This window comes from Marinobacter mangrovi (genome assembly GCF_016798325.1).
Lineage (GTDB): Bacteria > Pseudomonadota > Gammaproteobacteria > Pseudomonadales > Oleiphilaceae > Marinobacter_A > Marinobacter_A mangrovi.
In genome coordinates this window covers 56,763-172,105 of record NZ_JAERVO010000007.1, presented here as the reverse complement: position 1 = coordinate 172,105, position 115,343 = coordinate 56,763, and the positions used below count along the sequence as shown (strand labels likewise).

Here is a 115,343-nt window from a genome sequence, read left to right as displayed (position 1 = left end):
ACCAGCACGCGGTGGCCAACGGCGACGATTTCACCGTGGCGCTGGAACGGATGCGTCAGAGTGCCGAACAGGGCAAGGAATCGACCCGGGACCTGGTCTCGAACATCGGACGGTCGGCCCGACTGGGCGAGCGTTCACGGGGTCACCTGGATGCCGGCGCGGTATCCTGCTGCCTGCTCCTGACCCAACTGGCGGACAGCACCGAGTCCCGCCTGCAGCAACAGGCGGCCTGAGGCCGTCGATTCCTGGGCGTCGCCGTTCAGAGCCGGCGCCCCGGCGTGCCTTCCCTGCTTCAAACCGCTGACGCCGTCACCTTTGTGACACCGCCCCAGCGGACACGGTGATGGCTGAACACCACCGGCACCGAGCCTGATGCTCACCGGTCCCGGTTTCCATGGATTCAACGATCACAGCACCCACATTTTGCCGTTCCCAGATAACGAGGAGCCCAGTCATGCCATCGCAACTCGACGCCCTCAAAGCCCATTCCCTGGTCGTCGCCGACACCGGTGACCTGGCCGTCATGCGGCGCTACACACCGCAGGACGCCACCACCAACCCGTCACTGATTCTCAAGGCCTTCGAACTGCCCGACTACCAACCGCTGATCGACCGGGAGCTGCAGGCCATCGCCGGCTCCGACGCCGAGCGCTCACAGCAGGTCTCGCAGGCGGTCGACGTGCTGTCCGTGGCCATGGGCTGCGAAATCGCCCATTTGGTGCCCGGCCGGGTGTCCACCGAAGTGGCGGCACGCCTGTCCTTCGACACCGACGCCAGCATCCGCAAGGCGTTTGAGTTGATCGAGCAGTACGACAAACGGGGCGTCAGCCGCGAGCGCGTCCTGATCAAGCTGGCCTCCACCTGGGAAGGGATCCGCGCCGCCGAGGTGCTGGAGAAGAAAGGCATCCAGTGCAACCTGACGCTGCTGTTCAGTGATGCCCAGGCCCAGGCCTGTTTCGATGCCGGCGTATTCCTGGTTTCCCCCTTCGTGGGCCGGGTCACCGACTGGTACAAACAGCAAACCGGCGAGGACTACACGCCGGCCAACGATCCCGGCGTGCGCTTCGTGCGCGGCGTCTGTGAGCGGGTCGACGCGGGCGGCTACGACACCGTGGTGATGGGCGCCAGCTTCCGCAACACCGGCCAGGTACTGGCGCTGGCCGGCTGCCCGCGATTGACCATCTCGCCGGCACTGCTGGAGGAACTGGCCGCTGCCGAGGGTCCGGTCGAGCCACAGGTCCGCCTGTCCGGCGGGAACGGCCAGCCCGCGCCCCCCCTGTCCGAAGCGGACTTCCGCTGGGGCCACAACCAGGACGCCATGGCCAACGACAAACTGGCCGAAGGCATCCGCCGTTTCGCCGCTGATCAAGAGCGCCTGGAACAGCTGATCGCCGATCGACTTTCCGCACGCTGATCCATTCCGAGGAGGAGTCCCATGCCATCCCGTTTCGAATTGGCCAACGCCGTCCGCGCCCTGTCCATGGACGCGGTCCAGAAAGCCGCCAGCGGCCACCCCGGCGCGCCCATGGGGCAGGCGGACATCGCCGAAGTCCTGTGGAACGATTTCCTGAGCCACAACCCCGGCAACCCGGACTGGCCCAACCGCGACCGCTTCGTGATGTCCAACGGCCACGGCTCGATGCTGCAATACGCGCTGCTGCACCTGTCCGGTTACGATGTGAGCCTCGACGATCTTCAGCAATTCCGCCAGCTGCACTCGAAAACGCCGGGGCACCCGGAGTACGGCTACACGCCCGGGATTGAGACCACCACCGGTCCACTGGGCCAGGGCCTCGCCAACGCCGTGGGCATGGCGCTGGCCGAGCGCACGCTGGCCGCCCAGTTCAACCGCGACGGGCACCGGATCGTCGATCACCACACCTATTGCCTGGTGGGCGACGGCTGCCTGATGGAAGGCATTTCCCACGAAGCCGCGGCGCTGGCCGGCACCCAGGGCCTGGGCAAGCTGATCGTGTTCTACGACGACAACGGCATTTCCATCGACGGCGAAGTGGAAGGCTGGTTTACCGACGACACCAAGAAGCGCTTCGAGTCTTACCACTGGCACGTCCAGCGTGTGGACGGGCATGACCCTGAGTCCATCCGCGCCGCCATCGAGCAGGCCCGGGCGGAAAGCGAACGCCCCAGCCTGCTGATCTGCAAGACCCTGATCGGCTTCGGGGCGCCCAACAAACAGGGCAAGGAAGAGGCCCACGGCGCCGCACTGGGCGAAGAGGAAGTCGCCGCCGCCCGGATCCAGCTGGACTGGCCGCACGCCGCTTTCCATATTCCCCAGTCCATCTACGACGGCTGGGATGCCCGGGCCACCGGCGCCCGGCTGGAAACCGAGTGGAACCGCCGCTTCGCCCGCTACGCCGAGGCCTTCCCGGATGCGGCCAAAGACTTCGAACGGCGCATGGCGGGCGAACTGCCGGCCGCGCTGGATCAGCTGGATCTGGTGGGTGAGGCCGAAGCTCGGGCCGAATCCATCGCCTCCCGCAAGGCCTCTCTGGGTTGCCTCAATGCCCTGGGTCCAAACCTGCCGGAACTGCTGGGCGGCAGCGCCGACCTGGCCCCATCCAACCTGACGTTCTGGGACGGCGCCGAGGCGATCGGTGCGGAAACGCCCGGCGGCAACTACGTTCACTACGGGGTGCGGGAATTCGGCATGGCCGCCATCATGAACGGGATCGCCCTGCATGGCGGCTTCGTGCCCTACGGCGCCACCTTCCTGATCTTCTCGGAATACATGCGCAACGCCGTACGCATGGCCGCACTGATGAAGCAGCGGGTGATCCACGTGTTCACCCACGATTCCATTGGCCTCGGCGAAGACGGCCCGACCCACCAGCCCATCGAACAGCTGGCCACGCTGCGGGCCACGCCCAACCTGTCCACCTGGCGTCCGGCGGACGCGGTGGAAACCGCGGTGGCCTGGGAATCGGCCCTAAGCCGCGAAGACGGGCCCACTGCGCTGGTGTTCTCCCGCCAGGGGTTACCTCACCAGACCCGTACCGGCGAACAGATCGATAACATCCGGCGAGGCGGGTACGTGCTGAAGGACTGCGACGGCCAGCCCGAGCTGATCCTGATTGCGACCGGCTCGGAAGTCAGTCTCGCGATGGGCGCGGCCGACAGCCTCACCGCGAAGGGACGGGCTGTGCGCGTGGTCTCCATGCCCAGTTGCGATGCCTTCGACGCCCAGCCGGCCGACTATCGGGAACAGGTTCTGCCGTCGTCCGTCAAGGCGCGGTTGGCCATTGAAGCCGGCCATCCCGATGGCTGGTACAAGTATGTGGGACTGGATGGCCACGTGATCGGTATGAGCACCTTCGGCGAATCCGCGCCCGCGCCGGAATTGTTCAAGGCGTTCGGCTTTACCGTGGAGAACGTACTGGCCGAGGCGGAGTCGCTGCTGGGCTAGTGTCCCGTTTGGCTCATTGGCCATGCCTCACGTCACCCCGCCGTCAATCCGGCACTGGTGGCGTGGCGCCACACCGCTTACAATAGCATCGCCCGTGGAAGATCACGGGCTTCGTTCTCAGGGCGGGGTGAAAGTCCCCACCGGCGGTGATGGCGTCTGGCGCCTCAGCCCGCGAGCGCCTCAGGGCTTTGCCCGGAGGGTCAGCAGATTCGGTTAAAATCCGAAGCCGACGGTGATAGTCCGGATGGAAGAGAAGGAACGATTGAAAAGTCCAGACCGCGGATGAACCACGGGGCGCACAGCCTCCTGCGTTTTCCGCCGTATGCCATTTTCTGCGTTTCCAGATGGCATGGCCGTAGAGCGTTGCGAACGCTGTCGGTTGTGCCTGCATGCCCTGATTCTAGTGACAGGAGCCCATCAAAGGCTCCCCATGAGAGATCAACTATGAATCAGCAAACCTCCTTGAACCTTTCCGACGCCAGCCGCAACCAGCGTATTGCCTTTATCCAGGGCAACTGGCACCTCGACATCATCGATCAGGCACGTAAAGCCTTCCTGGCGGAAGTCAGCCAGCATGGTCTGGACGCCGATCAGGTGGACATCATCACCGTGGCCGGGGCTTTTGAAATCCCGTTGCAGGCCAAGCTGCTGGCCGAAAGCGGCCAGTACGGCGCCATCGTCGGCGCGGGCTTCGTGGTGGACGGCGGCATCTACCGCCACGAATTCGTCGCCCAGGCGGTGATCGACGGGCTGATGCGGGTGCAGCTGGATACGCGCGTGCCGGTCCTGTCCGCCGTGCTGACGCCGCACCACTTCCACGAGCATGCGACGCACCATGACTACTTCTACAAGCACTTCTCCGAAAAAGGCGTGGAAGTGGCGCGGGCGTGCCTGATGACGTTGGAAAACATGGAACAGGCGCGGAAATTGACGGCCCAGTAGGTGAGAAGGGCTGCCTCCGGGACGAGTCGGCCCCGAGCATGTAGCAGACGCTTCAGCTTCTGAGGCGCCGCCCAGGCGCCCCAGTCGCTATCAATTCTCCCGAAGATGAAGCGTCTTGTGCTCAACCTTGTGGCGATAACGCCATAGTCTAATCGAAGCGAATGGACGCCCTTGCCGGAGAAAGGACAGGGATGTCCTGGCCGCAATTGCCGGCCAGGGATGGCGGTGTATTGCGGCGGAGGCAAGGGGGTTCATTGGCTTCTGGCTCCATAAGTTCAGGCTGGCGACGTTGATGCCTTTCGATCTGAAAAAAGGCCGTCCTGTGGACGGCTCAGAAGCTGAAGCGTCTGCTACATATTTAAGTCAGCCTACGAGTTGTCTGCGGTCCGATGCTCATAGGTAGCATCCAACCGCGACTTCAGATAGTCCGCAAACGTCACCGGCGCGTACTTGGGTGTCTCATCCGGGTAGATGTCCCGCGGATCCACCACCGAATCCGGATTGGCTTCCAGGAAGTAGGCAATCGAATAGCGCTCCTGCTCCGGCGGGCGCACGCGGTGCGGGGTGGACACGTAGGTGTCGTTGCTCCAGCGCATCAGGCAGTCGCCGATGTTGCACACGAACGCCCCTTCCACGTGGGGCGCGTCGATCCACTCGCCCTGACGGGTCAGCACTTCCAGCCCCGCCACCTTGTCGGTAGCCAGCAGGGTCAGGTTGCCGTAATCGGTATGGGCACCGGCGCCGCCGTCCTCACGATCCGACTCACCGGCACTGGCCGGATAGCGCAGGATGCGCATGGTGACGACCGGCTCGGCCAGATGTTGGGCGAAGAAATCTTCGGACACGCCCAGATCCAGGCTGAAACCGCGATGGATCACGCGGCCGAGATCCAGACAGGCATCAAAATACGCCAGCAGGTTGTCCCGCCAGCCAGCCAGATCCGGCCAGAAATTCACGCCGCGGAACGGCTTTCCCGCTACCACTTCCGGATGGTCTTCCGGCAGTTCCACGCCCAGGTTGAACGCTTCCTTCATGTCAGCGCCGGATTCCGGGTTCAGCTTCTCGTCCGCCATGGCCACGTAGCCGCGATTGTGGGGCGAGCGCTTGATGGACAGCGCCTGCTTGTCCTCTACCGGCAGGGCAAAGAAGCGCTGGGACTCCGCAAAGGCCGTGTCGATCACCGACTGGGGAATGCCGTGATCCACCGCGTAGAAGAAGCCCACCTCACGGCAGGCGCGACCCAGCTCGGCGGCGGTCTTGCGGCGCTCTTCGATATCGTCGCTGCGCAGACCGGCGATGGAAATCAGGGGAATTTCTTTCATATACACTCCTTCGGAGCGCTCTAAACCATGTCGACGCGAAGATGATCCAGAGCACGGCATCGTTCATACAGGGACAGGCCACAGGCTTGTGCCGTGGCGACCACATGGCCCTCGTCGACCTGTGTCGACCGACCGTTCTCAATCAGGCAGCGTCCGTCCACCCAGACGTGGGTGACGTTGCTGCCGCGCGCGGCAAACACCAGATTCCATAACAGATTGCCGCCATCGTCCCTGATGTCGTGGGGCGTCAGGTTGGGCGCCCCCAGGTCCAGCATCACGAGATCGGCTTTCTTGCCCACCTCGATCGATCCGATCTCCCCGTCCAGCCCCAGTGCTTTGGCACCGCCGATCGTGGCCATGCGCAGGATCTGGTCCGCCGGCAGCGCGGTGGCGTCCAGCCGCGTGGCCTTCTGGATCAGGGAGGCGAATTTCATTTCCTCGAACAGGTCGAGGCTGTTGTTGCACACCGGGCCATCGGTGCCCAGCCCGAGCGTCAGCCCCGCCGCCAGCATGTCCGGCGTGCGGGCCACACCGCTGGCGAGTTTGGCGTTGCTGACCGGGCAATGGGCAATCGAGGTGCCGGTGTCGGCGAGCCGTTTGATCTCGTCGTCGTTGAGCCAGACACAGTGGGCGATCAGGGTCTTTTCTCCCAGCACCCCGTAGTGGTCCAGCATGCCAATGGAGCGGCGGCCGAACGCGTCTAGCACCGCCGCTTCCTCTTCCTTCTGTTCGCAGGCGTGGGTGTGGATGCCCACCCCGTAGTCCTGCTGGCAGCGCACCGCGTCGCGATAGGCGTCCTCGCTGCAGTAGAACAGGTGTTCGAGCCCCATCCACACCTGGATGCGGCCGGACTGGCTGTCGTGATGGGTCTTGATCAAGCGTTTGTTTTCGTCGCGAGTGGCGAAGAAATCCTTGCCCGGCTGGTCTGCCACGTAGGGCGCCAGATTCACGCGCAGGCCGATCTCACCGGCGGCATCGGCGCAGCGATCCATGAAGCGGAACATGTCCATCACGCAGGTGGTGCCGCCCTTGAGCGCTTCGAGGTAACACAGGCGGGCCGAATGGTAGGCGTCCTCCTCGGTCAGCGCCCGGTGCTCCAGCTGGTAGTACGGCAGCCACTCCATCAGCGGCATGTTTTCCGTCACGCCGCGCATCAGGCTGGAGTGGGAATGGGCGTCCACCAGGCCCGGGATCAGCACCTTGCCGCGGCCATCCACCACCGGGCAATCCGCCGGTACGTCGACAGCTTCAGAAAGACCGACGGCGCTGATTCGGTCGTCTTCCACCAGGACGGTGGCATCCGGGATGACCGTGTTCCCGGGATCGACCGTAAACACGGCCACGTGGGTGATGACGAAACGGGACATATCCGATTACTCCGGCCGGATCGGCGGGTCCAGGTTGACGGTGTCGCAGTTATCCCCCGGGCCACGACGGTCCACCACGAGGAAATCCGCATCCCGGTTCACCGGCAACAGCGGCGCATGCCAGGTGCCGGCATGGTAGTTCACACCCTGCCCGGGCTTGGCGTAAAAAACCTGGACTCTGGCCGGATCAAACTCACCCGGCGGCGCCACCACCACCCAGTAGGACTCATTACCGATCGGCATAAACGCCTGGCTGCCCTGCGGGTGGCGCTCCATCAGGTCGATCAGCAGCGGTTCCAGCGGCTGGCCGCGGAAGATGGAGATGATGGCATCCGCATCCTCGCCCAGGGTTTCCACCGCCGCCAGAGCGTGGAAACGCTCGGTGCGACCGGCGTTGATGGGAAACGAGGCGGCACCTTTCGTTTCAATCACATCCCCGAACGGCGCAAACGCCGCCCGGGTCAGGGGCTGACTCTGGATAACCCGAGGCGCGCTCATTGGACCGGCTTCCCCCACAGCCGCACGCGACTGATCCCGCCGTCGGGGATGCTGTTCACCCGGATGTGAGTGATCGGCCCCAGGTCGTTCAGTTCGCCGAACTCGTGGATGGCGTCGGCCGTCAACGGCTGCTCATCGAGCAGGGTTTCCCAGAACATGCTCTGGGTGATGATGGACTGGCGCGTGCCCTGCTCCACGCAGGCGGCCTGGATGGAGACGCGATCCGGGAAGTTGCCCTTGAAGTGGGCGGTGTCGATCTCGAGGCCTTCGGCGATGCCCTTGTGACCCAGCTTGAGGATGCACCACTCGTTGCCCGGCTCGCGGCGCCGGCGGGTTTCCCAGCCGTCGCCCATGTTGATGCCCCGGCCCGGACGCAGCAGCTTGCGCGGCTCGCCGTAGTGGGCGTCGCTCCAGGCCACCTGATCACCGCCGTTGGCCAGCGCCAGCAGGTCCAGGCGCTCGTCGGCACTGCGGTTGTTCCAGTCACAGAACGGCTGGCCGTAGACCCGGAAACGGGCCATGCCGCCGTCCGGCCAGATGTGCAGGCGCAGGTGGGTCCAGGGTCCGGAGGCGGCCAGGGCCTCGAAGCGATGATCGTTGCCGGACAGGGACACCGCCGGCAGGATTTCCTGCCAGTCGGCGTCGTTGTCGGGATCGGCCTCCGGCGACCAGCAGGCCTCGACGGAGGCCGCCGGGGCAAAGTTGCCGGTGAAGAAGCTGGTGTCGAAATCGACGCCGTGCAGCACGCCCGGCATGGCCAGGCGCAGGATGCACCAGTCGTGGCCCGTGTTGCGACGGCGGCGGGTCTCCCAGCCGTCCATCCACTTGCCGTGATCGTCGTATTTATCCGGGTAGAAGCGCGCAGGCTCGGGATCCAGCATACGCTCACGGGGGGCGAAGAATTCGTCGGTGACCCAGGTCACCTCGGCGCCGAGGCTGCCGTCGGCGAGGTTCAGGTAGTCCCTTGAAAAATCAGGCCCTTCGATGATGGGGGCGACTTGTACATCGGTCATGTTGTGTTGGCTCTCTGGTTGTTCCGGGGCAGCGGCGTGAATGCGCTTTATTGAATCAGGGCAGCCTTGCAGGCTGCTCCGAAGCTAAAGCGTCGGCTACATTTCCAGCTCACTCGAGCGTGTAGCAGATGCTTCAGCTTCTGAGGCACCGCAGGTGCCCCTCATTGCCCTGTTATCGATTCATTTTGGCTTGTACGGATGCTCCGCCTTCCAATGCCGCGCAATATCCAACCGTCGGCAGATCCACACCTTCTCATGCTTCTGGATGTAGTCGAGGAACCGCTGCAGCGCCCGGAAGCGACCCGGTCGACCGACCAGCCGGCAGTGCAGCCCGATTGACAGCATCTTCGGCGTGTCGGCGCCTTCTTCGTAAAGCACGTCGAACGCGTCTTTCAGGTACTGGAAGAACTGCTCGCCGGAGTTGAAGCCCTGGTGGGTGGCGAAGCGCATGTCGTTGGTGTCCAGGGTGTAGGGCACCACCAGATGCGGCTTCTGCTCGCCGTCGCGGGTTTCCACGGTGGTCCAGAACGGCAGGTCGTCGCCGTAATAGTCGCTGTCGTATTCAAAGCCGCCGGTTTCCACGACCAGCCGGCGGGTGTTCGGGCTGTCGCGTCCCGTGTACCAGCCCAGCGGACGCTGGCTGGTCAGTTCGGTCTGGATGGCGATCGCCTGTTCCATGTGCTCCCGTTCGTGGGACTCGTCCATGTCCTGGTAGTGAATCCAGCGCAGGCCGTGACAGGCGATCTCGTGGCCTTCGTCGATAAACGCCTGGGTGACGTCCGGATTACGCTGCAACGCCATGGCGACGCCAAACACCGTCAACGGCAGATCCCGCTTTCTGAATTCCCGCAGGACACGCCAGACACCCGCGCGGGAGCCGTACTCGTAGATCGACTCCATGCTCATGTGCCGGTCCGGATAGGGCTGCGCGCCAATGATCTCGGACAGGAAGATCTCGGAATGGCTGTCCCCGTGCAGGACGCAGTTCTCGCCACCTTCCTCGTAGTTCAGGACAAATTGGACCGCGATCCGAGCTTTTCCCGGCCAGTTGGCGTGGGGCGGGTGGGCGCCATAGCCGAGGAGATCGCGCGGGTAGTCGTTGTTCGTACTCATGATGTCTTGGGCTCCAAACCGCAGCCGCGCAGGATCACGCCGGTCAGGAAGTTGGCCGCGTGTTCAAAATCCTGCGCTTCGTATTCGGCCTTGTTCTCCACCATCAGGATCTGGACCTGGAAGTCCGCGTAGTGCTGGGTCGAGGACCAGATCAGGAAGATGAGCTGCACCGGATCGACCGGCGCCATACGGCCGTCATCGATCCATTGCTGAATGACTTTGGCCCGCCCCCGGACCCATTCGCGCATGTTGGTGCGCAGGTGGTCCTTGAGGAAAGGCGCGCCCTGGATGATCTCCTGGGCAAACAGGCGGGACGCCATGGGGTGTTGTCGCGACATCTCCACCTTGGTCCGGATAAAGGTTTCCAGCGCCTCCGCCGGATCGTCGTCCGGGCTGATTTCGGAGAACACCGCGTTCCAGCGGCTCATGATGTCGTCAAACAACGCGGAATAGATGCGCTGCTTGTTGCTGAAGTAATACAGCACGTTGGACTTGGGCAACTCCGCCCGTTCGGCGATGTTCTGGATCGTGGCCCCGCGGAAGCCGTGGTGGGCAAACTCCTCCTCGGCGGCGGCGATAATCCGTTCCCGATTCTTCTCCCGAATGCGTCCCGGACGGTATCGACGTGTCCGGCCTTTCTCCGGTGTGTCCTCGATCTCGTTGATGTTCGCGTCAGGTTGCAGAGTCATGGGCATCCATCGCTTTAGAGGCGGGGGAGACCGATACCGGACTCCCCCGGGTTGGCGTTAGAAGTGGAACTTCACGAGGGCACTGACGGCGCTCTCGGTCCCGTAAATGTCATCATCACCGACTCCGTACTTGTTGTTCCAGTAGGAGTACTCGATACCGGCATACAGCACACCCGGATTGCCGGTGAAGTTACCCAGGTCCAGCTTGAACTGGGGATTGAAGTGCATCTCGGACGCGTGATCCCCTTCGGCTGTTGACCAGTCCATATAACCGTCGAACAGGAATCGCGCGGGGCCCACTTCGAACGGCGAGCCCCAGGTGACGGTCAGCTGCCAGTCGTTGTCCGGATCGTTGAATCCGGCGGCGCTGCTGTTGTTACTGGCATAGTACCCAACCGTGTTGAAGTACTGGAAGCCGGGCAGATCCCAGGACAGGCCGAAACCCGTCAGGATGTTGTTCTGTTCCGGGGCACCACCGTACTCGTAGGTGCCGGCCAGGTAGACGTCCTTCACCGGACCAAAGCTGAGGTCATTCCCGGTGAGCCAGCCGAGGCTCAGTGAGGGCGAGAACTCGCCATAGACGTTGTCGTTGCCCTTATCCGGTCCGCGACCGTGATTGCGGTCAAAGAACAGGAAGGTCCCGCCCCAGTCGTGCGCCGTAACGTTCTCGAAGGTGAAGACGGTGTCTTCCTCCTGACGGTCGCCGTACGCTTCATAGTCGGCGCTGTGCAGCAGCGAAATGCTGGAGTCCGAAAAGAATTTTTCCGCGTGGGCCGCCGGCATACAGGCCGCCGTTACACAAGTCGCTAGCAGTGTTTTACGAAGTGCATTCATGGTCGAAGTATCCTCTGTCATTTATTTTGCGGCGGTTCGGAGAGCCCCCTGAGTCGCCTTTTTCATCGTTGGCAGTGGCATTTTTCGTTATTGAAACTTGTCTACTCGCAAGCTTGTCGGGGCGGCCGTTACATTGACGGCCGCCTCCCATTTCTTCTTTCCTAACGACTGGGCCGCCAGGGTTGACCGATGGACAGCGGCGTATGCAGCCGTGTCCGGGTCGGGTTCGCGGAAAGCAGGACCAGCACGATCACCGTCACCCCATACGGCAGCATGGCCAGCAGTTCCGGGGAGATGTCCCAGCCAAAGCCCTGCAACACCAGGTGCAGGATGCTGGCGAGGCCGAACAGATACGCGCCCAACAGCACCCGCACCGGCCGCCAGGTGGCGAACACCACCAGCGCCAGGGCAATCCAGCCGCGGCCAGCGGTCATGCCTTCCGTCCACAGCGGGGTATAGGCCAGGGACAGGTAGGCGCCCGCCAAACCCGCCATGGCCCCGCCGAAGCTCACCGCGAGGTAGCGGATCAGCAGGACCGGCAGGCCGTTGGCGTTGGCGGATTCGGGCGATTCACCCACCGCCCGCAACAAAAGGCCTCCCCGGCTGTGGCGCAGGAAGACATAGACCGCCACGAAAAGCCCCAGGGAGACGTAAACCAGCAGGTCATGATTGAACAGGACCGGGCCGAGCACCGGGATGTCGCTGAGGAACGGGATCGGCAGCTTGGTGAAACCGTCGATGGTCTTGCCCACGAAATCGGTGCCGACGAAGGCACTCAGGCCGGTGCCAAAAATGGTCAGGGCCAGGCCGGCGGCGTACTGGTTCGCGGCCAGGGTAATGGCCATGAAGCCGAACAGCAGCGACATCCCCACCCCCGCGGCCATGCCGGCGATCACGCCGACCAGCAGGCTGCCGCTGGCGTAGACGCCTGCGAACCCGGCCACCGCGCCGATCAGCATCATGCCTTCCTGACCCAGGTTGAGCACGCCGGAGCGCTCGCAGATCAGTTCCCCCAGCGCCACGATCAGCAGCGGGGTACCGGCCACCACGGTTGCGGCGAGAATATTGACGATCATGTCGGGACTCATCTCAGCTCTCCTGTGTGGCCAGCGGCGTGTTGGTACCGGCCGACGCGGTGACGTGCTTGCGGGTCAGGCGTATCCGGTAGTGAATAAAGGCGTCGCAGGTGAGCAGGTAGAACAGCAGCAGGCCCTGGAACAGGCCGGTCATGGCCTTGGGCAGGTTCATGCCGATCTGCATCATCTCGCCACCGAGGAAGGTCAGCGCCAGCAGCGCACTGGCCAGGATCAGGCCGATCGCCCGCATGCGGCCGAGGAAGACCACGATGATGGCGGTGTAGCCGTAGCCCGGCGACACCTGCGGAATCAGCTGCCCGATCGGGCCGGTCACCTCGGCCGCTCCGGCCAGACCGGCCATGCCGCCGGCCACCAGAAAGGCGAACCAGATCAGTCGCTTGCGCGGAAAGCCGGCGAACTCGGCGGCCTTCTCATCCTCACCCAGCACCTTGAGTTGGAAACCGATAAAGGTGCGGGCGAACAGGACGCCGACCGCCACCGCCGCCAGCAGCGCGAACAGCAGGCCGATGTGCAGACGCGTGCCGGGAATCAGCATCGGCAGCAGGGCGGCGTCACCGAACATCGCCGACTGCGGGAAGCTGAAGCCGTAAGGATCCTTCAGCGGCCCGTGCACGGCGTACAGCAGCAGGTTCAGGGCGATGTAGTTGAGCATGATGGTGGTGAGGATTTCGTTGCAGTGGAAATGCGTCTTCAGGAACGCCGCGATCGCCGACCACAGGGCGCCACAAGCGATGCCTGCCAGCAGCACCACGGGCAAAATCCAGAAGCCAGTGCCTTCGCCGAACTGCAGGGCCGCGATGGTGGCGCCGACCGCGCCCATCAGGAAATGGCCCTCCGCCCCGATGTTCCAGATCTTGGCGCGGTAGCAGATGGTCAGCCCGGCGGCACACAGCAGCAGTGGCGCCGCCTTCAGTCCCAGCTCGGCGACGCCCACGGCATCGCTGATCGGGACGATGAAGAACAGGCGCAGCCCTTCCACCGGGTCGCGATCCAGGCCGAGGAAAATCAGGAAGCCGGTGATGATGGTCAGCATCAGCGCCAGCACCGGCGACAGGTACTCCATCAGACGCGAATCGACCTGGCGGCGTTCAAGCGACAGCATGGTTCACCTCCCCGGCCGCGTCGGCGAAATCGCCGGCCATCCACTGCCCCAGCTGTTCGATACTGAGGGATTCGGTCGGCACGAGCGGCGACAGCCGTCCCCCGCAGAGGGCGCCCATGCGGGTACAGAGTTCAAACAGTTCATCAAGATCCTCGGAAATCAGCAGGACGGCCGCGCCCTTGTCGCGCAGCTCCACCAGCACCTGGTGGATGGCCACCGCGGAGCCCACGTCCACACCCCAGGTGGGGTGGGAGGCGACCAGTAATTTGGGCGCCTGCAGCGCTTCCCGGCCGATAATAAATTTCTGGAGATTGCCGCCGGACAGGCTGCGGGCCGTGGCTTCAACGCCGTCCGACTTCACCTGGAAGCGGTCACGAACCCGAGCCGCATACTCCCGCACCTTGCGATAGGCCACCCAGCCCTTACTCACCATCCCCTGGGCAGAGGCGGTCAGCAGGGTGTTGTCCACCAGGGACATGTCCGGGACGGCCCCGCGCCCCAGCCGCTCTTCCGGTACCACGGCGATGCCGGCCCGGCGCCGCGCGTCCGGTCCCATCTGACCGACAGCCTGCCCGTCAAAACGCACCTGATTGGCCGCGGCCTTGTACTCGCCAGACAACGCCCGCAGCAGCTCGTCCTGGCCGTTACCGGCCACGCCGGCGATACCGACGATCTCGCCGGCCCGCAGTTCCATCGTGATGTCGCGCAACGCGGTACCGAACGGGTCGTCGCTGGCGTAACTGAGCCCGCTCACCTCCAGCAAAGGCGCCCCGGGCGTGGCCGGCGGGACGTCGGTGCTGAGCGGGGTTTCGTCACCGACCATCAGGCGGGCGATGGCGTCGGTGGAGGTTTCGGTGGGGTCGCACTCGCCGGTGACCTTGCCGTTGCGCAGGACGGTGGCGTGATGGCAGAGGTCGCGCACCTCCTGCAGCTTGTGGCTGATAAAGAGAATGCTGCAGCCTTCACTGGCCAGTTGGCGCAAGGTGCGGAACAGATCGGCCACTTCCTGCGGGGTCAGCACCGAGGTGGGCTCGTCGAGAATCAGCAGCCGGCTGTCCTGGATCAGGCATCGGACGATTTCCACCCGCTGGCGTTCGCCGGTGGACAGACTGTGCACGTGGCGGCGGGGATCCAGCGCCATGCCGTAATGGGTCGAGACGTCGCGGATGCGCTGCTCCAGCTTCTTGCGATCCCTGGCCTCGCTGGCCGGCAGGCCCAGGGCGATGTTCTCGGCGACGGTCAGGGTCTCGAACAGGGAGAAGTGCTGGAAGACCATGCCGATCCCCAGCTGTCGGGCATGGGCCGGTCCTTGCAGGGTCAGCTTTTCACCATCCCAATAAAGGGTGCCCTCGTCCGGCTGGATCACCCCGTAGATCACCTTCATCAGGGTACTCTTGCCGGCCCCGTTCTCACCCAGCAGGGCGTGGATCTCACCGGGTGCTACGGTCAGGTCAATACCGTCATTGGCCCGGCAACCGGGGTACTCCTTGACGATATGTTCCAGACGTAGCCGTGCCGCTGCCGTCATCATTGAACCTCATTCGTGTAATAAACTGACCAGACAATCAACATTTCGAACGTGAGCAATTTGCTTGCCAACTGGTCACAAAAAATCATTTTGCTATAAACTCGACTAGTTGGTCAGAAAATTGCAAAAACACCGATCAGGTAATGAATTAAGTAACGGGCATCAGCCTGTTACGCCAAGCAGACCGCCCCGCCCACGCGTCTTGTAAAGCGCGGATTCATGGGCCTGGAGGGTGGCCATAATACGCAAGATGGTGAGACCCGTGATCGAATTTTTTCTCAATGGCGAGCCCCGGAAGTTATCGGATACTGACCCAAATCTGAGCATTCTGGAATGGTTGCGCACCAAAATGCGCCTGACCGGCACCAAAGAGGGCTGCGCGTCCGGCGACTGTGGCGCCTGCACCGTGAGCGTGGGCGTCCTCGATCCCGGCGCCCGCGCGTTGCGTTATGAATCGGTGAACAGCTGCATCGCCGTGATCGGCAGCCTGCACGGGAAACACCTGGTGACGGTGGATGTCTTAAAGGAAGAACCTGCCCATCCGGTCCAGAAAGCCATGATCGAGTGCCACGGGGCACAATGCGGGTTCTGTACGCCGGGTATCGTCATGTCCCTGTTCACCCTGCACACGGCGCGTCAGGCGGATACCAACCGGCTCGCCGCGCCCCCCAGTCACCACGAGCTGCTGGAAGCGCTCGCGGGCAACCTGTGCCGCTGCACCGGCTACCGCCCCATTATTGAGGCCGGCCGCCGTGCCTGCGTCGAGACCTGGACACCGGGCGAGACCGGCAAACGCTTCAGCGGCCCGGACTGGCTGCAGGACGGCGCCATGATCGCCGCCCTGCAACGCATCAACGGCGAGAAAGGCAGCCTTCGTGACGAACACGGCCGTCGCTGCGACCTGCCGCAAACCCTGGACGAGCTGCGCACCCTGCGCGCGCAGTATCCGGAAGCCCGCCTGATCGCCGGCGGCACCGACCTGGCGCTGGAGATCACCCAGCAGCTCAAGGACCTCGATCATTTGATCAGCGTGGAACGCGTGGCCGAGCTGCAACAGCTCACAGAGGCCGACGACCATCTTTACCTGGGAGCCGGGCTGACCTATCGCCAACTCAACGAGGTCTTGCCAACCCACTGGCCGCATTTTGCACCGTTACTGGAACGTCTGGGATCGTTACAGATTCGAAATCGCGGCACCCTGGGCGGGAATATTGGTAACGCCTCCCCCATCGGCGACATGCCGCCGGCGCTGATTGCCCTGAACGCCGAGGTGGAACTGGACAGCCTGGACGGCGTGCGCCGACTACCACTCGCCGACTTCTTCAAAGACTACAAGCAGACCGACCTGCAGCCCCATGAATTCATCCGCGGCGTCCGGGTGCCGCTGCCCAAGGCTAATGAGCACCTGCTGCTGTACAAGATTTCCAAGCGCCTGGACGACGATATCTCCGCCGTATTGGGCGCCTTCTGGCTGCACATCGAAGCAGGCACCGTGCGCGACGGCCGGCTCGCGTTTGGCGGCATGGCGGCCATTCCCAAGCGGGCAAGCACCGCCGAACAGGCCATCCTGGGCCAGCCGTGGAACGACGCCACCGTCTCTACTGCAATGGCAGCCCTCGCCACCGACTTCAAGCCCATGTCGGACGTGCGCGCGTCCGCCGAATACCGCCTGCAGGTCGCCGGCAACCTGCTGCAACGCGCCCTGCTGGAGACCGGCAGCCACTTCGACTCAGCAATGCCCCTGACGGTGACCGACTATGCGTAAATTGCCCGAAAACATTGTCCAACCGCCGGCGAGCGCGCGCGGCACCGCGGGTTCACGCATCGCCCACGACAGCGCCTGGAAGCACGTCAGCGGACAAGCCCGTTACATCGACGACCTGCCCGAGCCGCCCGGCCTGCTGCACGCCACCGTGGGCCAGAGCACCCAGGCCCACGCCCGCATCAAGTCCATGGACCTGAGCGCCGTGCGCGCCTATCCCGGCGTGGAAGCCGTGCTGACCGTCGACGACGTGCCCGGCCACACCGACATTGGCCCAGTCTTTCCCGGCGATCCGGTGCTGGCCGGCGAGATCGTCGAGTTCATCGGCCAGCCGCTGTTCGCGGTGGCGGCCACCTCCCTGCGCGCCGCGCGCCAAGCCGCCAAACTGGCGAAGGTGGAGTACGAGCCGCTGGAACCGGTGCTGACCACGAAAGACGCGCTGGCCCAACAGTTCTTCGTTCGCCCCTCCCACACCCAGGAGCGGGGCGATCCGGACCAGGCGCTGGCCGAATCCCCCCATCGCCTGCAGGCGGCGATGCACGTGGGCGGGCAGGAACACTTCTACCTGGAAGGCCAGGCCTGCCTGGTGGAACCCACCGAGGACGCCGGCGTGTTCGTGCATACCTCCAGTCAGCACCCGTCCGAGGTGCAGAAGCTGGTAGCGGAGGTCCTGGCCCTGCCGATCCACGAAGTGCAGGTGGAAGTGCGTCGCATGGGCGGCGGCTTTGGCGGCAAGGAAACCCAGGCGGCGCCGCTGGCCTGCATTTCCAGCCTGCTGGCCCGGCACACCGGCCGCCCGGTGAAATACCGCATGGCCCGGCCGGACGACATGGTGCAGACCGGCAAGCGCCACGACTTCTACAACACCTACGACATCGGCTTCGACGACGAGGGCATGCTCCACGGCGCCGACATCATGGTGGCCGGACGCTGCGGCTACTCGCCCGACCTGTCCGACGCCATCGTCGACCGCGCCATGTTCCACGCCGACAACGCCTATTACCTGGACCAGGCCCGGGTGGTCGGTCACCGCTGCAAGACGCATACGGTGTCCAACACCGCGTTCCGGGGCTTCGGCGGGCCGCAGGGCATGATGATCATCGAGCGGGCCATGGACGACATCGCCCGGCACCGGGGCCTCGACCCGCTGGACGTGCGCAAGCGCAACCTCTACGGCCCGGGCCGGGACGAGACCCATTACGGCCAGACCGTGGAGCAGCACGTGCTCCCGGAATTGATCGAACAGCTGGAAGCCAGCTCCGATTACCGCGAACGGCGCCAGGCCATTACCGAATTCAATCGCCGCAGCCCGGTGGTCAAGCGGGGGCTGGCGCTGACGCCGGTCAAATTCGGCATCTCCTTCACCGCCAAACACCTGAACCAGGCGGGCGCGCTGGTGCACGTGTACACCGACGGCAGCATCCACCTGAACCACGGCGGCACGGAGATGGGCCAGGGCCTGTTCATCAAGGTCGCCCAGGTGGTGGCTTCCGCGTTCCAGGTGGACATCGACCGCATCAAGGTCTCCGCCACCCGCACGGACAAGGTGCCGAACACCTCCCCCACCGCCGCCTCCTCCGGCTCCGACCTGAACGGCATGGCGGCGCTGGACGCCTGCGAGAAGATCAAGGCGCGGCTGGTGGAGTTTGCGGTTGAGACCTACGGTGTTTCGGCCGACGACGTCGAATTCGCCAACAACCAGGTGCGTGTGGGCAAGGACCTCTTTGGCTGGGCCGACTTCGTGCAGCAGGCCTACATGGCCCGCGTGTCGCTGTCGTCGTCCGGCTTCTACGCCACCCCCAAGATCCACTACGATCCGGAAACCGGCAAGGGCCGCCCGTTCCTCTACTACGCCAACGGCGCGGCCTGCTCGGAAGTGGTGGTGGACACCCTGACCGGCGAGTACCGGGTGGTCCGCACCGACATCCTCCACGACGTGGGCCAGTCCCTGAATCCGGAGATCGACATCGGCCAGATCGAGGGCGGTTTCATCCAGGGCATGGGCTGGCTGACCACCGAGGAACTGATGTACAGCGACAAGGGCCAGTTGATGACCACCGGCCCGGCCACCTACAAGATCCCGGCGGTGTCCGACGCGCCCGAGGATTTCCGGGTGTCCCTGCTGCCCCACAGCACCAACCGGGAAGCGACGGTGTTCCGCTCCAAGGCGGTGGGGGAGCCGCCGCTGATGCTGGGTATTTCAGTCTGGTGCGCCCTGCGCGATGCCGTCGCCAGCCTGGCGGACTATCGCTACAGCCCGCCCTTCGACAGCCCGGCCACGCCGGAGCAGGTTCTCAAAGCGGTCACCGCCACCCGGCAGTGGCTGGCCGACAACGGAGGCGATGCCTCATGCAAAAGCGCCTGACCTGGTACGAAGCCGTGGCCGACTGCGAGCGGCGCGGTGAACCCTACGTGCTGGTGACCGTGCTGGGTGTGACCGGTTCGGTGCCGCGCGAGCCCGCCAGCAAGATGGTGGTCACCGGCGAGCAGAGCCACGACACCATCGGCGGAGGCCACCTGGAGTACCGCATCATCGCCAGCGCCCGGGAGCGTCTGGCGGCGCGGGACTACACCTCCGAGATGGCCCATTTCCCGCTGGGCGCCAGTCTCGGTCAGTGCTGCGGCGGCAGTGTCGCGGTCCTGATGGAGGGCCACGCCGGCGGCGACGGCCGGCTGGTGGTGTTCGGCGCCGGTCACGTGGCGAAGTCGCTGATCACCATCATGGGCGAGCTGCCCTGGCAGATTACCTGGGTGGACAGCCGCGCCGACAGTTTCCCGGACGAGCTGCCGGTGAACGTGCGCCGCCACCACACCGACGATCCGGTGGGCGATGCCGCCGCGCTGGCCGACGGCGCCCACGTGGTGATCCTGACCCACAATCACCAGTTGGACTTTGACCTGTGCCGCACGCTGCTGGACGCGAACAGCGCCGCCTCCATCGGCCTGATCGGCTCCGACACCAAGGCCGAACGGTTCCGCCAGCGGCTGGCTCATCGCGGTTACAGCGAGGCCCAGATCGACAGCATCCGCTGCCCGGTCGGCCGGCGCGACGTGCCCGGCAAGCGGCCCATGGAAGTGGCGGTGTCGATTTCCGCCGAGCTGCTGACGCTGGCGACCGAAACGACGGACAAGCCGGCCCGCCGCGGCCTGTCCTGGTCCAACCTGAAAACCCTGATGCGGGAAGACGCCGAACCGGCGCCGGCATCAAACCCGAAGCTGGAGAACTGAATGTCCCTGGAATCCCTCAACGCGATGAGCGCAACCGAGGCCGCCGAGGTGCTGCGCACCTGCTGCGCCGCCGACCGCTGGGTCGAGGGCATGGTCGCCGCCCGTCCGTTTGCCGATCGCGATGACCTGCACCGCAAAGCGGAGGCCCTGTGGCCGGCCATGACCGAGCGCGACTGGCTCGCAGCGTTCGACGCCCATCCCAAGATCGGCGACGTGAAAAGCCTCAAGGCCAAGTACGCCAACACCCACGCCCTGGCCAGCGGCGAGCAGTCTTCCACGGCCGTCGCCAGCGATGACGTCCTGCACCGTCTGAAGGACGGCAACGACGCCTATCACGAAAAGTTCGGCTTTATCTTCATCGTCTGCGCCACCGGCAAGTCCGCCGAGGAAATGCTGGCCCTGCTGGAAGCCCGCCTGCCCAACGCCCGCGCGCAGGAAATGGAGAACGCCGGCCGCGAGCAGGCGAAAATCACCCACCTGAGACTGGATAAACTGGTATGAGCGAACGCAGCCCGATTACGACCCACATCCTCGACCTCGGCAGCGGCTACCCCGCCGAAGGCGTTGTCGTGACCCTCGAGCAGCAGGACGGCGACGGCTGGACCCAGGTGGCCAAGGGCACCACGGACAGCGACGGCCGCATCGGCCAATGGTTCGACGGCCCGCTGGTGACCGGCCTGTACCGCCTGACCTTCGCCACGGGCGACTACTTCCAGGCCTACGGCAAGGACTGCTTCTACCCCCAGGTGACCATCGACTTCTCCGTCAACGGTGACCAGGACCACTACCACGTGCCGCTGCTGCTGAATCAGTGGGGCTACTCGACGTATCGCGGGAGCTGATCACCATGGCGTCATCGCAACCGGTGCAGGCCTACCGGGGTCGGCTGCTGCATTTCCTGGCCGACCCTGGCCTGGAGACACCGGCGGACAACAGTTACGAGTGGTTCGAGGACGGGCTGCTGGTGGTCGCGGATGGCCGGGTCAAAGCCGTCGGCGCTGCCGATCAACTGATCGATTCGCTGCCGGATGGCACGCCGGTCGAGCACTGGCCGGAGCATGTGATCCTGCCCGGCTTTATCGACACCCACGTGCACCTGCCCCAGCTCGGGGTGATCGGCAGCTACGGCGCCCAGTTGCTGGACTGGCTGGAAACCTACACCTTCCCGGCGGAAATGCGCTTTGCCGAGACCGACTGGGCGAAGAGCCAGGCCAACCTCTTCCTCGATCAGTTACTGCGCCACGGCACCACGTCCGGGCTGGTGTTCTGCACGTCGCACCCGCAGTCGGTGGACGCCCTGTTCGAGGCCGCCGAGGCCCGCGGCCAGGCCATCACCGCCGGCAAGGTGATGATGGACCGCCACGCGCCGGAAGGCCTGTGCGACGAGGCCGAAAGCAGCTACCAAGACTGCCAGGCGCTGATCGACCGCTGGCACCATCACGGCCGGCTGCAGTACGCCGTGACCCCACGCTTTGCGCCCACCTCCACCCCGCGTCAGCTGGAGCTGGCCGGCAAACTGGTGGCGGACAACCCGGGCGTGCTGATGCAGACCCACTGGGCCGAGAACAAGGCGGAAATCGCCTGGGTGAGTGAACTGTTCCCGGACCGGGCCGATTACCTGGACGTCTACGCCCATTACGGCCTGCTCAACGACCGGGCGGTGCTGGCCCACGGCATCCACATCAACGACGGCGACCGGCAGCGGCTGGCGGAAACCGGCGCGCGCATCGCCTTCTGTCCAACGTCCAACACCTTCCTCGGCAGCGGCCTGTTCGACCTGCGCAGCGCCCATCAGGCGGGCGTCCCCCTGAGTCTGGCCACGGACGTGGGCGGCGGCACCAGCCTGTCGCTGCTCAAGACCATGGCCGAGGCCTATAAGGTCTGTCAGCTGCGCGAGCAGGCGCTGACACCCTTCCAGGCGTTCTACCTGGCCACCCTGGGCAACGCGAAGGCGCTGCACCGGGACGACGAGATCGGCAACTTCGCCCCCGGCAAGGTCGCCGATTTCGTGCTGCTGGATACGGACGCCACCCCCATGCTGAGCCTCAAGCAGCACAGCACCAGCCTGCGCGACAGGCTGTTCGACCTGATGATCCTGGGCGACGACCGGGTCATCCAACGCACCTACATTGCCGGCCAGTGTCGGTTCGATCGGGATGCAGAACGTGTTTCAGAAAAAGGAGTAACCGATGGCCGCCTACCTCAGTGAATGGCTCAGCCTGCTCATCCGCTGGTTTCATGTGATTGCAGGCGTCGCCTGGATCGGGGCGTCGTTCTATTTCATCTGGCTGGATAACCACCTGGAAGATCCGCCCGATTGGAAGAAGAAAAAAGGCATCAAGGGCGACCTATGGGCCGTCCATGGCGGCGGCTTCTACGAAGTGGCCAAGTACAAGCTGGGGCCCGAGAAAATGCCCGGCATCCTGCACTGGTTCAAGTGGGAAGCCTACAGCACCTGGCTGTCCGGCACCGCCCTGCTGTTCTCGGTGTACTACTTCGGCTCCAGCAGCTACCTGATCGACAACTCCAAGGTGGAACTGACCACCCTGTCCGCGGCGCTGATCGGCCTGGGCTTTATCGGCGGCATGCTGCTGATCTACGAACTGCTGATCCGCAGTCCACTGGCGAAAAACGGGATGGCCTTCGGCGCCGTGCTGTTTGTCCTGCTGGTGGCGGTGGACTGGGCGCTGTTCCACATCTTTGCCGGGCGCGGCGCGTTCATCCACGTCGGTGCGGTGATCGGCACCATCATGGTGGGCAACGTGTTCCTGGGCATCATGCCGTCCCAGCGGGCGCTGGTGGAGACAGTGGAACAGGGTCGGGAACCGGACGCGCGGGTGGAACGCCTGGCGGCGCTGGCCAAGCTGCGCTCGACCCACAACAACTACCTCACCCTGCCGATCATCTTCATCATGATCAGCAACCACTACCCGATGCTGTACGGGCATCCGGAAGGCTGGATGATCCTGGCGGCGATCGGCTTTATCACCGCCTTCGCGCGGCACTTCTTCAACCTGAAGCACCGGGGCGTCTACCGGCCGTCGATTCTCCTGGCCTGCGGCATCATGACCGTGGTCCTGATCGGCGTGATCGCCCCGCCCACCGGCAAGCAGGCGGAAGCCGCCGCCACGAACGCTGAAGCGCCCAAAGTGGCCGATACCGACATCCGGCAACTGGTGGATACCCATTGCTCGGCGTGTCACGCAAAGGATCCCAGCAACCCGGCCTTCCAGGCGCCGCCCGCGGGCATAGCGTTCGACTCGCTCAAAGCGGTGAAAGACCACAGCGCCCAGATCATGCAGGCGGCGGTGAACAGCCAGTACATGCCGCTGGGCAACACCACCGGCATGACGGAGAAGGAACGAAAAGAACTGGGAAGCTGGTTGCAAGCTAAGAAATAGAAGTCCGGGGAGTCCCTGTAGCAGACGCTTCAGCTTCTGAGGCGCCGCCAGGTGCCTTTTTTAGAAGGCTGGATTTAGGAAGACTGCGCCCCCGAGCCGGAAGCCAATGGACACCCTTGCCTACGCTGCATTAGACGGCCGTCCCTGGCCGACTAATGCGACCGGGACATCCCTGTCCCTCCTTCGGCAAGGGCATCCATTCGCTTCTTTCTGACTTAGACGTAATCGCCATCAAAACCCGGCAGGCATTTCGACCTGTTCAGAGGGATAACAGGAAACTTGCAAAAGGTCTGATCGAAACCAATGGGTGCCATCGCTGGAGCAGAGGACAGGATGTCCTCGTCGCATAAGCGGCCATGTACGGCCCTGTTAGGCGACGGAAGCGATGGCATCCATTGGTTTCAGCCTCCCGAAGCATGCAAAGCCATCTCCTCAGGCACCTGCCGGCTTGTCCTCAATCGCTTCCAATTTGATGCGATACCCACAAGCAGAGGCGTATTTTTTCAGGGTGCTCCAGCTAGGGTTGCCTCGACCACCCTCAAGACGGGAAATATTGCTTTTCGCAGTGCCGATTCGCTTTGCAACGTCGTCCTGGGTCAAGCCAGCATGAGCACGCATGCTGATCAGCTGCTCGATGTATTCGAACTCACCAGCCAATTCCTCGTATTCTTTCCGGACCGCTTCGTTTTGAAATGCTTTCTGCTTAAGTGCCTTAAGACTCATACTGTCTCACCTCTCGAAGCCGCTCTCGCGCAAGCCTCAGTTCTTTCAAAGGCGTTTTCTGGGTCTTCTTGACGAAGGCGTGAAGCACCATGACCGCTTCACCCTCCATATAGCAGTAAAACCCTCTCCCGATCCCTTCCTTGGCTTTTGTGCGAATCTCGAACAGCCCACCACCCATCGCTTTGGTGTGAGGCTCACCGAGATTCGCACCATATTTCTCAATCATCTCCAGCAACCGGATCATCCGAGCCTGGATCTTTGGCGGCATATCCAGAATGTCCTGTTGGACGTCGCCGTAAAACCTAATGTCCCACGTCATAGAATCATCCTAATTCTTGGCGGTTATCATAAATGATAACAAAGGGAACATCAAAGATGACGCCAGCCACAAAAAAGCCCGCACCTCCCGGCACGGGCTTCCTCACTCTCACAACAACCTACATCTTCCCGGCATAGTTCGCGTTGATCCGCTGCAACAGGTAATCCCGTGCCGAAATCTCGGGGTACCTCCTCTCCGGCCCGTGGCACCCGCACCCGGTGTAGGGTGGACTTGAGGTCGTCGTCGGGCTTCGCTTGATCACCCGCTGGCCCAGGGCGTTGTAACCGTACTCGGTGATCCCCGATTCGGTCGTCGCCCGCACCAAGCGACCGGCGGCGTTGTAGGCGAACCGGGCGTCACCCCGGCGCACTGTGTGGCCCGCCGCATCGTATTCGAGGGCGGTATTGCCAGCGGTCAGGGATTATCAATTAGCATTTGAGTACCTCACCCTTTTCACCTCATCCTCAAGCCGGTTCCGGGCGCTTTAAAGAAGAAAATGCTTGGTACCTTCTATGCGCTAAGTAATGCAACGTAGCGTTTCATATAGCTCAAACCCAACCCGAATATTTCAATTGCATTATCCAATCATGCACGGCGAAAGGGGAAACTTGTTCACATTTACCAAGAACAGCATCAATTTCCTGTTCATCAACAGCAAGCACCAACACATCAGGATTATCGCCACTACTAGCAATAGCTATCACGGGCCGCTCGTTTGATAAAATCAATATTCCTTTAACATACAAACCGGCAACATACGCTGCTTCAGGTATGTCATTACGAACACCCACCTCTTCAACAACCTGCTCATAGTTAGGCGGAACTTCCCCCGGGAGAGCAGGCCTCAGCCATGCCACTTGGAATAGAAATTTTGCACTGCTCATTTCTACAACCGAAAATATTTCTTTTAAATCCAACTTTTCTGATAAGCAGCTATCACTTGAAGATAAATAAAAAACCTCAAACTTAAACTCAATATTAACATAGTCGCTTGACAGCGACATCCGATCGCCTGAGCCTGACTCAAGAATCAACATATCAGACCACGCCGAACTTTCAGACGGACAAAGAACTTTGCATTCGTCCAACCTCTGCAGGAAGGATACAAATTCCTCATCAGGAACCAATAACTTTCTTTTTAAAATGGCCATGGCGTATCCTCTGGAAAATGGATTGTCTCTGGTGGCTTCGTCCCATTTGCGGGAATATCTATACGAGGGCCTTCACCGGGTTTACCAGGCCTAATATTAACGCTATTAGGTGCTTTGAAACCGCCCTTCGGCTTTGGCTTTAAGTTACCTCCAGTTAGGCTATCAATAACGTCTGGAAATTTATCTGAAGGAAGATCGGTGTTTGTCCGTTTTCCGCTAGAACTTCGCGGATTATCTCCCACCAGACCGTCGGGCAAACTTGGACATTGACCTTCATCAGAATCTTGAGTGTAATACGGCATATCAAGTGAGGCAGGCCGATTCTGAAGAGCATATTTAACTGATAAATAATCAATCAGTCCTTGCGCGGCCACTCCTCCTAAATAGACAAGCGCAGTCCCCAAAACCACACAATCCCTGCGGATCAGTGATATTAAGCGGATTACCATAAGCATAACCGTAGGTGTTGATGCCCCCATTCAACCCTATCGGATCACTCTGAAGATACCGCCCCAGACTCGGGTCATAATCCCGGAAGTAGTTGTAGTGTAACCCCGTCTCCGCATCCGCATCCGCATACTGACCCGGCAATCGCGCCGAGAGCTCAATCTCGTCCCGTTCCACCGTCAGCCGCCCAAACGGCTCGTAGTGGCCTCGCCACACCACCGCGCCACCACTGTCCGTCACCACCAGCGGAGCGTCCAGGTGGTTGCCGTGGATGTAGAACACCGCCTCCACCTGGGGCGTCTCCGGGCGGGCGGTGACCAGTGCCAGGCGCTGGCCGTTCAGGTAGACGTATTCGGTCTGCTTCCGGCCGTCGGCCGTGCGGGTGACGATCAGGCGGCCGGCCTGGTCGTAGAGATAATGTCGGGTTGTCGTCGGGCTTCGCTTGATCACCCGCTGGCCCAGGGCGTTGTAACCGTACTCGGTGATCCCCGATTCGGTCGTCGCCCGCACCAGGCGACCGGCAGCATTGTAGGCAAACCGGGTGTCGCCCCGGCGCACTGTGTGGCCCACCGCATCCTATTCGTGAGCTGTACTGCCAGCGGTCAGGGATTATCAATTAGCATTTGAATACCTGACCCTTTTTATCTCCTTTTCATCCAGTTTTTCGGGTAACTAGCACCTTAGATACAACGAAGTAATGAGAAATCATTAGAATAATAGTAACTACCCAAAAGCCGTAGTCATCTAAAAAGTCCATGAACTCAAGAAATCCCTGACTACATGAACCAGTTGCGTTTCCAGAAGAACACCTGATAAAAAAGCCCTCCTTCCAAACCTCCAAAATAAAAGCAGCGACCATCCCAATCAAAAAAATTAGATACCCAAAACCAATACTCTTAACCACAAAAAGCCTACTTTTATTAGCTCTATCTATTGCTAGAGAAAAGCCCATTGAAAGCAGCACAGGCCAAGCATACAAAAGTGCCAAAATAACCAATTGCACAAGTAGATCCATAATTCCCTCTTATATAGTCATTTTTCTAGCGAGAGCCAGAGGCTTCCACGGCCCGGCTTTTAGCTCTATCCACAACTGCATCCATTTGGTACAAATCGAATATTTCTTCAGGCAAAACATCATTCATTTTTTTAATCGCTTCTCTAGCCTGAGCCTCAGATAATTGGGTGCCGCTAAACTTGCCTCCGTCATAACCCAAACCTTCAAATGCATTTCTCAAGTCATCTTCATATCCCAAGCAATTCCATTTATTTGAGAAACCTTCAACGTCTGACAACCCCGCAGGGCCAGTGAAACCACAATCATGCCCTGTCAAATCGCAAAGCTTTTTAAGTTGATTCACCTTTTTGCTAGGACTAAAAGGCTGATATTGATCAAAAATTCCTTTAACTCTAGCTGGCGAAAAATAAAACTTATAAACGTACCTTCGTTTGGAAAGCTTAGTGGCGTACACCTCGAACAACCCATGGGGGTCAATATAACTGACAGGATCCCCACCGACGTAGGCATAAGTATTCAACCCACCCCGAAGCCCTATCGGATCACTCTGAAGATACCGCCCCAGACTCGGGTCATAATCCCGGAAGTAGTTGTAGTGTAACCCCGTCTCCGCATCCGCATACTGACCCGGCAATCGCGCCGAGAGCTCAATCTCGTCCCGTTCCACCGTCAGCCGCCCAAACGGCTCGTAGTGGCCTCGCCACACCACCGCACCACCACTGTCCGTCGCCACCAGCGGAGCGTCCAGGTGGTTGCCGTGGATGTAGAATACCTCCTCCGTCTGGGGCGTCTCCGGGCGGGCGGTGACCAGTGCCAGGCGCTGGCCGTTCAGGTAGACGTATTCGGTCTGCTTCCGGCCGTCGGCCGTGCGGGTGACGATCAGGCGGCCGGCCTGGTCGTAGAGATAATGTCGGGTCGTCGTCGGGCTTCGCTTGATCACCCGCTGGCCCAGGGCGTTGTAACCGTACTCGGTGATCCCCGATGCGGTCGTCGCCCGCACCAAGCGACCGGCGGCGTTATAGGCGAACCGGGGGTCGCCCCGGCGCACCGTGTGGCCCGCCGCATCCTATCCGCGGGCGGTACTGCCAGCAGTCAGGGACTAGCAATTAGCATTTGAATACCTGACCCTTTTCGTTTTGTGTGCTGGTCAGAATGCGTAAAATCAATCTACTCTGACCTATTTATTAGATAACAACTCATCAATGTACCTCTTAAAGCCTGTACTATTAGAAGGCATATCCGCGAACTCTCTCGCTCCCATTAAACCTCCTATTTCGTTCGCTTTAGCGTGTATGTCACAACCGCGACTTACTAACAGCCGAGTTATTTCGATTACTCCTCGTGTACAAGACTTTAGAAATGGTGTTTTATCCCAATCCCCTCTTCCCTCTATATCAGCGCCGTTATCCAACAGCAACGAAATGACTTCTACAGCAGCTTTTGAATCATGATGTGAATACTCAATAGCGGAGAGTAATGGAGTGTAACCATCAGCGCTTACTGCATTTACATTAGCACCAGCCTGAATTAGCTCATAAACCAATTCGACATTCAGTCTCTTACAGACTGGATTAAGTACATAAACTCCTTCCATATCCGGTTTCGAAGGATCAAAGCCTGCTGCGATTAATTCATTTATTGTCGTATATCTAGTAACTTCAATAATTTCATCATACGACTTAAACATATATCTATTCCTCACATGCACAATTTTGTTTCACAGCGCGTTCCGCATTTTGAATTTGTCTATCAAGTTGAAGCATGTGCCTAGCATGATCCCCATCTTCCACACCATTAAACCACTTATGAGTCATTTCTTGCCTGAGAGCCTTACAGTCCTGGGCCTTTCTTAGCTGCCATCTAGCCCGATCACAAGGGTTTAAGAAATTAGGTGGCTCCGGCTCATCACATCGATTGTGATATTCTCTTCTATTTGCTTCATACTCTATATCTTGTTGAAGTTCTGAGTCACTAACCGGCGTATCGCCAGGTATTGTCATTGCTATTAACCCCAATCCAGCTACCCTGGCTCCAGGAAGGGGAACAACCATACTCACCCCGCCTAGCGCTCGAAGCCCCCAAGCTGCGCCTACACTCATTAAGCCATATGGGTCTCCGTAAATTAGAGGATTTCCCTCAACGTAACCGTAAGTATTAAGCCCCCCCCCACTCAAGCCTATCGGATCACTCTCGATGTACCGCCCCAGACTCGGGTCATAATCCCGGAAATAGTTGTAGTGTAACCCCGTCTCCGCATCCGCATACTGACCCGGCAATCGCGCCGAGAGCTCAATCTCGTCCCGTTCCACCGTCAGCCGCCCAAACGGCTCGTAGTGGCCTCGCCACACCACCGCGCCACCACTGTCCGTCGCCACCAGCGGAGCGTCCAGGTGGTTGCCGTGGATGTAGAACACCTCCTCCGTCTGGGGCGTCTCCGGGCGGGCGGTGACCAGTGCCAGGCGCTGGCCGTTCAGGTAGACGTATTCGGTCTGATTCCGGCCGTCGGCCGTGCGGTTGACGATCAGGCGGCCGGCCTGGTCGTAGAGATAATGTCGGGTTGTCGTCGGGCTTCGCTTGATCACCCGCTGGCCCAGGGCGTTGTAACCGTACTCGGTGATCCCCGATTCGGTCGTCGCCCGCACCAGGCGACCGGCGGCGTTGTAGGCGAACCGGGTGTCGCCCCGGCGCACTGTGTGGCCCGCCGCATCGTATTCGAGGGCGGTATTGCCAGCAGTGGTCAGGCGACCGTTGTCATAGAGGTAGGGGCTTTCCCCGGTCTCTTCGATCAGGCTCGTCCGGTTGCCGATCCCGTCATAGGTATAGCCCCGCTCGCCGTAGGGTCCGACCGCTGCAAGCAGACGGTCCACGAGGTCATAAGCGTAGGCCTGGGAGTCATCCGGTTCGATAAGATCGTCGATGAGGCTGAGGTTGTTTGAGGCGTCGTACTGGTACTGCTGCGTCAGCAGGTTGCCCACCTGTTGCCGGATCAGGTGGTAATCGGCGTCGTATTGTCGCGTCAGTTCCAGACCATTGCCGTAAGTCAGTCCAGTGAGTGGCCCGAAGGGCGCGTATTCGATCCCAGACGCCAGCGTCTGGGTGAGGCCATTGGCCTGCGTCGTCACGTTACTGATCCGACCACCCGCGTCGTAGGTGTAATCGATTCGACGGCCACCCGGGTATACCATCCCCGTTAGCTGGCCGGCGGCGTTGTAGCTATAGCGTGTGGTGTATTGAACACTCTCGATCACTTGCGTTTGTTCCACCACATCGCCGTGGGCATTGTAGTGGTAGGTGGTGCTGCCGCTTCCGTCCTCGATCCGATACAGCCTTCCGATACCGTAGCTTCCGGCGGCAGGGTCGTCGTACTGGTAGCTGACTGCATCTCCACTGGCGGGATAGATCACTTGAACCAGCCGGTTCTGAGCATCGTAGCTGTAATCGGCTTCGATGCCGCGGGCGTCGGTCCGCTGAATCCGGTTGCCGGCGGCGTCGTAGCGGTATTGCGTCGTTCCCGTATCGGGGCTGCGCCTTTCGATCACTTCGCCCAGCGCATTGTATTCGTATTCGGTGGTGCGGCCCAGGGCATCGGTCACGGCGTTCAGGTGCCCCTGCGCGTCGTACTGGAAGCCAGTCGATGCGGATAACGGATCCACCTGACCCACGGGTCGGTCCAGCGGGTCGAACTGATGCGACTGGCGGTATTGTGTCGGGTCGATTTGCTCAACCAGATTGCCGGCCGTGTCGTAACGGTTCTCCCAGACGGCGCCGCTGGCCTGTATGGTTTGCTGCAGGCGGTTAAGGCGATCATAGACGTAGCGCTGCTTGAAGCGCAGCTGACCCGAGGGGTCTGTGACGGAGCGCTTTGTCACGTTGCCTGCGTCATCAAGGGCGAACTCGATCCGGTTTCCCAGCGTATCGCTGACTGCCGTCAGCCGACGCGCGGCGTCGTACGAATAGCTCAGGGTCATGCCTGTGCCCAGGGTGACTTGGCTAAGCAGCCCTATCGCATCGTACTGGTACCGGACGGTGCGCTCTCCCGTCTCCTGTCGGATCAGGCGCCCCTTGGCGTTATAGGCCAGTGCGGTGACGACGCCGTTAGCGTCCTTGATCTGCGTCACTCGTCCATCGGCGTCAAATGCGGTTACTTCCGTGATGGCGCCGGAAGGAGCCGTGACTTTGATCAGCCGACGGCGGTCGTCGTATTCGTAACGGGTGACATCTGCCACGTCCGTGCGCGGTCCGTCCACTTCGACCAGGAGATCCCGGTCGTCATAATGGTAGGTCGTGACCTGCTCGTCCGACCCGCCGGAGACGGTCTTTTTCTCGACCCGGCCATTCTGGCCGTACTCGAATTTTTCAACACGGCCTTCCGGGTATCCCGGGTGGTAAATTGTGACGGGCTTCTGGTAAAGGCTGTGCCAGATATAGCTCGTTCGCATTGGCGTTTCAGAGCCATAACCTCTTTCGATATAGTGGAGAAGGCCATTCGACAGGTACTCGTAACGCGTTTGGTTCCCGGATTCGTCGGTCATCAGCAAGGGATAACCGTAGCTGTAGGTGTGCTCGCTCAGCTCTACATTGCCGTTGGTATCCGGTGAACTGCAGCTTTTCCCTTCCACCTTGGTGATCCGGTCGGAGCCGTCCTCAAAATGTACGGTTTTGACGTGCCCATTGACGTTCGCCACGGAAACGCTGTTATCCGTGTTGTAGGTAATTTCGGTGACATCCGTGCCATTGGCGTGCTGGCTCATCACAGCCCGGCCGCGTTCATCGTATTGCCATTCCGCGGAACGTTGGCCATTGGCATCCACGATCGCTGTCAGCAGCCGGGGGTGATCTGGATTTTCGTAGCGATACGTTTCCCGGACCTGCCCGCCGGGAAAGGTGACCTGTACCATTCGGCCTTTGCCGTCGTACCGGTAATCGACTGACTGGCCATCGGGGAGGTGGAGAGCTGCCAGTTGCCCTGGCTGACGGTAGGTCAACTCAACAGCGTAGCCTTTGTCGTCAAGGATGCGGACAAGATCGCCATCGTCGTTATATTCCAGTTTCTGCCACGCGCCCGAAGGGTGATCCCGACGTACCAGGCGCCCATCGGCGTTGTATTCCTCATGCAGGCCCTCGCGGGTGTAAATCTCCCAGCCCGACGCCAGTTTCCGTAAAATGCCATCACTGAAAGCGTTCTGTGTATTCGTGGTACGAATTCGCTCGTCCTTGCCTTCGGGAGAGCGCAAATACACATTGCTTTGATCCAGCACAATCAGACGCTTGGCGTAATTGTGGGTCATGCTGCTCTGCGCCATCTCGCCATCATCGGTCTGGAATTCCGAAACCAGCGTCTTCGATGGGCCTTCATAGTTCGTCGGCTGATAGTGGATTTTCCAGTCGTCCAGGCTGGCCGCACTCTCCTGGATCACCTTCTGGCGTGCAATGGGGTCGATGTAGGAGCGGTAGGTGCGAACAAATTCAATGGGGAAAGGTCCGTTGCCTACCCGCACGTCCGGGTCAAACCGCTGGATCTTTTCGCCGGTCGCCACATTAATCGGATTGCCGGCGTGGATATCGCATTGGTTCGGTTCGTCCTTGGGCGGGACAATGCAGACGCCGAGCTGGACATCCAGGCCGGTACTGTCCGGGGGGCAGTATTTCACGCAGCGTTTTTGCTCGCTGCTCCACTGGTAGGGCGACTGGCAGGGCTCGCAATCGTACTGGACTACAGAGGCGTTTTGGCTAACCGTATCAGGGTGCGCATCAGGGTTCTTCCAGTCGCGGCGGTAAACATCTCGTTCTGTAATCCCGTACAGGCGATCTTTACTATCAGAAACGGAATAAACGTAGTTCCATTCACTGGGCCCACTCCATCCCTCGCCATAAGACGGCTCTTCATCCGGAATATTGACTCCGGGCACGATCCCACTTTGAGGATGAATACCGCAAAGGCTGCTGCTCGGAGGATCGTCGGCACGCGTGGCACAATAAAACGTTCCGGTCGCAGAGCAGCTTTTTCCGGCGAACGCGGCGGGACTGATGACGCCGAGAAGGGCGCATACCAACGTCAGTGAAAGGACTGAACCCGTCATTACTCTTGGCATTGAACACATCCTGACAACGAATTGAAGCCGACACGTGTGGCGCATTTAACTTACGCGCAAGAGGGCCATTGCCAGGAGCTCCTCCCTTCCGTGGGCGGATTCGATCGACCGAATTCCAAGTCAACCGGGAATATATGGCGAAGTTAGCACAACCTTCGTCTTATGTATGATATTGATACAAATTTTATACAGAAATACAGCCGGTTTGAGGTGACCCAAGTCGGCACAAACATCGCCGCCAAAGGCGTTAGGGGCTAGCACCGAAAGCCCGCACCTCCCGGCACGGGCTTCCTCACTTTCACAACGATCTACATCTTCCCGGCAAAGTTCGCGTTGATCCGCTGCAACAGGTAGTCCCGTGCCGATATTTCGGGATACTTCTTCTCCGGTCCCTGGATCATCACGTCCTTATTGGCCTGGCAGAAGAACGCCATGCTGTAGCGCGGGCCCTGGTATTCGCCGGCCCGGGGCATGCGTACACGGTGAAGGGTGGATTTGAGTGTGTCGTCGCTCCAGCGCATCAGCATGTCGCCGATGTTGCAGGTGATAACGTCGTCCCGCGGGACCACACTGGTCCACGCCTGATCGGCGCGGCCCTGGGCGTCCTTCCCGGGACAGACCTGGAGCCCGAACTGCCCTTCCTTCTGGAACACCATGGTCAGGCAATCGAAGTCGGTGTGGGCGCCGGCGCGCCAAGTGCCGGGCGGGTACTCGGCGCCCTCCGGCAGCGGCAGGTAATGCAGCAGCCGCAGGGTGCTCTGATATTCCGGTGAGCCGCGGTCGTGGGCGCGCGTGAAAAAGTCCCGCTCGAAGCCCAGCCGGTCAGCGAAGCAGGACAGGATATCCATCCCCACCTGCCAGGCACGGTGCTCGAAATCCAGCATGATGCGCTGGAATTCCGGCAGGGTGGTCTGGCCCGGCCACAGGTCGTCCATGTAGGGCAACGTGATCTGGAAGGATTCCTTTTCATCGGCGGTGCCGGTCGATGGACGCACCTGGGATTTGAACTCCCAGCCAGTGTTCAGCCCTTCCTTGAGCGGGAATTTGCCCTTGGTGTCGGCGTCCAGGGCGAAGAAGGCTTCGGCGGCCAAAAACGCCTCACGCACCTTCTCCACATTCAGACCATGATTCACCAGTTGGAAAAAGCCCACCTCGCAGGCGGCCTCCCAAAGCTGCTCGGTAATCTCTGCCCGGCGCGTCTCGAAATCGCTCAGGTCGATCATCGGGATCTGGCGGTCGGTTTCCACACCTTCGCCGCCCAGGGTGCTTTCGAATTCCAGTTCTTTCAGACCGTATGCTTTGCTGTCACTCATCATTTTTCTCCAATGGCTTGGCGGGCTGCCCCGCCAGTGATTGGAGCAATGCCTGGCGAGAGATCATCCCCTCGCCTGCCGCTTCTACTCCGTTACAGGGCCGGCCGCCGTAGCGGCCAGTCCGCACTCAGGATTCCGGCATGAACGAGCGGTCCACCGCAGTTTCCGGATCAAATGAATCGACGGCGATGTGCTGCGCTTTGGCCGTCCATTCCCACGTGGTGCCCAGGCGCTTCGGATTGAACGCGCCCATGCCCTGCGCCTTGCTGACGTCGTTATAGACCAGCGGGCGAATCGAGCGGATGGTGGCTGCGGCCGTCTCCGCATCCACCTCGGGGACCACGTTGTGGACGTCCTGCCCACTCTCATCCGGGTGCGCCCAGGTGTACTGGATCGCCTTCGCGTAGGCCTTCACGAACCGGCGCGCCACGTCGGGACGCTCCTTGAGGAAGCTCTCGCTGGCGATCACCGAGGTGGAGTAGAAGGCCAGCCCGGCGTCGTACCAAGGCATCACGTTCAGTTCCTTGCCGACCTGTTTCGCCATGGCCCGATATTTTTCGGTGTCGGTCACCCAACTGATCACCACATCCGTGCGGCCGGTCAGCAGCATCGGATTGAGCGCACCCGGGTCGGTCTTCACCAGCTTGATGCTGTCTTCGTCGACGTGATTCACATCCAGCAGCAGCGGCAGGAACAGATTCGACGAGGTGAATGGCGAGGTGGCGATGGTCTTGTTGGCCACATCCTTCACGCTGTCGATGCCAGAGCCCTTGACCGTGAAGAACGCGTGGGGCGCTTCGCTGAATACGGAATAGATGCCTTTAACGGGAACATCGTCCTGGGCCCGGGCCACCAATAGCGACACCAGATCCGATAGGCCAACGTCGGCCTGGCCGGTGACCAGTTTGGTGATGGCATCGGTGGAACCGCGGCCGGACGCGATGGTGACGTCCAGGTCTTCGTCCGCGAAGTAGCCCTGTTCGAGGCCGACGTAGATGGGGGCTTTGTCACCGCCGGGCAGCCAGTCCAGTTGGAAGGTCACCTTGTCAGCGGCATGGGTCAACGAGGCACCGAATGCCAGCGCAGCGAACGTCAATGCACGATGCAGTCTTGTCGTGATGGTCATGTCCTGTCTCCTGTCGACCTGCGTTGCAGGCCATCGTTCAAGGGAGGTGCGGACAGAACGGCGGGACGATCGGTATCGGACATTGCACCAATCACGCCCGGCCGCGGTGTCCAACACCCGCCGATGCGCGATGAGCAATGCCCCGATCCTCCGTTGGGAGAACCTGACTGCTTCTACTCAGTCACGTGCCCGGATGGTTGCAGTTGCCATGCCAGCTCATCAAAACGCACAAAGGTCCGGGCGCATCTTGCATCACAGCATTTTCAGATTGAATTATTTCGCACCAGATCAGCGCAATTTCGGAGCCATTGCACGACATTGAAGCAGAATGGGTGTTCAAAATAATAGGAACAGGCCAGCACCACGGACGGGATATGGAGTGAAAGTTGCTTCATTCCCAGTCATCCATAAAACTGACCAGAGAGACAGTTTTAGAACAGCCACAGATTCAACCCCAAGAGTAGAAGCGGTCAGGAGCTGCACCCAGCCTCCGGGACATTGCTCTTTGTACACTGAGGAGCCCTTATGCCCTACCTGATTCGCAACGCCACGGCGATCTTCTCGCCGGAGCAGCCCGATGCCACCGCTCTCCGGATCGACGGCAACCGCATTACAGCCCTGGGCCGCGACCTCCAGCCCGAGGACGGCGATACCGTGATCGACGCCCGCGGCGGCGTGATCTACCCCGGCCTGGTGAACACCCATCATCATCTGGCCCAATCCATTCTCAAGGGCGTGCCTGAGGGGCTGAACCAGGGCCTCGGTGACTGGCTGGGTTCGGTGCCCTACCGGTTCTGGCCGCAGATCACGCCGGAGCTGATGTACCACGCTGCCCGGCTGGGACTGTATGAACTGCTGCGCTCGGGCACCACCACCTGTGCCGACCACCACTACCTGTATCACCGGGACACGCCGGACGAGCTGGAAGATGCCGTCTGGCAGGCGGCCGACGAGTTGGGCATCCGCCTGGTGCTGTGCCGGGGCAGCGCGGTGGAGAAAGGCAGCCACAAGGGCCTCGGCCGGCACAACATCGAGCCGGAAACCACGGACCAGGTGATTGACCGCATGGAACGCACCCGGACCCGCTATCACCAGGCGGCCCCGGATGCGATGCGACGCCTGGTGGTCGCTCCCACCAGCCTGATTCACTCCAGCCCGCCGGATTTCCTGAAGGAGATGGCCGCCTACGCCCGCGGAAATGGCCTGCGCATGCACTCCCACCTGCTGGAAGTCGGGTTCGATGAGGTGCAGGCGCGGGAGAAGTTCGGCATGGCGGCCATCGACTATGCCGAGCGCTGCGACTTCCTGGGCCCGGATGTGTGGTTCGCGCATCTCGTGCAGAGCGATCCCAACGCCATCGAGCGGCTGGCGGCCACCGGCACCGGTATTGCCCACTGCCCCACGTCCAACTGTCGTCTGGGCAGCGGGGTCGCACCGGTCATCGAGATGGCCGGAAAAGGCATGCCCATCAGCATCGGCGTGGATGGCTCGGCGTCAGCGGAATCCGGCTCCATGCTGCAGGAACTGAACCTGACCTGGCTGATCCACCGCGCCCTGCACGGGCCGGAAGCCACCACCCTGGAACAGGTGCTGCAATGGGGCAGCCGCGACGGCGCCCGGCTGCTGGGTCTTGAAGCCATCGGCGAACTGGCCGTGGGTCAGGCCGCCGATCTGGCGATCTACGACATTGATTCGCCGCGTTTTGCCGGCGTGCATACGCCCCTGTTTGCGCCGTTGATGTGTGGCGAGCCGGTGCAGGTGAGTCACAGTTTTGTGAACGGGAAGCCGGTGGTCGAGGACGGTTCGGTGCTGGGGCTGGAAGAACGGGAACTGGTTGGGAATGTTCGGAACGGGCTTGCGGATCTGATGGCCCGAGTGGCCTGAAAACGGGCGCCTGCCGGCGCCTCCGAAGCTAAAGCGTCGGCTACATGGTCGTGCCTAACCGCCAAAGTTTGCGATGACGCCATTCAATGTAGCGGACGCTTCAGCTTCCGAGCATGAACGGGAAGCCGGTGGTTGAAGACGGATCGATGCTGGGGCTGTAAGAACGGGAGCTGGTTGAGAACGTTCGGAACGGGCTTGCGGATCTGATGGCCCGAGTGGCCTGAAAACGGGCGCCTGCCGGCGCCTCCGAAGCTGAAGCGTCGGCTACATGGTCGTGCCCAACCGCCAAAGTTTGCGTTGACGCCATTCAATGTAGCGGACGCTTCAGCTTCCGAGCCGGCCGAAAGGCCTGCCTGAGGTGGCACCTGAGGGTGGTCAATCTGCACCGCACTGCCCTTATCGCAGCCCCCCATTCGCCAGACACAAAAAAGGCCCGTCGCACGGAGCTTCGGGCCTGACAGCGATCGTTGGCGGAGCCGGGCTCCGCCTTGTCGTGTGTCTTACTGCGGATAGGTCGCGGTCATCCCCTGAACGTACCAGTCCATGCTGGACAGCTGTTCACGGGTCGCCACTTCGCCTTCCTTCACGCGCAGCTTGCCGTCCTGGTCGTAGATCGGACCGGTGAACGGATGCAGCTTCTCGGTGCGGATGGCTTCGATGGTGTCGTTGACCTTCTTGGTCTGCTCGTCGGTCAGACGGTCGCTCAGGCCCACAATCTTGATGTCGCCTTCCTTGATGCCGCCCCAGTAGTCGGTGGACTTCCAGGTGCCGTCCATGACCTGCTGGACCGCCTGGATGTAGTACGGTGCCCAGTCGTCAACGACAGACAGCAGATGCGCGTGCGGACCGAAATGGGACATGTCAGACGCCTGACCCACAGCCCACTTGCCGCGCTTCTCGGCCGCCAGCATGGCCGCCGGGCTGTCGGTGTGCTGGATGATCACGTCCACGCCCTGATCCATCAGGGTGTTCGCGGCGTCGGCTTCTTTCGCCGGATCGAACCAGGTGCTGACCCAAACCACTTTCAGCTCGACGTCCGGGTTGACCTTACGCGCTGCCATGAAGGTCGCGTTGATGTCGCGGATGACCTCCGGAATCGGGAAGGAGGCGATGTAGCCGATCTTGTTGGACTTGGTCACCAGACCCGCCGCGGTACCGCTGACGTAGCGGCCTTCATAGGTTACGGACAGGTAGGTGCCCAGGTTCTTGGCGCGCTTGTAGCCCGTCGCGTGCAGGAACACCTTGTCCGGGTAGTCCTTGGCCACGCGGGCAATCGCGTTCATGAAACCGAAGGAGGTAGCAATGATCACGTCGTTGCCGGCCTGGGCCAGACGGCGCAGGGTCCGCTCGGCGTCCGCGCCCTCGTTGACGTTCTCAACGTAGGTGGTCTGGAGCTTGTCGCCAAAATGCTCTTCCAGGGCCTTACGTCCCTGATCGTGCTGGTAACTCCAGCCATGGTCCCCAATCGGGCCCACGTAGATAAAACCGACTTTCAATGGATCGTCCGCAAAGGCGTGCATGGGGATAATCAGGGCCGCCAGCACAGCCAGTTTCTTTAAAAAGCGCATTCGCACCGTCTCCTGTTATGTCACTTTCTTTTATGAGCGACTCATTCGTGGCCCGTGAGTTTAACCTGACATCCGCAAAAGATAGCAGGCCCCGGGCAAGAATCAGCACTGGCCAATACATCAGCAAAAAGCTGGCCAACTGTTCAGGAAATCTCTCACCCTTCAGACCCTGCTGCCTGGCGCCAAAGAACCCTGGCGAAACCGGCCTTCGTCCGCCAACACATGCACAGAACCAGGGCAACGCTGGCCGCATGGAGACCCATTCTGAAGCGCCAGGCCAACAGCTTGGCCAAGATCCCGCAATCAGACATTCAATGCGATACGCCGGTTACATTTCTGAATACAAATTCATCGTTATTACGAGAAACGCAAACTATTGCTTTTTCGGGGAAATATCATTTAAGGCCACTCTGGCGCCGGAACACCCATGCCAACCGGGCCAATGACAACATGACAGAAGTCACAAAAGGTTACGCCTGGATACAACAAATTATTTGCACAAATGCACCACTTCGACCTATTGCTAAAGCAGTAAGGAAGCCCAGCGATCAAGGAGTTCGCAACATGAAACGCACAACAATGCTTAAAAACGTTTCTCCTACCGCCCTGTTTGTCCGCGCTCAGACCTTCCGCGCCGGCAAGCCCGGTTCCCAGAAAGGCGCCAGTGCACTGGAGTACATCGTACTGGCGGCTGCCATCATCGGCATCATTGCGGTCCTGGCCACCAATACGGACGTCCAGGACAAGCTGACCTCCGCGTTTACAGGATTGTTTGACGACGCAACAAACGCCGGCTCGTCAGGAACTTAAGACCGCCCACCAGTAGGTTACGGACATCAGGGAGAGTCCAGATGCGTCTCAGGTTCCAGAACAAACGCCAACGTGGCGCCGTTGCGCTTGAGTTCCTGCTGCTGTTCCCGTTCATCGTGGCAACGCTCTATGCGGCAGCCAGTTACAGTGTCCTGTTTTTCAACCAGTACCGGATGCAGGACGCGGTGACCCAGGCCGCCAACCTGTCACTGTCGATCGACCGGTCCAGCTACAACGCCGATCAACTCAAGGGTGTGGTGGAGACCCGGTCTTCCCAGGCCCTCAATGCCCTGATCGGCTCGCTGCCGGCGAGTTTTCGTGGCGCCGTGCAGCCGGATCTCACCGGTTGCGCGGTGGGCACGGTCAGTGATGTGGAAATGCTGCGCTGCAGCGTCGGGGTGGCCGGAGGCGACAGTGGGTTGTTGCCGCTGATCAGCTTCGGCTGGTTGGGACAGTTTCCGCCCATGCCCAGCAGCCTGCAGGCCGAAGCGTCCGTGGCGTTCTGACGAATAAAGCGATTACGGCACCGGCGAGGTGCCCATAACAAGACACGTCGGGAGTCAAACGTGGGATCCAGAGCACTTTATGCCCTGCCAGCGATCGTACTGGCCCTCATCGCGCTGATACTGGCCGGCATCGGCTTTGCCAGAAGCGAGCCGCCGGCTCAGGCGATGCCCAGGAAGCCAACGGCCAGCAACACGGCCCAGAGCGTCCGACCGGATCTGTTCGAATACCTGGTGGTGACCCGGCCGATTGCCAGCGGTGAACCCATCGGTGAAGAGCAGGTCACCCGGGTCGGCACCGCCCAGGCTGTGGAAGGCGCCATCAGCGCGGACCGCTTCAAGTTCGGCACGCCGGCAGCGGGACCGATCCAACCGGGCGCGATACTGACCCGGGATCTGCTGTCCAGCACCAGCCTGATCACCCCCCGCATCAAGCCCGGTCACCAGGCCATTGCCCTGAAAACGGACGAAGTCACTGGCGTGGGTGGGCTGCTCAAGCCGGGCGACCGGGTCAACGTCCTCGCCACGTTCAAGCGCGACCGTCAGGAAACACCCACCGCGGTGGTCGTGGTTCGCGATGCACCGGTGCTGGCCGTGCAGGGCTCTTTGGGGAGCGACAGCGCAGCGCCCGACAAGGAGCGCCGCAACGATTCCATCGTCCTGCTGATTCCGGATGCCCGGGTGCCGGCGGTCCTGTTGGCTTCGAACGAAGGCAAGGTCCGTCTCTCGGCCGTCGCTTCCCCGGATACCCGGACCGGCGAGACCGCCGCAGACAGCACCGCGGCCATGGCCCTGGCGGACCTGTTCCCGAAACCGCCGGCCCCGCCCAAGCGCCAGCCGGTCAGACGCGCGCCGGCCAATCAGGTCCAGGTTTTCGAAGGCTCCGAAAGCAGGAAGGTCTATGTTCGCTAATCCACTGAAAACACGTTGGCTGGCCGGCCTGTTGCTGGGCCTTATCGCGCTGCCCGTCGCGGCCCTCGACAACGGCGCCATGATCAGCCTGGGCAAGGGCGAGCAGCGGGTGCTGAACTTCCCTTCCGCACTGGCCAAGGTGGCCACGTCCGACCCTGCCATTGCGGCGGTCACGGTGTCCGGCACGCGGGAACTGCTGCTGACCGGAAAGGCGGAGGGCTCCGCCGTCCTGTCCGTGTGGCTCAAGGATCCGGGGGATCCGCTGAAAGCGCCGATCGTCGTGGCGCCCACCCAGGGCGAGAAGATGCCGTTTGGCACTCAGGTTCAGACCGACATTCGCATACTCGAAGTCAGCCGCAGTCAGCTCAACGAATTGGGTTTCTATTACGCCCGACTGTTCGACGGTGGCCAATCGGCGATCGGGGTTGCCCCTCCTGGCAGCAACTACCGCGGCTTTTCCGGACCCGGTGAGGCCAGCGCCGCGATCTCGACGGACGGCTTCAATCTGTTCAGCTTTGGCGCCAACTCACTGGCCATCATCAATGCCCTGGAATCCGGCGGCTTCGCCTACACCCTGGCGCAACCCTCGCTGACCAGCATCAGCGGGCAGAACGCCACCTTCCTGTCCGGCGGCGAATTTCCGATTCCGGTGAGCAACGACGGCGACAGCATTGAAGTGGAATACAAGGAGTTCGGCGTCAGCCTGAGCCTGACCCCCACCGTGGTGGACCCGGGCCAGATCATCCTCAAGGTGGCACCGGAGGTCAGCGAGCTGGATTTCTCCACCGGCGTGACCACCGCGGGCGTCTCGGTCCCCGGCCTGCGGGTTCGCCGCGCCCAGACCACGGTCTCCATGGGGCCCGGAGAAACCTTCATCATCAGCGGTCTGGTCAGTCGCAGCACCATCAACAACAGCGACCGCATCCCGGGTCTGGGTGATCTGCCCTTGCTGGGCGCCCTGTTCCGTTCGGACCGGATTTCCCGGGAAGACAAGGAGCTGATCATGGTGGTCACACCCCACATCGTATCCCCGGGCAAGGCGGGGGACGCCATTAAGGCCCTGCCCGCCTCGGACTATCACAACAGCAGCATGGGCTGGCTCGACATGGCCACCCAGACCCGCGGCGGCGAGCATCCCATCCATCACGGTTTGAGTTGGTGACCCCATGGACCATCAGGATATTATCGTTTGCATCACCGACGACCTGGGCATCCGGGTCTGGCTGGAACGGGCGCTGCAGGATGCCTGGCGCCTGGAATGTGTGGGCAACGCCGACCTGTCACGGGTGGTGAACCTGGTCGACGCCACACAGGCCCGGCTGGCCATCGTGGCCATCGACGAGGACGCCCCGGAACGCTCGCTTCGCACCATTGAGGCGGTACACCGCGCGCATCCGGGACTGATCGTCATCACGGTCGCCCGGCGGCTCAACCAGGACTACCTGCTGCGCAGCATGCGCGCCGGCGCCCGCGACTGCCTGCTGGCCGACAGCGACGCCGAGGAACTCCGGGCCCAGGTCAACGACCTGCTCTACCGCGAACAGGCGACGCCGGAAGCCCGCCACCCGGACGCGCTGCCGCACAACCTCACGCTGGTGACGGCGGCTGAGCCCACGGTGGATACACGCTTCCTGACCCAGAACCTGGCGTTTGCCATCAACCGCGATCACCCGGACCGGCGCATCCTGGCCATCGACACGGCGGCCGAAGGACGCAATGTCTTCTATCTGGAGCTGAACAACCGCTTTACCCTGAAGAACTTCCTGGCCAACGCCAATGCCGCCGACGAAACCCTGATCGAAACGGCGCTGGAAGAATACAGCCCCGGCCTGCGACTGCTCGGCGGACACCTTAAAGAAGACGATCTGGGCGGCGACCGCAACGCCGACCTGTTCATTGCCATCAGTCAGCTGATGCACCTGTTCGACCACATCGTAGTGAACGTGGATCCGGCCCTGGCCGATCACTGGATCAATGCCGTGGGGCCGCAGACCAGCACCCTGGTCATGACGCTGCACCCGCTCGTGCACCAGGCCCACCGGGCCCGGCGGCAGGTGGAACGCTGGCGCGGCAACCTGGGCACCAATTGCCGACAGGTCCTGATCGCCGACGGCGTTGAGGGCAAGGGCGCACCGACCCTCGCCCAACTGGAAGAGACCATCGGCATTGAGGCCCTCGGCACGCTGCCGCTGGACTGGAACAACCGCCTGTTGGCCATCAATGCCGGTATCCCGTTGCATCGTCTGCCTCGCAAGAGCGCCTATGCCCGTCAGTTCGACACCCTGCTCAAGCGATTCAACTGGCAGCCGCGGAACGCCGCTGACGCGTCAACACCCCGCAGCACCGGCCTGCTGCAACGGCTGCGACTGGCCTGAACGAGTGAGGGAGTAATTCCGATATGGCATCCCGCATCGACCAGGAATACCAGGATCTCAAGGAATTGGTGCATCGCGCCGTGGTGGAGCGTCTGGACGAGGAAGGCATCGAGGTGGGCAAGGCCGCCAAGTCGACCCTGGCGGATTTCATCCGGGTCAGTGTCTCCGACTACCTGACCGCCAACAAGGTGCCCCTGTCCACCCAGGACCTCGCCCTGCTGTCCCGCGAAATCCTCGACGAGGTGGCCGGCTTCGGCCCGCTGGAGCCGCTGCTCGGCGATCCGTCGATTAACGACATCCTGGTTAACGGACCGCGGGATGTGTTCGTGGAAATCGATGGCCTGTTGCAGCGTTCGAACACCCGGTTTATCAATGACGATCATGTGATCCGCGTGGTCCGCCGCATCCTCTCGCCCCTGGGCCGGCGCCTGGACGAGTCGAGCCCGATGGTGGATGCGCGCCTGCCGGACGGGGCGCGGGTCAACGCCATCATCCCGCCAATCGCCCTGGACGGGCCATCCATGAGCATCCGCAAGTTCACCAAGAACCACCTGACCGCCAACGACCTGTTGCAGGGCGGATCGCTGACCCGACCGGGCCTGGAAACCCTGCTGACCCAGGTCACCCAGCGTCGCAACGTGCTGGTCAGCGGCGGCACGGGCACCGGCAAGACCACCATCCTCAACCTGATGAGCCAGCACATCCCGCGCGAGGAGCGGGTCGTCACCATCGAGGATTCCGCCGAGCTGGCCCTGGACCATCCGCATGTGGTGCGTCTGGAAACCCGGCCGGCCAACACCGAAGGGTCCGGCAAGGTGAGTGCCCGGGATCTGGTGATCAACGCCCTGCGCATGCGCCCGGACCGGATCATCGTCGGCGAAGTGCGTTCCGGGGAGATCATCGAACTGCTGCAGGCGATGAACACCGGTCACGAAGGCTCGATGAGCACCATTCACGCCAACACCGCCCGGGACGCGCTGGTGCGTATCGAGACGCTGCTGGCCGTCAACGGCTACGACGCCAGCGAGCGGGCGGTGGGACGGCTGATCGGCTCCGCCATCGATGTCATCGTGCAACTGGCCCGACAGCCGGATGGCCGGCGCTACGTCAGCGAGATCGTGGAGCTGTGTCCCGACGCCGACGACCCCTACCGAATGAACCACCTATACCAGGGAGCCAGCCATGGCGAATCCGCTCTGGCTTAACGCGGCCCTGATCTGCGCCCTGGCCGCCCTGGCTCTGGTGGCGGTGCAGTGGATCTGGCAATCCCGCAGTACCGGCCGCCAGCTCAAGCGCCGCATCAGTGAGCGCCTGCAGGACCAGCGTGAGTTGCCGGCGGAACAGGGCGCCCGATATCGGCCGGGCCGGCTTGATGTGATGCTGCTGCGAGCGAACCTGCGGTTCTCGTCACGTCAGCTTGTCATTATCGGCGTGCTGTTCGGACTGGTGCTGTTGCTGACCGGCCTGTCGAAAGGCCCGGTCGTCGCCCTGGTGTTCGCCTTCTTTGCCGTGTCTGCCGGCTACGTTTACTGGCGCATCCGTTTCCAGAAGCAGCGCCAGAAAATCTATGGCGAGCTGCCGGAAATCATCGACACGGTCCTGCGCTACATCGAAGCCGGCCGTTCGTTGGAACAGGCCCTCACAGATGCCCTGGCGGATGCCTCTCCCCTTTTCGGGCCGCTGACCTTCCGGGTCCGCAGTGCGGTCGAAGCAGGCCGTGACTACACGCGCCTGTTCGAGGACTTTGCCGAGCTCTACCGGGTACCGGCGATGGTTCTGGTGGCCATTGCGCTGCGCACATCCGCCCGTTTCGGCTCGTCGGTCAAGCCCCTGCTGCGCCAGGTGGCCGGCGCCTTGCGTTCCCAGCAGGAGCTGCGCCAGGAGTTCATGGCCGCCACCGCAGAAACCCGCTTTACCGCCGCCACGTTTGCATTGTTGCCCCCCGGCCTGGCGGTCTACATGACCGCCATCAACGAAGAGTATTCCGCGGTCCTGCTGGATACGGCAACCGGTCACACCATGCTGGTCGTGGCAGGCACCCTGCAATTGCTCGGCATGCTGATGATCTGGCGCATGATCCAGGGGGTGGGCCGTGATTAACCCCTGGTTTGTCAGTGCCATGGTCGCGGCGGTCTGTGCTATCTGGCTGGCTTTCTACAAAGCGCCCCAGTGGGCACTGCGGGCCCGGATTCGAGCCCGCCTGGATCGCCTGCCGCTGGACGACGACGAAAAAATCACCTCGCTGCTGCAACGCTGGATCGACGGCTTCACCCGCCACCGCTGGATCCACGCCGACTTCAGCGAGCAGGGCGAGGCGCTGGAGACCGCCGGCCTGTCCCTGCCACGGGCACAGCGCATCTACCTGCTGGTGTGCTGGCTGGCACCCGCGCTGGTGATCGTTGGAGGCTTTGCCACTTTCGGCGGCGCCGGCGGCCTGCTGATCGCCGGCCTGGCGTTTGTCCTGCCCCGCAAGGCCATCCGGACCGCCGGCCGCCGGGCGGAGTACGAGCAAAATCTCGAGGCCATCGAACTGTGCCAGATGACCCGCATGCTGATGGAAGCCGGCCTGTCGGTGGAGCGCACGCTGCGCCTGATCGCCGCCCAGGCCCGGCCGGTGATGCCGCGGCTGGCCCGGCGCCTGGATCGCTTCAACCGGTTGATGGAGTCCGGCGCTGACCGGACGGCGGCGTTGAATGAGTTGGGCCGCAACAAGCGCATTGCCGTGCTGCGCAACTACGTCACGCTGATGAAGCAGAGCAGCAAGCTCGGTGCGCGGGTGTCCGACAGCCTGGAGCAGATCGTGCGGGAAGCCCAGCACACCGAGCGCTCGCGCCTGAAAGAGGACACCAACCGCCTCGGCGCCAAGATGACGGTCATCATGATGATTTTCATGCTGCCGGCCCTGTTCATCCTGATCGGCGGGCCGGCCCTGATTTCCATTGCCGACGCGATCGGCGGCTCCTGAGCCACCCGGTCACCGGTATTCGAACAATCACAGGAGGTTGAACGCGCTATGCCGCCATCCCGAATTCACGTTCCCGGCCTGACGACGGGCCTGCTGGTCCTGGGCTCGCTACTGGGCGGCTGTGCGACGGCCCCGCAGACTCCGATAGCCGCCGAGCAGCAGCCGGTCAGCTGCGAGACCGACATCCAGCCGGAGATGCAGGTTCACCTGGATCTGGTGGACACCATGATCGATCGCGGCAAGCCCTACGCGGCCCTGGCACAGCTGGAGAGTGAACCGTTGGCCACCGAAGACCACTGGATTCGCCGCGGTCAGTTGCTGGCCATGACCGGCCGACTCAGTCAGGCGGAACACACCTTCCAACAGCTGGTGGACCAGTGCCATTCCGGTCGCAGTTATCACGGCCTGGGCATGACCTTGCTGAAACAGACCCGTCTCGACGATGCCCTGCCGTACCTGGAAAAAGCCCGGGACCTGGCGCCCGCCTCAGCCGACGTCCGCAACGACTACGGCTACGCGTTGCTGCTGTCCCACCGTCCCTACGAGGCCGCGATCGAACTGCGCACCGCGCTCGAGCTCAACGCGGGCAAGGGCCCGGTCCGTCAGAACCTGGCCACCGCCTATATGCTCACGCAGAACCAGGCGGGACTGGAGCTGCTGCGCGACCGCTACCAATTCGGCGTCGATGAGTACGCCTACGCCCGCAAACTCGCCCGACAACTGGGAGGGCAACCATGAGAACCTGTCTGCTGATCCTGCTGGGCCTGCCGTTCACGGCGCTGGCCGGTGATCCACCCAGCCACGGGCTGTCCAACGACGTCACCGGCCCGGTCCAGACCACACGCACCGAACAGCTGTTGAATCGCCAGATCCGGGACAGCCAGCCCGGCGATGAGCTGTCGCTGGAACTGTTCGTCGATACCCAGAAGCGATTGGCCGAGTCCTTCCGCCGGCCCATCCCGGACGATCTCCGTGAATCCACACGCCAGAAAAAATAGCCCCGCCCGGCAACGGGGTGCGCTGACGGTCGCCACGCCTCTGATCATCACCGTGATCCTGCTGCTTTCGGTGATGGGGCTGGATGGTGCCCGCCTCTATGCCCTCAAAGGCCGCATGCAGAGCCAGGTGAACGCCGCCGCGATTGCCGCCGCCGACGGCGCCCAGGCCTGCGGCGGGACCGATGTGTCCCTGGCCACGATTCGCAGCCGCGCCCAGACGGCAGCGACGGTCCAGGGATTCGACGGTGACACCGCGGACTTGCAGATCACCCCCGGTGTGCTCCAGGTCCAGGGAGCAAGCGACGACGAACTGGCGCTGGTCCCGGTCGCCGATCTCGACCGGAGCAACGCCGTGCTGGTCACCTATGCCCGGGAAGAGCCCATATCCCGATTCTTCCCGGACCTGTTCGGCAGCGTCACGCTGACGGCCCAGGCTGCCGCCCGCAAGGAGGTCGTCGCGACCCTGGGCGCCGGCGGCTCGACGCTCACGGTGGACAACGGCTTACTCGGCAACCTGCTGGGCGCAGTACTGGGGCAGCCGGGTTACAGCCTGGATGCCACCAGCCTCTCCAGCCTGCAGAACACCACCGTGCAGTTGGGCGACCTGCTGCAAAAGGCCGGCGTGGACTCCCTGGTCGACCTGTTGCCGCTGCGTGCCGACACCCTGGCCCGGGCCGTGCGCGATGTTACTGGCTCGGTCACACCGGTCGGCGAACTGTTCGACGACCTGCTCGACAGCAACGGCATCGAGACGGTCCGGGTCAGCGACATTCTGGCCGTGGCCGGCAACACCCAGGTGCCCCGGGACAGCACCTTCGAAACCTACGACCTGCTCACCAGCCTGGTGCTCAACATTGCCCACAGCCAGTCCGCAGACGAAGGCCAACTGCTGAGCGTGCCACTGACCATCAGTGATCTTTCGATTCCGCTGGTCGCCAATATCAAGGCCGTCGATCTGGAACTGTACGTGGATCGACCGCCGACCATCGCCATCGGACCCGCCCGCCGGGGCAGCGACGGTCAGTGGATGACGCAGTTCCAGTCATCGGATATCAGCTTACGCCTGGTGGCCGATGCCGAAATCCTGCCCATCAACCTCTTGCCGCTGGTGCAGGTGACCATCGCCAGCCTCAAGATTCCCCTGGCCGTCGACATCGGCGGGGGCGAAGGCGCGTTAGTGGCGGCCCAGTGCGCCCGGGCAACCGACAACGACGTCCGCTTCGACGTGGATCTGGATCGTTCGGTGGCCACCATCGCCACTGGGGATATCGACCTGGACAGCGGCGACATTGACTTCGAACCGATCAAGGCCAGCGTCGGTCAGATCACGATTCTTGGCGCGGGAGGCGGCTCCGGGGCGATTGACCTGGAAGCGACGCTCAGTGCCGAAGTGCCCGGCGTGCATTCCACCGCAACGGTGGCCACCGATTATCCCTTGTACTGCGACCCGGTCACCGGCTGCACCGAAACCCATTACGACGACGGCGATGCCTCACTGGATGGCCTGGATCTGAACATTGATGTCGATGCCAAACTGCTTGGTATCGAGATCAGCGCGCTGGTGGCGCCACTGGAGTCCCTGATCAACACGCTACTGGATGACGTCGTCAGCAGCCTGCTCAAGGCCATCGTATCGCCCCTGCTGCAATCCCTGGGGGCCGGTCTGGGCGGCATGTCGGTGACGGTTACCAACGCCGACCAGGGGCACGCGGCGCTGATTGAGGACATTACCGTCGTCAACTGAAGGGATGGAAACGCATGGACATGCAACTGGCTGTACGCGCAATCCTCGATGCTTTGGGGCCGGCCGCACTGGCGATAGGCTTCACCGGCGCCGGGGCTGCCCTGGTCAGCGAATGGCGCCGGCGGCGCAGCGCCAGCATGGTTCATGTCCTTGAGGGACAGGTTGCCGAGCAGGACCGGCAACTGCGCAACACATCCCGCGAACTGGCCACGCTGTTCGATCACACCGCCATTGCCGTGCTGATCCTAGACAAACACAGCGGTCAGGCGGAGTACGCCAACAGTCTGGCCCTGGAGGCCTTTGGCACCCGATCCCTGGACACGCTCAACGGCGAGGTCCTGGTCAAGCCCGATGCCTGGCCCGCTGAGCCCTATGATCTGCATCGCTTCGAGGCCCATCTCAACCAGGCCAGCCAAGTCGGCTTTGTCCAGTTCGAATGGTGCTTTTCCCGGGCCCCGGCTTACGCCCGCTGGCATCAGGTTTCGCTGAATCACCTGCTGTTCAACGCCAAGCCCTGCCTGCTGCTGACGGCCATTAACACTACCGAACGCAAACAGGCCGACGCCAAGCGCGAGCGTCGTAATCGGGTGCTGACGGCGCTGGCCAGCCGTCGCGCGTTGCCGGAAACGCTCAACCAGGTGGTCGCGATGGTGGAATCCGCCCAGCCTGATTTCTACTGCGGCGTCATGTTGGCCGACGAGGGCCAGCAAACCCTGAGCTGGGTCAGCGCGCCACGGTTGCCGGCCCGCTTCCGGCAAGCCACCGATGGTCTGGCGGTGCAGTTCGGTCAGGCGGGCAGCGGCACCGCCGCATCCATCAAGGCGCGGGTGGTGTCCCGGGATATCCGCCAGGATCCGCGCTGGACCCGCTTCCTGTCCGCGGCTGACGACGCCGGTTTCAATGCCTGTTGGTCGGAACCCATCCTGTCCAGCCGTGGTGAAATCCTGGGCACCTTCTGTGTCTACCATACCGAGCCCTGGGAACCCGATGACGACGCCCTCGACACCCTGACCGAACCGCTGTATCTGGCCAGCCTGGCCCTGGAAGATGCCCTGACCCGCGAGAAGCTGGAACGCAGCATGGCCCAGGAGCACCTGCTCCGCCAACTGAGCACCTTCCTGCTGGAAGAGGAAAACCCGGCGGACGGTACCGGCGTCCAGCACGTGCTGGATACCGTGGGCGACTACCTCGGCCTGGACCACGCCTATGTCTACGAGCAGGACCAGGCGGACCAGCCGTTTACACGCCGCTATGACTGGACCTCGGGCCAGGACACCCAACCCCTGCCCATCGGCGATGCGCCCTACCCGGATGAGCTGCAACCGCTGCTCAACGCCCTCAAGGAAGACGGCTATTACGTCCTGGGCGGCGAGCCCGACAGTAACGACGTCGGAGCCCTGGCGCTGACCGGCACGTCCGCCCGTCGCGGCTCCCTGTTTATCCCCCTGTACGGCGACCAGCGCCTGCGCGGCATTCTCGGTTTCGATGTGCTGAGCGCCGGCACGCCCTGGAACCCCTCCACGGTGAACACCCTGCGGGTTATTGGCACGCTGGTCAGCCACGCCCTGACCCGCCAGGACCTGCTGGTGTCCCTGGAATACAAGGCCCTGCATGATCGGCTGACCGGCCTGTTCAACCGGCACAAGGTGGAGAGCAACCTGCGCCAGGAAATCCTGCGCAGCGAACGTTACGGCAATGACCTGGCCGTGCTGCTGATCGACATCGACTTCTTCAAGCAGGTCAACGACACCTTTGGTCACGGGGCGGGCGACGATGTCCTGTGTTCACTGGCGGGGCTGTTGCAGCAGGAACTGCGGGCCTCGGACATCTCCGGCCGGTGGGGTGGCGAAGAATTTCTTATCCTGTTACCGGAAACCGATCTCAGCGGTGCCCGCAATGTGGCAGAGCAGTTGCGCCAGACGGTGGAGGGGCACCGCTTTTCCATCCCGCGTCACGTCACCATCAGTGTCGGCCTGGCGGTCTGGTGTTCCGGCGACAGTCCGGACACCCTGATCAACCGGGCCGATGAGGGGCTTTATCGGGCCAAGGATTGCGGTCGAAACTGCGTCCAGGTGGCCCCGGCCTTCAAGGAAGACAACCATGATGCGACAGCTCGGCCTTCTCCCCGCGCCCCTGACCGCGGTAATTCTGCTGCCCTGCTGGGCCCTTCCGGCTCTGGCCCAAGACACCGCAGCTGATCCGGCCCAAACGCAGACGGCGCCGGAGCGGGCGCAAGACAACCGCCAGCGCCCGAGCTCCGCTGGGGGGGCTGTCACCATAACCCACGGCGGTTCCGGTAATGCAGGCCCAATCGAGCGCATCCCGCCAGGGCCAGCCTTCCAGGCGACCGGCCCAGAGGCCCGGAACCACGATCAATAGGGTCTGGCTGCCCAGCACCAGGCGTTCCAGAAACAACCACAGGAAATGGGTGGTGAAGGTCATGGCGTGGCCCACAGTCCCTGGCGGTAATAACCTGATTCAGTCCAGCACCTCAGACCGACACCACCTCATACAGGTCGGGCACGTCGGCTTTCCAGCCGAAACGTTCCTCGATCCGTTTGCGCATCAGGTCACTGGCCAGCGGTTCGCCGTGGGTCAGATAGACCTGTTCGGGTTTGAGCCGGCCCTGCCCCAGCCAGTCCAGGATTTCCTGATAGTCGGCGTGGGCGGACAGGGTGTCGATGTTGAGGATCTCCGCTTTCACCGGCCAGTACTCGCCGTGGATTTTCACCCGCTCGACCCCGCTGACCAACGCGTCTCCCCGGGTACCCGGGGCCTGGAAACCGGCAAAGATCACGCTGTTGCGGGGATCCGGCAACAGCGTCTTGAGGTGATGCAGGACACGCCCACCGCTGGCCATGCCACTGGCCGACACGATAACGCAGGGCGACCGCCGCCGATTGAGCGCAATGGATTCGTCCACGGTGCGCACGTAGGTGGTGTGATCGTCGATCAGGGCGCACTGTTCCGGTGTGAGGCGATGTTCCTTGTGGAAATGGCAGAAGATCTCCGTCGCCCGGATCGCCATCGGGCTGTTGAGGAAGACCGGTACCGATGGAATCCGCTTCTCGCCGATCAGTTTGTGGATCAGGTACAGGATCGCCTGGGCCCGGCCCACGGCGAACGCCGGAATCAACACCAACCCTCCGCGTTCCACCGTGCGGCCGATCACCGCGGCCAGCGTGTCCTCCGGGTCTTCGGCCGGGTGCAACCGGTCGCCGTAGGTGGATTCGCACACCAGCACACGGGCCTCGTCGATGGGCTCCGGTGCGTCCATCAGCAACGCCCGCTGTCGCCCCACATCCCCGCTGAAAACCAGGGTTCGCCCGGTGCCCGTCTCGGTAACATGGACACAGGCCGATCCCAGGATATGTCCGGCATGGGTGAAGCGGACCCGCAGGCCGGGCACCGGCTCGAACGGAATCTGGAAGGGCATGGCTTCAAACTGCTCCAGGGCTTTCCGCGCGTCCAGTTCGGTGAACAGCGGCGCCGCCGGACGGTGGCGGGAGTACTTCTTTCGATTGGCGTAACGGGCGTCTTCCTCCTGCAGGAAGCCGGCGTCCGGCAACAGCACACGGCACAGGGCACCGGTGGCCGCCGTCGCGTAGATGCGCCCCCGGAACCCCTGTTTGACCAGGGCCGGCAGGTAGCCCGAGTGATCGATATGGGCGTGGCTCAGAACCACGGCATCCAGGGTGGCGGGATCCACAGGAAAGCGGTTCCAGTTGCGTTTACGCAAGGTCTTGACGCCCTGGTAGAGGCCGCAGTCCACCAACAATCGGGACGGACCGCTGGAGACCAGGTAACGGGAGCCGGTGACGGTGCCCACACCGCCAAGAAACTGTAGTTCCATACCCCCTCCCGAATCACCGTCAGTGTGCAGTAATAACAGAATGACGGAGGCGTCATATTGACCCAGCGCAACCCGAACGCCATTCCCGGGCAATCGGTCGACAATTGACGCCAATCAATAAACGCCCCGCTCACCCTTGATGCAAGTCAAGGCTCGGCCCCCATTCCGGACCTACAGTAAGCCTGACGAATGAAAACGGGGGAGCCACCATGTATATGGATGCGTTCGTAATTGCAGGCATTGCCACAGTGGCCCTGATGTTCGCCTTCTTTGGCGGGGTGGGTTACTTCATCTATCGGGATTCGCACAAGGGCACGAAACACAGGCACTGAGAAGCAACCGGGCCGCAAAAAGCACCCGGATTGCATCGCAGGAAAATTGGGGTAGCAAGCTTCGCCTCCCGGCTCCGTCCGCCGCGGGGGCTTTTTTATGCCTGGTCTAACGTCGCGATGTAGAGAAAATGGCGCAACATCCGGTTCATCACAGCAATCTGGACGCCCCGATGCCGCGCCGATTATCGGAGGTTACTTAATCTTGACAATATCGCCTTTCAGCGCAACGCCAGCGATGACCGCACCGGCATGGCATTCAAAGTCTGTGTTGCTGGAAACCTCGTTTTTCTTGTAATAGCTCTTGATGTTAATGATGGCATTGCCACCCTCGCTTTTGGCGCGATCCTGCAACGCCAAAAGTGCTGACAAGAAGACCCAGCGGCAGGCTTCCTCATCTGACTTCATGAAGGCATTGGTTTTCTTGTTGGTGACAATGTCACTCAGAATGCGACTTTCCACGGCTCCGTGATGCTGGTCACCGAAAGTGAACTGAATGGACGGATCAAGCTTTTCCTGAAAGTCAGCACTAGCCATCGCTTCATCAATGCTCATCATATGCTTGGTATCACGGCTGAAGGCTGCCGGAGAAACGCTCAGCAGGGCCACACAGACGAGTGAAACCGCGACCAACTTGTTCTTCATGTTTTAACAATCCTTTACTTTAACGAGCACGTTTAATGGCACAATGCCGGCAAATTCGCGAGATGCGTTCCCGATGCACCGATTTACAAGATAAATCTTTTCGTATCGGAATCAGGTTTTGCGGCGCATTCGCAATCGGGTAAAATTACATTTTTTTAATCACATGTGCCACTGCCCGCCCTGGCGGAGAGCGGGATCAGGTTATTCATTTGCAACACTTTAAAATCGAAAAATGGTCTGCGCTGGCGCCTGGTCTGGAGCATCCGACCGAGTGGCAGTCGTGGTTGAAGTCCGGTTCCCGGGGCGATGCACAAAAGGTGACGTTCCCGACAAGCTTCCCGGCTCCGATGAAACGCCGCCTCTCCGCCCATGGCAAACTGTCAGCCGCAGCCGCTCTGTCCTGCATTTCCGAGGACGAGCAGATGCCGACGGTGTTTGCATCAAGACATGGCGACGTCAATGACACCCTGAAATTGCTGGCCACACTGGGTGCCGATGATTACCTGTCTCCAACGCGGTTCAGCATGTCAGTGCACAATGCCATGTGCGGCATACTCTCCATCGCCAGGAAAGACCCCAGCGCAGTGACTGCCATTTCCAGCATGAACGACCTGCTGCTGGCGACGCTTATCGAAGCGGTCTCCCAGTTGCCAAATTCGCCAAGAGTCCTGTGCATCATCTGCGATTCACCGCTGCCGGAGCCATACCCTCCCCTACCGTTCGAGGCCGACTTCCCCTGGGCGATGAGCTTCATCGTCTCGCGCGAGTCGGGGGACCTGTACCAGATGGAGCTGACGCCAGACCACGACAGCGCCAACACCCCGAATCAGCCTTTGAATCTCGTCGGCCTGCTAACCGGGCTCTCTAACACCCTTTCGATGGGCAGCGGGGCTGGACGTTGGATTTTGAAAAGGCAGGGCTCTGCCCGTGTTTAATCGTCTGGAACGAGCCTGGCGCTGGCTGGGTACAGCTTCAGGATTTTTCCTGTTCGGACTGGGAGGCGTTGTCCTGTCAGTGATCCTGTTTCCGTTACTGCGGCTCTGGCCCGGGAACAAAGAGCGCCATCAACAGATCGCCCAGAAAACCATCCATTACAGTTTTCGCCTGTTTATTGAATGGCTCCGACTGATCGGCGTGTTGACCTATGAAGTCAGACATGCTGAAAAACTGGAAAATGCCCGCCTGATCCTCAGCAATCATCCGTCGTTGCTTGATGTGGTCTTCATGATTGCATTCATCCCCAACGCCTGCTGCGTGGTGAAGGGCAAGCTGCTCAAGAGCATCTGGACAAGAGGGCCCATTCGGCAGGCCGGCTATATCGTCAACGATGAAAACGAGGATGTCTTGGGCGAAGCCAACGATGTCTTTGACCGGGGTGATGCCCTGATTGTGTTTCCCGAAGGAACCCGGACCACACCCCGTCATCCGATTTCCCTGAAACGAGGTGCCTCTCAGATCGCCGTACGCTGCGGCGTTGATATCACACCGGTGCTGATAGATTGCACACCAACGACGCTGACCAAGCAAGATCGCTGGTACGAGGTTCCTGCCAGGAGAATGCACTTCACCATTACGGTGAAAGATGCCATAGAGATCGATCCATTTATCAAGGACAGGGTGCCCAGCAGGGCGGCAAGGACGTTGACACAGCATTTAACCCATTTCTTTATTAACGAGGTTTCGCAACATGGGCAGTCTGCACCTTGAACTCAAGCAGATGATCATTGACGTTCTGGACCTGGAAGACATGAGTCCAGACGAGATTGTCGATCATGACCCCCTCTTCGTGGATGGTCTGGGCCTGGATTCCATCGACGCTCTGGAGCTGGGTCTCGCGATCCAGAAGCGGTATGGCGTCAAGCTCGACGCAAACTCCGAAGACACGCGCCGGCATTTTGCGAGCGTGGATGCCCTGGTCGCACTCGTCGAAGAAAACACGGCTGAGCGGGAGGCTGTTGCCAAGTGAATACGGAAATTTACTCTCGGATCACATCCATCCTGGAAGATCTTTTTGAGATCAGCCCGGACACCATCCACCCGGATGCCAATCTCTACACCGATCTGGATATCGACAGCATTGACGCAGTGGACCTGATCGTCGAGCTGAAGAAATACACCGGAAAGCGAATCGAGCCGAACGATTTCAAGTCCGTCAGAACGATCCAGGATGTGGTCGAACAGGTCGACAAACTGCTCGTCGGAGCCTGACCCCGTTGTTCCTGCGTTCGCTGCTCGTTGTGCTGTCACTGGCTTATCCCGCCGTTGTCTACTACAGCGATCAACAGCATCAGGTCGGTTTTATATGGCCGCTGATTTTCGGACTTATCCTGATCAGGCTCTGGTTGGGCCGCAGTCGGCTGGAGAAAGGGCTGTTACTCCTGGTGGCGATCGGCGTTGGCCTGCTCATGTTTTTCAGTTCGATCGAGACTGGCCTCAAACTTTATCCGGTTCTGGTCAATCTGGCGCTGTTAGTGCTTTTCGGCTCCAGCCTTTTCCAGGAGCAGACGTTGGTTGAACGCCTGGCACGGATTCGTGAACCGGATCTGCCGGAAGACGGGGTGCGTTACACGCGCAAAGTAACCGGCGTATGGACGGGCTTCTTTGTTTTGAACGGAACGCTCGCGCTGGTGACCGCAGTGTGGACGAGCAACGCCGTCTGGGCACTCTACAACGGTCTGATCGCCTACGTCCTGATGGGGCTATTGATGTCAGGTGAGTGGCTCATTCGTATCTATGTGAGAAAGAACCATGCCGCCAGCGAGTAACCCTGTGCCTGCGATCACGTCTTTAAGTGACCTTTGGCACCAGCATCCCAACCGGCCGATTGCGATTGAAGCGGGAAAGAGGTGGTCGCTGGCTGACTTGAGGCATCGCGTCGAGCTCTGGTTTGAGGCACTGGAAGGAGCGCCCCACGGTTCACGCTGGGTACTCTACAATCCCGATCCATTTGAATTCTCTGCGCAAATGCTGGCTTTATGGTCGCGCGGGCTGGTGGCCTGCCTGCCCGGAGACAATCTGCCGGGGACGCAAAGCGAGCTGACCGGATATGCGGAGGGCGCCTTGGGCCAGTGGTCGAATGCGCTGGAGTTGAACGCTCAGGCGGCCCGCCCTGACAATGCCAACACGGCGTTGCCGGCACTGGATCCCGATGCCTTGGCTGTGGAAGTGTTTACGTCCGGTTCGACCGGCGCGCCCTCCATCGTCCCCAAGCATCTCCGCCAGTTAATTGCCGAAATGCACACTCTGGAAACGCTGTTTCCGGTCACGGGACAGCCGGTTGTGCTTTCCACCGTGAGTCACCAGCACATTTACGGCTTCCTGTTCCGGATACTGCGGCCACTGTGCAACGGCAGCCTGTTCGAACGGCGCCTGTGCCATTTCATGGAGGATTTGCTGCAACTGGCAGGGCAGTACCACGACGTCATCCTGGTGAGCAGCCCGACCCACCTCAAACGTTTGCCCGACACGGCGGCGTGGCAGGGTACCCACGGCCGCTGGCAATGGGCCTTTTCCTCCGCCGGCCCCCTGGCACCCGAAGACAGCCTCCGCGCCCAGGCTTTGCTCGGCACGGCCATCCGGGAAATCTACGGCAGTTCTGAAACCGGCGGCATTGCGTGGCGTGTCCAGGCACCCGACCACTCGGCCTGCTGGACTCCATCACCCGGCATGATCTTTCGCGAGGGTGCCGACGGCAGTACGGAGTTACGTTCACCACACTTGCCCAGCGATGACTGGATGCGTCTGGATGACACCCTCGAGTGGCAGGCAGGCAGCCAGTTTCGCTTGCTGGGGAGAACCGACCGCATTGTCAAAGTGGAAGGAAAACGGGTCGCGATAGCGGCGATGGAGCAACACCTCAAAGCGCGACCGGAAATTGCAGAAGCCCGCATTGTCTTACTCAGTGGACAGCGCGATGCCTTAGCCGCTGCCGTTGAGCTGACGCCGGATGGCCAGCGGCAAATGGCAACAGGAGGCCGGCGTCCGCTGACCCAAGCCTTCCGGGCAGCGTTGGCGGAGCATTACGAACCGGTGGTCCTGCCTCGCCGCTGGCACCTGTGTGAGAGTCTGCCTTACGATCCCCAGGGCAAACTGCCGCTTGTGGCACTGCAGGGCCTCTTTACAGAGAATTCCGCCATTGAAAGCCCCCCGGAAAAACCGGACCAGCCGGTTGTGCATTCCAACGACCACGAGGGCGACCAGATTCGCCTGGATCTGCACGTGCCCGGTAACCTGATCTATTTCGACGGTCATTTCGAGCAATACCCGGTACTCCCCGGTGTGGTTCAGGTGCACTGGGCCCAACAGTTCGCCAGTCGGCATTTCGATGTACCTGGACGGTTTACGTCGCTGGAAGTCATCAAATTCCAGCAGGTCATTCTGCCGGATGCCAGACTGACGCTACTGCTGACCTATCACCGTGAAAAAGGAAAGGTCAGCTTCCAGTACGAGGCGGGCAACCAACGCTATTCAAGTGGAAGGATCTGTTTTGCAAGCGAATGACCTGCGCCCTGCGATTATCATTCCGGTGTACGATCACGAAGAGGCGATTCGTGAGACGGTGCAGTCCGTGCTTGAGTTCGGTTATCCGATATTAATGGTAGACGACCACAGCTCAGCGCCCTGCGAAAAAGTTCTGACGGCATTGCGCGATGAACTGGCCCCCCAGATTTCTCTCATCCGTCGGCCGGCAAACGGAGGCAAAGGCGCTGCGGTCAAGGCCGGACTACTGATGCTGGCCGAACAGGGATACACCCACGCCATCCAGCTGGATGCCGACGGCCAGCACGACAGCGCACGGCTGCCCGAGTTGATGCGAGCCGCCGAACAACATCCCGCGGCGCTGATCAGCGGTTTCCCGGAATACGACGCAAGCGTACCGCGAGCCCGCTATCTCGGGCGTTACCTGACCCACATCTGGATCTGGATCAATACGCTGTCACTCAGCGTTCGTGACTCCATGTGCGGATTTCGAGTCTACCCGCTGGAGCCGACGGTCGAATTGCTGCAGTCCGAGTTCACCGGCAACCGCATGGATTTCGACCCCGAAATCATGGTGCGCTGGAGCTGGCGCGGCCATCGTGTTATCGGTGTTCCCGTGCGCGTGCGGTATCCCCTCGATGGGGTTTCGCACTTCAACGCGGTGCAGGACAACGTGCTGATTTCCTGGATGCACACCCGATTGTTTTTCGGCATGTTGAAACGTCTGCCCAAACTCATTCTGCGGAAGTTCTATGTCACAGGGTAAGCCACACTGGTCCGGGCTGGGCGAGGCCGGCACGGTACTGGGCATGCAGATATTGCTGCAAATCCATCGCTTTACCGGGCGCTGGGGCTTTCGGATCATTCTCTGGCCGGTGATGACTTACTACTACCTGAAGCATCGCGACGAGCGCATCAACTCGGCGGAGTATCGTCATCGGTTCGCCCAATCCAATACGGATATCCAGTTGGGTCCGGCGGCCGGCTTCCGGCATTTCCTCAGTTTCGGTGAAGCCATCCTGGACAAATTCCTGGCCTGGATGAACCGCATTCGTCGCGACGACGTGATCTTTGCAGACCCGCAACAGGTCCGATCCCTCGACGAGTCTGCCCGGGGAGGCATCCTGATGGTCTCCCATCTGGGCAATATCGAGATATCCCGAGCACTGGCCTACCAGTTGCCGGGCATCCGCCTCACCATTCTGGTTTATACCCAGCATGCGGAGAAGTTCAACAGCCTTTTACGGCGACTGGCCCCGGAAAGTCATATCGAACTGCTGCAGGTGACCGACATGTCACCCGCCGTCGCGATGATGCTTTCCGAGCGCGTCGACGCTGGCGAGTACATTGTGATTGCTGGTGACCGAACACCGGTGACCGGTCCACAACGCACGTCGCCGGTCCAGTTTCTCGGGCACACGGCGCGGCTGCCCCAGGGCCCCTATATCCTGGCGAGTCTGCTGCGATGCCCCATCAGCACCATGTTCTGCCTGAAACAGGCAGGGCGCTATCACATCTATCTGGAACCCTTTGCGGATGCGATCCGGCTCCCCCGTAAAGGCCGGGACGCAGCCCTGACAGATCTGGCGCAGCAGTATGCTGACAGACTCGCATTCTATTGCCGCCGGGCTCCCCTGCAGTGGTTTAATTTTTTCTCGTTCTGGGCGGGTGCCCGCGAGCGCACACGCCCAGCAACTCAAGGTACGTAACAGCACCATGACCGACCCGATCATTTTCGACGGCTCCCCTCGCCGTATCGAGCACATTGTGGCGATTGCCGAACAACACTCAGAGGCGAGACTCGACCACTCCGACGCCTTTCGTGCCGCCATCGAAAAAGGGCCCGCCTTCCTCGCCCGTTTGCTGGATAAGGACGGCGCCATCTATGGCGTCACCACAGGATACGGCGACTCCTGCACCACGGTGATTCCACCGTCGCTGGTCGAAGAACTGCCCCGTCATCTCTACACGTTTCATGGCTGTGGCAGCGGCCGGCTGCTGTCACCGATGCAGGCCCGTGCCGTGGTGGCGGTGCGTCTGACGTCACTGGCCCTGGGGCAATCGGGCGTCACCTGGGATCTGCTCAAGCAGCTCGAGCGGCTCCTGCAACACGACATCATGCCGCAAATCCCGGAGGAGGGGTCTGTGGGTGCCAGCGGCGACCTGACGCCGCTGTCCTATCTGGCCGCCGTACTCTGTGGCGAACGGGAGGTCTGGTATCGTGGCGAAGCGCGCCCGGCCGCTGACGTCCTAGCCAGCTTGGGGATTGAGCGGTTGCAACTCAAACCCAAGGAGGGGCTGGCCATCATGAACGGCACTGCAGTGATGACTGGCCTGGCCTGTCTGGCCTTCAAGCGGGCGGAGTCTCTGGCTCGCGTGGCAACCCGCATCACCGCGATCAACACCCTCGCCCTGAAAGGCAACGCCCATCATTTCGATGCCCGACTGTTCGCGGTCAAACCTCACCCCGGCCAGCAACAGATCGCCGCCTGGTTACGTAGCGACCTCGATACCGATGAACCACCGGCCAACCCGGACCGCCTGCAGGACCGCTATTCACTGCGCTGTGCGCCTCATGTGATCGGTGTCCTGGAGGATGCGCTGCCCTGGGCACGCCAGTTCATCGAAAACGAACTGAACAGCGCCAACGACAACCCCATCATCGATGCGGAAGGCGAACATGTCCTCCACGGCGGCCATTTCTACGGGGGGCACATTGCGTTCGCCATGGACGCCATGAAAACGGCGATTGCCAATGTGGCCGACCTGCTGGACCGGCAGATGGCCCAGCTCATGGACACCCGTTACAACAACGGCCTGCCGGCTAACCTTTCCGGGGCAAGCGGCGAACGGGCCGCCATCAATCACGGCATGAAAGCGGTGCAGATCGGGGTGTCCGCATGGACCGCCGAAGCCCTCAAACTCACCATGCCGGCGAGTGTCTTTTCCCGCTCCACTGAATGTCACAACCAGGACAAGGTGAGCATGGGCACCATCGCCACCCGGGATTGCCTTCGCGTGCTGGAACTGACGGAACAGGTTGCCGCTGCCGTACTGGCCGCCGCCTGCCAGGGCCTGGAGTTGCGTTTTCACCAGGGAGACCTCCATGAGAGCACGGTGACGCAGCCAGTGGGTCAGACGCTGGATAAGGTTCGGCAGCTTTCCGCCTTTATTACCGAGGACCGTCGACTGGATGGTGAACTCGCCGCCCTGACAGGCACCCTTGCCCGCCGCGAATGGTCCCTGTATCCGGAGTCAGACGCATGATCGAAGCACACGTGACCCTCGAAATCCCCTTCCATGATGTCGACATGATGGAAGTGGCCTGGCACGGCCACTATGCCCGTTACCTGGAAATCGCCCGCTGTGCCCTGCTCGACAAGATCGATTACAACTACCCGCAAATGAAGGTATCCGGGTATGCCTGGCCGGTCATCGACATGCGCATTCGTTATGCCCAGCCGTTGGTGTTTCAGCAAAAAGTCGACGTACATGCCCAGGTTTCGGAATGGGAAAACCGGCTCAAGATCGACTACGAAATTCGCGATGCCGAGACCGGGCGGCGCCTGACCCGGGCTCATACCGTACAGGTCGCCGTGAATATCGAAACGCGGGAAATGCAGTTCGTGTCTCCGCCGGTCCTGTTTGAAAAGCTGGGGGTTTCTGAATGATCCGGCGTCTGTCGATCTTATTGGCCTGGCTATGTTTATCAGGACAAGCCGCTGCCCTCGACTTCCAGGCGATTGGGAAGGTCGCGGCAACTCCGGAGCGGCTGTCCGGCGAGTTCCATCAGATCAAGTACCTGTCCACGCTGGACACCGAGATCGACTCCTCCGGTCACTTCCAGTATGAGAGAAACCAGCAAATTCGCTGGCTCACCGAGCAGCCTATCCAGTCTGAAACCACCATTACACCCGACAGTCTCAGCATGCAGCAGGATGGTCAGGAGGTCATGAGACTGGGTGGCGACTCGCAACCGGCCGTCCGAATCCTGAGCCATATCCTGTTTTCTGTGCTGACGGCCGACTGGCAGGCTCTGGCCCAGTATTTCAGCATCGACGGTACCGTCGACGGCACCAACTGGGATGTGACGCTGACGCCTAAAACCGATGACCTGAAAAGCGTGGTGACACACATTGATCTGGATGGAGCGCGTTATCTTCAGCACATCGAGCTCCACGAGGCCTCCGGCGATCGCATTCGCATCCGTTTCGACAAGTTGCAGCCGTAATGCAAAAAGCCGTACGTCGATGGCCTGCCGTTCTGTGGCTGCTCGCTCTAATAGGCATGGCCCTGTGCGTCTGGATCATCCGCCCGCCGCTTGAATCCAGCATTCTCGCCATGCTGCCCCAGAACAAGGCCCAGCCGTTGATTCAGGCTGCCCAGGACCGCCTCGAAGCCAACTATTCCAAGCGTCTGGTCATCATCGCCAGGGGGCAGGATGCCGCGCGGGTCCGCGCCGAAACCCGGAAAATCGCCAGGCGCCTGACGGCCCTGCCGATCATAAAGACGCTGACGTGGCAGTCGTCCCGTCAGCAGGTTGAAGCCCTGCGCCGCTTCTATACGCCTCACCGCTTTCAGGTGCTGTCGCCCGACCTCAGGGCGACGCTGACCGAGGGTCATTTCAATCAGGTAGCGAAACAGGCCACGTTGCGATTGTTCAGCCCGTTCGGAGCGGGTCCGATTCAGCCGGTAAAGGATCCCTTCGGGCTGCTTCCGCAGTTAATGAGCACGTTCGGTGACGGCCTTATTCGCGCCGATCACGGATTGCTTCGCATTGACGGTGCCGAACCCGCCGCCTACCTGACCGTCGCGGAGCTCGATGGCAATGCCTTCGACATGACGGTGCAGCGCCAGATCATGCCGGTGCTTGATGATCTCCGCGAGAACGCCGCGTCCAACCGGGTCCAGTTGGTGACGTCCGGGCTGGTCCTGCATGCCGCCGCCGGTGCAAAACAGGCCAAGTCCGAAATATCCACCATCGGGGTGATCTCGTTAATGTCCGTACTGGCCCTGACACTACTGGTGTTCCGCAGTGTCAGGGCCCCTTTGCTGATCGGGGTGTCTGTTGCCACCGGCTGCCTCACCGCCATCGCCGTGACAACGTTGGTCTTCGGGCAATTGCACCTGATTGCACTGGCCTTCGGCGCCGGCCTGGTGGGTGTGTCCGTCGACTACGGCATGCACTACCTGGCTGCCCAGCGGGAAACCAGCGAGCACAGTGTCTTGCGGCGTATACTGCCCGGATTGGCCCTGGGCGTGGGCTCAAGCGTATTGGCCTACGCCGCGCAGGCCCTGGCGCCATTCCCTGGTTTGCGGCAGATGGCCTGCTTTTCGGCAGCCGGGCTGGCCGGGGCATGGCTGACGGTGGTTCTCTGGTATCCGCTACTGACTCGCCGACTCGATCAGCGCGCCCTGGCCGCCGCCGACTGGCTGGCGGGGGCGCTACGCTACTGGCCCACGGTAACTGCGCGCCAGGGGGTGTGGGGACTGTCCCTTTTGGCCGTCGTCGCACTGCTCCTGCTCTGGAGCGGGCAAACGCGGGACGACGTTCGACTGCTGCAATCAACCTCGCCAGGATTGATGGGTCAGGAGAGGCAGGTCCAGGCACTGCTGCAACAGGACAGTGCCAGCCGTTTCATGCTGGTCACCGGGCGGGATACCCAGCAGCTTCTGCAGCGCGAAGAGGTGCTGGTCAACCAGCTTCGAACCATACAGCAGGACAATCCGGGCCTGCATGTCACCGCGCTGTCGAATTTTGTTCCCTCCATCCGCAGGCAGCAAGACAACGAGGACCTCGTCAACCAGCTCTATCGGCAGGAAGCAGGGACTTTCTTCGAGACCCTCGGGAAGCCCAGGCTCCAGGCCCAAGCGATGACCGCATTCCACGCGGCACAGGGCAAGCCACTGACCGTCGCCCAGTGGCTCCAATCACCGTTGGGCAAACTGCACAGCGATCTCTGGCTGCAAGCACCCGGTCTACCACCGATGAGCACGCTTCGTCTGTCGGGAATCACGCCGGACATCGCCGAGCGCTTAACCCAACTGGCCGGGACCAGCGAGTCCGTGTTCTATGTGGACAGCGTGGATCAGGTTTCCCGGCTGTTGAGCCAGTACCGGATCCAGATCAGCGGCTGGGTCACCCTGGCCTACGCCATTGTCGGCCTGTTCCTGCTGCTCCGTTACCGCCGTCAGTGCTGGCGTGTCATGGGCCCACCGATGGTGGCAGGCCTACTCGTGGCCGGCGTTCTGAGCCATCTGGGCGAGGGACTCAACCTGTTCAACGTGCTTGCCCTGCTATTGGTTCTGGGGATTGGCCTCGACATGGGCATTTTTCTCAGGGAGAGCGACAGCTCGCCACATATCTGGGTGGCGGTCTTGCTCTCGCTGCTGACGAGTCTGCTGGCGTTCGGTCTGCTGGTCCTGAGCGAGACGCCGATTCTCCATCACTTCGGACTGACCGTACTGCTGGGGCTGTCGGCTATCGGTGCGATCACCCTGACCATCCGAACTTCACCATCCCTTTCTACACAGGAAATCCAAGCGCCATGATCGAAGTACGACACACCTGTGACGTCGTTGTCATCGGTGCCGGCCCGGCGGGCAGCGTCGCCGCCGCCCTGCTTGCCCGCCGTGGCTATTCCGTCCTGGTTCTGGAGAAGAGCCACTTCCCCCGGTTCTCCATCGGCGAGAGCCTGCTGCCACAATGCATGGAATACCTGGAACAGGCCGGAATGCTGGCCGCCGTGCAGGCGGAAGGGTTCCAATTCAAGGACGGTGCCGCCTTTGTAAAGGGCGACACCTACGATCACTTCAACTTTACCGAGAAATTCAGCGAAGGGTGGGGCACGACATTCCAGGTCGAGCGCAGTCGTTTCGATCAAATCCTGTCACAGGAAGCCCATCGAATGGGGGCGGACATCCGTTTTGGCCATGGCGTCGTAGCGCTGAAGCGGGATGCCGGCCAGTCGACGCTGACCGTCGAGCATGAGGGCAATGTCTTCGCCGTAACCTCACGCTTCGTGTTGGATGCCTCCGGATTTGGACGTGTATTGCCTCGCCTGCTGGAATTGGATGTCCCGTCGACCTTCCCGGCGCGAACGTCCATCATGACCCATGTCGAGGATCGCATCACCTCCGCCGACTTTGACCGGAACAAGATTCTGATCACGGTCCACCCCCAATTTGCGGATGTGTGGTACTGGCTCATCCCGTTTTCCGACGGCCGTGCGTCAGTTGGCGTGGTCGCTCCCAAGGCCTTTCTCGAAGCCCGAACGGGCGAGCCTGCTGACGTTCTCCAAACTCTGATTGCGGAATCCGGCCGGACTGCGGATTTTCTGGCCCAGGCCCGATACGACAGCGAGACACGCGTGCTGTCCGGTTATGCCAGCAATGTCAGCACTCTGCACGGCGATGGGTTCGCCCTTCTGGGCAACGCAGGAGAATTTCTCGACCCGGTATTCTCGTCGGGGGTCACTATCGCCATGAAGTCCGCCTTCCTGGCAGCCAACGCACTGGACCGGGAGTTACAGGGCGAAGCCGTTGATTGGGCAACCGACTATGCGGCGGCACTGAAAAAAGGCGTGGATACCTTCAGAACGTTTGTTGAAGCCTGGTACGACCAGCGACTGCAGGACGTCATTTTCTCCGCGCAGAAAGGGGAGGACATCAAGCGCATGATCAGTTCCATTCTTGCCGGTTATGCCTGGGATCGACGCAATCCCTACGTCAAACACCCCCAGCGCCTGACCACGCTCGCGGAACTCTGCAGGCTATCATAATGCGTCTACTGATAACGGGCATCCTGGTCGCTCTGCTGACGGCCTGTTCGGCGATCGGGCTCCGTCCTGAGCCTCCCGAACTCCCGCTACTACCGCTGGACGGCGGACCCGGGCCCGGTGTTGTGAAGCAACGGATGACGCTGGTGTCGGCACAGCGCCAGCTTGATTTCATCAGCGTGGTGCGCCTGCAACCGGAAGCCCTGAGCGGTGTGGTTTTACTGCCGTCAGGGCAATCACTGTTGAGCTATCGCTTCGACGGGAGCGGGATACAGGTCACATCGGCCCTGTCGTCAGACCTGCCCGTGCGGGATTTTGTCGCTATGCTGCAGTTCGGTCTGTGGCCGGAACACACGCTAAAGAACTACTATGCCACCAGAAAAGGCTGGACGTTCGACAGCCAGAGTCCGGGGCAACGCACCCTCTCTTGGCAGGGAACACCGGTGTTGCAGAAATTAAGCGCCGATGGTTACTTTGAAATCCGCCAGTTGCAAGCAGGCTACGTCGTCCGAGTCGAAAATCTTAAGCAGTAAGTTGTTATGACAGAAACATGTTACCTCAATGCCACGGGCATTCTTTGTGCGGCTGGCGCCAGCTATGCCGAGCTCTCCCGGCAGTTTCAACGCCCCGGCAAGACCCTGACCCAGTCCTCGGCCTTTTCCATCGACGGCCGGTCGCTGCCGTTGGGGATGTACCGCGGGGCGTTGCCACCCGTCCACGGCGCCGGGGACCACTGGGACGGCCGCAACAATCGGATGGCCCAAGCCGCGCTGGAACAGATGCGCCCGGATGTCGAGGCGGCGATTGCCCGCTACGGTTCGCATCGTGTCGGCGTCGTCATCGGTACCAGTACTTCCGGCATTGGCGACAACGAACCGGGCATCCGGCACTGGGTCCAGAGCGGCAAGCTGCCCGATGGCTTTGCATACAGCCGGCAGGAAATGGGGGCCCCCGCGGCGTTCATTGCCGAATGCCTGGGCATCTCCGGACCGGTGTACGGCATGTCAACGGCTTGTTCTTCCGGCGCCAAGACGCTTGCCACAGCCCGTCGATTGATTCGTTCAGGCTTCTGCGATGCGGTCATCGCCGGGGGCGTCGACACGCTCTGCGCCATGACCATCAATGGGTTCTCTGCGCTGGAAGCCGTCAGCGACTCCCGCTGCAACCCGTTCAGTCGGAATCGAAATGGCATCAATATTGGTGAAGGCGCCGCCTTGTTTTTGGTATCCCGGGAGCCGGGGCCCGTGTTTCTGGCCGGCGTGGGTGAAAATTCTGATGCCCACCACATTTCCGCGCCCGACCCCTCGGGCCAAGGCGCCATAGGCGTCATGCGGGCCGCGCTGGAGGATGCCAGTCTCGGCCCAGAGGCCATCGATTACCTCAACCTCCACGGCACCGCCACCCGTTTGAATGACCAGATGGAGGCGACGGCCGTGCATCAGGTTCTCGGGCCCCAGGTCGCCTGCAGTTCAACCAAGCCGGTGACCGGCCACACGCTGGGCGCAGCTGGCGCCATTGAAGCCGGCTTCTGCTGGCAATTGCTGGCACAGACGCCGCCCACCTCACTGCCGGTCCACCTTTGGGATAACCAACCCGACCCGGACCTGCCCTCTTTGAACCTGGTGCAGCCGGGCATGCCGCAGTCAGTGCGCTACGTCATGAGCAACTCCTTCGCCTTCGGCGGCAACAACATTTGTCTGATTCTGGGTAAAAGCCATGAAACCAACATTTGACGTCGCCGAGGTGGTGCCTCAATCGGCGACCATGAGTCTGCTGACGCACATCACCGACTACGGCGATGATCATGTGCGAACCGCGGTCACCATAGGCCCGGATTCACTGTTTTGCGATCGGCAGGGCGTACCGGCCTGGGTCGGCCTCGAGTACATGGCACAGTCCATAGGCGCCTTCGCCGGAATCCATGAGCGACTCAACGGCCAGGCGCCACAGATCGGTTTCCTGGTAGGCTCCCGCCGTTATCAGTGCAACCAGCCCGTCTTCCCGGTCGGCACGAAGCTGGAGATCACGGCCGAACGCAGCTATCAGGCTGACAACGGTCTGGGCGTCTTTAACTGCACCATCGAGGGTGACGGCATCCTGGCCACGGCGGCTCTGAACGTATATCAACCGGATGACGTCGACGCGTTTTTACAGGGTACGGACAATGAGTGATATGCACACTGACAACAAAACCATTCTGGTGACCGGATCAAGCCGTGGCATTGGGGCCGAAATTGCCCGCCGACTCGCAGCCGACGGTTTTGACATCGTGCTTCACTGCCGCTCGGGCCGGCAGCAGGCCGAAGCCGTGAGCGCGGACATCGCAACGCTCGGCCGCGAATGCCGAATCCTGCAATTCGACGTGTCTGACAGGCAGGCCTGCGCCAATGCCCTGGAAGCTGACATCGAAACCCACGGTGCCTATTACGGCGTGGTCTGTAATGCCGGCCTGACTCGGGACAACGCCTTCCCGGCTCTCAGCAGCGAAGACTGGGACCAAGTGCTACGCACCAATCTCGATGGTTTCTATAACATTCTGCATCCGGTCATCATGCCGATGATCCGGCGTCGTAAGCCGGGCCGCGTCGTGACCCTGTCATCGGTTTCCGGCGAGATGGGCAATCGCGGGCAGGTCAATTACAGTGCATCGAAAGCCGGTATCATTGGTGCAACAAAAGCGCTGGCCGTTGAACTGGCCAAACGGAAAATTACCGTGAACTGCGTCGCCCCCGGCCTCGTGGATACCGGGATGACCGACGATCTGCCACTGGACGATATCCTGAAGATGGTGCCGATGCAGCGAGTTGGGCGCCCGGAGGAAGTGGCCGCGGTCGTCAGCTTTCTGTGTTCCGACGGGGCAAGCTATATGACCCGACAGGTACTGTCAGTGAATGGTGGAATGTTTTGATGAAACGAGTCGTTGTAACGGGAATGGCGGGCCTCTCGCCCATCGGGAATGACTGGCCGACCATCAGAGCCCGACTGGCGTCCATGCACACCGGCATCCGCTATATGGAGGACTGGGCCACCTATGATGGGCTGAATACCCGGCTCGGTGGTCCTGTTGAGGACTTCCGCATGCCTGCGCACTACAATCGCAAGGCGTTAAGAAGCATGGGCCGAATAGCCCAGCTGGCCACTTACTCGGCCGAGCTCGCATTGACGGATTCCGGTTTGCTGGACGATCCGATCCTCACGTCCGGCAAAGCCGGTGTATCGTTTGGCTCTTCCGCCGGCTCGGTGGCCGCCATCGGCGATTTCGGCAACATGCTGATCAACCATTCAACCGACGGCCTGAACGCCAACTCCTACATCCGCATGATGGCGCATACAGCGCCGGTCAACATCGGCGTTCATTTCGGCCTCAAGGGCCGCGTTATCACCACCTCCAGCGCCTGTACATCAGGCAGCCAGGGCATCGGATATGCCTACGAGGCTATCAAATACGGCATGCAAACCGTGATGCTGGCCGGTGGCGCTGAAGAACTCTCCCCCACGGAGGCCGCCGTGTTCGACACGCTATACGCCACCAGCGTGAAAAATGAAACGCCCGAAGCTACACCGCGCCCCTTCGACCGGAACCGGGACGGCCTGGTCGTCGGTGAGGGATCGGGCTGCCTGGTGCTGGAGGAGCTGGAACATGCCCGCGCGCGTGGCGCCACGATCTACGCGGAGTTGGTGGGTTTTGGTACCAACTCCGACGGCAAGCACGTGACGCAGCCGTCGGCCGATACCATGCAGGAGGCCATCCAGCTGGCCCTGCGCGACGCCGCGCTTGCACCGGAGCAAATCGGCTATGTCAGCGCCCATGGTACGGCCACGGACCGCGGTGACGTCGCAGAATCAAACGCCACGGAAGCCGTCTTCGGTGGCGCCACCCCCATCAGTGCCTTCAAGAGCTTCACCGGACATACTCTGGGCGCTTGCGGTGCCCTGGAAGCCTGGGCCAGCATCGAGATGATGCGTAGCCAGTGGTTCCATGCGACAGCTAACCTGACGGATATCGACCCGGACTGCGGAGATCTCGACTACATCGTGGGCGAAGGCCGGACCATCGACACCGAGTACGTTATGAGTAATAACTTTGCCTTCGGGGGCATCAATACGTCGCTGATTTTCCGGCGGGTCTGAGACAATCCTCAGTAAGCACTGCGAATCAGCTCGACGCCGGGGGCGATCGCCCGGCGCCAGGCGGCTTCCACGTTCAGGTCGAACTGGGGATCGTGATCCCGCAGGGTGGCGATCAGGGCATCCACCCACTGGGTGTACCACTCCGGCCGGATGTTGTAACCGTGCCGGTTATGGCTTTCGCCCAGCGCCTTCAGCTTGGCGTCCGACATGCCGCGGGCATAGAGCACCAGCTGCATGATGCCGTTGCGCAACAGGTGGCGCTGCTGCTTCATGTCAGTGTCGCGAAACTGATCGCGGATCGCGTCGGAACAGCCCATGAAGCGGTCGTAGAAGTCCACGAAGAAAATCGGGTTGTTACAGCAGCGACCGTAACTCTGGAAAACGATATCACTGTCTTTTGACGCGACCAGCGGCATGGTGGGTTCCTTGTATCAGCCAGGGGAGCACGGAGGGGCGCGGCGCACAATAACAGACGCCGTCGCCGATTCTCAGCGCCGGGACAGTATCCGGAGCAACGATCGTCCGCTTCATTGACGTCCATCAATAAACGGGGCATCCCGGTGTAACCGTTTGAAACGTGACGGCTGGGCCCAATCCGACTTTCGTCGTAAACTGCGCCGTATAATAAATACCCAGAGGCACCACATGACCACCACCGCTTCCGCACTCAAACCCAGTACCATCCGCATCGGCAAGCGCTATCGCGCTTCCCGGGTCGACGATCATTACGACGCCATTGTGATCGGCTCTGGCATCGGCGGGCTGACCACCGCTGCGCTGCTGGCCAAAGCCGGCCAGAAAGTCCTGGTGCTGGAACAGCATTACACCGCCGGCGGCTTCACCCACAGTTATGGCCGCAACGGTTATGAGTGGGATGTGGGGGTTCACTACATCGGCGATATGGGCAGCCCCAATACGCTGGGTCGCAAGCTGTTCGATACGATTACCGACGGCCAACTGAAATGGGCGCCGATGGACGACAATTACGACCGCTTCTATCTCGGCAGTCAGGTGGTCAACCTGCGCGCCGGCAAGGACGGTTTCCGCCAGTCGCTGCTCGACGCCTTCCCCGGCGAGAACAAGGCCATTGATCGCTACATCAAGCTGCTGGATAAAGTGGCCTCCGGCATGCAGTGGTACACCCTGTCCAAGTTGTCGCCGGCCATCGCCTCGCCGGTGATCGGTCGGGCCCTGCGCTTCGTGCTGCCCAAGTGCTTTAACCAGACCACCTATGAGGTGCTCTCCGGCCTGACCCGTAACGAGGCCCTGATTGGCGCGTTGACCGGCCAGTGGGGCGACTGCGGGGTGACGCCGAAGCACTCCAGCTTCCTGATCCATGCGCTGATTGCCAAGCACTACATCCACGGCGGCTACTACCCTGTGGGCGGCGCGGCGGAAATGGCCCGAACCATCATCCCGGTGATCCAGTCGGGCGGCGGTGAGGTGATGACCTACGCCGACGTGACGGAGATCCTGGTGGAGAAAGGTCGCGCCTGCGGGGTGCGTCTGGCGGATGACCACACGATTCGCGCGGACCGCATCATCAGCAATGCCGGGGTGATCAACACGTTTGAATCGCTCCTGCCCGCCGAGGTGGTCAGGGGGACCCGCTACCCACACCAGCGCCGGCATATTGAGCCGTCCATGTCCCACCTGTGTCTCTATATCGGCCTGAAGGGAACGGCGCAGGAACTGGGCCTGCCCAAGACCAACTTCTGGATCTACCCGGACGAGCACCACGACGCCAATGTGGAACGGTTCCTGGACGATCCGGAATCGCCGCTCCCGGTGGTCTACGTTTCCTTCCCGTCGGCCAAGGATCCGGATTACCTGAACCGCTGTCCCGGCACGGCGACCATTGAAATTGTCGCCCCCACCACCTGGGCCCAGTTCGCCCCCTGGAAGGACACCACCTGGGGCAAGCGCGGTGAGGAATACGAAGCCCTGAAGCAGCAACTGACCGAGCGGATTCTGGAACACCTCTACGACAAGCTGCCGCAGCTGCGGGGCAAGATCGACTACGTGGAGACCTCAACCCCGCTGTCGACCGACTGGTTCTGTCGCTACGGCCAGGGCGAAATCTACGGGCTGGAGCACACGCCGGAGCGCTTCGATCAGGCCTGGCTACGGCCGAAAACTGAAATTCCCGGCCTCTACCTGACCGGCCAGGACGTCCTGACCTGCGGTGTGGTGGGCGCCATGATTGGTGGACTGGTGACCACCCTGGCGATCCAGGGCATCAAGGGCGCCGGGCTGGCCAAACAGATCTTCGTGGACCGTGGGCCAGCCGGCCCCGACCTGCAACAGGTGACTGAGACCGGCTGAGACTCACCAGCGGTTCAGGGACGCCCGGCGTGGGGCACATCCACCCGGGCGGTCCACAACGTCGCCTCCCGGACGGTCCTGCGCCGGCGTGCGCTGGAATCCGGCGCGACGCAGACCAGCAGCGTGCGGCCATCGTCGCCGCCGAGCATGCAAGCAAACACGCCCTGCCCGTTGGCCGGCTTCAGCTCGTCGACAATCTCGCCGCCCGGTGCCACCCGGATACAGCGCTGGTTGAAGGCGTCGGCGATCCACAGGTGATTCTCTGCATCGAGGCAGCAACCATCCGGGCCAACCGACAGCTGTTTCAGCAGATCGGCGCGGTCGGTTCCCGGCGATGGCCTGGGACCAAACCGGGCCCAGTCGCGCCGGTCCGTCAGTGCGCCATCGGCCGCGACGGTAAACGCGGTCATGCCGTTGCCGAACGTCTCGCCGACAATCAACGTGCCGCCGTCCGGGGTGATGACCGCGCCGTTGGGAAAGTAGAGGTCATCGGCCGCCCGACTGACGGTGCCATCCGGTGCGATGCGCGCCAGACAGGCCGGCTGCATGGCGTCCCCCTCCATCAGGTCAAAGCCGAAGTTGCCGACCCAGGCGCTACCGTCGCGTGCCACCACCAGGTCGTTGGCATGACCCGTGGCCAGTTCGCTGAGGTCCGCATGGGTGGTGACCTGCCCATCCGGCCAGCGACGCAACACCCGATGGTCCAGCATGGAGACGACCAGCATCGACCCATCCGGAAGCCAGCCGAGCCCGGAAGGCTGGCCGGGTACTTCCAGAACCGTGTCCATCGTGCCGCCCGGTCCAATGCGACTGACCGTGTGGGCGTAAAAGTCCGACACCCACCAGGCACCGTCGTGCCAGCGCGGGCCTTCGAAGAACGTGCCACCTTCAATAAACGGTTCGAGTGTTGCCATAACACACCTCGTTACAGGCTGCCGACGAGCCGCTGGCGGATCAGCGTTTCGGCCTCGTCCATGATGCGCGCCAGCAGATCGGCGCAGCTGGGGATGTCGTGGATCAGGCCCGCCACCATGCCGCAGCTCCAGGCCGCTTCATCCATCTGGCCCTCCTGCAGCACCTTGCGACCTTTGACGCCGGTCACCAGATGGCGGATGTCGTCGATGCTGACGTCGTCGCCCTTCTCGGCTTCGATCCGTACGATTTCGTCCACGGCGGCGTTCTTCATGACCCGCTCGGTATTGCGCAGGCCGCGCATGATCAGCCGGGTCTGGCGCTCGTCCGCTTCGACCAGGGCCTGCTTCACGTTCTCGTGGACCGGCGCGTCCGTGGTGGCGATAAAGCGCGTGCCCATGTTCATGCCCTCGGCGCCGAGGGCCATGGCGGCGACCAGACTTCGGCCGTCCGCCATGCCGCCGGAGGCCACGAACGGAATGGTCAGTTCTTCCGCTGCCCGGGGCAGCAGGATGAAGTTGGGGATGTCGTCTTCACCGGGATGGCCACCACACTCGAAGCCGTCGACGCTGACCGCGTCACAGCCGATCTTCTCCGCCTTTAGCGCGTGGCGGACCGAGGTACACTTGTGGATCACCTTGATGCCCGCGTCCTTGAGCGCTGGCATGTACTGCTCCGGGCTGCGGCCGGCGGTCTCCACCGCTTTGACGCCACCTTCGATGATCGCCTGGATGTATTCCGGATAGGGCGGCGCCTTGAAGCTGGGCAGGAACGTCAGGTTCACGCCGAACGGCTTGTCGGTCATCTCGTGGCAGCGAGCGATTTCCCGGGCCAGATCGTCCGGCGTGGGCTGGGTCAGACCGGTAATGATGCCGAGCCCGCCCGCATTGGACACCGCGGACGCCAGTTCGGCATAGCCCACGTGGTGCATGCCGCCCTGGATGATGGGATGTTGGATCCGGAACAGTTCGGTAATTCGTGTCTTCATGGGCACCCCAGTTAAAAATGATTCGACTATTCTGTTTATTGGAACTAGATTTCATTATTAATGCTGCGGCGAGCAGAATCAACGAACGGAACGACAAGAAAGGCAGGAAAAAAGGCGGGCAGGGCACGTGCCCGCCAAAAGAGGGCTGGAGACTTCCCCGGTAGCCGAGACGCATAAAACGGCTCCGAAGCGTGCCATCCGGGAGCAATGAGAACACTCCAATGGTCAAGCGGTCAGGGGGAGTACCTGACCGTCCGACGTGTTCAAGACGGTGGGATCCACGTCAAGTTCCCGGCAGCCATGAACGGAGATGCCCTGAGTCAATTGACCGCCCGATCAGCGGGCGCTTTACAGATCACATTCCGGTCACCGAACCGCCGAGAGAGCATTGGGTGGCCACCAAACCGTGATATGGTTAGTTTCGCAGTGCGGACGGAACCGGCAGTGCATGACTCGACACCCAATAACAACAAACGACCGGACAGGAAAGGTAACTGTGGCACGACACGCAAACTCACTCCGATCGACCCCCGGACACGCTACCGAGCGCCCCACCCGGGCCACGCCCGATGATGCCTTCAATCGCGCCCGGGAGCTGTGGCTCGCCGGCGAGCGCATCCATCTGGCCTCACTGGCGGAAGAACTGAATATCGGCCGCGCGACCCTGTTCCGCTGGGTCGGCAACAAGAACCTGCTGCTGGGGGAGATCCTTTGGTCCCTTTACGCGCCCATCCGCGAGTGGGCCCGGGAACAGACGCCTGGGGAGGGCATCGACTACATCGCCGGTGTCTATCACCGGATCAATTCCGTGCTGCTTAACGACGCCGCCCTGCGCCGCTTTATCAGCCAGGATCCGGAATACGCCCTGCGCATTCTCACGTCCGCCAGTTCAACACTGCACAATCGCGTGGTGCAGGCCAATACCCGCATGCTGTGGGAACAGATCGACGCAGGCCACCTGCCCAAACCATCGATGAAGGTGGAGAGCCTGTCCTATTTCATGGTGCGACTGGCGGAATCCTGCCTCTACAGTGACGTGATCAGCGGTCGGGCGCCGCGGCAGGACGAGCTGGAAGACGCCTGCCGCGCCGTACGCATATTGCTGGGCGGCACGGCAGACTGAGCGTGAGCCTGGAACCTTCCAGGCCCCGAAGAACGGCGATCAGCCGGGCTTGTTGATGACGGCCATGGTGATCCGCGAGACGCAGGTCAGCTTGCCCTCTTCGTTCTCGATCCGGATCTCCCACACCTGAGTGCTGCCACCGATGTGGAAAGGACGGGCTGTGCCATAGACCCAACCCGACGCCACCGAGCGGATGTGGTTGGCGTTGATCTCCAGCCCCACCGCCACCTGGTCCGGCTTACGCAAACAGTAGTTGGCCGCCATGCTGCCGAGGGTTTCCGCGAGGACCACGGACGCACCGCCATGAAGAATGCCGAAAGGCTGACGGGTGCGTTCGTCCACCGGCATCTTCGCCTTGATGAAGTCATCACCCACTTCCAGGTATTCAATGCCGAGGCTGCGCACAGCGGTGTTGGCTGAGCCTTCGGTCATCGCCTCGACGGTTGGGGTCCGCGTCCAGATACTGCTCATTGTCGTTGATCCTCTCGGTAGGCCTCACTTTGATTAGCGACCTATTAAACCACCAATCAGAGCTGGAGAGAACGGACCTCCAGGAACTCTTCCAGTCCCCATTTGCCGAACTCGCGGCCGACACCGGAGTGTCCGAAGCCACCAAACGGCGCCTGCGGGTTAAAGGCACCGCCGTTGACGAACACCTGACCGGTGCGCAGCTTGCCGGCGATTTTCTTCGCCTTGTCCGCATCACCAGACCAGACCGCGCCGGACAGACCGTAGGCCGTGCCGTTGGCAATGCGAATCGCCTCCGCTTCATCCACGTAGGGAATCACACACAGCACCGGGCCGAAGATTTCCTCCTGCGCCAGACGGCTGTCGGGCTTCACGTTGCCAAACACAGTGGCTTTCGCGAAATAGCCCTGCTCCAGTCCATCGGGCGCACCGGCGCCGCCAGCCACCAGCGTGGCACCCTCTTCCTGGCCCAGGCGGATGTACTCGAACACCTTGTCGCGCTGCTGGGCCGAGGCCAACGGGCCGAGACGAGTGGTCTCTTCCAGCGGGTTCCCCGGGGTCATTTTTGCCACGGCTTCCGCCGCCAGCTCACAGGCCTCGTCGTGCTGGCTGGCCGGCACCAACATACGGGTCAACGCCGTGCAGGTCTGGCCGGAGTTAAGCAGACAGTTGTTGACCGTGCCTTTTACCGCGGCCTTGAGGTCGGCGTCCGGCAGGATCACCGAAGCGGACTTGCCACCCATTTCCAGCGCATACCGCTTGAAGTCGTCCGCCGCCGCATGGGCGATCAGGTGACCGGTGCGGGTGGACCCGGTGAAGGACACCATGTTCACCTGCGGGTGCTTGATCAGGGTGTCGCCGGCGGTCTGGCCCAGGCCGCAGACCATGTTGAACACGCCCTTGGGCAGATCGGTCTGATCCAGGATGTCCGCCAGGATGAACGCCGTGCCCGGCGCGATCTCACTGGGCTTGAGCACCACGGTGCAACCGGCCGCAATCGCCGGGACGATCTTCAGCATGACCTGGTGCAGCGGGTAGTTCCAAGGTGTGATACAGCCCACGACGCCCACCGGCGCGTACTGCACCTCGGAATTGCCCACCTGCTCGCTGAAGGCGAACTCGGGCAGCAGTTTCAGGTAGGTCTTGGTGGTGATGATCGGCATGCCGGCCTGAATCTGGCTGGCCATCTTGAGCGGCATGCCCACTTCCCGGCTCACCGTCTCGGCGATCTCGTCCGCGCGGGCCTTGAGGCCGTCCAGCAGTTGTTCCAGCACTTTCGTGCGCTCGTCCAGGGACGATTCCGACCAGCTGTCGAACGCGTCGTGGGCGGCGGCGATCGCGCGCTCCATTTCATCCCGTCCGGCGGCCGGCACTTTGGCCATGACCTCACCGGTGGCCGCTTCGTGCACGTCCAGGGTGTCGCCCGTCCAGTCTTCCCACTGGCCGTTGATGTAAAGCTTGCTCAGATCGTTCATGATGCGCTCCTTCGTTGGCCTCAGTCGAACACGATAACGCCGCGGGCGTTCTTGCCAGCCACCATATCATCGAACGCCTGGGGCGCCTGGTCGATGCGGTAGGTCTGGGTAATCAGTTCATCCAGTTTGAGCTTGCCGGCCTTGTACAGGGCCAGGATGCGGGGGAAATCGTGCTGCGGCCGCGCCGAGCCGAGCCAGCTGCCCTTGAGGGTGCGCTCGTCCGCCGGCAGCGACAGGGTGCCGATTTCGGTCTTGTCCTTGGGATCGGCGACGCCGACGACCACCGCGGTGCCGCCCCGTCCCAGACACTTGTATGCCTGGGCCGCTACAGCGCCCGCTCCGACGCATTCGAACGCGTAGTCGACACCGCCGGTCAGCTTTTTGACCGCTTTGGCGGCATCGTCCACCTCGTTGATGTTGACGGTGTGGGTGGCGCCGAATTCCTTGGCCATTTCCAGTTTCTTGTCGTTGGTGTCCACGGCGACGATCATCTCGGCGCCGGCCGTGGCGCACCCCTGAATCGCGTTCAGACCGACACCACCGATGCCAAACACTGCGGCACGCGAGCCCGGCTCCAGCCTGGCGGTGTTGAACACGGCACCGACACCGGTCATAACGGCGCAACCCACCAGCGCAGCATTCTGCAGGGGCACGCCCTCTTCGATCTTGACCGCGTTGTCCACATGCAGCGTGGCGTATTCCGCCATCACGCCGCAGGCGCCAAACACGTTGAGGTCGTTGCCGTCGGCGTCGGTGGTGCGCACGGTGCCATCCGGCAGGGTAAACATGGCCTTGCGGGCGTTCTCGCAGAGGACCGGACGACCGCGGACGCACTGGCGGCACTTGCCGCACATGGAGATAAAGGAGCTGACGACGTGGTCGCCTTCCTTGAAGTCGGTCACGCCCTCACCCACTTCAACGACCACGCCGGCGGCCTCGTGGCCGAGCACCAGGGGTGGCGGATACTGGATCTTGCCGGTGGTGGCGGAGAGGTCGCTGTGGCAGACGCCACAGGCGGCGACCTTGATAGTGATTTCGTTGCGCTTGGGTGGTGCGACCTGGATGGTCTCGACGGTAATGGGCTGGCCCCATTCCCGGCAGATCACAGCTTTTGCTTCACGTGTCATTCGTCCGATCTCCTTTGTTGTTTTCGCCCGATTTGTCCGTCACTTTGGCCCAGCCTTAGAACCCGTGCCAGGAAAGCCAATGGACACCCTGGCCTCCGCTGGAATAGACGGCCGTCCCTGGCCGCTATTCCGACCAGCATGTCCTTGTGCTTCCTCCGGCCAGGGTGACCATTCGCGCCCCGCTAACTTGGGGGGGTAAACGCGGCGTCAGGCCCCGACGTCAACTGTTAAAACTCCGATTCCGTCATGTCCAGGGCGGTCGTATCCACCTCGGCCAACAGTCCGGCCAGTGAGCCGACCCGCGGCAGTTCGTATCGGGCAAAATAGTCACAGGCCCGCAGCTTGCCGCGGTAAAACGCTTCCGGTTGCGGACCAGCGTTCTCGATACCGGTCAACGCTGCCTGGGCCTGTCTCAGCCACAGCCAACCCACAACCGTATGACCGAAAGCCTCCAGGTACAGCGAGGCATTGGCCAACGCGCGCTCGGTGGCACCGGTGGCGCGCACGACGTTGATCGCATCGGTAGCCTCGACCAGTTGGGCGAGCGCCTTGTCCAGGCGCGCCGCGTTGTCCGCCAGCTCAGGCACTTCCTGCGCCTCGGCAATGGTCCGCCGAATGCGTTTGAGCAATGCCCGGTAGTGCTGCCCCTCGGACTGCATCACCTTACGGCCCAGCAGGTCCATACCCTGGATGCCGTGGGTACCCTCGTGGATGGGGTTCAACCGGTTGTCACGATAGAACTGCTCCACCGGGTATTCCCGGGTGTAGCCGTAACCGCCGTGCACCTGGATCGCCAGGCTGTTGGCCTCAAGGCAGTACTGGGAGGGCCAGGACTTGATCAGCGGCGTCAGCAGATCCAGCAGACCGGCGGCTTCTTTCCTGTTGGCCTCGCTCTCGGCAAATTTCTTTTCATCGACCAGTCGCGCCCCCTCCAGACACAGGGACAGGCCGCCCTCGACGTAGGCTTTCTGGGTCAGAAGCATACGACGGATATCGGCATGTCGGGTCAATGGCACCTGGCCGGTGTTCGGGTCCTTCTCCCCCATGGGGCGACCCTGCTTGCGATCGCGGGCGTAATCCAGCGCGTGCAGGTAACCGGTATAGCCCAGCATGACCGCGCCCAGGCCGACGCCAATACGCGCCTCGTTCATCATGTGGAACATGGCCGCCAGCCCATTGTGGGGCTCGCCCACCAGGTAACCGACGGCGCCGTCTTTTTCGCCGAAGTTGAGCATGGTGGACGTAGTGCCACGATAGCCCATCTTGTGGATCAATCCGGCCAGCGCCACATCGTTGCGCTCGCCCAGAGAGCCGTCCTCGTTCACCAGGAACTTGGGTACCAGGAACAGGGAAATGCCCTTAACGCCCGCCGGCGCGTCCGGCAGTCGACCCAGTACCATGTGCACGATGTTCTCGCTCAGCTCGTGGTCACCGGCGGAGATGAATATCTTGTTGCCTTTCAGGCGATAGCTGCCGTCACCGGCCGGCTCGGCCCGGGTTTTCAGGTCGCCCAGTGACGAGCCGGCATGGGGTTCGGTCAGGCACATCGTGCCGAAGAAGCGCCCCGCCAGCATAGGACGGCCATAGCGTTCCTTTTGTTCCTCGCTGCCGTGCGCCAGGATCAGGTTGGCGGCGGCAATGGTCAGGCCGGCGTAGCCCTGGGTGCCGACATTGGCGCCCTTGAGCAGGCCGACGCACATCTGCGCCACGGTGGCGGGCAGCTGCATACCGCCCAGCTCGTAGTCCTGGCCCGCGGCCATCAAACCGGTCTCGCGCAGCACGTCCAGCGCCTTCTTCACTTCCGGACGCATCTCGACCCGGCCGTTCTCGAAGGTGGGCTCTTCCTCATCCACCAGACGGGCGTGGGGCGCGAATTCTTCCGCGGCCACTTTCAGCGCCAGATCCAGCGCCGCCTCAAGCGTTTCGCGGCTGTGGTCGGCGTAGCGGTCGTATTGGAGGACGTCTTCCGTCTGGTGCAGTTCCAACAGCTGGAAGGCGAGATCGTGGGGATTGATGATGCGCTGCTGCATGGTGTTGACCTGTTGTTTTTGGTTTTGCTGCAAAGACGTGGATTTCTTGTGTCGTTTTCACCCAGGCGCTCGGGGTATGAACAGCAGCCCTCTCGGGCTGCTCCGAAGCTGAAGCGTCGGCTACATTGGGCCGCCCACTCGAGCATGTAGCAGATGCTTCAGCTTCTGAGGCGCCATCGGCGCCCGCGACGGCCATCACCGCGACGTCGTCAGGCACCTTAACCCTTCTGCTTACTCAGGTCTCAAACGACCTCAAACAACCCGGCTGCCCCCTGACCGCCACCGATGCACATGGTGACCACCACATACCTGGCGCCGCGACGCTTGCCTTCGATCAGCGCGTGGCCGGTCAGACGGGAGCCCGTCACGCCGTATGGATGGCCGATCGAGATGGAGCCGCCGTTGACGTTCAGTTTCTCCATCGGAATGCCCAGACGATCGCGGCAGTAGACCACCTGGGATGCGAACGCTTCGTTCAGCTCCCACAGGTCGATGTCGTCCATGGTCAGGCCGGTGCGCTCCAGCAGACGCGGAATCGCGAAGACCGGACCGATGCCCATTTCATCCGGCTCGCAGCCGGCGACGGCGAAGCCGCGGAAGATGCCCATCGGTTCAATGTTGTTCTTCTCGGCGTAGGTGCTGTCCATGACCAGACAAGCCGACGCGCCGTCGGACAGCTGGCTGGCGTTGCCGGCGGTCACGAACTGGTCGTCACCGCGTACCGGGTTCAGGCCCGCCAGACCTTCCAACGTGGTGTTGGGACGGTTGCACTCGTCCCTGGTGAGCGTGACCTGCTTTTCGCTGACCTCGCCGGTCTCCTTGTCCTTCACCAGCATGGTGGCGTCGTAGGGGACGATCTCGTCGTCGAACTTACCGGCTTCCTGCGCGGCCGCGGTGCGCTGCTGACTGATCAGGGAATACTCGTCCTGCGCTTCACGGCTGACGCCATAGCGCTGGGCCACGATGTCGGCGGTTTCGATCATCGACAGGTACAGTTCCGGCTTGTTCTGCATCAGCCATTCGTTGGTGGCGTGGAACTGGTTGATCTTGTCGTTCTGCACCAGGCTGATGGACTCGACGCCGCCGGCGACCATGGCCGGAACCTTCTCGGACAGCACCCGCTGGGACGCCAGCGCGATGGACTGCAGGCCGGAGCTGCAGAAGCGGTTGATGGACAGGCCGGCGGTGGTGACCGGCAGACCGGCGCGGATCGCTGCCAGGCGGGCCATGTTCTTGCCCTGGGCGCCTTCATGGAAGGTCGCGCCCAGGATCACATCCTCGACGATGGCGGGATCAATCCCGGCGCGCTGGACCGCGTGCTGGATCACGTGACCGGCCAGGTCGACGCTGTGGGTGTTGTTCAGGGCACCCCGGTAGGATTTACCCAGACCGGTGCGGGCGGTGGAGACGATAACGGCATCTGACATGAGAGCCTCCTGGGAAGCGTTTTCTGTTTGTTAGCGTGAAACGCGCTACCCCGGGGGATAGCGCGTTGTCGTTGTTGGCCTGGGGAATCAGAGGCTGCCGAAGGTCTTGCCTTCGCTGGCCAGGCGCTCGAGCAGAGCGGCCGGCTTCCACTGGTCGCCACCGAGGGTGTCGTGAAAGCGTTTGACCGTGTCGTAGATTTCCTTCACGCCCACCTGGTCGGCCCAGAACATCGGGCCGCCGCGGTAGGCCGGGAAGCCGTAGCCGTAGATCCAGACGATATCCACATCCAGGGCGCGGGCGGCGATGCCCTCTTCCAGGATCTTGGCGCCTTCATTGATCATCACGTACATGCAGCGTTCCAGGATTTCCTGGTCGCTGATCTCACGCGGCTCGATGCCCTGCTCCTTGCGGAACTCGGCGATCAGCGCGTCGACCTTCGGATCCACCACCGGCTTGCGGCTGCCTTCTTCGTAGAGGTAGACACCGGCCTGGGTTTTCTGGCCCAGTCGGCCTTCTTCCGCCAGCTTGTCCATCCAGCTTGCCGGCACGTCTTCGCCCGCCTTGCGGCGTTCTTCACGGATGCGGTAGCCCACGTCGATGCCGGCCAGGTCGGACATGGCGAACTGACCCATGGGGAAGCCCAGGTCGGTCAGCACCTTGTCCACCTGCTGCGGGGACGCGCCTTCGTTGACCAGTTTGGTAGCTTCGGCGCCGCGCTGGTGCAGCATGCGGTTGCCGACGAAGCCGTAGCAGTTGCCCACCAGCACACCGACTTTCTTGATGCGCTTGGCCACCGCCATGACGGTCGCCTTCACGTCGTCCGCCGTCTGGCTGCCGCAGACGTTTTCCAGCAGCTTCATGACGTTGGCCGGGCTGAAGAAGTGCATACCCACCACGTCCTGCGGACGGCGTGTGGCGGAGGCAATCTCGTCGATGTCCAGGGTGGAGGTGTTGGACGCCAGAATCGCGCCCGGCTTGCAGACCTTGTCCAGCGTGCCGAAGATGTCTTTCTTCACGCCCATGTTCTCGAACACGGCTTCGATCACCAGGTCCACGTCGGCGAAATCGTCATAGCTCAGGGTGGGCTGGATCAGCGCCATGCGCTCTTCCACCTGGGCCTGGGTGATGCGGCCTTTCCTGGCGGTGTTTTCGTAGTTGCGGCGGATGATGGCCAGGCCCTTGTCCAGGGCTTCCTGCTTCACTTCCAGCAGGCGCACCGGGATGCCGACGTTGGCAAAGTTCATGGCAATGCCGCCGCCCATGGTGCCAGCGCCGATGATGCCCACGCTGTTCACGTCGCGTACCGGGGTATCCTTGGCCAGGCCCGGCACCTTGGACACTTCACGTTCGGCGAAGAAGGCGTGCACCAGACCAGCGCGCTGCGGCGACTCCATGCACTCCATAAACAGCTCGCGCTCGCGCTTCATGCCATCGGCGAACGGCAGCTGGAACGCGGCTTCCACCGCATCCACACACTTGAACGGAGAGAAGAGGCCGCGGGCTTTCTTCTGCAGGCCGGCGCGATACTGATCAAAGATGTCACTGCCCTTCTCCGCGTCGACCTTGTCGTTCAGGTCACGGACCCGACGGACCGGCTTGCCTTCATCAATCACTTTCCGGGCGAACGCCAGACCGACGGCCTTCACATCGCTGCCGGATTCGACCGCATCGACGATGCCGTTCTGAAGTGCCTCGTCGGCGGAAACAAAGTTACCGGAGGTGATCATGTCCAGCGACACCTGGGCACCGGCCAGCCGCGGCAGGCGCTGGGTACCGCCGGCACCGGGCAGCAGGCCCAGCTTCACTTCCGGCAGACCCACCTTGGCGCTGTCCAGCGCGACCCGGTAATGACAGCCCAACGCCATTTCCAGACCGCCGCCCAGCGCGGTGCCGTGGATGGCCGCAATGATCGGCTTGTCGGAACGTTCAAAGGTCTCGACTACTGAAGGCAGTCCCGGTTCCTGCATCGGCTTGCCAAACTCGCGGATGTCGGCGCCGGCAATAAAGGTCCGGCCTTCGCAGACCAGCAGGAGCGCCTTGGCTTCCGCATCCTGCTGCCCCTGTTCTAGCGCAGCCAGCAGACCGGAGCGCACGGCATGACCGAGGGCGTTAACCGGTGGGTAATTCACGGTGATGACGCCGACGGCGCCTTCGCGTTGATAGGTGACGACCTCTGACATAGCGTTCTCCTTATACGTGTTCAAACGCTTTTCTATGGAATGCAGTTTTATTAAGCGAAACTTGAGGACGATTTAAACCATTTTCGACGGATGTTTCAACAGCAAATTGAGACAGAACGTCGATGGACGGTTCCAAACGGCGGGTCATCCGAAAGTGTCGTCGATCGGGATCCCGTCAGAGAAAAGGGGATAATGCGGCGCAGGAGACGCCTGCTGGAGGGACCCAGGGAAATGCGGGCATAAAAAAACCGCAGGCCTGGACCTGCGGTTTTGTCTTTCCGGTGACTCAAGGACGCGTCAGACGCCCAGCGCCTCAATGTCGCTTGCCAGCATCGCCAGCTGATGGGCAATGGATTCGCGCAGCTTCTCGCCGGAAATCAGGTAGGACGGGGCGGCGCAGGTCAGAACCATAATGGTGCCGTCTTCAAGATGAACCGGCACACCAGCGGAATTGATGTTACGGTCCCACTCGCCCAGGGACAGACAGAACCCGGAGGTCTTGTACTCTTCCATGGCGCGTTCCAGGCCTTCTTTCTTCTCCGGCCACTGGTCGCCGTACTTCTTGGCCATGCCGTCCATCAGGATCTTGCGGCCGCTTTCGCTGATCGCAGCACAGTAGGCGCGACCGGCTGAGGTCGTCGCCATCGGCAGGCGCAGGCCAATTTCCATGCGCAGCAGCGTGGCTTCCGGCGGCATGCGGTTTTCCACATAGATCATGTGCAGGCGATCGTGGCAGGTCAGGCCGACAGACATGTTGGTGCGGCGGGCAAACTCGTCCATGTACGGCTTGGCCAGCTGACGCACTTTCAGGTTCGACACGTAGGCGTAACCCAACGCCAGAACCCCGGAACTGAGCTGGTACTTCTCCAGCAGCGGGTTGTAGCTCAGGTAGCCCAGCTTGGTCAGGGTGTAGGTCATCCGCGACACGGTCGGTTTGGGCAGGCCGGTCAGACGCGCAATGTCCTGGTTGCCGAGGATCACCGATCCCTGGCTGAACGCCCGGAGCACATCCAGACCGCGAGACAAGGCCTCCACGAATTTACGATCCTTCTCAGGGCCCGTCGGCTTGCCGTCGAGGCTCAGCTCTGCCTTGAACTTTTCTTTTGCTGTCATAAGTCGCCTTGTGTTCCCCCACAGCTACAGCATGGACGCTGAAACGACACCCTGTCGCGACAGCCGCCACACCGACTCTGTTCGATGACCACCAGAGGATTCCGGCCTCATGGCTCCACCGTCCAGCAGCTCCAGTGAGTCACGTGCTCCGAAGTTTGGAAATTTGTCCTATTTTACGGTGAGTCCGATTCAAGTACCACCGACTTTTAATCAAAAGTCGTGCCAAAGATGAAACACTCTTCCCTTTTGTTTCATTACGATTCCATCAAAGAGCAACTGCGATACATAAATCGCTATGGCCGACACTTCATTCTGTTATGCGAAACAGGTTAGCTGACTTTAGCAACCTTTCCAGTCCGGCAAGTCCCTTACGCCACCCGAAGCATCTGGCACACCCAGAGAAACGCCAGCATCAGGGGCACGGCGATGAGTGCATAACGCCCATTCCAGCCGAACGCCACCACCCATCGGGAAATCTTGCCAAACCGGGACAGCAGCATCACCGACGGCCCGAAGGGCGACAGCATCATCGCGAGAGAGAAGCCGATGACCAGTGCCACGGCCACCAGCAAGGGCTCCAGACCGGTTATCACCAGCTGCCCCAACAGTCCGGACAGGAAACTGAGCACCGTGATCGGGGCAATGCCCACGGCCGCAAAGGCCGGCAGAATCAGCACGCCGGCCGCGATCAGCATGAACTCACTGGCGCGGCCGTCGATCAGCCTGGCCAACACCTCCGGAGGCACCTGGCTCGACAGGGCGATGCCCAACGCCGCCGAGGCGGCAAAAATACAGATCTCGTTGTGCAGCCCCGCCATGTTCTCGGTGACTTCAGCGACCACGGGCCGGATGCGCCCTTCCCGATGCCACATATACAACCCAGTCACCGCCGGCACCGCCAGCATGGCGGCTCGGGACACATTCAGCGGCGTCAGCAGCACCAGCAGCGCCATCAGCCCGAACACCGCACAGACCACCATCACCAACCGGCCGCTGCCCGGGGGCCAGCCCTCCATCCGGGTACGCTCGGCGCTGACCTGGCTGAATCGCCGGTACTCCAGGGACCAGCCCACGGCGATCAACAGCAAGGCCGCACAGAGACTGAACGGAATCAGTTGCGACCAGGTCAGCGTCGTCACTTCCCGGGTAATGATCGCCACCGCCACACTGGTGGGTGCCACCAATGGCACCAGGGCGAAGCCCCGCAGGGTGCTGGTGAGGACCGACCGCAACCAGCGCAGCCGCGCGTCGCCGGTGATGCCCCGCTGGTCCAGCGTTTCGGAGAGCGCGCCGCAGAGCAGGTTCATCACGCCAAAGTTGAGGACCGAAGCAATGCCACAACTGGTCAGGGCGTATTTCGGATACAGCCAGCCCGGACGACCGCCGAGCAACACGTCGTGAATCCGCCGCAGCACCTCAAACCGGCGCACCAGACACTGCATGGTCCCCAGACTGCCCAGGAAGGCCCCGTAAAAAGCCGCAGCCCGCGCCGACTCGGCCAGCTCAGCCGCCGACAGGCGACCGGACATCGTCAACCCGGCCAGAACCGCGACGGTAACCAGCATCAGGTAGCGGGCGTAGCCTTCCAGACGTGGAATATGCAGCAGGAAATAGAACAGGAAGACACCGCCGGACAGCAGACTCAGGGTGTTGAAGCCGGTCAACAACGCCAACAACTCACAGACCACCGCAAACGCCAGGAAATACCCTGTCATAACTGGCCCCTGGCCACCGCTGTCTGCACTTGCATTCGATGGGTCTCCGCTTTAATCTAAATCAATTACAAAACTTAGTTTCGTTTAGCGAAACATAAGTAACATTTACAGTATCATTTTTGCCGACACAAGCCCCGCACCGAATCAAAACATCGGGCCGGGCATAGAGGATGGGAGATGCCATGTCCGCTTATATCTACGACGGCCTGAGAACCCCGTTTGGACGCCACGCCGGCGCCCTGGCCAGAGTCCGGCCGGACGACCTGCTGGCCAGCGTGATCCAGGCCGTGATCGAACGGAACGATTTCGACAAGGCACTCTATGAAGACGTGATTGCCGGCTGCACCAACCAGGCCGGGGAAGACGCCCGCAACATTGCCCGTCATGCCGGCCTGATGGCAGGCCTGCCCGTCGAGACCGGCGGCCTGACGGTGAATCGCCTCTGCGGCTCCGGATTGGCGGCCATTATCGATGCGGCCCGGGCGATCCGTTGCAATGAAGGCGAGCTGTTTGTCGCCGGCGGCGCCGAAAGCATGAGCCGGGCGCCGTTCGTGATGGCCAAGGGCGAAGCCCCCTACAGCCGCGATTTCCGCATGTTCGACAGCACCATTGGTGCCCGTTTCCCCAACCCGCGGGTCGAGAACGAGTTCGGCAACGACACCATGCCCCAGACGGCGGACAACATCGCCCGGGAACTGGACCTGTCCCGGGACGCCGTGGACCGCTTCGCCGCCCAGAGCCAGGCCCGCTACGACGCGGCGCTGAAAGACGGCTTCTACGATGAGGAAATCCTGGGCATCGAAGTGTCCCAGGGCCGCAAGAAGCCACCGGTTCTGGTGGACAAAGACGAGCATCCGCGTCCGCAGTCCAATCTGGAAGCCCTGTCCGGCCTGCGCACGCTGTTCGAGGGCGGCGTCGTCACTGCAGGCAATGCCTCCGGCGTCAACGACGGCGCCGCAGCGCTGATCATCGGTTCCCGGGAAGCCGGCGAAAAGGCGGGCGTCCGTCCGCGCGCACGGATCGTGTCCGGCGCGATCGCCGGGGTCTCACCTCGCGTGATGGGCTACGGCCCGGTCCCGGCCAGCGAAAAAGCCCTGGCCCGCGCCGGCCTGACCATGGCCGATATGGACGTCATCGAAATCAACGAAGCTTTTGCCGCCCAGGTACTCGGCTGCACCACCCGGCTGGGCATCGACCCGACCGATTCCCGCCTGAACCCGAACGGCGGCGCCATTGCCGTTGGCCATCCGCTGGGCGCCTCCGGTGCCCGCATCGCCCTCACCGCCACCCGCCAGTTGGAACGCACCGGCGGCCGTTACGCCCTGATCAGCATGTGCATTGGGGTTGGCCAAGGGATAGCGGCGGTGATTGAACGGGTTGCGGAATAAGCAGCCCCCAACATCGGTACAGACAACGCCGAAGCTGACCGGAAGCGGAGGGAGACCCTCGCCGGAGGAAGGACAAGGACGTCCTGGTCGTATTAGCGACCACGGACGGCCGTCTAATACAGCGTAGGCGAGGGTCTTCATTCGCTTCCCGGCACGAGCTATCCACCCATTTGCTCAACGTTGACTGCAACGCTCTCAACACCGTTTCCCTGTCTATCGTTCTCCATCCGTGTTAGAACCAGACATTTCCAACGCGGACACTCCATGACTCGTACGCACCATCAACATCCCCGCTTCCAGCTCCGCCTGGTGTCCGGCAAGGATGTCGTGATCGGCCCCGGCAAGGCCGACCTGCTCGACGCCATCGGCCGCACCGGCTCCATATCGAGCGCCACCCGGGAAATGGGCCTGAGCTACAAGAAAGCCTGGCAACTGATCAACACCATGAACGAGCATTTCGCCGAACCCGTCATCTCCACCGTCTCCGGCGGCAGCCAGCGAGGCGGGGCCGAGCTGACCGATTTCGGTCACCGGGTATTGGAGCAGTACCGGGCCCTGCAGGCTCGCCTGACCGCCGAAAACGCCCCCGAAACCCAGGCACTGCTGGACCTGCTCGCGCCAGCGGATGCACCGGATCCATAACCCCGATTTGGCGCTGAAGACATAAGCGGCTATAGTGATCCCGCTATTTCCATTTATACATAACGGAATCCAACATGTTCGTCCGCGCTCTTTTACTCTTCCTGGCCAGCCTGTGTCTGGCGACGCCAACCCTGGCCGCGACAAGCATCAGCGTCTATGCCGCCGCCTCCCTGACTGACGCCATGGACGCCGTGGCCAGCGCCTATGAAGCTAACCACGACGTGGATATCGTTCCGGTGTACGCCTCATCGTCCACCCTGGCCCGGCAGATCGCCAACGGCGCACCGGCCGACCTGTATGTTTCCGCCAACGAAAAGTGGATGGACTGGCTGGGTGAGCAGGGTATCCAGCTCACCGACCGCGGCGACCTGCTGCAAAACCGACTCGCCCTGATTGCCCCGAAAGACAGCCCGGTCGATCACTTCACACCCGGTACCGGCAAGCCGATCGCCTCGTTGCTGCACAAGGGCGAACGCGTCTCCGTCGGTGATCCGGCTCACGTCCCCGCCGGCATCTACGCCAAGCAGGCCCTACAGACCCTGGGCGAATGGAAAGACCTTGAGGATCGGCTGGCCCGTGGCGACAACGTCCGTGCCGCCCTGGCCCTGGTGGAACGCGGCGAAACGCCGGTCGGCATCGTTTACCAGACCGACGCCAAAGCCAGCCAAGCCGTCCGCCAGCTGGGCCTGTTCCCGGAAGACAGCCACAAGACCATCACCTACCCCGCCGCCCTGGTCGGTCCGGCTCACAGTGACGCCCTGGGCGATTTTCGCACATGGCTCGCCGGTCCCGAGGCGATGGCCATCTTCCAGCGCTTCGGCTTCTCGCCGATGCCCGGCCAAGGCCACTGACCGAACATGATGCTGAGTGCCGCCGAGTGGGACGCCATCCGCATCAGCCTGCAGGTCTCCGGCAGCGCCGTCGCCTGGATCATCGTGCCCGGCATCGCCCTGGCCTGGCTGATGGCGCGCCGGGATTTTCCCGGCAAGTCACTCCTGGACGGCATGCTGCACCTGCCGTTGGTCCTGCCGCCGGTGGTGGTGGGCTACCTGCTGCTGATTGCCCTGGGTCGGCGCGGCTTCATCGGACAGTGGCTCGACCAGACTTTTGATATCCAGCTGCCTTTTACCTGGCAGGGGGCCGCCGTCGCGGCGGGTGTGATGGCTTTTCCCCTGCTGGTGCGCTCCGTTCGCCTATCGCTGGAAGCCGTGGACACGCAGTTGGAAGCGGCCGCCAGCACCTTGGGCGCCAGCCGTTGGCGCGTGTTCCGCACCATCACGCTGCCGCTCACCCTGCCCGGCCTGTTGACCGGCGCCGTGCTGGCCTTCGCCCGGGCGCTGTCGGAGTTCGGCGCGACGATCACCTTTGCCTCCAATATTCCCGGCGAAACCCGCACCCTGCCGCTCGCGCTCTACACCCTGATCCAGACGCCCGGCGCCGAGGATGCCGCGGCCCGACTGTGCGTCCTGTCCATCGCCATCGCCATGGCATCGCTGATGATGTCCGAATGGCTCGCCCGAAGAGCCCGACAACGTTTGAGAGGTCGGGATGACGGATAAACCGCTTTCAGCCAACGGGTTGCAGATCCGGATCGACCACTGTCCCGGCAACTTTCATCTGCATACCCAACTGACACTCCCCGCGGATGGCGTGACGGCGCTCTTCGGTGTCTCCGGCAGTGGCAAGACCAGTCTATTGCGGCTCATCGCCGGGCTGGACCGGCCCGATAGCGGGGTTATCTGCCTGGGGGACGACTGCCTGGTGGATACTCACACCGGCGCCTTCCTCCCGCCCCACAAACGGCGTTTAGGCGTGGTCTTCCAGGAAGCCCGCCTGTTCCCGCACTACCGGGTTCGAGGCAACCTGACCTACGGCATGCCCCGACCGGATACGGATCGGTTTGCGTCCATTGTCGAATTGCTCGGCATCGACCAGCTGCTGGATCGTTTCCCGGCCACGCTGTCCGGGGGCGAGGCCCGACGCGTCGCGATCGGTCGCGCCTTGCTGAGCGAACCGCGCATGCTGCTGATGGACGAACCGCTGACCGGCCTGGATGGACCGCGCAAGCAGGAGTTACTGGACTTCATTCTGCGCCTGACCCGCGAAATCGCCATTCCCATCCTTTATGTCAGTCACGACCCGGAGGAACTGACGGCCATCGCCGACCACCTGGTCCTGATGCGTGAAGGCCGCGTACTGGCCAATGGCCCCCTGGACGACCTGCTGATGCGTTTCGATCTGACCAGCGAGCTGGGCGGTTTCGATGCGGCTTCCGTGATCGAGGCGGACGTGGCCGCGCAGGATGTCGACTACGGCCTGACGCAACTGGCACTGAACGATGGCCAACGCCTGACCATTCCCGCCGTCGACGCCGACATCGGCGAACGGCTGCGCCTGCGGATTCCGGTCCGCGACGTGGCGCTGGCTCTCGCACCCCACGTAGGCTCCTCCTACCGCAACCAACTGCAGGCAACCATCACCGACACGGCCGTGCTGCCCAATAACCCGACCGCGATCGAAGTCCGGTTGCAGCTGGGGAGCCAATCGTTGCGAGCACGGTTAACACGGAAGTCATTCGAGGAAATGGCGCTGGATCCGGGGCAGACCGTGACGGTGCTGGTGAAGACGGTGGCCTTCGCTTTGCGGCGCTGAGGCACGAAGGTCAACGCATTATGGCCTTGAGCGTGTCCCTCCCACAAAAAAGCCCCGAGGCAGAGTCGGGGCTAATGGGCAAAACAACAGAGTAACCTGAAGGCGGGCCGGTGAATCCGGCCCGTTTAACGCATTTTTCGTTCGTTATATCAGCGTTTAGAAGTTCATCTTCGCGGACGCCATCACCTGCTCGTACTGCTGGCTGCCGCTGTCCGCAATGTTGCCGAAGTCCCAGTACGCGTATTCCACACCCAGCTCAAGCTTCCGGCTGGCCTGCCAGATCAGGTTGACGTGAGCCGACGTCGAGGAATCGAAGTAGCTCAGCGTGCCGTTGGCTACCGGTGTCGCCACCGGGTTGGTCAGGTCGCTGGTGATCTCGGTGTGGGAGCCCACGATGCTGGTGCGCCAGGTCGGGGACCAGAAGTGGCGGTAAGCAATGGTGGCACCATAGCTCTTGAGTGCCTTGACCTCACCGGCGCTTTGGGCTGCCAGATCGACTTCAGGGTAGGTGTACAGCCCCATGTAGCGACCCAAGGCACCGTAGCTGTACTGCATACGCAGGTCGTCACGCCCAATGGTCGGGATGCGAGCACTCAAGGAGACGGCACCGGTGAGCTCTTCATCGTCCGAAGCGTCGTCTTCCAGATTGCGTAGCACACCGGCGATGGAGTAGAAGCCATACTTGCCGCGAATCTGATAGCGAGCGGTCAGGTCAGGGTAGGACTGGTCATCATAGGAGAAGTCCGTGCCTGAACCGGAAATGAAACCGTCAGACGGGTTCTCCAGCGCCACCATAAACTTGCCGCCAGGGGCCGCCATGTTGTAGCGAATCATGGGCTGAGTGGTATAGATGAACGCGGCCATCTTGCCCTGGTTCAGGATTTCCGGAAGCGCGGCCAGATCGGTAAAAGTGGTGTAGGTCTGACCGAACTCCCAGCCGTTCCAGTTACCATAGGCCTGGCGCAGACGCGGCGCGTAGCTGTTGGAAACCACCTCGTTACCCGGGGCATCGTCGCCCTGGTTGAAGTCCATTTCCAGATAGGTCCGCAGGGTGTGGCCCGCAACGTCGTCCGTCTGTGTACCGAAGCTGAACCGTGATTCCCGGGCGGAGAAACCGGTCTTCCAGGAATTGTTGCCGGACGCGGCGTAGGACGCGAAGTTGCGCGGCAAACCGGTGGAATAGGTATTGATGGTCCCGTCACCACCCGAGCCGAAAATGGCGTCGGCCTTTATAAAGCCACCGAATGAAATGGTTGTGTCACCGATCTTCAGACCGTCGCCTTCCCGCAGGATGTAAGGGTTGTCCTCAGTCAGTTCCGGCGCTGACGAAACCGCACCTTTTAACGACTTTTCCAACTGGTCCACCCGCTGGCGCAGCTGCTCCACTTCATCGCTTTGAGCGCTTTGGGAATCCTGGGCCAGGGTCGCGGTGGACATCGCTGCCATCAGAGGCAGGCCTGCCAGGGCGATGGCGCGGGTGAGGGGACGTGCTCTGAATGACGCGTTTCTTGTTGTCATTGCAAACCTCGTTTTATCTCTTGTTGTATTCGGAAGCGCTGTGTCCTGCCCGTTTTTGACGATGCTCCGGGCACCGGGGCGGGACCGGCTTCCTGTGGGATGCGTCTTTGTTTTTGTTACTTCGGCTGGCTTCTAGTTTGTTATTCAACGTTAAGTTTCGCTAAGCGGTATGTAAATAGACATTCATTTCGCTTAGCAACACCAGCTTCCGTAATTCCGAATATAGTCAAACCCGTTTTCATCCACAACCTTTTAAAACTAAATTTTGCTCTTTGACGTATTCCAGGCAACGATTTGGCGCATTCGAGGCGATTGACACGCGCTTAATCATGATTCATCCTTCACTTAATTCTGCTATGCGGTATTAGCTTTCACAATAGACATAAACGCCGCTGATGGCGTGAACATGTCGACAGACAGAACAATGAACCGAGAGGTTGATCAATGAACATGAACTATACGGCCGACGAACTGGCCTTCCGGGATGAAGTCCGGACCTTCCTCGAGGAGAAACTGCCGGCCGATATTGCGTCCAAGGTTAAAGAAGGCCGTCGCATGAGCCGCGACGACCACGAGCGCTGGCAACAGATCCTGGTCAAGCAGGGCTGGTACGCCACCCATTGGCCGGAAGAGTACGGTGGTGTGAAATGGACCGCCGTTCAGAAGCACATCTGGGACGAAGAGTCCTGCCGTTACGGCGCGCCCCGCTCAATCCCGTTCGGGGTCAACATGGTCGCCCCGGTCATCATCAAGTTCGGCAGCGAAGAGCAGAAGCAGCATTACCTGCCGCGCATCCTGAGCGGTGAGGACTGGTGGTGTCAGGGTTACTCCGAGCCCGGCTCCGGTTCCGACCTGGCGTCCCTGAAGACCCGCGCGGTGCGCGACGGCGACCACTACATCGTCAACGGCCAGAAAACCTGGACCACCCTGGGTCAGCACGCCAACATGATTTTCTGCCTCGTGCGCACCAACACCGAGGTGAAGGCCCAGGAAGGCATTTCCTTCCTGCTGATCGACATGAACACCCCGGGCGTGACCGTCCGTCCGATCATCACCCTGGACGGCGAGCATGAGGTCAACGAAGTCTTCTTCGACGACGTCAAAGTGCCTGTTGAAAACCTCGTCGGTGACGAAGACAAAGGCTGGACCTACGCCAAGTACCTGCTCACCTACGAGCGCACCGGTCTGGCGGGCATCGGTGCTTCCAAGGCGGCCCTGAGCCACCTGAAAGCCATTGCCGGCCGCCAGAAGAAGAACGGCCGTCCGCTGATCGAGGATCCGACCTTTGCCCAGCGCGTGGCCCAGGTGGAAATCGACCTGATGGCGGCCTCCATCAGCAACCTGCGCATCATCGCTTCTGTCGAAGGCGGCGGTGTTCCGGGTGCCGAGAGTTCCATGCTGAAAGTCCGTGGTACGGAACTGCGTCAGGCCATTACCGATCTGTCCCGTCGCGCCCTGGGTCCCTACGCCCAGCCGTTCGTGGAAGAAGAGCTGGCTCTGGAATTTGAAGGCGACCACCTGTCCGATCCGGACGGCGCTGCGCTGTCACCGCAGTACTTCAACATGCGCAAGCTGTCGATCTTTGGCGGATCCAACGAGATCCAGAAGAACATTGTCACCAAGATGATTCTCGGACTGTAAGGAGGCACCCATGGACTTCAATCTGAATGAAGAGCAGCAGATGCTGCAGGACACCGTGGCGCGCCTGGTCCGCGGTGAATACGAATTCGAAAAGCGTCTGAAGTACAGCGAAAGCGAGCTGGGCTACAGCGAAGAGTTCTGGAAGCAGCTGGGCGAACTCGGCCTGTGCGCCGTGCCCTTCCCGGAAGAACTGGGCGGCTTCGGCGGCTCCGGGGTGGACGTGCAGTCGGTCATGACCGAACTGGGTCGCGGCCTGTGCCTGGAGCCTTATATGCAGACGGTGGTTCTCGGCGGCGGCCTGATCAGCCAGGCCGGCAACAACAACCAGAAAGAAGAGTGGCTGAGCCGTATTGCCACCGGCGACATCAAAATCGCCGTGGGCCTGGACGAGCCCCAGAGTCACTATAACCTGAACGACGTCGAGACCCGCGCTGAAAAATCCGGCAGCGGCTACGTTCTGAACGGTCGCAAGGGCGTCCTGATCGGCGGTCACGCGGCCGACCTGATCCTGGTCTCTGCCCGTACCAGCGGCGACAGCCGCGATGCGGACGGCCTGTCCCTGTTTGCCATTGATCCCAACGCCGAAGGCGTTGAGCGTCGGGTCTACCCGACCATGGATGGCGCCAAGGGCTGTGATGTGTTCCTGAACAACGTCCAGGTTGGTGCTGACGCTCTGATCGGCGAGGAAGGCCAGGCAGGGGCAGCCATCCACTACCAGACCGGTCGTGCCGTGGCGGCACTGTGTGCCGAAGCGGTGGGCGCGATGGAAGAAGCGATCAAGCTGACCCTGGACTACCTCAAGACCCGCAAGCAGTTCGGTGTGCCCATCGGCAAGTTCCAGGTCCTGCAACACCGCATGGTGGACATGAGTTCGGAACTGGAGCAGGCCCGCTCCATGTCGATCCTGGCCGCCAGCGTGGCTAACGATGACGCGAGCGACGAGCGCGACCGCATTCTGGCCGCCGCCAAGAACGTCATCGGCCGCGCCGGTCAGTTCATCGCCGAGCAGTCCATCCAGCTACACGGCGGCATCGGCATGACCTGGGAATACAGCCTGGCGCATTACGCCAAGCGTCTGATCATGATCAATCACCAGTTCGGTGATGACGATTTCCACCTGGAACAGTACGCGAGCCTGCTGCAGGCCTCGTAACCAGGCACGTTCTCTGTGCGAGGAGCCGGGTCTCAGACATCTTCCGGATGTCATACCCCTTAGAGACCCATTTTGGGGCAGCTTTTGCTGCCCTTTTTTAGTTATGGCAGTGGCGGGTCATTTTGGGCCTGCTGAACTCGGTGCAGGGAAACGAATGGAGACTCTTGCCTACGTTGCATTAGACGGCCGTCCCTGGCCGGCTAATGCAACCGGGACGTCCCTGTCCCTCCTTCGGCAAGAGTCTCCATTCGCTTCCCCAGACTGTTGAGATAACGCGACCCGTTCAACCGGCACACCTCATCAAGGAGGCCTTATGCAAGTCCATCAAGAACAAGAGCAAGACAAGGCATTACGGAAGCAGGAGTGGCAGGCCCGCTGTGATCTGGCGGCCGCCTATCGTCTGGTGGCGCTGTTTGGCTGGGACGATCTGGTGTTCACCCACCTGTCCGCGCGGGTGCCCGGACCGGAGCACCATTTCCTGATCAACCCCTATGGCCTGCTGTTCCACGAGATCACCGCGTCCTCGCTGGTGAAAGTGGATCAGGACGGCAATGTGGTGGAGGCCGGCGGGCTGGCGCGGGTCAATCCGGCGGGCTTTACCATTCACAGCGCGATTCACATGGGCCGGGAAGACGCAGGTGCGGTCATGCACCTGCATGCCGCCGATGGCGTGGCCGTATCGGCCCATCGCGACGGCCTGCTGCCGCTGAGCCAGACCGCCATGCTGTGCCTGGATCACGTGGCCTATCACGATTACGAGGGTGTCGCCCTGAACCTGGACGAGCGCGAACGCCTGATCAACGACATCGGCGACAAATCGATGCTGATCCTGCGCAATCACGGCATTCTCACCGCCGGTCACGATGTGCCGGAAACCTTCACCTACCTCTATTTCCTGATGAAGGCCTGCGAAATTCAGGTGAAGGCGCAGGCGTGTGGGCCGACCTTCATGCCGTCGGAGGCCGCGATCGAGACCACCCGGGAGCAGTCCCAGTCGCTGGGCAAGGCGGCCAAACTGACCTGGCCGGCGCTGTTACGGATGCTGGACAGCAAGAATCCGGGGTACGCCGTTTAAGGCGTCCCCGAGGGTGTAGCCGATGCTTTAGCTTCGGAGGAGCCGGCAGGCTCCCGAGTGTAGCTGCAATCGTTTCCCCTTTCTGGAGAATCGGACGGCGTACGACTCCCTCTCCCCTTGCGGGAGAGGGCCGGGGAGAGGGGGAGGCGCCAATCGGCGCCCATTTGTCTCGCTGGAATTCCGGCGAGGCGTTCGCCTCGTCCCCCTCTCTCCAAACCTCCGCTCCGCGCCCCGGCCCACATCCAGAGGCTGTGGGCGTTCCGGCGGGCGAAGCGATGCTTCGCTACTTCCGCCTACACCACTCGAGGGGAGAGAGGCTTACTACCGTCAGCTCCTGCAACACTCTCTTTAGCTTCGGAAGAGCCGTCAGGCTCCCGAATGACCCCGGCGTACTGTCGTCCGCTCCGAAGCTGAAGCGTCGGCTACATTAAAAGCTATGATCAGGCCTTGCGAGTCGGGTCCTCAGCCACCCGAACCAGCATCTTGCCCCGGTTCTTCCCTTCCAACAGGCCCTGGAACGCACTCACCGCGTTCTCCAACCCGTCCACGATGTCCTCCTGATACTTGACCTGACCGCTCTGAATCCAGCCCGCCATGTCCTTCAGGAAGTCCGGCTGACGCTCGATGTGATCGGTCTGGATGAAGCCCCGCAACATCAACCGCTTGACCAGCACCTTGCCCATGAACGGGATCAGGCGGTCCGGCCCTTCCGGCAGTTCGGTCTGGTTGTAGTGGGCGATACGGCCGCAGACCGGAATCCGGGCAAACACGTTGACCCGCTTCATGACGGCATCGAACACCTTGCCGCCGACGTTCTCGAAATAGACATCGATACCGTCCGGGCAGGCCTTGTCCAACTGCGCTTCGAAGTCATCGTCCTTGTAGTTCACGCAAGCGTCGAAGCCGTAAGCCTCCACCACATGACGGCACTTGTCTTCGGCACCCGCCACGCCGACCACACGACAACCCTTGAGCTTGGCGATCTGACCAACAACCTGCCCAACCGCACCGGCCGCCGCCGAGACGACCACGGTCTCGCCCGCTTTCGGCTGCCCCAGGTCGAGCAGGCCGACATAGGCCGTGAAACCCGGCATGCCCATCACGCCCACAGCGGTGCTGATCGGCGCAGCCTTCGGATCGAGTTTGCGCAGTGCCATCCCCGGTGCTGTCGAGTAGGCCTGCCAGCCGGCATGGCTGAGCACAATGTCGCCCGGCGCCAGTCCGTCGTAGCGGCTCTCCACCACCTCACTGACGGTGCCCCCTGTCATCACGTCGCCCACAGCCACCGGATTGGCGTAAGAGGCCGCATCCGACATCCGCCCCCGCATGTAGGGATCAAGTGAGAGGTAGATCGTTTTGAGCAGCACTTCGCCATCCACAGGCTCCGGCATCGGCGCTTCCTGCAGGACCAGGTGGCTTTCGTCCGGCATGCCGGTGGGCCGGGCGGCGAGGATAATCTGCTGATTGGTGGCCATGGTCATATTCTCCTCTGAGGGTGATGCCAAACCGGTTGCACGCGGCGATTCGGTTGGCGACAATGAATTCGAAATCAAAGTTTACAGAGCGAAATTAACTCCAACAAAAACAGGATGCGACATGAAAGAGATTGCCCTGGATGACCTCTCTCAACACACCGGCCAACGGATCGGTCACAGCCCCTGGAAAACCATCTCCCAGGATATGATCCAGGCCTTTGCCGACGCCACCGGCGATCACCAGTGGATTCACGTGGACGTCGAGCGAGCCAAACGGGAAGCCCCGTGGAAAAGCCCGGTGGCCCATGGCTTCCTGACTGTGTCGCTGATCCCCCTGCTCAACCAGGGCGTGATGCACGTGACCGGCACGTCCGCCAGCATCAACTATGGCCTCAACAAGCTGCGCTTTCCCGCCGCCGTAAAATCCGGCTCGGCGATTCGTACGGAAGTGACCCTGAAAGAGGTCACCGCCGTGGACGATCAACGCGTGCTGGCCGCCTACACCACCACGGTGCAGATCGACGGTGAGGACAAGCCGGCTTGTGTGGCGGAAAATCTGGTGATGTACGTGCGCTGACCTCAAGCAGAAGACAACCGGGGCGCCTTGCGGCGCCTCAGCATCGTAGGTTGGGCTGACGCAGGAAGCCCAACAGACCAGGTTTGCGGCCAGTCTCATTCCACCCAATAGGCGCCAAGCCGGTTTTTAAGAACCCATGCTCCAAGCATGCCTGCGATAAGGGAAATGTCCGGTGCCGGCTTATTGTTGGGCTTCCTGCGTCAGCCCAACCTACGCCCCTAACGTAACGGTGTAGCCGACGCTTCAGAGGGTGTTGCAAAAGCGTCGCGAGCGATAGCCAAACAAGGCGAAAATCAACGAAAGAGCGCAGTTTACGGGTTGTAAATGAGCACCTTGAGGCGATTTTCAACGCCGTATGGCTGAGCGCAGTAGCTTTTACAACACCCTCTTCAGCTTCGGAGCAGCCTGCAGGGCTGCCTGACCCATCAACCGCCGCTCAGCGTCCACAAAAAAGGGGCCACAAAAGGCCCCTTTTCGTATCAGCGACTTACTCCTCGATCGGCTTCTGCTCGATCTTGCCGTCTTCCACCACAGCCAGCGTGGTTTCCGTGACAAAGCCCCCCTTGTCGGTCACTTGTGTGACCTGATACGGGTTATGCGCTTCGTCGAGCTGTTTCATGGCATCGCTCATCTTGGCGCGGACTGCCTTGGCTTCCGTGCTACCCGCCAGCTGCATCGCCTTTACCAGGCCGTACATGGCCGAGTAGTTGTAGGCCGCCTCGGAACCCGGGGTCTTGTCGTATTCCGCTTTGTAGCGCTTGATGAAATCGTTCGCTGCGTCGGTACCGTAGGTGGACAGCGGCACCACACCAATGGCGCCTTCCAGTTGATCCACACCGCCAGCGACATCAGCCATTTCGTCCAGCTTGGCCTGGTCCATCACGATGAAGCCGCCCTGGAAGCCGAGTTGGCGCGCCTGCTGAACGACCAGACCGGTCGGCTCGGAGGCACCGCCGACGAACATCACGTCCGGATCGGACGCTACCAGACGGCTGACGCCGGTGTAGAAGTCGGCGGACTTGTTGTAGTCCATGGCGTTCTCGGCCACGACTTCACCACCCTTGGACTCCCACTGGTTCTTGATCATCTTGGCCCAGATCTTGGCGTACTCGTGAGTGGCGCCGCCCATGGCCAGTTTCTTGCCTTCGTGCTTCAGGGCATAGTCGCTGAACGCGCGGACATAGCCGTCAAAGGTCGGCGGAATCCGGATGGTCAGGCTGTTGCCCTTTTCGGTGACCGTCGGAACACTGGTGTACGCCATCACCATGAAGTCGTCTTTCTCGTTGAAATCCTGCAGCGCGAACACGCCACCAGAGTGCGGCACGAAGATGGCCGGCACGTCGGATTCCTGCTTCAGACGCTTGGCGTTGGTGGCCGCCTGGGCCGGGGAATAGCGATCGTCCAGAGAGATCAGATTGACCTTGTAGGTTTCCCCGTTGATCTTGAAACCGCCGTTGTCGTTGATTTCACCCGCGGCCATGCGCAGGCCGGACAGGACGTTCTCACCGTACAGCGCGGCGCCGCCACTGAGCGGGCCGGTAAAACCGATGTTCACTGTGGATTCCGCCATGGCCCCGGCGGAGAGGCCCGCACCCAGTGCCGCAACTGCGACCGCACGACCAAGAGTTTTCAGCATTTTCATTGTTTTCTCCTAGGGTATTGCGTCTGTCTTGTTGTTGGATTTATCGCTTGTCCAGGTAGATCACGTTGTGTCGTCGGCACACTAGGCGCCGATGTATGCCTTGCGCACCTCTTCATTGCCCAACATGGTGTCCCGGTCGCCTTCCATGACCAGTTGGCCGTTTTCCATCACGTAGGCCCGGGTGGCAATCTTCAGGGCGGCAAACGCATTCTGTTCCGCCAGCAGCACGGTGGTGCCGAGACGATTGATTTTCTGGATGGTTTCGAACATCTGGCGCACGATCAGCGGCGCCAGACCGAGCGAGGGCTCGTCCAGCATCAGCAACCGCGGCCGGCTCATCAGCGCGCGGCCGATGGCGACCATCTGCTGCTGACCGCCGGACAGGGAACCCGCCGGCTGGTCGGCCTTCTCCCGCAGGATCGGGTACAGCTCGAGCACGTCTTCCAGGCGCTGCTTGTTGCCCGCCTTGTCCCGACGGTGGACGTAAGCACCCATCATCAGGTTCTGCTGGACGCTCATCATCGGGAACAGCTTGCGGCCTTCGGCACACTGCACGACGCCCGACGACACGATTCCGCTGGGCTTGAGGCCGTCCAGACGCTTTCCCTCAAACTCGATTTCGCCCGCGGCCGGCTTGTTGAGGCCGCTGATGGCGTTGAAGAGACTCGATTTACCCGCACCGTTGGCACCCAGCAGCACCACCAGCTCGCCGGAGTCGACGCTCATCGAGATGTCGGTCAGTGCCTTGAAGCTGCCGTAGCAGACATCCACATTCCTAAGCTGCAGCATCTTCGTCACTCCCCAGGTAGGCTTCGATCACAACCGGGTTTTCCCGGATCTCCGTCGGGGTGCCTTCGGCGATTTTCTCGCCGTGATCCAGCACCATGATCTTGTCGGCCAGGCCCATGATCATGTCCATCTTGTGCTCGATCAGGCAGACCGTGAGGCCGTGGTCGACCATCTTGCGCATCAGGTCGGCCAGCCCTTCGGTCTCCTCCGGGTTCACCCCGGCGGCGGGCTCATCCAGCAGCACGATCTTGGGATCGGTGGCCAGCGCCAGGGCGAAGGCCACGCGCTTGCGCTCTTCCTGGGTGATGTCCGCGATCAGCCGGTTTTCCACATGGTTCAGCCCGACGAAGTCGAGCACTTCCCGCGCCTTGTCGCGGCAGGCTTTCTCCTCCCACTGCAGGCGTTTGGAGTTGATCAGCACGTCCCACAGGCCGGACTTGGTGCGCAGCCGGTGGCCGACGATCAGGTTGTCCAGCACCGAGGCCTGCTCGAACAGGTTGGTGGTCTGGAAGGTGCGGCCCACGCCACGCTGGGCGATGTAGTCGCAGCGCAGCGGTGTGATGTCCTCACCGTCAAGGATGATGCGCCCGGAGGTGGGCTTGTGGGTGCCGGCCACCAGGTTGAAGAAGGTGCTCTTGCCGGCGCCGTTGGGCCCGATGATGGCGTTGATGCGGTTGGCCTCGAACTCGACGGACACGTCGTTCACCGCCGCCAGGCCACCGAACATCTTGGTCAGGTTCTCGATCTTAAGCATTGTTCTCGACCTCCTTACCCGTGGCGATGCGGCTCTCTTTCTTCTTCGCCGCCGGCAACCCGGCGTCCAGCGTCTTGCGATGCAGCCAGCCCAGGAAGGAGCCGACAATGCCGCGGGGGAAGAAGATAACCAGCACCACCAACAGCGGGCCGAACAGGATCATCCGGTACTCCTCCAGGAACTGCAGGGACTGGGTGAGCCAGACGATGCCCACGGTGCCGACCAGCGGACCGGACAGAGTGCCGATACCGCCCACCAGCAGGTAGGTGATCATGTCGAAGGTGTGGAGGATGTTGCCGTCCTCGGGCCCGATGAAGCGCACCATGCCGGCGTAGAGCGCTCCGGCCATCCCCGCGTAGGTGGTGGACAGCACGAACGCCAGGGTCTTGTTGCGCATCAGGTTGATGCCGAGCGACTGCGCCAGATCGTCCCCGTTGCGGATCGCCATGAAGGTGCGGCCCAGCAGCGAGCGGGACAGCTTGCCCATGAACCAGATGGCAAAGATCAGGAACGCCAGCACCAGGTAATAGAAGGGCGTGGTCTCGGTGAAATCCACAATTCCGAAGCCGTGCGGCGCGGCGATGTCACGCACGCCGATCGGGCCGTGGGTCAGCTCCTCCCACTTGTCGGTCAGCATGTACATGATGAAGCCAACGCACAGGGTAAAGATGGCGAAGTAGTGTTCCTTCAGGCGCAGCGACACCACGCCCACCAGGAAGCCGATAAACGCCGTCATCAGCAGCGCTCCCACGAATGCCGGCCAGAAACTCCAGCCGTAATCCGCCGTCAGCAGCCCCAGGGTGTAGGCCCCAAGGGCAAAGAAGCCGCCGTGTGCCAGGTTCAGCTGGCCGCAGTAACCGGTGATGATGTTCAGGCCGTACACGGCGATCGCCCAGATAAAGGCCGAGGCCATGACGTAAACCTGGTACTCGTTCTTGGCGATCAGCGGGAACACCAGCGCCAGCACGATCAGCAGGTATTTCGCTGCCGGACGGGTCATAAAGGAAGCCAGTTTCAACATGATCAGTGCGCCCCCTTCGCGAACAGGCCTTGCGGACGAACGGACAGGATCACCACGAGCAGACCGAAGGCGATGATGTCCTTGTAGCTGCTGGAGATGTAGAAGCCGCCGAAGGCCTCGGCGAAGCCGATGATCATCCCGCCGACGATGGCGCCGGGTATGCTGCCCATGCCACCGAGGATGATGATGACGAAGGCTTTCATGATCACCACGTGCCCCATGGCCGGGTAGACCAGGTTGATCGGTGCGTAGAGGGTTGCGGCAAAGGCGGCCAGCATGCCGGAGATGGCGAACGTCATCATCGCCACGCGGTTGGCGTCGATGCCCACCAGGAAGGCCCCCTCCCGGCTTTGTGCCATGGCGATGATGGTGGCGCCGGTCATGGTCTTGCGCAGGAACAGCTGCAGCGCAATGACCAGCACAATGGCGCCGACGATGATCAGGGCCCGCTGCTCGGGAATGATCAGGCCGTCAAAGCGCATGATGCCGGTGAATGGTGACGTCATGCGGCGGAAATCCGCGCCCCAGAACATCTGCACCACCGCTTCCAGGAACAACAGGATGCCGATGGCAGCGATCTTGTCGTGAATCGGTGGCGAGTTGCGCAGGGGGTGGAAGACCAGACGCTCACAGAGGATGGCCAGCACCGCGACAACGGCGGCCGAGCCCAACATGGCGATCCAGTAATGGACGCCGAGATCCACCATGAAGAAGTAGGACATGAACGCGCCGACCATATAGAGCGCGCCATGGGCGAAGTTGGGAATATGCAGGATACCGTAGACCAGCGTCAGTCCGAGAGCGACGAGTCCGTAGATGCTCCCGAGTGTCAGCCCGTTTACGATGTTCTGGAAAAAGAGGTTCAAATCAGCCTCCTTCCTGGCAAGTTGTTGTTATTGGATGCCGCAGGTTTTTTGACCAGCGGAAGTTGTTATCGAAATTGGAACCGCAGGTTTAGCTTTTTGACTGAGACGTTTTAGTTTTTGATTTCACCTTTTCTCAAGAGTACACCCCGCAGCCACTCTGTCAATATACAGAATGCAATTCCACTGTGCGGACCTTAAAACAATTTTTGACCGTTATAGTGAAACTGAATCGGGGCAAAAGGGGCCATAGCCCGGAACAGCCGGCAAAGCCGACCGAACCGGGTAACGACCCGTTTCGGGAAGGGAGAAACCTGGCGGAGAGCGCCTTCAGCGCCGTGTCAGGCTTCCTTTTGCCACTCCTGCTCCTGCAGTGCCCGCCACATCACCTTGCCAGTGGGGGACTTGGGTAGCTCGGAGACGAACTCGACATGCTGGGGCACCTTGTAGGCGGACATCTCCTCACGGCACCAGCTCACGATGTCGTCGACCGTGGTGGTGTCTTCCGCCTCCGGCGTCAGCACGATGCACGCCTTGACCGTCTCGCCCCGCTTGGGATCGGGCGCGGAGATCACGCAGCATTCATGGATGGCAGGATGCCGGTACATCAGGCTTTCCACCTCCGACGGCCAGACCTTGAAGCCGGACGCGTTGATCATCCGCTTCACCCGGTCGACCATGAAGAAGTAGCCTTCCTCGTCGTAGTAGCCCAGGTCGCCGGTGCGGAAGAACCGTTTGCCATCGATCTCGACAAACGCCGCTTCGGTTTCGGCCGGACGGTTCCAGTAACCGATGGTCACCTGAGGGCCGTTGCTGACGATCTCGCCGACCTCACCCGGGCCTTTCTCCTGCAGCGTTTCCACATCGATGATGCGGGAGTCCACGTCGAACACCGGAATGCCCAGACACTGGGCCTTGGGGGCATCGGACGGGTTGATGTGGGTGGCCGCCATGGTTTCGGAGAGACCGTAGCCCTCGATGTAGTCCAGACCGGTCAGTTTCTTCAGCTTGTCAGCGATCGCCGCCGGCATGGCCGCACCGCCGCCGCCGATGGTTTTCAGGCTGCTGATGTCGTATTGACCCAGGTCCGGGTTGGACAGGAAATCCACCGCCATGGTGACGATGTTGGTCCAGCCGGTGACCTGGTACCGCTCGATCAGCTTGGCGGCGGTGTTGCGTTCCCAGCGGGTCATGATCACGGACGTGGAGCCGCTGTAGATCGGGCTGTTCATGGAGCCGGTCATGCCGGTCACGTGGAAGAACGGCAGCGTGGACAGCTGCACCGTGTCCGCGGTGCTCAGGTTCCAGAAGGCGCGGTGTACGGCGGTCGCCATCACACCGCGATGGACGTGAGTGCAGCCCTTGGGCGCGCCGGTGGTGCCGGAGCTGAAGGGAATCACGGCGATGTCGTCCGGACCGGCGGTATGCGGTGCCGGCGCCTTGTTCGCGCGGATCGCGTCCTGCCAGTCGGTCATGCCGTCGCCCTCGACCGGCTGGGCCGGCGCTGCGACTTCCGGCGGCAGGGTCAGATCAGTCTCTTCGGTCACGTAGCGACTGTAGGCGGTGACCACCACTTCCTTCAGGTGCGTTTCCCCCACCAGCGGCGCGATGAAATCCGCCAGTTCCTGGCCGGCCAGACAGAACTCCGCCGAGGTGTCGCTGATGTAGTGCTCCAGCTCCGCGGCCCGGTTCATCGGGTTCACCGGAATGACGGCCGCGTCCGCACGCAGGATGGCGTAGTAACCGATCACGTACTGGGGCGAGTTCTGCATGTACAGCAGCACCCGATCGCCCTTTTTCAGTCCCTGCGCCTGCAGGTAACCGGCCAGGGCCTCGACCTCGTCCAGCAGCTGCTGGTAGGTCGTCACCGTGTCGTAGTAGATGATGGCCGGATGATCCGGATAACGCAGGGCGGAAATCGCCAGGTTGGTAAACACACTGGTGTTGGGCAGCGTCATGGTCTTGGGCAGATCGCTCGGCCAGACCCCATGGTGTCGTGTAAACATAGTGTTGTTCTCCCCTGCCCGACCACATGGCCGGGCCAACTATCGTCTGTTAAACCGATCCAATGGCAAAAGCGGCCGGACCACCGGGCAGCGGTGCCTGGCTACGCAGTGGCGTGACGGCCACGGCCTGGTCGCGCAGGACGGTGACGTCCATATCCGGCGCGATAATATGCTTGGAACTGCGCTCGAAGCTGAGCCACCAGTAGGGCAGGCTGCGCCCGTCCTGGCCGGGCAGCAGTCGCGTGCGCTGGATGGAACCGCTGGACTGGCGCGCCCAGCGCACTTCGCTGATATCCCCGGCCGCACAGGCCGGGAAATTGATGTTCCAGCAGGGCTGCGGGTGCTCGTCCGGCGCCCACAAGGATCGGATCACGGATTCGCCATGTTGCTCGACCGGCGACCAGTCAATGCCATCGCGATTCAGGAAGGCCTGACTCAGGGCCATCGCCGGCACCCCCATATGCTGGGCGGTGAGTACCGCGCCCACGGTGCCGGAATACTGCACCGAGTCACTGATGTTGGCGCCGCAGTTCACCCCCGACAGCACCAGGTCCGGCGGCGTTTCGCCGAACCATTCCGCCATGGCAAACAGCACGCAGTCCGCCGGCGTCCCCGACAGGGCAAACCGGCGTTCGCTGCCGTCCTGGGCGTAGAGCCGCAGCGGTGAATGCAGGGAAATGCTCTGCCCCGCGCCACTGCGATCGTGCTCCGGGGCAACGACCCAGACTTCTTCCGCCAGATGACGGGCGATCTTTTCCAGGACCGCCAGCCCCGGCGCGTTGATGCCGTCATCGTTGGTGATCAGGATGCGACGTACAATGGGTTCACTCATTCCGCGACTCCCCGGTTGCCCTGTTGGGCGATCCGCCAGCCGGCGTCGGCCAGCATGCTGGCGCGTTTGCCCACCTGCAGGGCATCAGCATTACTCGCATTCCCCTGCAAGGCCCGGGCGTAGACGCCCTGGACGATGGACGCCAGACGGAACAGGGAAAACGCCAGGAACACGTGCCAGTCGGCGATGCCGGAGCGACCGGACTGGCGGCAATAACGTTCAATGATTTCCTGCTCATCCGGAATGTTCAGCGCTTCCAGGTCCTCACCGACAATGCCGCGGGAGCCTTCCAGATCCATGGGCAGGTGGTAGGGCAGGCAGTAATACGCCAGATCCGCCAACGGGTGGCCGAGGGTGGACAGCTCCCAATCGAGGATGGCTGCCACCCGGGGTTCATCCGGTGCCAGCATCAGGTTGCCGAGGCGGTAGTCGCCGTGGGCGATGGCCGACTCGTCGGTGGCCGGCAGGTGGTCCGGCAGCCAGGCCATCAACTTGTCCATAGCCGGCATGTCGTCGGTCTTGGCGGCCAGGTACTGTTTGGTCCAGCGGGACACCTGACGGGCCACATAACCTTCGGGACGACCGAAGTCACCCAGTCCTACCGCGTTCACGTCCACCGCGTGGAGTTGGGCCAGGGTGTCCATCGCGGCCTCATGAACCGGCCGGCGCTCTCCCCGGTCCAGCGCCCGCAGCGCCGGATGGCTAACCACCCGGCCCGGCGTGAAATCCATAATATAGAAGGGCGTACCGATGATGGCCGCGTCCTCACACAGCACCCGAGCCCGGGGCACCGGCACATCGGTGTGATCGGACAGCGCCCGGATCACCTTGTATTCCCGCTCCACCATATGGGCGGACGGCAGGGTCTTGCCCGGCGGCTTCTTGCGCAGGACATAGCGGCCGCTGTCGGTATCCAGCAGGAACGTGGGGTTGGACTGCCCACCCTGGAACTGCTTCACCTCAAGCCGATCGCCGATGTCCGGCATCGCCTGCCGGAGCCAGGCTTTCAGTTGTTGCTCGTCGAACCGGTGGGCGTCGAGGACGTCCACCAGCTCCGGGTCGAGATTCGCGTGCACAGACATCGTCACCTCAACCCGCGGTTTCGCCGCCGTCCGCCACGATCACCTGACCGGTGATGTAGGCGCTGGCCGGTGTGGCCAGGAAGACCGCCAGCCCGGCGATGTCTACCGGCTCGCCGATGCGACGCAGCGGGGTTTTCTCTTCCACCCGCTTGAGCCGTTCCGGATCTTCCACCAGCGCCTTGGCGAAGTCGGTGCGTACCAGGCCCGGGGCGATGGCGTTGACCCGGATACCCTTCGGCCCCCACTCGACCGCCAGGTTACGGGCCAGGGCCGCTTCCGCCGCCTTGGATACGCCGTAGGTACCGATCACGGTGTTGCCGCGGATGCCGGCGATGCTGGACAGCAGGATGACCTGCCCATCACCGCGCTCGGCCATGTGCGGCAGCACCATCTGGGTCAGCCAGAAGGTGCCCTTCACGTTGGTGTCCATGATCTTGTCCCAGGCGTCGTCGGTCATGTCCTGGGTGGGGCCATAGACCGGGTTGGTGGCGGCGTTGCACACCAGCACATCAATGCGTCCCCAGGCGGACAGGGTCTTGTCCACCAGGTTCTGCAGGTCGTCCTTGCGACCCACGTGGCAGGGCACGGCGATCGCCTCGAAGCCCTGCTCTTTCAGCTCGCCGGCCACCTGTTCACAGACCTCGGCCTTACGGCTGGAAATCACGACTTTCGCGCCGGCGCGGGCCATCTCCTCGGCGATGGAGCGGCCGATGCCCTTGGTGGAACCGGTGATCAGGGCCACCCGGCCGGTCATATCAAACAATGGATTGCTCATGCTCGGGCCTCCGGATCAGTGTGTTTTCGGGTAATTACGCAGTTCGAGTTTGGCGATCGAATCCAGATGCACTTCATCCGGACCGTCCGCCAGACGCAGCGTGCGGACCTGGGCCCAGGCCGCCGCCAGGAAGGTGTCCTGACACACGCCCATGGCGCCGTGGACCTGGATCGCGCGATCCAGAATGCGCAGCGCCATGCTCGGTGCGGCGACCTTGATCATCGCGATTTCCTGACGGGCCACCTTGTTGCCGACGGTGTCCATCATGTGCGCCGCTTTCAGGGTCAGCAGACGGCACTGCTCGATCTCCAGACGGGAGCGGGCAATGTCCTTGCGGATGGAATCGAACTGGGCCAGCGGCTTGCCGAAGGCTTCCCGCTCGTTGACCCGCTGACACAGGGCTTCCAGCGCCCGCTCGGCGACGCCGATGGTGCGCATGCAGTGGTGAATCCGGCCTGGCCCCAGACGACCCTGGGCGATCTCGAAACCGCGGCCCTCGCCCAGCAGCATGTTGCTGGCTGGCACGCGGACGTTGTTGTACTCGATCTCGGCGTGGCCGTGCGGCGCGTGGTCGTAGCCGAACACGGTCAACGGACGAATGATCTTCACGCCCGGGGTGTCCAGCGGCACCAGGATCATGGACTGTTGCTTGTGCTTTTCCGCCGCCGGATCGGTCTTGCCCATGACGATGGCGATCTTGCACGTGGTGGTCATGGCGCCGGAGGACCACCACTTGCGACCGTTGATGACGTACTCGTCGCCCTCGCGACGAATCTCGCAGCCAATGTTGGTGGCGTCGGACGAGGCCACGGCCGGCTCGGTCATGGAGAAGCAGGAGCGGATCTCACCGGCCAGCAGCGGTTCCAGCCACTCTTTCTGCTGCTCGGGAGAGCCGTAACGGGCGATGGTTTCCATGTTGCCGGTATCCGGCGCCGAACAGTTGAACACTTCCGGGGCCATATGGGAGCGCCCCATGATTTCGCACAGGTGGGCGTATTCGAAATTGGTCAGGCCGGCGCCGTAGTCGCTTTCCGGCAGGAACAGGTTCCACAGACCGGCGGCCTTGGCCTTGCCTTTCAGCTCTTCGAGGATCGCGGTCGGCGCCCAGCGGTTTTCCGCGTTCTCGATCTGCTCGTGGTGCAGGTGCTCGTTCGGATAAACGTGCTCGTCCATAAAGGCCAGCACTTGCTCGCGCAGAGCCTGAGCTTTCTCGGAAAGTTCAAACATGTCGTTGTGCCTCTTGCTGTCGTTGTTGGGGCAATTCAGGGATGGTGACGCCGTCAGATGGGCACGCCTTCCGGTGATTCACTGCCGGAACGGATACGGAACGTGCCTTCGCCGATGGCCAGCAGGTTGCCCTGGTCATCGCGGACTTCGCCGGTACTGTTGAAAATGCGGCTGCCGCCGGCACGTTTGGTGCCGGTGACGGTGATGGTGCCGCCGCTGCACTGACCGGTGAACGACGTGGTCAGGGACAGGGTAATGGCCTTGCGCATGCGGCCCGGGTACGGGCAATAGGTCCCCGCCTGGGCCAGGGCGATATCCAGCAGCGAGGTCAGCACCCCGCCGTGGATGACGCCGGCCAGATTCAGGTGATGCGGCTGCAGCTTTACAGTGATCACCGCTTCGTTTTCTTCCCAGGAGGCCTGCTCATAGCCGAGCACCTTGTGGAAACCCGGCAGATCCTTGCTATCCAGATATTCAGGGGTGGTGACGTCAGACATCAGACTTTCATTCCCGGCAGATTCAGGGAGGCGGTATTGCCTCCGTCCACGGGCAGCGCCTGCCCGGTGATGTAGCTGGCATCGTCGCTGGCCAGGAACAGGATGGCGGCGGCGATTTCCTCGGGGTTGCCGTAGCGTCGCAGTTCACAGCGCGCGCCCAGCTTGTGGGCTTTCTCGTTGGCGCGGGCGTAATCGAAGATGGGCTGGGTCATGCCGGTTTCGATCAGGCCCGGGCACACCGCATTGACGCGGACGTTGTCGCCACCGAGGTCGCAGGCAGCAGTCTGGGTCAGGTTGATCACGCCGGCTTTGGACGCGCTATAGGCATTGCCGCCCGCTCCGGAGCGGATCCCCGCAACGGATGCCGTATTGACGATGCTGCCCAGACGGCGGGACTGCATGTGCGGTGCCACATGCTTGATGAAGAGCATCGGCCCGATCAGATTCACCCCCAGGATGCGCTCCCACTCGTCGCGATTCTGGTCGGTGATCGGCGGGTGCGAACCCGCCACGCCAGCGTTGTTGCAGAGGACGTCGATCTGCCCCCAGCGCTTGATGGTGTCTTTGACCAGCGCTTCGACAGCCGCCTCGTCGGACACATCCATGACTTTGCGCAGGTACTCGGTACCTTCCGGCAGAGCGCTGGTGGTTTCCATCAACCCGGCTTCGGCCTGATCCACCAAAACCAGGTAAGCCCCTTCCCGCGCCAGTCGCAGGGCCGTGGCTCGTCCGATACCGCTACCCGCGCCGGTGACGATCGCCACCCGTCTCTTGAAACGCATCATGCGGATGCTCCTTTTGTTGTTCTTGGTCACCCTTATAAAGGGCCTCCCAGCCGTGCCAGATCACGAAGCCGGGAACCGCAAATAGGAATTCGGGTTTTAATTTGTCACGCCTGACACTTTTGAGTCAATATATTCGGAAGTTAATTTCACTAGTTAAAACACAACAATCATCATGAGTGTCAAAATGAACGACTATGTGAAAAGCATGCCCCAACACGCCCCGCTGGTTGCCGATGAAACCCTCCTGCCTATCGGGGAACAGATCCAGACCTTCGCCCGCACCCAACCCGACAAAATCGCCCTGATTGACGAGAAAGGCGACACCGACTGGGCCGGCCTGGTGTCCCGCGTGAACCGCATGGCCAACCGGCTGCGCGCGTCCGGGCTGAAAACCGGCGACACAGTCGCGGGCCTGTCGGAGAACAGCGCCGACTACATGATGCTGTATCTGGGTGTGCTGACCGCAGGTGGCTGCATGGTGCCGCTGTCGGGCATGGCGAGCGGCGAAACGCTGGCACTGATGGTGAACGACTGCGACGCCCGCTTCCTGTTCGTTTCAAAGAAGAACGCGTCTTTATATGACGAGATTCGCGATCAGCTCGCAAACGTCACGGCCGACCTGCGGATTGGCATCGACTACGCACCGTCTGACAGTGCTGTAACGCTCGACAGCTGGCTGGGCGACATTGACGACACCGCCAACCCGGCCCCGCTGTCGCTGGATGATCCGTTCAACATCATCTACAGCTCCGGCACCACCGGCACACCCAAAGGCATCCTCCATGACCATCGGTTCCGCTACCGTCAGGTGCGGCGCATGGGAAGCTACGGGCTGAACAGCGAGGCCATCAACCTGGTGTCCACCCCGCTGTATTCCAACACCACGCTGGTCTCCGCCCTGCCCACCCTGTTCCACGGGGGCACGCTGGTGCTGATGGGCAAATTCAACGCCCACCGGTTCCTGGAACTGGCGGAGCAGCACCGGGTGACCCACGCCATGCTGGTGCCGGTGCAGTATCAGCGAATCCTGGCGGAGCCGGACTTCGACCGCTTCGACCTGTCCAGCTTCCAGCTGAAGCTGTCCACCAGCGCACCGTTACGTGCCGACGTTATCGGACAGGCCATGAAACGCTGGCCGGGCAATATCCGTGAAGTCTATGGGCTGACCGAGGGTGGCATCTCCACCAGCCTCGACTGCGGTGCATTCCCGGATAAGTGGGATTCCGTGGGCCAGCCCACCGAGGGTGCCGAAGTGCGGATCATCGACGAAGACGGTCATGAGCTACCACAAGGTGAAATCGGTGAAATCGTGGGCCGGGCCGGCGCGATGATGCGCGGCTACTACCATCGCCAGGAACAGACCGACGCCATGCTCTGGACCAGTCCGGAGGGTCTGAGTTTCTACCGCAGCGGCGACATGGGCCGGCTCGATGCCGACGGCTTCCTTTATATCCTCGACCGCCGCAAGGACATGATCATCTCCGGCGGCTTCAACATCTATGCAGTGGATCTGGAGAAGGTGCTGCTGGAACACCCCGCCGTGGCGGATGCCGCGGTCATCGGCATCCCCAGTGAGCACTGGGGCGAAACGCCACTGGGACTGGTGGTGCGCAAGGTGGGCGAGAGTCTGACGGAAAGCGAGCTTTTGGAATGGGCCAACGGCAAGCTGGGCAAAAGCCAAAGGCTCACCGGCATCGAGTTCCGCGACGAACTCCCACGCAGCACCATCGGAAAGGTGCTCAAGCGGGAGTTGCGGGCGCCGTACTGGGAGCAGTGATCCCCCACACACCTGTAGCAGATGCTTCAGCTTCTGAGCCGCCCAACGGGCGGCCTTTATCCCCCAGACTTAACGTCAACAAAAGGGCCCTGACGGGCCCTCCGAAGCTAAAGCGTCGGCTACAGGCTCATCGCTGACCTCATCCCTATTCAAAGCATAGGCATCCCAAAAATCGGATGAAGGTATGGCAAGAAAGCCTGATCGAAACCAATGGGTGCCATCGCTGGAGCAGAGGACAGGATGTCCTCGTCGCATAAGCGGCCATGGACGGCCCTCTTAGGCGACGGAAGCGATGGCACCCATTGGTTTCAGACTCCCGATGTGTTTTGAATGCATTCTGCGATGGCATCCATTGGTTTCGATCAGGCATAAGTGGAGAAGGCCAGGGCCCTGACAGGCCCTCCGAAGCTAAAGCGTCGGCTACATTTCAAAAAACATCGGAGGGGTTACCGCTTCCCCATCCGGTCCAGCACGGCCCGGCATTCGTCGGACTGCAACCGCTCGGCAAACACATCGCGCTCGCGTTCCAGTGCGGCAAACGCCTGCTCTTCCCAGGGAGCGCGCATCAGTCGTTTGCTGGCCCGCAAAGCGTCACGGGGCTGTTCGACCAGCTTCCGGGCCCGGTTCAGCGCCACGGTTTCCGCCTCACCATCCGGCACGCAACTGGTGGCCAGACCGGCCTCGACCGCCGCCTTCCCGTCCAGCGTCTCGCCGAGCACCAGCAGGTCGGTCGCCCGACGGAATCCCATCCGCAGTGGCCCCATCACCGTGGAAGCGGCTTCCGGCGATAGCCCCAGATCCACGAACGGCGTCCGGAAGCGGGCGGAGGCGGCCGCAATTACCATGTCGCAATGGAACAGCAGCGTGGTGCCGATGCCAATCGCGATGCCTTCAACGGCGGCAATCACCGGTGTATCGCACCGCATCAGTCGCTCGATGAAGGCCAGGCCCGCGGAAGGCTTCGGGTCCGGGTCGGTCGCCCGGGCGCGAAAATCGTCAAGGTCGTTACCGGCAGTGAACAGACCGTCACAGCCGGCCAGCACGATGGCGTGAATACTCTCGTCTGCGGCGGCTGTATCGACCGCCTCGGACAACGAGTCGTACATGGCGCGGGTCAGGGCGTTCTTTTTTTCCGGACGGCGGATGGTCAGCCGGACGATGCCGGGTTCGCGGGTCACCTCGATCATGCCGATTCTCCTCATTGTTGGGGCATGGCGCATTCATTTTGCGAAATACTGTTTCACAAAAATGCCATTTATTCTATGTTTGTGAGCGACAACAACAAGGAGCCAACCCCATGCCCCCATTCCATGAGATGAGCAGTTTTGCCCTGGCGGACGGCATTCGCAGCCGTACGTTCACCGCCGTGGCGGTTCTGGAGCACTTCCTGGATCGCATTGAACACATCAACCCGGATCTCAACGCCATCGTGGTGCTGCGCGCCGACGACGCACGCCGGCAGGCGGAAGCCGCCGATGCCGCGGCGGAGCGGGGCGAGGACTGGGGGTCGCTGCACGGCGTGCCCATGACCATCAAGGAAACCTTCGAGATCGAAGGCTGGCCCACCACAGCGGGCTTCGAGAAGCTGCGTGACCACGTCTCAACCCGCACCGCGCCGGCCGTGCAGCGGCTACAGGCCGCCGGCGCCATTATCCTGGGCAAGACCAACGTGCCGGAACTGGCCGGCGACCTGCAGAGCTTCAACAGCATCTATGGCACCAGCAACAATCCATGGGACACCTCGCGTACACCCGGGGGCTCCTCCGGCGGCGCCGCGGCGGCTCTGGCCGCCGGCCTGACCCCGCTGG

105 protein-coding genes and 1 riboswitch (2 of these 106 cut by a window edge) are annotated in these 115,343 nt (G+C 61.8%); of the genes, 56 read left to right on the top strand and 49 right to left on the bottom strand.

All coding sequences use genetic code 11. The annotated features are described in order from the left end of the window. From dhaL to JL474_RS18870, 4 genes are all read left to right on the top strand, one after another. On the top strand, nt 1–233 hold the end of the coding sequence (gene dhaL, locus JL474_RS18885; protein WP_203143301.1) for a dihydroxyacetone kinase subunit DhaL. It extends 421 nt beyond the left edge of the window; 233 of the gene's 654 nt are visible here — the last part of the coding sequence; the start codon falls outside the window, past its left edge; its stop codon occupies nt 231–233. A 221-nt stretch (nt 234–454) separates the two neighbouring features. Continuing rightward, nucleotides 455–1,414, top strand: a complete 960-nt coding sequence (gene tal / locus JL474_RS18880; protein ID WP_203143300.1) for a transaldolase — start codon at nt 455–457, stop codon at nt 1,412–1,414. Nucleotides 1,415–1,435: 21 nt separating this feature from the next. After that, on the top strand, nt 1,436–3,424 hold the full coding sequence (tkt, locus tag JL474_RS18875) for a transketolase (RefSeq protein ID WP_203143299.1): 1,989 nt from the start codon (nt 1,436–1,438) through the stop codon (nt 3,422–3,424). 109 nt (nt 3,425–3,533) lie between these two features. Beyond that, a riboswitch (FMN riboswitch) is annotated at nt 3,534–3,684 on the top strand. A 184-nt stretch (nt 3,685–3,868) separates the two neighbouring features. Then, nucleotides 3,869–4,366, top strand: a complete 498-nt coding sequence (locus JL474_RS18870) for a 6,7-dimethyl-8-ribityllumazine synthase (protein ID WP_203143298.1) — start codon at nt 3,869–3,871, stop codon at nt 4,364–4,366. 368 nt (nt 4,367–4,734) lie between these two features. On the opposite strand, the gene JL474_RS18865 is transcribed toward JL474_RS18870, so the two are convergent. The 10 genes from JL474_RS18865 to JL474_RS18820 form a co-directional block, all read right to left on the bottom strand. Continuing rightward, nucleotides 4,735–5,688, bottom strand: coding sequence for an isopenicillin N synthase family dioxygenase (locus JL474_RS18865; protein WP_203143297.1), 954 nt, complete (start codon nt 5,686–5,688; stop codon nt 4,735–4,737). A 20-nt stretch (nt 5,689–5,708) separates the two neighbouring features. After that, on the bottom strand, nt 5,709–7,055 hold the full coding sequence (locus JL474_RS18860; protein WP_203143296.1) for an amidohydrolase family protein: 1,347 nt from the start codon (nt 7,053–7,055) through the stop codon (nt 5,709–5,711). A 6-nt stretch (nt 7,056–7,061) separates the two neighbouring features. After that, entirely contained in the window at nt 7,062–7,553 is a 492-nt protein-coding gene (locus JL474_RS18855) for an ureidoglycolate lyase (RefSeq protein ID WP_203143295.1), read from the bottom strand. Then, nucleotides 7,550–8,566, bottom strand: coding sequence for an allantoicase (gene alc, locus JL474_RS18850; protein WP_203143294.1), 1,017 nt, complete (start codon nt 8,564–8,566; stop codon nt 7,550–7,552). Before alc ends, JL474_RS18855 begins: the two co-directional genes overlap by 4 nt. A gap of 180 nt (nt 8,567–8,746) precedes the next feature. After that, nucleotides 8,747–9,679, bottom strand: coding sequence for an allantoinase PuuE (gene puuE, locus JL474_RS18845; protein ID WP_203143293.1), 933 nt, complete (start codon nt 9,677–9,679; stop codon nt 8,747–8,749). Next, nucleotides 9,676–10,368, bottom strand: a complete 693-nt coding sequence (locus JL474_RS18840) for a TetR/AcrR family transcriptional regulator (RefSeq protein ID WP_203143292.1) — start codon at nt 10,366–10,368, stop codon at nt 9,676–9,678. Before JL474_RS18840 ends, puuE begins: the two co-directional genes overlap by 4 nt. A 57-nt stretch (nt 10,369–10,425) precedes the next feature. Next, complete coding sequence (locus tag JL474_RS18835) at nt 10,426–11,202, bottom strand: outer membrane protein OmpK (RefSeq protein ID WP_203143291.1); 777 nt, start codon at nt 11,200–11,202, stop codon at nt 10,426–10,428. 161 nt (nt 11,203–11,363) lie between these two features. Further along, complete coding sequence (locus JL474_RS18830) at nt 11,364–12,290, bottom strand: ABC transporter permease (protein ID WP_203143290.1); 927 nt, start codon at nt 12,288–12,290, stop codon at nt 11,364–11,366. A 1-nt stretch (nt 12,291) separates the two neighbouring features. Further along, the gene (locus JL474_RS18825) at nt 12,292–13,401 is read right to left on the bottom strand and encodes an ABC transporter permease (protein WP_203143289.1); all 1,110 of its coding nucleotides are present in this window, start codon (nt 13,399–13,401) and stop codon (nt 12,292–12,294) included. Beyond that, nucleotides 13,388–14,929, bottom strand: a complete 1,542-nt coding sequence (locus tag JL474_RS18820; RefSeq protein ID WP_203143451.1) for an ABC transporter ATP-binding protein — start codon at nt 14,927–14,929, stop codon at nt 13,388–13,390. Before JL474_RS18820 ends, JL474_RS18825 begins: the two co-directional genes overlap by 14 nt. A gap of 262 nt (nt 14,930–15,191) precedes the next feature. Here JL474_RS18820 and xdhA point away from each other — a divergent pair, with 262 nt between their 5' ends. The 7 genes from xdhA to JL474_RS18785 are packed head-to-tail and all read left to right on the top strand — an operon-like array spanning nt 15,192 to nt 23,320. Next, complete coding sequence (gene xdhA / locus JL474_RS18815) at nt 15,192–16,694, top strand: xanthine dehydrogenase small subunit (RefSeq protein WP_203143288.1); 1,503 nt, start codon at nt 15,192–15,194, stop codon at nt 16,692–16,694. Continuing rightward, nucleotides 16,687–19,056 carry a xanthine dehydrogenase molybdopterin binding subunit gene (gene xdhB, locus JL474_RS18810; RefSeq protein WP_203143287.1) on the top strand — a complete coding sequence of 790 codons (2,370 nt, stop codon included), beginning with the start codon at nt 16,687–16,689 and terminating at the stop codon, nt 19,054–19,056. Before xdhA ends, xdhB begins: the two co-directional genes overlap by 8 nt. Next, nucleotides 19,041–19,919 carry a xanthine dehydrogenase accessory protein XdhC gene (xdhC, locus tag JL474_RS18805; RefSeq protein ID WP_203143286.1) on the top strand — a complete coding sequence of 293 codons (879 nt, stop codon included), beginning with the start codon at nt 19,041–19,043 and terminating at the stop codon, nt 19,917–19,919. The genes xdhB and xdhC overlap by 16 nt, the downstream gene beginning before the upstream one ends. Then, nucleotides 19,920–20,420 (top strand): 2-oxo-4-hydroxy-4-carboxy-5-ureidoimidazoline decarboxylase, encoded by a 501-nt coding sequence (uraD, locus tag JL474_RS18800; RefSeq protein WP_203143285.1) that lies wholly within the window; start codon nt 19,920–19,922, stop codon nt 20,418–20,420. Further along, nucleotides 20,417–20,761: a hydroxyisourate hydrolase gene (uraH, locus tag JL474_RS18795; protein WP_203143284.1), complete on the top strand. Its 345-nt coding sequence runs from the start codon at nt 20,417–20,419 to the stop codon at nt 20,759–20,761. The genes uraD and uraH overlap by 4 nt, the downstream gene beginning before the upstream one ends. A 5-nt stretch (nt 20,762–20,766) precedes the next feature. Further along, nucleotides 20,767–22,128, top strand: a complete 1,362-nt coding sequence (gene guaD / locus JL474_RS18790; RefSeq protein ID WP_203143283.1) for a guanine deaminase — start codon at nt 20,767–20,769, stop codon at nt 22,126–22,128. Next, nucleotides 22,109–23,320, top strand: a complete 1,212-nt coding sequence (locus JL474_RS18785) for a urate hydroxylase PuuD (RefSeq protein ID WP_203143282.1) — start codon at nt 22,109–22,111, stop codon at nt 23,318–23,320. The genes guaD and JL474_RS18785 overlap by 20 nt, the downstream gene beginning before the upstream one ends. Nucleotides 23,321–23,752: 432 nt before the next feature. Here the strand turns inward: JL474_RS18785 and JL474_RS18780 are convergent, their stop codons facing one another. From JL474_RS18780 to JL474_RS18730, 10 genes are all read right to left on the bottom strand, one after another. Next, nucleotides 23,753–24,043: a helix-turn-helix domain-containing protein gene (locus JL474_RS18780; protein ID WP_203143281.1), complete on the bottom strand. Its 291-nt coding sequence runs from the start codon at nt 24,041–24,043 to the stop codon at nt 23,753–23,755. Then, nucleotides 24,033–24,362, bottom strand: coding sequence for a type II toxin-antitoxin system RelE/ParE family toxin (locus JL474_RS18775; protein ID WP_203143280.1), 330 nt, complete (start codon nt 24,360–24,362; stop codon nt 24,033–24,035). Before JL474_RS18775 ends, JL474_RS18780 begins: the two co-directional genes overlap by 11 nt. Nucleotides 24,363–24,910: 548 nt before the next feature. Next, the gene (locus tag JL474_RS18765) at nt 24,911–25,513 is read right to left on the bottom strand and encodes a hypothetical protein (protein ID WP_203143278.1); all 603 of its coding nucleotides are present in this window, start codon (nt 25,511–25,513) and stop codon (nt 24,911–24,913) included. A gap of 351 nt (nt 25,514–25,864) precedes the next feature. After that, on the bottom strand, nt 25,865–26,530 hold the full coding sequence (locus tag JL474_RS21740) for an RHS repeat-associated core domain-containing protein (protein WP_203143277.1): 666 nt from the start codon (nt 26,528–26,530) through the stop codon (nt 25,865–25,867). Between the two features lie 82 nt (nt 26,531–26,612). After that, entirely contained in the window at nt 26,613–26,975 is a 363-nt protein-coding gene (locus JL474_RS18755; protein WP_203143276.1) for a hypothetical protein, read from the bottom strand. Nucleotides 26,976–27,000: 25 nt separating this feature from the next. Next, nucleotides 27,001–28,023 (bottom strand): RHS repeat domain-containing protein, encoded by a 1,023-nt coding sequence (locus tag JL474_RS18750; RefSeq protein WP_203143275.1) that lies wholly within the window; start codon nt 28,021–28,023, stop codon nt 27,001–27,003. Nucleotides 28,024–28,152: 129 nt separating this feature from the next. Continuing rightward, complete coding sequence (locus JL474_RS18745) at nt 28,153–28,662, bottom strand: ankyrin repeat domain-containing protein (protein ID WP_203143274.1); 510 nt, start codon at nt 28,660–28,662, stop codon at nt 28,153–28,155. Between the two features lie 4 nt (nt 28,663–28,666). Further along, nucleotides 28,667–33,067, bottom strand: coding sequence for an RHS repeat-associated core domain-containing protein (locus JL474_RS18740; protein ID WP_203143273.1), 4,401 nt, complete (start codon nt 33,065–33,067; stop codon nt 28,667–28,669). 308 nt (nt 33,068–33,375) lie between these two features. After that, nucleotides 33,376–34,380 carry an isopenicillin N synthase family oxygenase gene (locus tag JL474_RS18735; RefSeq protein ID WP_203143272.1) on the bottom strand — a complete coding sequence of 335 codons (1,005 nt, stop codon included), beginning with the start codon at nt 34,378–34,380 and terminating at the stop codon, nt 33,376–33,378. A 127-nt stretch (nt 34,381–34,507) separates the two neighbouring features. Further along, nucleotides 34,508–35,506, bottom strand: coding sequence for an ABC transporter substrate-binding protein (locus tag JL474_RS18730; RefSeq protein ID WP_203143271.1), 999 nt, complete (start codon nt 35,504–35,506; stop codon nt 34,508–34,510). A gap of 525 nt (nt 35,507–36,031) precedes the next feature. On the opposite strand from JL474_RS18730, the gene JL474_RS18725 reads away from it, so the two are divergent. Beyond that, entirely contained in the window at nt 36,032–37,390 is a 1,359-nt protein-coding gene (locus tag JL474_RS18725; protein ID WP_203143270.1) for an amidohydrolase family protein, read from the top strand. 500 nt (nt 37,391–37,890) lie between these two features. On the opposite strand, the gene JL474_RS18720 is transcribed toward JL474_RS18725, so the two are convergent. Next, complete coding sequence (locus JL474_RS18720; protein ID WP_203143269.1) at nt 37,891–38,958, bottom strand: BMP family ABC transporter substrate-binding protein; 1,068 nt, start codon at nt 38,956–38,958, stop codon at nt 37,891–37,893. Between the two features lie 285 nt (nt 38,959–39,243). Here JL474_RS18720 and JL474_RS18715 point away from each other — a divergent pair, with 285 nt between their 5' ends. From JL474_RS18715 to JL474_RS18660, 12 genes are read left to right on the top strand one after another with little or no spacing between them, the layout of a single operon-like run. Beyond that, entirely contained in the window at nt 39,244–39,768 is a 525-nt protein-coding gene (locus JL474_RS18715; RefSeq protein ID WP_203143268.1) for a hypothetical protein, read from the top strand. Nucleotides 39,769–39,809: 41 nt separating this feature from the next. Continuing rightward, complete coding sequence (locus tag JL474_RS18710) at nt 39,810–40,274, top strand: TadE/TadG family type IV pilus assembly protein (protein WP_203143267.1); 465 nt, start codon at nt 39,810–39,812, stop codon at nt 40,272–40,274. A 60-nt stretch (nt 40,275–40,334) separates the two neighbouring features. Then, nucleotides 40,335–41,183 (top strand): Flp pilus assembly protein CpaB, encoded by an 849-nt coding sequence (cpaB, locus tag JL474_RS18705; RefSeq protein WP_203143266.1) that lies wholly within the window; start codon nt 40,335–40,337, stop codon nt 41,181–41,183. Then, a complete protein-coding gene (locus tag JL474_RS18700; RefSeq protein ID WP_236012373.1) occupies nt 41,173–42,345 on the top strand; it encodes a type II and III secretion system protein family protein in 1,173 nt (390 codons plus the stop codon). Before cpaB ends, JL474_RS18700 begins: the two co-directional genes overlap by 11 nt. A 4-nt stretch (nt 42,346–42,349) precedes the next feature. Further along, nucleotides 42,350–43,558: an AAA family ATPase gene (locus tag JL474_RS18695; protein WP_203143265.1), complete on the top strand. Its 1,209-nt coding sequence runs from the start codon at nt 42,350–42,352 to the stop codon at nt 43,556–43,558. A gap of 23 nt (nt 43,559–43,581) precedes the next feature. Next, a complete protein-coding gene (locus JL474_RS18690; RefSeq protein ID WP_203143264.1) occupies nt 43,582–44,763 on the top strand; it encodes a CpaF family protein in 1,182 nt (393 codons plus the stop codon). Beyond that, a complete protein-coding gene (locus JL474_RS18685) occupies nt 44,741–45,658 on the top strand; it encodes a type II secretion system F family protein (RefSeq protein WP_203143263.1) in 918 nt (305 codons plus the stop codon). Before JL474_RS18690 ends, JL474_RS18685 begins: the two co-directional genes overlap by 23 nt. Beyond that, complete coding sequence (locus tag JL474_RS18680) at nt 45,651–46,523, top strand: type II secretion system F family protein (RefSeq protein WP_203143262.1); 873 nt, start codon at nt 45,651–45,653, stop codon at nt 46,521–46,523. Before JL474_RS18685 ends, JL474_RS18680 begins: the two co-directional genes overlap by 8 nt. 48 nt (nt 46,524–46,571) lie before the next feature. After that, a complete protein-coding gene (locus tag JL474_RS18675; RefSeq protein WP_203143261.1) occupies nt 46,572–47,261 on the top strand; it encodes a tetratricopeptide repeat protein in 690 nt (229 codons plus the stop codon). Beyond that, nucleotides 47,258–47,521 carry a hypothetical protein gene (locus JL474_RS18670; RefSeq protein WP_203143260.1) on the top strand — a complete coding sequence of 88 codons (264 nt, stop codon included), beginning with the start codon at nt 47,258–47,260 and terminating at the stop codon, nt 47,519–47,521. The genes JL474_RS18675 and JL474_RS18670 overlap by 4 nt, the downstream gene beginning before the upstream one ends. Continuing rightward, the gene (locus JL474_RS18665) at nt 47,496–49,265 is read left to right on the top strand and encodes a hypothetical protein (protein ID WP_203143259.1); all 1,770 of its coding nucleotides are present in this window, start codon (nt 47,496–47,498) and stop codon (nt 49,263–49,265) included. Before JL474_RS18670 ends, JL474_RS18665 begins: the two co-directional genes overlap by 26 nt. A gap of 14 nt (nt 49,266–49,279) precedes the next feature. Next, nucleotides 49,280–51,463: a sensor domain-containing diguanylate cyclase gene (locus tag JL474_RS18660; RefSeq protein WP_203143258.1), complete on the top strand. Its 2,184-nt coding sequence runs from the start codon at nt 49,280–49,282 to the stop codon at nt 51,461–51,463. Nucleotides 51,464–51,756: 293 nt separating this feature from the next. Here JL474_RS18660 and JL474_RS18655 read toward each other — a convergent pair whose 3' ends face one another. Continuing rightward, nucleotides 51,757–53,118, bottom strand: a complete 1,362-nt coding sequence (locus tag JL474_RS18655; RefSeq protein WP_203143257.1) for an MBL fold metallo-hydrolase RNA specificity domain-containing protein — start codon at nt 53,116–53,118, stop codon at nt 51,757–51,759. 209 nt (nt 53,119–53,327) lie between these two features. On the opposite strand from JL474_RS18655, the gene ccoM reads away from it, so the two are divergent. Further along, the gene (gene ccoM, locus JL474_RS21735; protein ID WP_317848734.1) at nt 53,328–53,450 is read left to right on the top strand and encodes a cytochrome c oxidase subunit CcoM; all 123 of its coding nucleotides are present in this window, start codon (nt 53,328–53,330) and stop codon (nt 53,448–53,450) included. 192 nt (nt 53,451–53,642) lie between these two features. On the opposite strand, the gene JL474_RS18650 is transcribed toward ccoM, so the two are convergent. Further along, nucleotides 53,643–54,092: an excinuclease ATPase subunit gene (locus JL474_RS18650; protein WP_203143256.1), complete on the bottom strand. Its 450-nt coding sequence runs from the start codon at nt 54,090–54,092 to the stop codon at nt 53,643–53,645. Between the two features lie 209 nt (nt 54,093–54,301). On the opposite strand from JL474_RS18650, the gene JL474_RS18645 reads away from it, so the two are divergent. The 18 genes from JL474_RS18645 to JL474_RS18560 all read left to right on the top strand — a co-directional run bounded on the left by JL474_RS18645 (nt 54,302) and on the right by JL474_RS18560 (nt 70,480). Beyond that, complete coding sequence (locus JL474_RS18645; protein WP_203143255.1) at nt 54,302–55,027, top strand: beta-ketoacyl synthase chain length factor; 726 nt, start codon at nt 54,302–54,304, stop codon at nt 55,025–55,027. Beyond that, on the top strand, nt 55,020–55,799 hold the full coding sequence (locus JL474_RS21570) for a lysophospholipid acyltransferase family protein (RefSeq protein ID WP_203143254.1): 780 nt from the start codon (nt 55,020–55,022) through the stop codon (nt 55,797–55,799). Before JL474_RS18645 ends, JL474_RS21570 begins: the two co-directional genes overlap by 8 nt. Then, entirely contained in the window at nt 55,780–56,058 is a 279-nt protein-coding gene (locus JL474_RS18635) for a phosphopantetheine-binding protein (RefSeq protein ID WP_203143253.1), read from the top strand. The genes JL474_RS21570 and JL474_RS18635 overlap by 20 nt, the downstream gene beginning before the upstream one ends. Further along, the gene (locus JL474_RS18630; RefSeq protein ID WP_203143252.1) at nt 56,055–56,300 is read left to right on the top strand and encodes an acyl carrier protein; all 246 of its coding nucleotides are present in this window, start codon (nt 56,055–56,057) and stop codon (nt 56,298–56,300) included. Before JL474_RS18635 ends, JL474_RS18630 begins: the two co-directional genes overlap by 4 nt. A 5-nt stretch (nt 56,301–56,305) precedes the next feature. After that, nucleotides 56,306–56,857, top strand: a complete 552-nt coding sequence (locus tag JL474_RS18625; RefSeq protein ID WP_203143251.1) for a COG4648 family protein — start codon at nt 56,306–56,308, stop codon at nt 56,855–56,857. A 97-nt stretch (nt 56,858–56,954) separates the two neighbouring features. Further along, complete coding sequence (locus JL474_RS18620; protein ID WP_203143250.1) at nt 56,955–58,592, top strand: AMP-binding protein; 1,638 nt, start codon at nt 56,955–56,957, stop codon at nt 58,590–58,592. After that, nucleotides 58,579–59,337 (top strand): glycosyltransferase family 2 protein, encoded by a 759-nt coding sequence (locus tag JL474_RS18615; RefSeq protein WP_203143249.1) that lies wholly within the window; start codon nt 58,579–58,581, stop codon nt 59,335–59,337. The genes JL474_RS18620 and JL474_RS18615 overlap by 14 nt, the downstream gene beginning before the upstream one ends. Next, nucleotides 59,324–60,280, top strand: coding sequence for an LpxL/LpxP family acyltransferase (locus tag JL474_RS18610; protein WP_203143248.1), 957 nt, complete (start codon nt 59,324–59,326; stop codon nt 60,278–60,280). The genes JL474_RS18615 and JL474_RS18610 overlap by 14 nt, the downstream gene beginning before the upstream one ends. Nucleotides 60,281–60,287: 7 nt before the next feature. Then, entirely contained in the window at nt 60,288–61,838 is a 1,551-nt protein-coding gene (locus tag JL474_RS18605; protein WP_203143247.1) for an HAL/PAL/TAL family ammonia-lyase, read from the top strand. After that, a complete protein-coding gene (locus tag JL474_RS18600; protein WP_203143246.1) occupies nt 61,835–62,242 on the top strand; it encodes an acyl-CoA thioesterase in 408 nt (135 codons plus the stop codon). Before JL474_RS18605 ends, JL474_RS18600 begins: the two co-directional genes overlap by 4 nt. Then, the gene (locus JL474_RS18595) at nt 62,239–62,802 is read left to right on the top strand and encodes an outer membrane lipoprotein carrier protein LolA (protein WP_203143245.1); all 564 of its coding nucleotides are present in this window, start codon (nt 62,239–62,241) and stop codon (nt 62,800–62,802) included. Before JL474_RS18600 ends, JL474_RS18595 begins: the two co-directional genes overlap by 4 nt. Beyond that, nucleotides 62,802–65,123 (top strand): MMPL family transporter, encoded by a 2,322-nt coding sequence (locus JL474_RS18590; RefSeq protein ID WP_203143244.1) that lies wholly within the window; start codon nt 62,802–62,804, stop codon nt 65,121–65,123. Before JL474_RS18595 ends, JL474_RS18590 begins: the two co-directional genes overlap by 1 nt. Then, entirely contained in the window at nt 65,120–66,352 is a 1,233-nt protein-coding gene (locus JL474_RS18585) for an NAD(P)/FAD-dependent oxidoreductase (RefSeq protein WP_203143243.1), read from the top strand. Before JL474_RS18590 ends, JL474_RS18585 begins: the two co-directional genes overlap by 4 nt. Further along, the gene (locus JL474_RS18580) at nt 66,352–66,882 is read left to right on the top strand and encodes a DUF3261 domain-containing protein (protein WP_203143242.1); all 531 of its coding nucleotides are present in this window, start codon (nt 66,352–66,354) and stop codon (nt 66,880–66,882) included. The genes JL474_RS18585 and JL474_RS18580 overlap by 1 nt, the downstream gene beginning before the upstream one ends. A gap of 6 nt (nt 66,883–66,888) precedes the next feature. Continuing rightward, on the top strand, nt 66,889–68,082 hold the full coding sequence (locus tag JL474_RS18575; RefSeq protein ID WP_203143241.1) for a beta-ketoacyl-[acyl-carrier-protein] synthase family protein: 1,194 nt from the start codon (nt 66,889–66,891) through the stop codon (nt 68,080–68,082). Continuing rightward, complete coding sequence (locus tag JL474_RS18570; RefSeq protein ID WP_203143240.1) at nt 68,066–68,521, top strand: ApeP family dehydratase; 456 nt, start codon at nt 68,066–68,068, stop codon at nt 68,519–68,521. The genes JL474_RS18575 and JL474_RS18570 overlap by 17 nt, the downstream gene beginning before the upstream one ends. A 1-nt stretch (nt 68,522) precedes the next feature. Beyond that, the gene (locus JL474_RS18565; protein WP_203143447.1) at nt 68,523–69,257 is read left to right on the top strand and encodes a 3-ketoacyl-ACP reductase FabG2; all 735 of its coding nucleotides are present in this window, start codon (nt 68,523–68,525) and stop codon (nt 69,255–69,257) included. Then, entirely contained in the window at nt 69,257–70,480 is a 1,224-nt protein-coding gene (locus JL474_RS18560; RefSeq protein ID WP_203143239.1) for a beta-ketoacyl-ACP synthase, read from the top strand. Before JL474_RS18565 ends, JL474_RS18560 begins: the two co-directional genes overlap by 1 nt. A gap of 8 nt (nt 70,481–70,488) precedes the next feature. Here the strand turns inward: JL474_RS18560 and JL474_RS18555 are convergent, their stop codons facing one another. Then, nucleotides 70,489–70,896: a globin gene (locus JL474_RS18555; protein ID WP_203143238.1), complete on the bottom strand. Its 408-nt coding sequence runs from the start codon at nt 70,894–70,896 to the stop codon at nt 70,489–70,491. Between the two features lie 229 nt (nt 70,897–71,125). On the opposite strand from JL474_RS18555, the gene JL474_RS18550 reads away from it, so the two are divergent. After that, nucleotides 71,126–72,805, top strand: coding sequence for a phytoene desaturase family protein (locus tag JL474_RS18550; protein WP_203143237.1), 1,680 nt, complete (start codon nt 71,126–71,128; stop codon nt 72,803–72,805). A 14-nt stretch (nt 72,806–72,819) separates the two neighbouring features. Here JL474_RS18550 and JL474_RS18545 read toward each other — a convergent pair whose 3' ends face one another. Beyond that, complete coding sequence (locus JL474_RS18545; RefSeq protein ID WP_203143236.1) at nt 72,820–73,719, bottom strand: SMP-30/gluconolactonase/LRE family protein; 900 nt, start codon at nt 73,717–73,719, stop codon at nt 72,820–72,822. Between the two features lie 11 nt (nt 73,720–73,730). Further along, the gene (locus tag JL474_RS18540) at nt 73,731–74,705 is read right to left on the bottom strand and encodes an NAD(P)H-dependent flavin oxidoreductase (RefSeq protein ID WP_203143235.1); all 975 of its coding nucleotides are present in this window, start codon (nt 74,703–74,705) and stop codon (nt 73,731–73,733) included. 496 nt (nt 74,706–75,201) lie between these two features. Between JL474_RS18540 and JL474_RS18535 the strand changes: the two genes are divergently transcribed. Beyond that, nucleotides 75,202–75,828 carry a QsdR family transcriptional regulator gene (locus JL474_RS18535; RefSeq protein WP_223808030.1) on the top strand — a complete coding sequence of 209 codons (627 nt, stop codon included), beginning with the start codon at nt 75,202–75,204 and terminating at the stop codon, nt 75,826–75,828. Nucleotides 75,829–75,867: 39 nt separating this feature from the next. On the opposite strand, the gene JL474_RS18530 is transcribed toward JL474_RS18535, so the two are convergent. From JL474_RS18530 to JL474_RS18495, 8 genes are all read right to left on the bottom strand, one after another. Further along, a complete protein-coding gene (locus JL474_RS18530) occupies nt 75,868–76,299 on the bottom strand; it encodes a hotdog fold thioesterase (RefSeq protein WP_190294958.1) in 432 nt (143 codons plus the stop codon). A 56-nt stretch (nt 76,300–76,355) separates the two neighbouring features. Further along, nucleotides 76,356–77,771, bottom strand: coding sequence for an aldehyde dehydrogenase family protein (locus tag JL474_RS18525; RefSeq protein ID WP_203143234.1), 1,416 nt, complete (start codon nt 77,769–77,771; stop codon nt 76,356–76,358). A 20-nt stretch (nt 77,772–77,791) separates the two neighbouring features. Further along, nucleotides 77,792–78,898, bottom strand: a complete 1,107-nt coding sequence (locus JL474_RS18520; protein ID WP_203143233.1) for a zinc-binding dehydrogenase — start codon at nt 78,896–78,898, stop codon at nt 77,792–77,794. 227 nt (nt 78,899–79,125) lie between these two features. Then, complete coding sequence (locus tag JL474_RS18515; RefSeq protein ID WP_203143232.1) at nt 79,126–80,928, bottom strand: acyl-CoA dehydrogenase; 1,803 nt, start codon at nt 80,926–80,928, stop codon at nt 79,126–79,128. Nucleotides 80,929–81,170: 242 nt separating this feature from the next. Continuing rightward, on the bottom strand, nt 81,171–82,355 hold the full coding sequence (locus JL474_RS18510) for an acetyl-CoA C-acyltransferase (protein ID WP_203143231.1): 1,185 nt from the start codon (nt 82,353–82,355) through the stop codon (nt 81,171–81,173). A gap of 87 nt (nt 82,356–82,442) precedes the next feature. After that, entirely contained in the window at nt 82,443–84,536 is a 2,094-nt protein-coding gene (locus JL474_RS18505; protein WP_203143230.1) for a 3-hydroxyacyl-CoA dehydrogenase NAD-binding domain-containing protein, read from the bottom strand. Between the two features lie 297 nt (nt 84,537–84,833). Beyond that, the gene (locus JL474_RS18500) at nt 84,834–85,649 is read right to left on the bottom strand and encodes an IclR family transcriptional regulator (protein WP_123635565.1); all 816 of its coding nucleotides are present in this window, start codon (nt 85,647–85,649) and stop codon (nt 84,834–84,836) included. 368 nt (nt 85,650–86,017) lie between these two features. Then, nucleotides 86,018–87,364, bottom strand: coding sequence for a hypothetical protein (locus tag JL474_RS18495; protein ID WP_203143229.1), 1,347 nt, complete (start codon nt 87,362–87,364; stop codon nt 86,018–86,020). 182 nt (nt 87,365–87,546) lie between these two features. Here JL474_RS18495 and JL474_RS18490 point away from each other — a divergent pair, with 182 nt between their 5' ends. The 5 genes from JL474_RS18490 to modC all read left to right on the top strand — a co-directional run bounded on the left by JL474_RS18490 (nt 87,547) and on the right by modC (nt 92,046). Further along, on the top strand, nt 87,547–88,752 hold the full coding sequence (locus JL474_RS18490; protein ID WP_203143228.1) for a 3-oxoadipyl-CoA thiolase: 1,206 nt from the start codon (nt 87,547–87,549) through the stop codon (nt 88,750–88,752). Between the two features lie 264 nt (nt 88,753–89,016). Then, a complete protein-coding gene (locus JL474_RS18485; protein WP_123635568.1) occupies nt 89,017–89,394 on the top strand; it encodes a winged helix-turn-helix domain-containing protein in 378 nt (125 codons plus the stop codon). A 74-nt stretch (nt 89,395–89,468) separates the two neighbouring features. Continuing rightward, nucleotides 89,469–90,245 carry a molybdate ABC transporter substrate-binding protein gene (modA, locus tag JL474_RS18480; protein WP_203143227.1) on the top strand — a complete coding sequence of 259 codons (777 nt, stop codon included), beginning with the start codon at nt 89,469–89,471 and terminating at the stop codon, nt 90,243–90,245. A 6-nt stretch (nt 90,246–90,251) separates the two neighbouring features. After that, on the top strand, nt 90,252–90,953 hold the full coding sequence (gene modB / locus JL474_RS18475) for a molybdate ABC transporter permease subunit (RefSeq protein WP_203143226.1): 702 nt from the start codon (nt 90,252–90,254) through the stop codon (nt 90,951–90,953). After that, the gene (gene modC, locus JL474_RS18470; protein WP_203143225.1) at nt 90,943–92,046 is read left to right on the top strand and encodes a molybdenum ABC transporter ATP-binding protein; all 1,104 of its coding nucleotides are present in this window, start codon (nt 90,943–90,945) and stop codon (nt 92,044–92,046) included. Before modB ends, modC begins: the two co-directional genes overlap by 11 nt. Nucleotides 92,047–92,202: 156 nt before the next feature. On the opposite strand, the gene JL474_RS18465 is transcribed toward modC, so the two are convergent. Then, nucleotides 92,203–93,564: a DcaP family trimeric outer membrane transporter gene (locus JL474_RS18465; RefSeq protein WP_236012372.1), complete on the bottom strand. Its 1,362-nt coding sequence runs from the start codon at nt 93,562–93,564 to the stop codon at nt 92,203–92,205. Nucleotides 93,565–94,008: 444 nt separating this feature from the next. Between JL474_RS18465 and JL474_RS18460 the strand changes: the two genes are divergently transcribed. The 3 genes from JL474_RS18460 to JL474_RS18450 all read left to right on the top strand — a co-directional run bounded on the left by JL474_RS18460 (nt 94,009) and on the right by JL474_RS18450 (nt 97,433). After that, nucleotides 94,009–95,205, top strand: coding sequence for an acyl-CoA dehydrogenase family protein (locus JL474_RS18460; protein ID WP_203143224.1), 1,197 nt, complete (start codon nt 94,009–94,011; stop codon nt 95,203–95,205). 10 nt (nt 95,206–95,215) lie between these two features. Next, the gene (locus tag JL474_RS18455) at nt 95,216–96,358 is read left to right on the top strand and encodes an acyl-CoA dehydrogenase family protein (RefSeq protein WP_203143223.1); all 1,143 of its coding nucleotides are present in this window, start codon (nt 95,216–95,218) and stop codon (nt 96,356–96,358) included. A gap of 313 nt (nt 96,359–96,671) precedes the next feature. Continuing rightward, a complete protein-coding gene (locus JL474_RS18450; RefSeq protein ID WP_203143222.1) occupies nt 96,672–97,433 on the top strand; it encodes a class II aldolase/adducin family protein in 762 nt (253 codons plus the stop codon). A 440-nt stretch (nt 97,434–97,873) separates the two neighbouring features. Here JL474_RS18450 and JL474_RS18445 read toward each other — a convergent pair whose 3' ends face one another. Then, nucleotides 97,874–98,908, bottom strand: coding sequence for an NADP-dependent oxidoreductase (locus JL474_RS18445; protein WP_203143221.1), 1,035 nt, complete (start codon nt 98,906–98,908; stop codon nt 97,874–97,876). Nucleotides 98,909–99,029: 121 nt separating this feature from the next. Between JL474_RS18445 and JL474_RS18440 the strand changes: the two genes are divergently transcribed. Next, nucleotides 99,030–99,485, top strand: a complete 456-nt coding sequence (locus JL474_RS18440) for a MaoC family dehydratase (protein ID WP_203143220.1) — start codon at nt 99,030–99,032, stop codon at nt 99,483–99,485. A gap of 487 nt (nt 99,486–99,972) precedes the next feature. On the opposite strand, the gene JL474_RS18435 is transcribed toward JL474_RS18440, so the two are convergent. The 12 genes from JL474_RS18435 to JL474_RS18380 form a co-directional block, all read right to left on the bottom strand. Next, nucleotides 99,973–101,127 carry an ABC transporter substrate-binding protein gene (locus tag JL474_RS18435; RefSeq protein ID WP_123635577.1) on the bottom strand — a complete coding sequence of 385 codons (1,155 nt, stop codon included), beginning with the start codon at nt 101,125–101,127 and terminating at the stop codon, nt 99,973–99,975. An 81-nt stretch (nt 101,128–101,208) separates the two neighbouring features. Beyond that, complete coding sequence (locus JL474_RS18430) at nt 101,209–101,916, bottom strand: ABC transporter ATP-binding protein (RefSeq protein WP_123635578.1); 708 nt, start codon at nt 101,914–101,916, stop codon at nt 101,209–101,211. After that, nucleotides 101,903–102,670, bottom strand: coding sequence for an ABC transporter ATP-binding protein (locus tag JL474_RS18425; protein WP_123635579.1), 768 nt, complete (start codon nt 102,668–102,670; stop codon nt 101,903–101,905). The genes JL474_RS18430 and JL474_RS18425 overlap by 14 nt, the downstream gene beginning before the upstream one ends. Beyond that, nucleotides 102,663–103,691 carry a branched-chain amino acid ABC transporter permease gene (locus JL474_RS18420; RefSeq protein WP_123635580.1) on the bottom strand — a complete coding sequence of 343 codons (1,029 nt, stop codon included), beginning with the start codon at nt 103,689–103,691 and terminating at the stop codon, nt 102,663–102,665. The genes JL474_RS18425 and JL474_RS18420 overlap by 8 nt, the downstream gene beginning before the upstream one ends. A gap of 2 nt (nt 103,692–103,693) precedes the next feature. Beyond that, complete coding sequence (locus JL474_RS18415) at nt 103,694–104,557, bottom strand: branched-chain amino acid ABC transporter permease (RefSeq protein WP_123635581.1); 864 nt, start codon at nt 104,555–104,557, stop codon at nt 103,694–103,696. 338 nt (nt 104,558–104,895) lie between these two features. Then, on the bottom strand, nt 104,896–106,560 hold the full coding sequence (locus tag JL474_RS18410; protein WP_203143219.1) for a long-chain fatty acid--CoA ligase: 1,665 nt from the start codon (nt 106,558–106,560) through the stop codon (nt 104,896–104,898). Nucleotides 106,561–106,609: 49 nt separating this feature from the next. Further along, nucleotides 106,610–107,392, bottom strand: a complete 783-nt coding sequence (gene surE, locus JL474_RS18405; protein WP_203143218.1) for a 5'/3'-nucleotidase SurE — start codon at nt 107,390–107,392, stop codon at nt 106,610–106,612. After that, nucleotides 107,389–108,474, bottom strand: coding sequence for a phosphotransferase (locus tag JL474_RS18400; protein WP_203143217.1), 1,086 nt, complete (start codon nt 108,472–108,474; stop codon nt 107,389–107,391). Before JL474_RS18400 ends, surE begins: the two co-directional genes overlap by 4 nt. Nucleotides 108,475–108,481: 7 nt before the next feature. Then, a complete protein-coding gene (locus JL474_RS18395) occupies nt 108,482–109,249 on the bottom strand; it encodes an SDR family NAD(P)-dependent oxidoreductase (protein WP_203143216.1) in 768 nt (255 codons plus the stop codon). Between the two features lie 15 nt (nt 109,250–109,264). Continuing rightward, a complete protein-coding gene (locus JL474_RS18390; RefSeq protein WP_203143215.1) occupies nt 109,265–110,476 on the bottom strand; it encodes an acyl-CoA dehydrogenase family protein in 1,212 nt (403 codons plus the stop codon). A 53-nt stretch (nt 110,477–110,529) separates the two neighbouring features. After that, on the bottom strand, nt 110,530–110,973 hold the full coding sequence (locus tag JL474_RS18385) for a PaaI family thioesterase (protein WP_131483029.1): 444 nt from the start codon (nt 110,971–110,973) through the stop codon (nt 110,530–110,532). Beyond that, nucleotides 110,973–111,758, bottom strand: a complete 786-nt coding sequence (locus JL474_RS18380) for an SDR family NAD(P)-dependent oxidoreductase (RefSeq protein ID WP_203143214.1) — start codon at nt 111,756–111,758, stop codon at nt 110,973–110,975. Before JL474_RS18380 ends, JL474_RS18385 begins: the two co-directional genes overlap by 1 nt. Nucleotides 111,759–111,942: 184 nt before the next feature. On the opposite strand from JL474_RS18380, the gene JL474_RS18375 reads away from it, so the two are divergent. Continuing rightward, complete coding sequence (locus tag JL474_RS18375) at nt 111,943–113,535, top strand: class I adenylate-forming enzyme family protein (RefSeq protein ID WP_203143213.1); 1,593 nt, start codon at nt 111,943–111,945, stop codon at nt 113,533–113,535. 446 nt (nt 113,536–113,981) lie between these two features. On the opposite strand, the gene JL474_RS18370 is transcribed toward JL474_RS18375, so the two are convergent. After that, nucleotides 113,982–114,722 (bottom strand): enoyl-CoA hydratase/isomerase family protein, encoded by a 741-nt coding sequence (locus JL474_RS18370; RefSeq protein WP_203143212.1) that lies wholly within the window; start codon nt 114,720–114,722, stop codon nt 113,982–113,984. A gap of 110 nt (nt 114,723–114,832) precedes the next feature. Between JL474_RS18370 and JL474_RS18365 the strand changes: the two genes are divergently transcribed. Then, on the top strand, nt 114,833–115,343 hold the start of the coding sequence (locus JL474_RS18365; RefSeq protein WP_203143211.1) for an amidase. Its footprint extends 947 nt past the window's final position; the window shows 511 of its 1,458 coding nt (coding positions 1–511); the start codon lies at nt 114,833–114,835; its stop codon lies off the right edge, out of view.

What these genes read in the sequence shown, in the direction of transcription:
- tal (WP_203143300.1), top strand. Translation starts at nt 455, where the DNA reads ATGCCATCGCAACTCGACGCCCTCAAAGCCCATTCCCTGGTCGTCGCC.
- tkt (WP_203143299.1), top strand. Translation starts at nt 1,436, where the DNA reads ATGCCATCCCGTTTCGAATTGGCCAACGCCGTCCGCGCCCTGTCCATG.
- JL474_RS18870 (WP_203143298.1), top strand. Translation starts at nt 3,869, where the DNA reads ATGAATCAGCAAACCTCCTTGAACCTTTCCGACGCCAGCCGCAACCAG.
- JL474_RS18865 (WP_203143297.1), bottom strand. Translation starts at nt 5,688, where the DNA reads ATGAAAGAAATTCCCCTGATTTCCATCGCCGGTCTGCGCAGCGACGAT.
- JL474_RS18860 (WP_203143296.1), bottom strand. Translation starts at nt 7,055, where the DNA reads ATGTCCCGTTTCGTCATCACCCACGTGGCCGTGTTTACGGTCGATCCC.
- JL474_RS18855 (WP_203143295.1), bottom strand. Translation starts at nt 7,553, where the DNA reads ATGAGCGCGCCTCGGGTTATCCAGAGTCAGCCCCTGACCCGGGCGGCG.
- alc (WP_203143294.1), bottom strand. Translation starts at nt 8,566, where the DNA reads ATGACCGATGTACAAGTCGCCCCCATCATCGAAGGGCCTGATTTTTCA.
- puuE (WP_203143293.1), bottom strand. Translation starts at nt 9,679, where the DNA reads ATGAGTACGAACAACGACTACCCGCGCGATCTCCTCGGCTATGGCGCC.
- JL474_RS18840 (WP_203143292.1), bottom strand. Translation starts at nt 10,368, where the DNA reads ATGACTCTGCAACCTGACGCGAACATCAACGAGATCGAGGACACACCG.
- JL474_RS18835 (WP_203143291.1), bottom strand. Translation starts at nt 11,202, where the DNA reads ATGAATGCACTTCGTAAAACACTGCTAGCGACTTGTGTAACGGCGGCC.
- JL474_RS18830 (WP_203143290.1), bottom strand. Translation starts at nt 12,290, where the DNA reads ATGAGTCCCGACATGATCGTCAATATTCTCGCCGCAACCGTGGTGGCC.
- JL474_RS18825 (WP_203143289.1), bottom strand. Translation starts at nt 13,401, where the DNA reads ATGCTGTCGCTTGAACGCCGCCAGGTCGATTCGCGTCTGATGGAGTAC.
- JL474_RS18820 (WP_203143451.1), bottom strand. Translation starts at nt 14,929, where the DNA reads ATGACGGCAGCGGCACGGCTACGTCTGGAACATATCGTCAAGGAGTAC.
- xdhB (WP_203143287.1), top strand. Translation starts at nt 16,687, where the DNA reads ATGCGTAAATTGCCCGAAAACATTGTCCAACCGCCGGCGAGCGCGCGC.
- xdhC (WP_203143286.1), top strand. Translation starts at nt 19,041, where the DNA reads ATGCAAAAGCGCCTGACCTGGTACGAAGCCGTGGCCGACTGCGAGCGG.
- uraD (WP_203143285.1), top strand. Translation starts at nt 19,920, where the DNA reads ATGTCCCTGGAATCCCTCAACGCGATGAGCGCAACCGAGGCCGCCGAG.
- uraH (WP_203143284.1), top strand. Translation starts at nt 20,417, where the DNA reads ATGAGCGAACGCAGCCCGATTACGACCCACATCCTCGACCTCGGCAGC.
- guaD (WP_203143283.1), top strand. Translation starts at nt 20,767, where the DNA reads ATGGCGTCATCGCAACCGGTGCAGGCCTACCGGGGTCGGCTGCTGCAT.
- JL474_RS18785 (WP_203143282.1), top strand. Translation starts at nt 22,109, where the DNA reads ATGGCCGCCTACCTCAGTGAATGGCTCAGCCTGCTCATCCGCTGGTTT.
- JL474_RS18780 (WP_203143281.1), bottom strand. Translation starts at nt 24,043, where the DNA reads ATGAGTCTTAAGGCACTTAAGCAGAAAGCATTTCAAAACGAAGCGGTC.
- JL474_RS18775 (WP_203143280.1), bottom strand. Translation starts at nt 24,362, where the DNA reads ATGACGTGGGACATTAGGTTTTACGGCGACGTCCAACAGGACATTCTG.
- JL474_RS18765 (WP_203143278.1), bottom strand. Translation starts at nt 25,513, where the DNA reads ATGGCCATTTTAAAAAGAAAGTTATTGGTTCCTGATGAGGAATTTGTA.
- JL474_RS18755 (WP_203143276.1), bottom strand. Translation starts at nt 26,975, where the DNA reads ATGGATCTACTTGTGCAATTGGTTATTTTGGCACTTTTGTATGCTTGG.
- JL474_RS18745 (WP_203143274.1), bottom strand. Translation starts at nt 28,662, where the DNA reads ATGTTTAAGTCGTATGATGAAATTATTGAAGTTACTAGATATACGACA.
- JL474_RS18740 (WP_203143273.1), bottom strand. Translation starts at nt 33,067, where the DNA reads ATGCCAAGAGTAATGACGGGTTCAGTCCTTTCACTGACGTTGGTATGC.
- JL474_RS18735 (WP_203143272.1), bottom strand. Translation starts at nt 34,380, where the DNA reads ATGAGTGACAGCAAAGCATACGGTCTGAAAGAACTGGAATTCGAAAGC.
- JL474_RS18730 (WP_203143271.1), bottom strand. Translation starts at nt 35,506, where the DNA reads ATGACCATCACGACAAGACTGCATCGTGCATTGACGTTCGCTGCGCTG.
- JL474_RS18725 (WP_203143270.1), top strand. Translation starts at nt 36,032, where the DNA reads ATGCCCTACCTGATTCGCAACGCCACGGCGATCTTCTCGCCGGAGCAG.
- JL474_RS18720 (WP_203143269.1), bottom strand. Translation starts at nt 38,958, where the DNA reads ATGCGCTTTTTAAAGAAACTGGCTGTGCTGGCGGCCCTGATTATCCCC.
- JL474_RS18710 (WP_203143267.1), top strand. Translation starts at nt 39,810, where the DNA reads ATGCGTCTCAGGTTCCAGAACAAACGCCAACGTGGCGCCGTTGCGCTT.
- JL474_RS18700 (WP_236012373.1), top strand. Translation starts at nt 41,173, where the DNA reads ATGTTCGCTAATCCACTGAAAACACGTTGGCTGGCCGGCCTGTTGCTG.
- JL474_RS18695 (WP_203143265.1), top strand. Translation starts at nt 42,350, where the DNA reads ATGGACCATCAGGATATTATCGTTTGCATCACCGACGACCTGGGCATC.
- JL474_RS18690 (WP_203143264.1), top strand. Translation starts at nt 43,582, where the DNA reads ATGGCATCCCGCATCGACCAGGAATACCAGGATCTCAAGGAATTGGTG.
- JL474_RS18685 (WP_203143263.1), top strand. Translation starts at nt 44,741, where the DNA reads ATGGCGAATCCGCTCTGGCTTAACGCGGCCCTGATCTGCGCCCTGGCC.
- JL474_RS18675 (WP_203143261.1), top strand. Translation starts at nt 46,572, where the DNA reads ATGCCGCCATCCCGAATTCACGTTCCCGGCCTGACGACGGGCCTGCTG.
- JL474_RS18670 (WP_203143260.1), top strand. Translation starts at nt 47,258, where the DNA reads ATGAGAACCTGTCTGCTGATCCTGCTGGGCCTGCCGTTCACGGCGCTG.
- JL474_RS18660 (WP_203143258.1), top strand. Translation starts at nt 49,280, where the DNA reads ATGGACATGCAACTGGCTGTACGCGCAATCCTCGATGCTTTGGGGCCG.
- JL474_RS18655 (WP_203143257.1), bottom strand. Translation starts at nt 53,118, where the DNA reads ATGGAACTACAGTTTCTTGGCGGTGTGGGCACCGTCACCGGCTCCCGT.
- ccoM (WP_317848734.1), top strand. Translation starts at nt 53,328, where the DNA reads ATGTATATGGATGCGTTCGTAATTGCAGGCATTGCCACAGTGGCCCTG.
- JL474_RS18650 (WP_203143256.1), bottom strand. Translation starts at nt 54,092, where the DNA reads ATGAAGAACAAGTTGGTCGCGGTTTCACTCGTCTGTGTGGCCCTGCTG.
- JL474_RS18635 (WP_203143253.1), top strand. Translation starts at nt 55,780, where the DNA reads ATGGGCAGTCTGCACCTTGAACTCAAGCAGATGATCATTGACGTTCTG.
- JL474_RS18610 (WP_203143248.1), top strand. Translation starts at nt 59,324, where the DNA reads ATGTCACAGGGTAAGCCACACTGGTCCGGGCTGGGCGAGGCCGGCACG.
- JL474_RS18605 (WP_203143247.1), top strand. Translation starts at nt 60,288, where the DNA reads ATGACCGACCCGATCATTTTCGACGGCTCCCCTCGCCGTATCGAGCAC.
- JL474_RS18600 (WP_203143246.1), top strand. Translation starts at nt 61,835, where the DNA reads ATGATCGAAGCACACGTGACCCTCGAAATCCCCTTCCATGATGTCGAC.
- JL474_RS18595 (WP_203143245.1), top strand. Translation starts at nt 62,239, where the DNA reads ATGATCCGGCGTCTGTCGATCTTATTGGCCTGGCTATGTTTATCAGGA.
- JL474_RS18590 (WP_203143244.1), top strand. Translation starts at nt 62,802, where the DNA reads ATGCAAAAAGCCGTACGTCGATGGCCTGCCGTTCTGTGGCTGCTCGCT.
- JL474_RS18585 (WP_203143243.1), top strand. Translation starts at nt 65,120, where the DNA reads ATGATCGAAGTACGACACACCTGTGACGTCGTTGTCATCGGTGCCGGC.
- JL474_RS18580 (WP_203143242.1), top strand. Translation starts at nt 66,352, where the DNA reads ATGCGTCTACTGATAACGGGCATCCTGGTCGCTCTGCTGACGGCCTGT.
- JL474_RS18575 (WP_203143241.1), top strand. Translation starts at nt 66,889, where the DNA reads ATGACAGAAACATGTTACCTCAATGCCACGGGCATTCTTTGTGCGGCT.
- JL474_RS18570 (WP_203143240.1), top strand. Translation starts at nt 68,066, where the DNA reads ATGAAACCAACATTTGACGTCGCCGAGGTGGTGCCTCAATCGGCGACC.
- JL474_RS18565 (WP_203143447.1), top strand. Translation starts at nt 68,523, where the DNA reads ATGCACACTGACAACAAAACCATTCTGGTGACCGGATCAAGCCGTGGC.
- JL474_RS18560 (WP_203143239.1), top strand. Translation starts at nt 69,257, where the DNA reads ATGAAACGAGTCGTTGTAACGGGAATGGCGGGCCTCTCGCCCATCGGG.
- JL474_RS18555 (WP_203143238.1), bottom strand. Translation starts at nt 70,896, where the DNA reads ATGCCGCTGGTCGCGTCAAAAGACAGTGATATCGTTTTCCAGAGTTAC.
- JL474_RS18550 (WP_203143237.1), top strand. Translation starts at nt 71,126, where the DNA reads ATGACCACCACCGCTTCCGCACTCAAACCCAGTACCATCCGCATCGGC.
- JL474_RS18545 (WP_203143236.1), bottom strand. Translation starts at nt 73,719, where the DNA reads ATGGCAACACTCGAACCGTTTATTGAAGGTGGCACGTTCTTCGAAGGC.
- JL474_RS18540 (WP_203143235.1), bottom strand. Translation starts at nt 74,705, where the DNA reads ATGAAGACACGAATTACCGAACTGTTCCGGATCCAACATCCCATCATC.
- JL474_RS18530 (WP_190294958.1), bottom strand. Translation starts at nt 76,299, where the DNA reads ATGAGCAGTATCTGGACGCGGACCCCAACCGTCGAGGCGATGACCGAA.
- JL474_RS18525 (WP_203143234.1), bottom strand. Translation starts at nt 77,771, where the DNA reads ATGAACGATCTGAGCAAGCTTTACATCAACGGCCAGTGGGAAGACTGG.
- JL474_RS18520 (WP_203143233.1), bottom strand. Translation starts at nt 78,898, where the DNA reads ATGACACGTGAAGCAAAAGCTGTGATCTGCCGGGAATGGGGCCAGCCC.
- JL474_RS18515 (WP_203143232.1), bottom strand. Translation starts at nt 80,928, where the DNA reads ATGCAGCAGCGCATCATCAATCCCCACGATCTCGCCTTCCAGCTGTTG.
- JL474_RS18510 (WP_203143231.1), bottom strand. Translation starts at nt 82,355, where the DNA reads ATGTCAGATGCCGTTATCGTCTCCACCGCCCGCACCGGTCTGGGTAAA.
- JL474_RS18505 (WP_203143230.1), bottom strand. Translation starts at nt 84,536, where the DNA reads ATGTCAGAGGTCGTCACCTATCAACGCGAAGGCGCCGTCGGCGTCATC.
- JL474_RS18500 (WP_123635565.1), bottom strand. Translation starts at nt 85,649, where the DNA reads ATGACAGCAAAAGAAAAGTTCAAGGCAGAGCTGAGCCTCGACGGCAAG.
- JL474_RS18495 (WP_203143229.1), bottom strand. Translation starts at nt 87,364, where the DNA reads ATGACAGGGTATTTCCTGGCGTTTGCGGTGGTCTGTGAGTTGTTGGCG.
- JL474_RS18490 (WP_203143228.1), top strand. Translation starts at nt 87,547, where the DNA reads ATGTCCGCTTATATCTACGACGGCCTGAGAACCCCGTTTGGACGCCAC.
- JL474_RS18485 (WP_123635568.1), top strand. Translation starts at nt 89,017, where the DNA reads ATGACTCGTACGCACCATCAACATCCCCGCTTCCAGCTCCGCCTGGTG.
- modA (WP_203143227.1), top strand. Translation starts at nt 89,469, where the DNA reads ATGTTCGTCCGCGCTCTTTTACTCTTCCTGGCCAGCCTGTGTCTGGCG.
- modB (WP_203143226.1), top strand. Translation starts at nt 90,252, where the DNA reads ATGATGCTGAGTGCCGCCGAGTGGGACGCCATCCGCATCAGCCTGCAG.
- modC (WP_203143225.1), top strand. Translation starts at nt 90,943, where the DNA reads ATGACGGATAAACCGCTTTCAGCCAACGGGTTGCAGATCCGGATCGAC.
- JL474_RS18465 (WP_236012372.1), bottom strand. Translation starts at nt 93,564, where the DNA reads ATGACAACAAGAAACGCGTCATTCAGAGCACGTCCCCTCACCCGCGCC.
- JL474_RS18460 (WP_203143224.1), top strand. Translation starts at nt 94,009, where the DNA reads ATGAACATGAACTATACGGCCGACGAACTGGCCTTCCGGGATGAAGTC.
- JL474_RS18455 (WP_203143223.1), top strand. Translation starts at nt 95,216, where the DNA reads ATGGACTTCAATCTGAATGAAGAGCAGCAGATGCTGCAGGACACCGTG.
- JL474_RS18450 (WP_203143222.1), top strand. Translation starts at nt 96,672, where the DNA reads ATGCAAGTCCATCAAGAACAAGAGCAAGACAAGGCATTACGGAAGCAG.
- JL474_RS18445 (WP_203143221.1), bottom strand. Translation starts at nt 98,908, where the DNA reads ATGGCCACCAATCAGCAGATTATCCTCGCCGCCCGGCCCACCGGCATG.
- JL474_RS18440 (WP_203143220.1), top strand. Translation starts at nt 99,030, where the DNA reads ATGAAAGAGATTGCCCTGGATGACCTCTCTCAACACACCGGCCAACGG.
- JL474_RS18435 (WP_123635577.1), bottom strand. Translation starts at nt 101,127, where the DNA reads ATGAAAATGCTGAAAACTCTTGGTCGTGCGGTCGCAGTTGCGGCACTG.
- JL474_RS18430 (WP_123635578.1), bottom strand. Translation starts at nt 101,916, where the DNA reads ATGCTGCAGCTTAGGAATGTGGATGTCTGCTACGGCAGCTTCAAGGCA.
- JL474_RS18425 (WP_123635579.1), bottom strand. Translation starts at nt 102,670, where the DNA reads ATGCTTAAGATCGAGAACCTGACCAAGATGTTCGGTGGCCTGGCGGCG.
- JL474_RS18420 (WP_123635580.1), bottom strand. Translation starts at nt 103,691, where the DNA reads ATGTTGAAACTGGCTTCCTTTATGACCCGTCCGGCAGCGAAATACCTG.
- JL474_RS18410 (WP_203143219.1), bottom strand. Translation starts at nt 106,560, where the DNA reads ATGTTTACACGACACCATGGGGTCTGGCCGAGCGATCTGCCCAAGACC.
- surE (WP_203143218.1), bottom strand. Translation starts at nt 107,392, where the DNA reads ATGAGTGAACCCATTGTACGTCGCATCCTGATCACCAACGATGACGGC.
- JL474_RS18400 (WP_203143217.1), bottom strand. Translation starts at nt 108,474, where the DNA reads ATGTCTGTGCACGCGAATCTCGACCCGGAGCTGGTGGACGTCCTCGAC.
- JL474_RS18395 (WP_203143216.1), bottom strand. Translation starts at nt 109,249, where the DNA reads ATGAGCAATCCATTGTTTGATATGACCGGCCGGGTGGCCCTGATCACC.
- JL474_RS18390 (WP_203143215.1), bottom strand. Translation starts at nt 110,476, where the DNA reads ATGTTTGAACTTTCCGAGAAAGCTCAGGCTCTGCGCGAGCAAGTGCTG.
- JL474_RS18385 (WP_131483029.1), bottom strand. Translation starts at nt 110,973, where the DNA reads ATGTCTGACGTCACCACCCCTGAATATCTGGATAGCAAGGATCTGCCG.
- JL474_RS18380 (WP_203143214.1), bottom strand. Translation starts at nt 111,758, where the DNA reads ATGATGCGTTTCAAGAGACGGGTGGCGATCGTCACCGGCGCGGGTAGC.
- JL474_RS18375 (WP_203143213.1), top strand. Translation starts at nt 111,943, where the DNA reads ATGAACGACTATGTGAAAAGCATGCCCCAACACGCCCCGCTGGTTGCC.
- JL474_RS18370 (WP_203143212.1), bottom strand. Translation starts at nt 114,722, where the DNA reads ATGATCGAGGTGACCCGCGAACCCGGCATCGTCCGGCTGACCATCCGC.